This window comes from Undibacterium sp. Tian12W (genome assembly GCF_049339405.1).
In the GTDB taxonomy this organism is placed as follows: Bacteria; Pseudomonadota; Gammaproteobacteria; order Burkholderiales; family Burkholderiaceae_D; genus Undibacterium.
In genome coordinates this window covers 1-115,343 of the sequence record NZ_JBMPPK010000002.1, presented here as the reverse complement: position 1 = coordinate 115,343, position 115,343 = coordinate 1, and the positions used below count along the sequence as shown (strand labels likewise).

Sequence of the window (115,343 nt, the reverse complement as noted above, 5' to 3'; positions counted from 1 at the left end):
TTAACAAACTAAGTGAAAAGCTGCTGGCAGCTTTCGGACATGGGAGAAATAAGTATTGAAACTGAATAGCTGGCTGTGAATGATGCTACATGCTTACCAATGTTTTACTTTGCCAGACCCATGTTCACATTGGGGATACCGACGGTATTCGGATAAAGCTTGTGTACCAGTTCTGTTGTATAGGCAAACCTGTCTACAGGATTTGACATGGACCATTGCGTAGTATTAGTTTTCCTGCCGATATCTACTTGTGCAGTGGCAAAAAAATCACCAACATAATAGGCCTTGCCAGGCTTAAATACGAGATTGCGTATGGGGTTACGGAAACTTCTGACGTCCCTGACATTACCGTCTGCATCTGTGTACACGATTTCATCGATATCGCAGGTGGATGGTTTTATCTTGATGACATGCACAGGATTTTCAAGATAAAAACGCAGCAGGTATTTACTGCCATCCTGACACTTGAGGTTCAACCCCATGCTGATATATCCATCCGCAGAAATCAGCATTTTTTCAGTCTTGATCTGAAAACTGCCATATATAAAACTATCCGTTTCGGTCAGTTTTTCATCCGGCTTCAAGCGTGGAGTGTAATTGGCACAGGCGACCAGGGACAATGCGGGTAATAGCAGCGCGAGGGTGTTTTTTATTTTCATGGGGGAGATAAAAGTACAGGATACATAATGGCAACAAACGATACAGGGTTTCATGCTGGCTTGCAAAAAATCCTGGCACGATGATTTGAACTGACTTGATACATTCCGGTACTGACGAGGTTTTTGCAGATGATAAACTTTCAAAACTTTTCTACACGCTATACAGAAAGTTTTCCATGGCAACTGCAAACCCCACTTCCCTGATGATAGGTGCCGCTGTTGGCGCCTTCATCGTCTGGCGTGTCATTTCGCGCGTACGGCGCATGGTGGGCAGGCAGAAATATTCTGGTGTGCGTGCCATGATGACAGTAGTTATTTTCCCTGTCCTGATAGCGCTGGTGGCTTTAGGCGCCATGAAACATGAGGGCAACCTGCTGTTCATGCTGGCAGGCTTGATCGTTGGCAGTGGCCTGGGCATGTATGGCTTGCGCCTGACGAAGTTTGATAACAGCCCTGCCGGGAAATTCTATACGCCGAATGCTCACCTGGGCATAGCACTGTCATTGTTGATGATAGGCCGCATCGCCTGGCGCATGGGCAGCATTTATTTCACTACGCAATCTTTCGCCGCGCCACCTGGTGACTTTTCCAGCAGCCCACTGACTCTGTTCCTGTTTGGTATGCTCGCCGCTTATTACATCAGTTATGCGGTTGGCCTGTTGCGCTGGTCGCGTGGCTTGCAAAAACCAGCGGCAGTGGTACCACCGATTGCTGCCGATGTCATTGAAAGCACTGATCAACCTGTATGAGCACTGGTATTAACCAGCTAAGGGCAGGCCAAAAAACTGCACAGTATTTTTTCTGATTTGCTGTGCCAGTGTCACGGGCGATATCCGCAAAATAGCAGCGACTGCTTCCAGCACAACCGGCAAGTGCATGGGCTCATTGCGGTTATCTTGCGGGCGTACCGGCAGATTGCGCGGCAATAAAAACGGCGCATCTGTTTCTATCATGAGCTTGTCTTTGGGCAAAAATTTGACCGCCTTGCGCAAATCATCGCCACGCCTTTCATCACAGATCCAGCCAGTAATACCGATGTGGCAATCGAGGTCAAGATAGGCACGCAATTCTTCAGTATTACCAGTAAAGCAGTGCACCACTGCACCTTTGAGTTGTGGACGGTATCGCCTCAACAGGGCAAAGAAATCCTCGTGGGCGTCACGCTCATGCAGGAACACCGGTTTTTGCAAATCTACGGCCAATTGCAATTGCGCTTCAAAGCAGGCGCGTTGTTGTACTTCCGTCGAGAACATACGGTTATAGTCGAGACCGCATTCACCAATGGCCACCACAGTGTCGCTGGCCGCAAGTTTTTCTATGGTTTTTGCACACTGGGCATTCCAGTTCTTTGCTTCATGCGGATGCACGCCTGCGGTGCTGCTTAAATAACCGGAATAAGTTTGTGTCAGCGCATGCGCATCATGGCTGGCACGCTCAGACGTGCCGGTGACAATGATGTGTTCTACACCTGCCTGCCTTGCGCGTGAAATTACGGTATCAAGGTCAGTATGAAAACGATGGTTGCTAAGGTTCGCACCGATATCTATCAGTGCAGGTTTTTGTAGCATGGTATAAATTTCCTGTTGTTTTTATTATTTGGATTACTAGCCGCTCAGTAAATAATACAGATAAAACTGAGGGTATTCAGAAGCAGAAACTGCGAGGGAATAGTCTGGATAGGTCCAAATCTTATTTTTAAAAAGATGACGCTGGTTTCAACGTCAGCGCCATCTTAATGCGGCTTGAACGAAAACATCAAGCTTTTCGTTTTTTGATTGTGGTTTTTTGTAAATCAGAAACTCTTACTGCGCAATGGAATGGTTGAGATGGAGATAGGGTTCCAGCGTCAATTCATTGAGGTGAATTGACCGAAACCCATCCCCACCCTAGCCCTCCCCTTGAAGGGGAGGGAACTTGGCTATCATCTTTTGTTGCAGAAATTAATTCATACTGCTGCGTAACCAAGCAAGGCAACAACCCCAAATTCGCTTTAATAGCTACCCGCCTACATGGGTTTGAAGCGCCATGCATACGCCTGACTGACCTTGAGCTTTTCCTGCAAACCCCGTAACTCCACCGTGTACTTGCCCAGCTCATCCCTGTGCGCCCGGGTAATCGCATCAGCACGCACTACGGTGCCGCGGTGTACTTGCCAGAAGATATCAGGATCAAGACCATCCATGATTTCTTTCAAGGGCTTGCGTACATGGGCTTCATCATCGGCACAGACTACACGGGTGTATTTTTCATCTGAACTGAAGAACAGGATTTTTTCTACCGGGAACATCTTGATGGTGTCGCCCACGCTGGCACTGATCCAGCGTATGCGTTCTGCCGTTGTATTCTTCAGGCGCTTGTCGAGTTCAGACATGAGCTGGCTGACATCTGCCACTGGTTGTTTGCTGGCGATGCGCTCTTTTAATCTGGTGACTGCTTCCTGCAACCTGATTTCAGACACAGGCTTGAGCAGATAATCAACGGCACCGGCGGCAAAGGCATCCAGTGCATGGCTGTCGTAAGCTGTGGTGAAGACGGCATGGCAGCGTCCTTTGACGGCATGGGCCACATCCAGGCCAGTCATGCCGGGCATGCGTATGTCCAGAAAAGCGATATCCGGTTCTTCCTGGTGTATGGCTTCCAGTGCTTCGGCACCGTGTTCGCATTCAGCCAGTATCTCCAGTTCTGGCCAGACTTTATTGAGCATGCGGCGTAGTTCTTTGCGCGGTAAATCTTCGTCGTCGGCGATGATGGCTGTGGTCATGTGTTTACTTTCTTTATTTTTATCAGGCTTCCAGAGGCAGCAATATGGTCGCTGCAACGCCGCCTTCGGCTCTGGCTTTCAACACCAGGCTGGCGCGTATTCCATAGGTGGACTCCAGCCTTTCGTGGATATTTGCCAGGCCTATGCCAGTGCCAGAACTGCTACATGAAAAGCCAACGCCATTGTCGGCGACTGTCAGTTCCAGCATGTCTTCGCCATAACGATCTATCTTCCTCGCATGGACTGCGATATGCACCGCACCTATCTTGGGTTCCACGCCATGTTTGACAGCATTCTCTACCAGCGAAATCAGCATCAGTGGTGGCAGTGCGGCATCTGTCACATCACTATCAACGCTATAACTGAGGCGCGGTATGCGCGCTTGCATGAGGCCCAGATAAGCGCTGGCGGCTTCCAGTTGCTGCCTGAGCCTGGCCTGGGCAGAACTGCCGTCATTGCGCATTTGCGGTATGGTGGCACGCAGGTAATCGACAAGGTGATCAACGATGGCAGTGGCTCTTTCAGGTTCCGTCAGGATGGCGGAGCGCACACCGGCCAGGGTATTGAACAGGAAGTGCGGTTCTACCTGCGCAGCCAGCACCGACAAGCGCAATTCTGCTTCACGGCGTGCCTCTTGGGCGAGCGTGAGTTCACGCTGGCGCAGAACTTCCAGCAGGCGTTTTTTCTGGCGGAAGAAATACCAGAGATCAATCGCGCCTGCAATATAGATGACGAGGCCAAACCCCATCACAAAGGAAAATCCCTGTACCAGCATTTTCAAGGCAGGTGCCTGCTCAATCTTGCTGACGCTCTTTTCCTTGTCACTTTCTTCGGCCGGGCGGACAGTCACCCCAGAAGGTGGTTTGGCAGTTGCCGGTGATTGCACGCTGGTAGCAGTAATGCTGCCGCCTACCGCGAACTGCATTTCATCGCCACCATAAGCAAGGTATTTGGTAGCATTAGTAGTTCCCAAAATGATGCCATAACTGATACCTGCCCCTACCAGCAAGGCCAGCGTAAGTAAAATGGCTTCTTTCTTGCTGGCATATGCCTGGTTCCTGACCCATACTGCCATTGCAGGCCCGATCAGATGCAGGGCTGTGCCACCGATGGTCAGGGGAACAAAAGCCACTGCCAGTTTGCGCAGATCTGTATCTGCTACCAGACCTGTCGCGATGACCAGCAAGTCAACAATGATGAACACGCCTATCCATGCCTGCGCCCGGTAACGGAACCAGGTACGTGAAAACACTGGGTAGTTGCGGGCACGGGTCAGCCAAGTCTCGCTCCTTGCAGTCACTTCGGATGGCAATAACTGTTCTGAAGTATGTAAAGCTGTGCGCATAGGATTGGTAGCTGACATGGCGTTTCCTTATATGGTTGTAGCTAGTCTAAGGAAAGTCGTAAAGAGAAAGGAAGAATGCGATAAAACTGGCTGGCAGTCGATGAAATGCGATTTTGCAGCGACGAATTATTCCGCCGCCGTTTCGCCGCCAGCTTCCGGAGTCGCTTCCGCCGTGCCTGCTCTTTGCTGTTTGGCAATGCGTATGATGGTATTGCGTATGGAGGTCAGCACGGCAACGGAATTGAAAGGTTTGACGATGAAGCCGTGGACACCGCGCTCCTGGGCCGTCTGCAATACGGTCGCATCGATTTTTGATGACACCAGGAATAGTAACGCTTTGGGCAAGTCTGCCTTGATCTTGTCGAGCAAGGCCAGGCCTTCTGCATCGGTTTCGCCTATATCGACACAAACGATCTGCGGCTTGAGCTTGATCACGCGGGCCAGGCTGGCAGGTGCCAGGTTGGCATCCCCTACCACATCATGCCCTCCATTCACCAGAACGGAGGACAACAAATTGCGCGCAACAGCATTGGCATCCAGAATGACGGCTTTTAGCATGGCTAGATGTAGAAAAAGATTCAATTTGCATATTAATGCAAAACTTTAAGTTCATGTAAAAAAGGCGGCAGATATGTAGAACTCATTTCATCAATAGGAATGAGATGCGTTTGTCTCATAACCTGTGCTGGTAAGGCGGACGAGGCTGTCAAGAGTGTTGCTAAATGGCAACGTGAAAATTGTCAACACCTGCGCGCCAGCACAGCTTATGAAACAAACCCTTCGGGAACTGGCGATTTGGGTGCATTGCTGCGCGCAGTTTGTTACCTTGCTCTTGCTAAGGCGGACGCCTTAGCAAGAGGCCGCGCCGTGCACTGCATCCCAAATCACCTTGTTCGCACTCACCCCTATTGATGAAATGAGTTCTGATCTACCGCCTTTTACATTATTTCCCCGTCCGCTTAATCTCTTGTGCTATCCGGTTTGGCATTCTTGACATACATCTCCAGCCAGCGGTCCTGTTCCCACAGCATGTGCAATATCGATTCGCGGGCGCGGTAGCTGTGGCTTTCATTTGGCAGCATCGACAGCCTGGTAGCCCCGCCCAGCCCCTGTATGGCCTGATACATGCGTTCGCTTTGCATGGGGAAGGTGCCAGAATTATTGTCTTGCTCGCCATGGATGAACAGGATGGGGTCTTTGAACTGGTTGGCAAAATTGAAGGGCGACATTTCCTGATAAACCTTGTTGGCTTTCCAGTAATTCCTGTCCTCGGACTGAAAGCCAAAAGGGGTCAGGCTGCGGTTATAAGCACCCGAACGGGCAATCCCAGCGCGGAAAAAGCGCGTGTGCGCGAGCAAATTGGCGGTCATGAAAGCGCCATAGCTATGACCACCGATGGCGATACGGTTGCGGTCTCCCACGCCCAGACGCACGACTTCATCAACGGCGGCTTCGGCATCCATCTTCAGTTGTTCAAGATAGGTATCGTTTGGTTCTTTCTTGCCTTCACCGATGATGGGCATGGTAGGCCCATCCAGCACGACATAGCCACGGGCCAGCATGGGTAGCGGGCCGTTATAGGAAATGCGGTTGAACTTGTATTGTGACCCTATCACCTGCCCGGCCGCTTCTGCCGATTTGAATTCACGTGGGTAAGCCCACATCAGCACAGGGCGCGGACCATCACGCTTGGGATCATAGCCAGGTGGCAGGTACAGGGTGGCGGTCAGATCTACCCCATCTTCACGTTCATAACGGATTTGCTGTTTCTTGATACCCTTGAACTGCGGCATGGGGTGCGGGAATTGCGTCAGCGCGCGCGGTGCCGCACTGGCCTGCAAGTCATAGAAATAGAAATTCGGCCTTTCTTCGACTGACTCACGGCTGGTGATAAAGCTGTTGCCCTTGTCATTCAGCAATGCCAGTATCTCTTCATAATAAGGAGCTTGTGAGCGCCACAGACGGGTGATCTGTTTATTGGTCAGGTCAAATTTATCGAGGAAGGGCCGGTCACCCTCGGCACTGGCACCCGTGCCGGTAAAGAAGATGGCCTTGCCGTCAGGGCTGATGCGCAAGACCAGGCGGCCCTGGGCATTCTGGGTCATGACCGGGTTGCCAGGATTGCTGTACTGGTCTTCTGACTTGCGGGCAAACATGAGCTCAGGCTTGCTGTCCGGCACGCCTGGCTGTATGCGCCAGGTGCGGGTATCGCGGGTCTTGCCCCAGTTCTCGGTGACCACAGCAAGATAATCATTGCCCCACTGCACATTGCCAAAACGCCAGCCGAGGTCCATGATTTTTTGTGCAGGAGTGTCAAACGGGGCTGCCTGCTGGAACAGGGCATCATGGATCTTGCTATTTACTTCAGGGTCGCCACCCGCCTGCGCTTCCAGCCAGTACAGAGTCGCAGGTTTGTCGGTGCGCCAGCCAAAATCACGCGGGCCAGCCTGCACGGCATCATTGCCTGTGGGGATGCGTTCACGTAGCGGGCGCTCAGCCACGGTCTTGACTTTTTTGCCCTGGATATCCCAGAGCTCAATCAACTGGCCAAAACGATCTACCGGCAGCATGGTGGAGTAGGGGCGGCGCAATTGCGTGGTCAGGATCAGCTTGCCATCCGGTGAAGCCAGGGACTTGATCAGGGTCATGGGGCGTGAGATACGGCGCACTTCGCCGTTCAGGTTGACGATACCGAGTTGCGTCTGCAAATACCAGTCGAGGGTGTCGCTATCCCGCGCTGTCTTCAACATGTCGGGATAAATGCGGTTTTGCAGCGCCTTGCCACCTTTGGTCTCTTGCATATTCGGCCCTGCTGGCACTGCAGGCAAGGGTGGCAATTCCTTTTGATGTAATGGTGTCAGCCTGACCAGTATTTTTTCTGAACCTTCTATCCAGGAAAAACCGGGGCCTGTTACGGCATTCAGTTTGTCGGCCATCAGGCGACGTGCCGTGCCTTTTTTGATATCAAGCAACCACAATTCGACACCGCCATCTACCCACAGGCTGAAAGCCAGCCACTGTTCATCGGGTGACCAGGCAGTTTCTGCGATCTTGAGTTTGGCTGGCAAACCTTTAACTTCACGCGCTTTACCGGTTGCGACATCGAGCAAACTCATGCCATTGCCAAAATCAAAATGGCTGGCGGCACGGGTACGTGGGTTGATGCGCAAACCCGCGAGGCGCAACTCTGGCTGCGAGACATCGGCAATACCGGGCAGGCCAGGCAGGGTCAGCAGCAATGCTGTCTTGCGTTGCGGCCCCAGGCGGAACAGTGGCCCCCTGGGTGCATCGACGACAGCCTGTAATTCTGCCGGTGGCAGCTGGTAGCCGGACTCTGCTACATTGCCAGCCTGGATCTGGTAACTTGCCGACGCTGACAGAGCGAGTGCAGCGGCGACGAACAAGGGTTTGATACGTATCATTAACAGAGCATCCCGATGTACAACTTGACAATAATTTCAGGGCTAATTTGATAATTTTTTGTGCCCTATAAAAAACTAACGCCCCTTATTTGCAACTAAGGGGCGGAGTTTTTTATTGCATTGTAAGCGCTTTACAGGCTTTTTACAGCTTAGTTAAAGTCTCATGATGACGTATCACTTATTTTGCGCCGGGTGCAAAGCCGTTGCCAGTAATGTCGAGTTCGGTAACTTCGCCATAATTGGCAGCAATGCCACGTATGCTTTCTGCCTTGCCTATCAAGACCATTTGCAGCTTATCGCGTGGGAAGTGTTTATCGACCAGTTGTTTGGCTTTCTCTACGTTGAGGCCATCCACGTCGCGCATGAAGTGATCAATTTGTTCACGCCCTACCTTGGCAACAAACATGTCAGCCAGCAAGCCTGAGAGTTGCTGGTTGGTTTCAAAACGTGGCGGGAACTGCCCTTTGACATAGGCCTTGGCTGATTCCAGGGTCGCTGCATCGATGCCCTTGTCCCACAGGCGCTGGTAAGTCTTGGCTGCGAGTGCCAGTGCGGCCTCGGTCTTGGGGGTGGCAGTAAAACTGGAAACAGCAAAGCTGCCTGTTTCGGCCAGCGGGCTGAAACTACTGCCCGCGCCATAGGTCAGGCCAGAATTGACACGCAATTCATCATTGAGCCAGGAAGTAAAACGCCCACCCAAAATGGTATTGATGACTTGCAGCGGGACATAGTCAGGGTCATTGCGTGCTATGCCCTTGCCACCGAACAGGAAGGTGGTTTCAACCGCGTCTGACTTGTTGACCAGCCAGACGCGGGCCTTGTCTGCCTCGACCTTGCCGTTGGCGGCAGTTGCAGGTACGGCAGTGGTGGCTTTCCATGCACCGAACAAGCTGGCCAACTGGGCGCGCATGGCGCTGGGCTTGAAGTCACCGACGATCACCAGGGCGGCATTTTCTGGCCGGTAATAACTTGCATGGAATTTTTTGGCATCCTGAACCTGCAGCGCTGTCACGCTGTTGACCGTGCCGGTGACGGGATTGGCATAAGCGCCATTCCCGAACAACATACTGCGGTAATAGGTTTGCACGACATTGCGCGGGCTTTCTTTGGCTTGCTTCAGACCATCTACAGTGCGTGAACGCAGCTTGCCAAATTCTTCTGCTTCAAATGAGGGGTGCAATACCGCGTCAGCAAAGATGGGCAAGAGTACATCCACATCGGCGCTGGCAAAATCAGCGTTCAGGGAAGTCGATTCTGTAGAAGTGCTGCTGGCTATGCGTCCACCGCGGAAATCAAAGCTCTGGTCCAGGGTCTTTTTATCAAACTTGCTGCTGCCTAATAACAAGGCATCGCCAGTCAGGTTGGCCAGACCTGCTTTGTCCGCATCACTGACGGCACCGGCCTTGACGACGGCACGCACGGCAATCAGGGGCACATCATGGCGCTCCATCAGATACACGGTCAGACCATTAGGCAGTTTGGTGGTTTCAAAGGCAGGCAGACGGAATTCGGCAGCCTGGCTATTTGCAGCCAGCAAGCTCAGGCTGGCCAGCCCGACCAAACTGCAGGCCAGAATTTTCTTACTGATCATTTTCTGAGTCATCATCTTATTCCTCCACAGCGGCGAGTACGCCTACTGTTCTTTGTGATTTTTTAAAGTATTTGGCAGCAACGCTCTGGATATCGGCAGGAGTCAGTTTGCGATAGGCATCCGGTGCATCGAACAATTTTTTGTAATCGCCAAAGAACATTTCATATTCACCCAGTTGGGCTGCCTTGCCATTGATGGTTTCCTGGGTGCGATAGAAATTCAGAAGCTTCTGGTTTTTCACTTTTTGCAATTCATCTGCGGTGACACCATCCTTGACCAGCTTGTCTATCTCGGCCAGCAAGGCAGCCTCAACCTTGGCGGCAGGTACCTTGTTGGCAGCAACGGCAAAGAAATTGAACAGGCCGGGGTCAAAATTCTTGCCATGATCGGCACCGACCTGGGTTGCCAGACGCTGATCCACCAGGGCCTGATACATGCGTGAAGTCTTGCCATCGGTGAGTATGCTGGCGATGACGCTCAGTGCATAGTAGTCGGGGTTGCTGGTCGCTGGCATCTTGTATGAGACCATGAGATTGGCAGCAGTCGCAGATTCCTTGCGCACGAATACCCGGCGCTCACCTTTTTGCTCTGGCTCTACCGTACGCACCACTGGTGGCAGCGCACGTTGCGGGACATTGGCAAAATATTGCTCGGCCAGGCGTTTTACTTCTGCGGCCTTGACATCACCAACGATGACGGACACCGCATTATTCGGCGAATAATAGACATTGAAATAACGCTGCAAATCATCTTGCGTCCAGGCCTTGATGTCGGATTCATGGCCTATAGTCGGAATGGAATAGGGATGTGCACGGAATGCAGATGCATAGACCTCACCCCACAGGGCGCGCAGATTGGAGTTTTCCAGACCAGTACTGCGCTCTGACAAGACCACGCCGCGCTCGCTCTCGACCATTTTTGGGTCTATGCTGAGATTGGCGATACGATCGCTTTCCAAATCAAAAATGATAGGCAGCGCAGTGGCCGGGAACCAGTCCTGGTAAACCGTCAGGTCATTGCTGGTATAGGCATTATTGGCACCGCCATTGGCTTCCATGGTGCGGTCAAATTGCTTGGGGCCGAATTTCTTGGAGCCATTGAACATCATGTGTTCAAAGAAATGCGAGAGACCGGTGATGCCCGGTACTTCATTACGCGAACCGACTTTCCAGTAGGTATACATGTTCGCATTCGGTATCGTGCTGTTTTCCAGCACCAGGAATTTCATGCCATTTGGCAGGGTAAAGGTTTTCACCTGCTCGACTGTAACGGCCTGCGCCGTCCCCGCCATCATGCCCAGATACAGACCGCCAACGGCAGCCATGGTTTTCCACTTCATTGCATTTTCTCCCTTGTATGCTTATTTGTTTATTTAATGATTGCGGGTGCTGATCGCAAAACTATGACAGTTAATACCGCCTCTAGTTCTGGTCAAAAATATTCTGGATATATAAAGACTGCTGATATTTACCCTAATTTGTCATACTGGCAAGCAAAATCGTTGCAAATAATCACTGTTCTCATTTGTATATTGAATGCGGCGGCAAGATTGCCTTAATCCGTCATATCATTCACATCATTGCAGACATTTCTGCACAGAAAATACAAGCAAGGCTCAGTATCATGACATTAACGACATCCCCGGCCCGCTTTGGTTTGCGGGCAAAAATGCTCTTCGCTGTATTGGCCATGGTGCTGGCCGGTTTTACCGTGACCATCAGCCTGCTGACCAAGCAAGCTGGTAGCATGCAACAGGAATCTGCCCAGCAATACGCCAGACAACTTGCCATCAATAATGCAGGCAAGGTGGCAGAGCGCATCAACCTGGCTTTGCATGCAGCACGCAGCCTGGCGTTTGAACTGGCTGCCATGCAGGCCAGCGGCAAGGCAGACCGCGCCAATGCTGATCTGTTATTGAAAAGCGTGCTGGAAGGCCACCCTGAATTTACTGGCGTAGGCACGATTTGGGAAGTCAATGCCTTCGATGGCAAAGATAGCGAATACGCTGGCAAGGAAGGCCATGATGCTACTGGCCGCTACCTGCCCTACTGGAATCGTGGCAGCGGCAAAACCCAGGTCGAAGCCCTGACTGATTATGAGAAAGAAGGCGCCGGAGACTATTATCTGTTGGCCAGGAAAAGCGGCAATGAAGTCTTGCTCGAACCCTATATGTACAAGATCGCTGGCAAGGATGTATTCATGACCACGGTCACCGTCCCGGTCAAGGCCAAGGGCCAGGTCATAGGCGCGGTGACGGTGGATTTGCCGGTAGCGGGTTTCCAGGAAGATGTCAGCAAAATCCACCCTTATGAAACCGGCTATGCCAGCCTGATATCCAATAACGGCATCTATATCGGTGATGCCGATGCAAAAAACGTCGGAAAAAATATCGGTGACAGCGCCGCTGCAAAAGCAGCCAGGGCAGCCATCAAGGCCGGCCAGACTTATAGCGATACGCTGGAGCACAGCGGTATGCAAACTACAGTGAACCGCATCTATGTGCCGATACAGATAGGGGCAACCACAACGCCATGGTCTTTCGTCATCAGCGTGCCTGAAAACAAAATCCTGGCGGACGTGCATTACCTGCGCAATACCGCCATCCTGATCGGTATCTTCAGTGTGCTGGTAGTATCTGCCATCCTGACATTTGTGATTAACAGGCTGGTCATTGCGCCGCTGGGTGGAGAACCGGATGTGGCCGTCAAGATTGCCAGGAGTGTGGCTGAAGGAGACCTGACCACGGTGGTGACATTAAAACCCGGCGACGATAGTAGCATGCTATATGCCCTGCAAGGCATGCAACAACAACTGACGTCCATGGTCACGCATATACGCGACAGTAGCGAGTTTGTCTCGAATGCATCGGGTGAAATCGCCATGGGCAATATCGATCTGTCGCAAAGGACAGAGAACCAGGCTTCATCCCTCGCACAAACTGCCAATAGCGTGGAAAGCCTGAACCAGACTGTCAGGCAAAATGCCGGCAATGCCGAGCAGGCGCGCCAGCTCGCCGTCTCGGCAGCGCAGACTGCGCAACGCGGCAGCACCCAGGTAGATAAAGTGGTCAATACCATGGCGGGCATCTCGGCTGAATCGAAGAAGATGTTTGACATCATCGCCGCCATTGAGGGCATCGCCTTCCAGACTAATATCCTGGCGCTGAATGCGGCTGTCGAGGCGGCCAGGGCAGGTGAACAGGGCAGGGGCTTCGCCGTGGTCGCGTCAGAAGTACGCAACCTGGCCCAGCGCAGCGCCATCGCTTCGAAAGAAATCAAGTCACTGATAGAAACCTCGATCGCCAAAGTCGATATGGGTTCCGAGGTGGTGGGTCATGCAGGCAAGACCATGACCGAGATACTGGCGTCAGTTGAAGGCTTGTCAACGATACTCAATGAAATCTCGAGTGCTTCTGCCGAGCAAAGCCATGGCATCGCCCAGATCACGAACGAGATAGGTTTGATGGACCAGACTACCCAGCAAAATGCGGCACTGGTGGAAGAGTCTGCGGCAGCCGCAGCTTCTCTGAAAGAAGAAGCGCAAAAATTGTGGCAGGCATTGCTGGTATTTAAAGTGAGCTGACTCTCTAAAATTTGCGGCACATATAAATGGACATCAGACCCCGTGTTGATGTCCATTTTTTATCGGTACCGTCTGCATTAAATCACTTTGCAGCAGTCTGTGTCTTTTCCATGGCCTGCAAAGCTTCTGCAAATACTTCGGGCTGGTAACCTCGTATCATACGCTTGCCTATGATGATGACGGGTACACCTTCGCCACCGAGTTCTGCATGTCTGGCTGCGGCAGCAGGGGATTTTTCTACATCCAGGTCCGTGAATGCCACTTTGTTTTTATCAAAATAGGCCCGCGTCTTTTTGCAGAAGCTGCAACTGGCAGTGCCGTACATGACAACTTTGCTGTTGGTATTTTGAAAGTGAGCTGAATAATCCGCCTCCTGATAGGCAGGTTTCAACAACATCGGCAGACGTGGCGCTACATAACCAATAAGCAGGCCTATCGCGATGATTACTGCATAGGTCAATTTCGTCTTCGTTGCTTTCATGCTGCATCCCTCAACAACCAGTTAAAAAGATTTTTGCAAGAGATGGTGAACAGCTTGAAGCTGATCACCATGCTCAGCAATATCAGCGGGCGGCACTTATTGCCCCCGCTTTTTATCGCAAATTAATCTGGATAACCAGCCAGGCAATCTGCCATGCATTCATTGTATTCAGCAGAGCCACGCGGAGCTTGCTGTATGCATTCTTTATTGCAGAAATAGAATGGAGGAGGGTAAGCAAACGCAGCGCTGCAGCCAATTGCCAATGCAAGTGCAATTAATTTCTTCGTTGTTGATTTGAACATCGAATTCTCCTGATTTATTGAGTGATGGGGAAACAGAACAACCCCGTAACATTCGCCCCCAGATCAAATGCCGGTTTTTTAAACCTGAACAAAACCTGAACAAATCCCGTCTGCCAGCAAGTTCACAGATTTTGTCTTCCGTAGCTGGTTCATGCTTTTTTGTAAATTACTAATTCGACAAAATAATATCATCAAATATATTTGGATTAACAGTATTTAACTATTGCACCTGCACAGAAAATTTGCTTTTTTATTACTTATTTTTTTGCAAAAAACGTCTGCTTCATAGGTGAAATATCTGCAACTCCACTAAAGCACCTGTTAAGCATTCATGGGAAATAGGCGTAGCAGTTTTTGCTGCAATGCAGCATATGTCTTTTTATATGAGGTTTTTGTCGTGGTAAGCTACGCGCCGAATTGACTCAATTCATATCATTTCCAGGCACGCATTGAAAAAAATTTTGCGGCCAGCTGCGACTTTTATACAAAATAATTATTGGAGAGCACTTTGAACCAAATTCAAACGCCAGGTGCACACACTATTCTGGGACATCCGGATAGCTTGTTCGTCCTGTTCTTTACAGAGATGTGGGAACGGTTTTCTTATTACGGCATGCGCGCCTTGCTCGTGCTGTTTCTGGTTACTACGGCAGCCAAAGGCGGCTGGGGCTGGAGCCGCGCTGATGCAACAGCCTTGTATGGCTGGTATACCGGCCTGGTCTATCTGACCCCTATCCTCGGTGGCTATATCGCCGACAAGATACTGGGCAGCCGTCGCTCTGTCGTACTGGGTGGCTTCATCATCGCCGCCGGACATGCGTGTTTGTTGTTTGACACCCCAGCCATGTTCTATACCGGCCTGGGTCTGGTCGTTGCAGGTACAGGTTTGTTCAAACCAAATATCTCTGCCATCGTTGGGCAGCTGTATACCAAGGATAATGAAGGCGGTCGTGACGGCGGTTATACCCTGTTCTACATGGGTGTGAACTCTGGCGCTTTCTTCGGCATCCTGTTGTGCGGTTATATAGGCGAAAATATCTCCTGGCCGATGGGCTTTGGTCTGGCTGGTGCCTTCATGATTTTGGGTGCAATCCAGTTCTATTTTGGTCAGGGTATCTTTGGTGATATCGGCCTGGCAAAATCCCAGCAAACCACCGAAGTCGTCGCAGTTGAAGAAGCCGCACCACATATTGTTGCCGACCGCCTGCTGGCTATTTGCGTATTCTCTTTCTTCACGATTTTCTTTTGGTTTGCTTTCGAGCAGGCCGGTGGATCAATGACGATTTTTGCAGCTGACTATACTGACCGTACCCTGGTCGGCACCAGCGGCCTGGCATTCAAGATCGTCAATAGTCTGATGACCATCATCCCGACCATGATTTTGTCATGGTTGCTGATCAAATTATTCGCGGGCACAGCAAAACGCTACCTGTTGTCGAATGCCTTGCTGGTACTTTGCATAGGCCTGATCTGGGCACTGGTGATCTGGATGTTGCAACGTGAATTCTCGCTTGACCAGTCCAGCGTGCCTGCTACCTGGTTCGGTGTATTGAATTCTTTCTTCCTGGTGATCCTGGCACCGATGTTTTCCAAGATGTGGGAAAAACACTGGAACCCTAGCGGCCCGATCAAATTTGGCGTTGGCCTGATCTTGCTGGGCCTGGGTTTTGCTGCCCTGTCTTATGGTTCTGCCAGTATCCCCGCAGGTGCAAAAACTGCAGGCGTCAGCATGATTTTCCTGATCGCTGCTTACTTTTTCCATACCATGGGCGAGCTGTGCATTTCTCCGGTCGGCCTGTCTTACATCAGTAAACTGGCACCACCACGTTTGCTGGGCCTGATGTTTGGCGTGTGGTTCCTGAACACTGCGATTGCCAATAAACTGGCTGGTTACAGCGGCAGTTATATCGATGAAATCTCGAAGGAATATTCATTGTCTGTGTTCTTCCTGATATTCACGATTATCCCTATCGTGGCTGGCGGCATCCTGATGCTGCTGAATAAGTGGATGGCAAGAAAAATGCACGGTATCCACTAAGCTGTTCGCTGCATAAAAAAATCCCCGCCCAATTTATATTGCGCGGGGATTTTTTTGCTCATGCTATTTACGCCTTGAATGTCACCCAGGGCTTGAGCCTGACTGCGGCCTTGATCAGGCCTGCGGTTTCTTGCGCTTCTATCACCGGGCCTATGGGTTTATAGGCTTGCGGTGCTTCTTCCACCTTGCGCTCTTCACGCAGGGTCACGCATTGCCAACTCGCATCGCTGTTGTCATGACGCAGGCGTCGCACATCCTGCCTGCGCACGCGACGGCCTGCACCATGGCTGCATGACCATAACCAGTCAGGATTGCCCAATCCTTCTACCAGGTAACTGGCATCGCCCATGGAACCAGGTATCAGGGCCAGGTCACCATCCCTCGCCGGAGTTGCGCCCTTCCTGTGGATGTTCATGCCGTGCTCACGCAAGATGACATTGTGCGGCACATCGACAACGAGGGATGATTTGGCCTCACCCAACACAGCTTGTAATTGCTGTCTGACCAGTTCTGCCAGCACCATGCGATTGGCCCAGGCATAGCGGGCTGCCACGCCCATGGCTTGCAGGTATTCCTCTGCCAAATCACCACTGAGACCATACAAAGCCGACTCAGGATGCTTGAGGCCAGCAGGCCATTCGGCCCTGGCCCTGTCCATCCAGCGCTGGCCTACATAGAAACCGACATCGCGAGAACCGCTATGTATCATGACGACGATATCGTCCTTGGCCAGACCGGCGCGATAAGCGAGGTGACGGTCAAAGACGGCATCGACGATCTGCAACTCGACAAAGTGATTACCACCGCCTGGCGTACCCAGGCTGGGGTCGCGCACGATGCCATCGCGATTGAACCAGGCTTCCGGCGCATAGCGGCTGGCTCCACCAAATTCCTGCAAGCCTATGCAGGCAGCAAGTTCTTGTTGCAGACGGTCGCGGTCGGCTGTAGCCCAGATGCCGCTGTCTGGCAAGCTGTCCAGAAAAGCCGATGGGCCCACATCACTGAGTGCAGCAAAGGCCTTGGCATGGGCAGGCACATCCCGGCCATTTTCCAGCAAGACACGTTGCAACTGGCGTATCAATGCAGGCTTGTGCTGGTTTGCCTGGGATAAATTAAAGCCTGTAGTTAATAAGCGCATGCCGCAATTGATGTCAGTGCCTATCGCTGCGGGGATCACAAAGCCAGCATCGGTGGCAACGATGGAACCCACTGGCGCAATACTGCCAGGATGAAAGTCAGGCGTCGCGCATGCTTTGCAGACCGCATGATGACCATCGGCAGATTTGACGGCGGCAAACGCCATTAATTGCTTTACGGCCTTTTCTTCCAGCGGAAGGCTATCAGGCAATAAGACAGTGGCCTGTGCATGTTCATGATGAAGCTGAAAAATACCATTGGCATGTTCAACATGGATACCCTGTTTTTGCAGGGCAGATTGCAAACGAGATATAGAAACGCGAGGATGAGGAATACGAGAATTAGAAGTCATGACTGCTACCAAAATTTGAAGTACAGGTGCGCCTCCGGCGATTCGGGGGCATTTGTACCTCTAGCAGCAGCGCCAAGAGGAAGAGTCATTAAGTATAGCGATGTTTACAAAATGCGCAAATTTCTTGTTTAAGTTTTTAAGAAAAATTTGACCACAAATCCCACAAAAACTAATTGTGTAATTTCTTTAAAAAATTTGCATCCAAAACCAGAAGGACCGCGTATCAAGAATACCCGTTGCACTTTTTGACAATAACGACGGTCATTTTTACTTCACTTATTTAAAATAGGGAGTTGGTCATGAGACAAGCAACATCCAGGTTCAATCAAAAAATCCTGCTCGCCCTGGTCACCGCAGGCAGCCTTAGTGGCATCGCCTCGCTGCCAGCACAGGCGTCCAGCCACCGCGAAGCACCGTTTATTACGCGCCACCCCAAAGTCGATGCTGCCGACTTTTATATGTTCCGCAGCTATGAGGCCAACCGCGCAGCCTTTACTACCCTGATTGCCAATTACTCCCCTCTGCAAGATGCCTATGGTGGCCCGAATTATTTCTCCATGGACCCGGATGCGCTGTATGAAATCCATATCGACAATGTCGGTGATGGCAAAGAACATCTGACTTTCCAGTTCCGCTTCACCAATACCAATAATGATGCGCAGTTTACTGTTGGCGGCAAGAAAGTTTCTATCCCGCTGGTCATCAATGGCGGAGCCATTGACGGTGTGAACCCGGCTGGTTTGAATGTACGTGAAACCTATACTGTCACCATGGTGACAGGTGACCGCCGCACTGGCACCCGTCAGGCCGTGACCAATGCCACCACTGGTTCCAGCACCTTTGACAAACCGGTCGATTACATCGGTAACAAGTCGATACCTGACTACGCCAGCTATGCTGCCAAGCATGTGTTTGCTGTCAATATTCCTGGTTGCACGACGCCGGGCAAAGTGTTTGTCGGCCAGCGTAAAGATCCCTTCGTGGTCAACCTCGGTGAAACTTTTGACTTGATCAACATCAAGGCACCTGCCACTGCATTTGATCCAAATGCAGAAAAAGCCGGCCATGACGACCTCGCCATGAAGAACATCACTGCGATAGAAATGGAAGTGCCGACCAGTTGCCTGACCAATGGCAAGGAAGCCGTCATCGGCGGCTGGACGACAGCCAGCTTGCGCCAGGGCCGTGCGATCAACCCGACACCAAGCAGCACAGGGTCGGCATCCAAAGAAGGCGGCGCATGGACACAGGTATCACGCCTGGGTATGCCACTGGTGAATGAAGTCGTGATTGGCCTCAAGGACAAGGATCAGTTCAACCACAGCAAACCTAGTGGCGATGCACAGTTCATCAACTACGTGACCAACCCTACCCTGCCTGCACTGGTAGAAGTCTTGTTTGGCAGCGCTGGCGTCAAGGCACCAACCAACTTCCCGCGTAATGATCTGGTCGCTGCTTTCCTGACCGGTATCAAGGGTGTCAATCAGCCAGCAACAGTCACACCGTCTGAAATGTTGCGCCTGAATACGACCACGCCGGTCAGTGCAACGCAAAACCGCCTGGGTGTCATCGCTGGTGACAGCGCTGGTTTCCCTAATGGCCGTCGCCCTGGTGATGACGTGGTGGATATCGCCTTACGTGTGGTCATGGGTCGTTTGTGCATACTCAGCATAGGTTGTGTACCAGCTGATGCACCAGCCGGCAGCATCGACTTTACTGATGGTGCCTATCTGGACAGCAGCTTCATCGACAATGCCTTCCCTTACCTGAAAACCCCTGTGGCTGGCGCACTGAAACGTTAAACGTCTCAGTCTTATTGAATACCATACTCAAGGAGTAATCATGAAAGCTAGACATACTTATCTGATCGCCGGCACGTTGCTGACGCTCATGCTGGCGGGCTGTGGCGGCAGCTCCAGCCCCGCAACCAGTACCACGACTCCCGGTACTGGCACCGGAACGGGAACGACCACACCTACGGTCATCGATACCTTCACGCAATATGTGCTGAACCTGTTCGGTGCAGCGGATACGGCAGAACCACAATCCATCGATGCAGCAGTAGTCACAGCGCCAGAAGCAACTGAACCTGTCAGTGTCAACTAGACAGATTATTGTAGTCAATTGAAGTTGCGGGCTCAGGACATGTTATTTTCTGTATGTCCTGAGCCCGCCCATGAATTTTGAGATGCAAAAAATATGCACCTGCCTCGTTTTTTATCTGCGCTGTTGATCATGTTCAGCCTTGTCAGCCTCGCCTTTGATGCGCAGGCAACGCCATTTATTCCGAATAATGGCAAACAGGTGCTGGAACAATTACCATCGCGCACAGACCCGGTGCAACGTGCCTTTGCCGAATTGCGCAAACGTCTGGCAGAAAACCCAAACAACCCCGCCGTTGCTGGCGAACTGGCACAAGCCTATATCAATGCTGCCCGTAATGACGGTGACCCGCGTTATCTGGGCTATGCACAGGCAGTATTGAAACCCTGGTGGAGTTTGCCAAATCCACCCATCAGCGTACTGGTACTGCGTGCCACCATACTGCAAAGTACACATCAATTTCCTGAGGCCCTGCTCGACCTGAACAATGTCTTGAAGCAGGACAGGGACAATGCCCAGGCCTGGCTGACACGCGCCACTATCTTGCAAGTACAGGGCCAGTTTGCCCAGGCCAAAGCCAGTTGCACGCACCTGTACCCCCTCGCACCTGAACTGGTCACCTTGACTTGTTTGCATAATGTCGGCAGTCTCAATGGTGACACTGCTAACAGTTATGCGACACTTGCTACAGCCTATAAAAAATATGAAAAAAATGCAGATAGCGATGCTGGGACAAAAATCTGGGTAACGACATTGCTGGCAGAAATGGCTGCCAGACAGGGCGACGCCAAAGCAGCAGAAGACTGGTACCAGTCAGCCCTGACACTGGCATCACCAGACAGTTATCTGCTGGGTTCTTATGCCGACTTTTTACTGGATCAGCAAAGACCTGCTGAAGTCGTTAAGCTGTTGAAAGAAAAAACCAGGGTCGATGCATTGTTGTTGCGTTATGCGCTGGCCTTGCAAGCGCAAAAATCGCCACTTGCTGCCGGACAAATTGTCTTGCTGGATCAGCGTTTTGAAGCCGCCATGCTGCGCGGCGACACTGTGCACCAGCGCGAGCAGGCGCGCTATGAATTGCATTTGAAAAACCACCCGGCCATCGCCTTGAAACTGGCGCAACTGAACTGGGCCATACAAAAAGAAACCGCAGATTTGCGCATCTTGCTGGAAGCCGCCGCTGCACATGAACCCCCGGCCGCCGCCCCAGCATTGGCATGGCTGAAGCAAAATAAACTGCAAGACCTGACGCTCAAACCTGTGCTCGCCAGACTGGGAGCCAACTCATGACATTCATCACCAGGCGCTTGCTTATACGCAGTTTTATTCTGGCACTGCTGTTCAGTATGTTCAGCTTGCCTGCCCATGCCCATAAGCCCAGTGACAGTTACCTGACCCTGCGTACCGACCAGACTGGTATCCATGGTCAATGGGATATCGCCTTGCGCGACCTCGACTTTGCCATAGGCCTGGATGAAGACGGCAATGGCGAGCTGACCTGGGATGAAGTAAGCAGCAAGCATGCCGACATCGCCGCCTATGCACTGGCGCGGTTGAAGATTACGGCAGGCGACAAGCCATGCCCGCTGACTGCCGGGCAACAATTGATAGACCAGCATAGCGATGGTGCCTACACCGTATTGATGTTCGACAGCACCTGCAATGCTGAAAAAATCAAAGTGCAGTACCAGCTATTTTTTGACCTGGATACCCAACACAAGGGCTTGCTGCGTCTGGTGAACAAGAAAGATGCAACAAGCACCGCCATCTTTAGCCCCGAACAGGCCAGCCAGGAATTTGTCGTGGCCGAGGTCAACAAGTGGCAGCAATTCAGCGATTATATTTTTCATGGTATCTGGCATATCTGGATAGGTTTTGATCACATCCTGTTTTTACTGTCCTTGTTACTACCTGCCGTACTGGTGCTGAAAGCAGGTAAATGGCAAGCTGCCAGCAGCTTTAAAGCAGCCGCCATCGATGTCTTGAAAATAGTCACGGCATTTACTGTTGCCCATTCGATTACCCTGACACTGGCTGCGCTGAATGTACTGGCATTGCCGTCACGGCTGGTGGAATCTGCGATTGCCGCATCTGTGATTCTGGCAGCGCTGAATAATTTGTTCCCGCTGTTCCAGGGCAGGCGCTGGCTGGTGGCGTTTACTTTTGGTCTTATCCACGGCTTTGGTTTTGCCAGCGTGCTGGCCGACCTTGGCTTGCCGCAATCGGCTTTGATGCTGGCATTGGTCGGGTTTAACCTGGGCGTGGAAATAGGGCAATTGACCATCGTTGCAGGCTTTTTACCCCTGGCTTATCTGCTGCGCCGCCACTGGCTGTATCAGCGTGCCATCGTGCAGGTGGGTTCAGTGCTGATCATCCTGATTGCGCTGCTGTGGTTCATCGAACGCGCCTTCAACATGCGTCTGATTTCATCGTAGCGACAGACCTGTCCACGGCTGTTTTCTATTTATACCAATATGGTTATGAGTGTAGAAGAAAACAGCATATTTCAAATATATTGCGGTGCTAGAATAAAGCTTCTGACTCTGGTTGATTGCCAGGGCTGATGCATATAAATTCAACCGGGGATATTAATGAAAAGCAAACTGAGTCTGCTCTTGCTGGCTGCGCTGGGAGCCAATGCGGGTGCGCAGGAAAATCTGAACTATCAAAAACCGCCGCAAGCGATACTGGAGCTCGCTGACTTCCAGCGTGCACCTGTCGTGAGCATGGATAGCCACAGAAAGATGCTGCTGCTCAGTTATCGCAATACCTATAAGTCACTGAATGATCTGAGTCAGACTGAAATGCGTCTGGCCGGTTTGCGCATCAACCCGGTCACCAACATCTCCAGTACGCTGACGTATGTCAATAATCTGAAGCTACGTAAAGTCGATGCGACAGAAGAAATACAGGTCAAAGGCTTGCCACAAAACCCGCTGATCAGCCATGTCAAATGGTCGCCGAATGAAAAGAAGATTGCCTTCACCAATACAGCAGCCAAAGGTGTAGAGCTGTGGGTCATCGATGTGGAAACAGCAACGGCAAAAAAACTGACAGAAGCCAACCTGAATGCCAATCTGGGCGCGCCGTTTGACTGGTACAGGGATAGTGAAAGCCTGCTCATCAAGGTTTTGCCCAAGAACCGCCCGGCCTTGCTGGATGCCAGCAAGGATTTGCCAAGTGGCCCTATCGTCTCCACATCCAGCGGTGCGGCGTCACAGAACCGCACTTATGCCGATCTGTTGAAGAACCAGAATGACGAAAGTAATTTCGTTAACCTGACAACTTCTGAGCTGCACAAAGTCAGCCTGAATGGCAAGGGCAGTTTATTCAAGAAGGCTGATATGTTCGCTGAAGTCAGCTTTTCTCCTGACGGCAAATACCTGCAGATCAGTACCATACAAAAACCTTTCTCTTACGTGGTTCCGCTTGATCGTTTCCCATCAAAAACCATCGTCAGCGATTTGGCTGGCAAGCAGATCAAGGTCGTTGATGAATCACCTTTGCATGAAATCATCCCCAAAGGTTTTAGTGCTGTTGCAGTTGGCAAACGGCAGTTGGACTGGCGAGCAGACAAGGCAGCCAGTCTGACTTATGTACAGGCGCTTGATGGCGGTGACCCGGCCAATAAGGCAGAGTTCCGCGATGAAGTGTTTTCCTGGGATGCGCCTTTCGACAAGCCAGCTATCTCCCTGGTAAAAGTCGCCCAGCGCTATAATGGCATCGTCTGGGGTAACGACAATCTGGCGGTTGTCAGTGACGGCTGGTATGACACGCGCAATACCAAGACCTATCTGTTCAATCCGTCCAATCCGGCAGAAGCACCACGCCTGATCTCTGACCGTAACATGCAGGATATCTATTCTGATCCTGGCCGTTTTGAAACCAAATACAATCAGTATCACCGCCGTGTGCTGGCGATAGAAGATAACAAGGCTTATTTGCTGGGTGCCGGTCACACCAAAAAAGGGCAGTTCCCTTTCATCGATGAACTTGATCTGGCCAGCCTGAAAAAGAATCGCCTGTATCAATCGACTTATACCGACAAGGTAGAAAACATCGTCTCGATAGAAGATGTCAAAAAAGGCGATGTACTGGTGCAGATACAGTCGAAAACTGAATACCCGAATTATTACTTCCGTAATATCAAGGGCGGTAATCAACTCACCCCCGTAACGCAATTCAAGAACCCATTCATGGGCTTGAAAGATGTCTCGAAAGAAGTCATCAAATACAAGCGCAAGGACGGCGTGGAATTGTCTGGCACCCTGTACCTGCCTGCCAACTACGACAAGAGCAAAAAAGACAAACTGCCTTTGCTGATCTGGGCTTACCCGGCAGAATTCAAGGACAAGAATTCTGCAGGACAAAGCAAACATAATGAAAACCTGTTTACTTTCCCCAGCACTGCCTCATTCATTTATTGGACAGCACGCGGCTATGCAGTACTCGATGACGCGGCCTTCCCCATCATCGGTGAAGGCAAGACCGAGCCGAATGATAACTTCATCCCGCAACTGGTCGATAATGCCGAAGCGGCGATTGATGCCGTGGACGCGCTGGGTTATATAGACCGCAAGCGTGTTGCCGTGGGCGGCCATTCTTATGGTGCGTTCATGACAGCAAACCTGCTGACGCATTCAAAACTGTTTGCCTGTGGTATTGCACGCAGTGGTGCGTATAACCGTACGCTGACGCCATTTGGCTTCCAGAGTGAGCAGCGCAACTACTGGGAAAGCTCCGACGTGTATAACAAGATGTCGCCTTTCATGAGTGCCGACAAAATGAAGACGCCGCTGTTGCTGGTACATGGCGAGGCGGATAATAATCCAGGTACATTTACCCTGCAAACCGAGCGCTATTTCCAGGCCCTGAAAGGTCTGGGTGCACCGGTACGCATGGTGATACTACCAAAGGAAAGCCATAGCTATGCAGCCAGGGAAAACATCATGCATTTGCTGTGGGAACAGGATCAGTTCCTGGAAAAATGCCTGAAGAAATAAGTAAGCACTGATGCCAATAAAAAACCGCCAGATCAGTCTGGCGGTTTTTTTCTATCCCGATCTTGCAAATCAAATCTTGCAAAGGCGGCTAAGACTTAACGCTCTATCGCCAGCGCCACGCCCATACCACCACCGATACACAAACTTGCCAGGCCTTTTTTGGCATCGCGGCGTATCATTTCATGAATCAGGCTGACCAGGATGCGGGCGCCGGATGCGCCGATAGGGTGGCCAATCGCAATCGCGCCACCGTTGACGTTGATCTTGCTGGTGTCCCAGCCCATTTCTTTATTGACGCCGATTGCCTGTGCGGCAAAGGCTTCATTGATTTCCATCAAATCCAGGTCTTGGTGAGTCCAGCCCGCTTTTTTGAGGCAGAGCTGGGCAGCAGGAACCGGGCCCATGCCCATGATGGTTGGGTCAACACCGGCAGAAGAGTAAGCCTTGATGCGTGCCAGCACTGGCAAACCCAGTTGCTCGGCTCTTTGGGCTGTCATCATGATGACAGCAGCGGCACCATCGTTGAGGCCGGATGCATTACCGGCAGTGACCGTACCATTCTTGTCGAAAGCCGGACGCAATGAAGCCAGAGATTCCAGCGTAGTGCCATGTTTGATGAATTCATCAGTATCAAAAACAGTTGTGCCTTTTTTGCTGACCAGTTCAAAAGGAATGATTTCATCCTTGAACTTGCCAGCTTTTTGCGCGGCTTCTGCCTTGTTTTGTGATGCCAGGGCAAACAGGTCTTGCTCTTCACGCGTCACACCGTATTTCTTGGCGACGTTTTCTGCCGTGATGCCCATGTGGTATTGGTTATACACATCCCACAGGCCATCGACGATCATGGTATCGACCAGTTTGGCGTCGCCCATGCGGAAGCCATCACGCGAGCCATTCAATACATGTGGCGAAGCGCTCATGTTTTCCTGGCCACCGGCGATGATGATGTCAGCATCGCCAGCCTTGATGGCTTGTGCTGCCAGATGAGTAGCTTTCAAACCACTGCCGCATACCTTGTTGATGGTGAAAGCCGGTACCATGTCTGGCAAACCAGCACGGATGACGGCCTGGCGGGCGGCATTCTGGCCTACGCCGGCAGTCAATACCTGACCCAGGATGACTTCACTGATCAGGTCACCGCTGAGACCGGTTTTTGCCAGCAGGGCCTTGATGACATGGGCGCCCAGATCGGAAGCAGCGGTTTTTGCCAAAGAGCCACCAAATTTGCCTACTGCAGTACGGCCTGCAGCTACGATTACCACGTCTTGCATGTGAATTCTCCTGGTTTTGTCCCTGAGTTCAGGGGATGGTCAAATGAATGCTGCTTAATTCTGTACTAAGTCCTGCATATAGAATACATGCTCTAGCTTACCACTGCTCGCGCCCGGCTGAGTTCACGGGCTTTAAAAAAGATGGTGTTTTGCCATGTCTGCCTCTTGATTTTGCTTAAAACCATAAGCTTTATACATGCGCTGCAACCCTGGCCAATACCAGTTCTGCCATAGGTGACAGGCTGCGTCTTGCCAGGCTGACCACACCAATTTCTGCCTGCATGGTGTGCCAGCCATCGGCCTTGAGCTCAATCAGCTCGCCGGAACTGAGTTCTTCTGCCACTGCTGCCTGAGTACACAAGAGTATTGCGTCGCTGTGCCTGACTACATGTTTGAGTACATAGATATTGTCGCAAGTCGTCACCAGCGGCAGGTCTTGGCCGGACTCCAGGCCAAACGCCTTGCGCATCGCAGGCATGAAAATATCTGCCAGATACACGCTGGCATAGCTGGCGCTTTGCAAATCTTGCAGACTCAGCTTCGCTTTCAGCGTCAGTGGGTGCTCACGACGACAATACAGGCCACCAGTTTGCCGGGTAAGATGCCTGAGCTGTATATGCTTGTCCGGTCTCAGGCTGCGGGTGTCGGCGATGAAAAATTCCAGCTTTTCTGCCAACAGATGTTCCATCAGGGTATCGCTATTATTGACTTCGAGCACGGTACGCATGCGCGGATAGGTGTTTGCCAGTTCAGTCAGCACCGCCGGTAAAAAACTGGCAGCAGGAAAAGGCCCGGCCCCAAAAATGATCTGGCCACTTTCACCATCGCGCAGTTGTGCCATTTCCTGTTTGAGGTTATTTGCCGCATACAGCAAATCACGGGCGCGCGTGATCAGTTGCCTGCCAGCAGCAGTTGCCGTAGCACCAGCCTGGTCACGGTCAAACAGGCGCATGCCCAGCTCATCTTCGAGACCCGAAATACTACGGCTCAATGCCGGCTGGCTAAGATTGAGTTTGTCGGCGGCACGGGCAAAATTGCCTTGTTCTGCCAGTACGACGACATGTCGGAGTTTTTTCAGGTTCATCAGCAGGCCATACCTTCAAGGTATCAACACGATAATTATAATGCACTGGACGTATGGACTTAAGTGTCCGACACTGCTCAGTATCACGAGCCGATCACGAGCTGATCACGAGCCGGTTAAGGGAGGGAGATATGGCAGATCAGTCAGACAATCGTTCAGGTAAAATCAGCCGCAGAAAAGTACTGGCCGCGATGGCGGGCACAGGCCTGGCAGCAGCCTTGGGCGATCTGGCTGACCGGCAGCACAGACCGCGCAGCATACCCAAAGTGCCGGGAGCAATGACAGCCCAGGGTTTGTGCCAGCGGCGGCCGAATATCCTGCTGATCGTGAATGACCAGTTACGCCACTGGCAAGACTTGCCATCTGGCCTGGGCTTGTCTGCTCATGAAATGCTGCTGGAACAAGGCACAGGCATGATGAATTTCCATGCGAATACTACGCCTTGCTCGCCGTCACGCTCGAATATGTATTTTGGCCAGCATACCCAGCACACCCTGATGACGGCAAATGTCGATGCGCCGCCCTCTTTTCCCAAACTGGCAGATGACTTGCCCAGCCTCGGGCATTTGTTGAGAGCCCAGGCTTATTACACTGCCTACAAGGGTAAATGGCATTTAAGCCATGTGCGCCCTGATCCTGGTCTGGTATATGGACCTTATCCAACGACAGAAAATGCATTGGAGCCTTACGGCTTCTCTGACTACAACGCCGATGGCGATCCCCATGGTTCTACCTGGACCGGCTACCGTTATGACGGGCAAATCGCCAGCAATGCGGTGCAGTGGTTGAACACGAAAGGGCGCGCCAAGCGCGGCAAGCAGCCCTGGTTTCTGGCAGTGAATTTTGTGAATCCACATGATGTCATGTATGTCAGCACTGGCGATGCACAAGTGGCCAGCCGGCAGCAACGCAATATGTTGTCACCCTTATCGACCCCACCCACAGGCGGTGTTTACGACAGATACTGGGACCTGCCTTTGCCGGACAGTTATTACCAGGACAAATTAATCGGCAAACCCTGGGCCACCAGTTCTTACATAGAAATGTGTAATTGGCTATACGGCCATATAGACCCTAACGATGAAGTGGCCTGGCGCGCTTATCAAAGTTATTACTTCAATTGCGTGCGCGATGTCGATAGCCATGCCCTGACGGTATTGCAGGCGCTGAAAAAACTGGGCATGGATAAGGACACCATCGTCATCTATACCTCAGACCACGGCGAAATGGCCGGTGCCCACAAGCTGCGCCAGAAGGGGCCTTTCATGTATAAGGAAAACATGCGCCTGCCCTTCATCGTGCGCCACCCTGATGTGGTGGGTGGCAAGATGACGAACGCCCTGGGTTCACATATGGACTTGGTGCCTACTATCCTTGGTATGGCTGGTGTAGATGCACGCGCGGTGGCAGAAAAATATCCTTATCTGAAGGGGGTCGATATCAGCGCCGCCATCAGCACCACTGGCGCAACCACAGAGCGTGACAAAAAAGGCATCTTGTTCAACTACGGCGTACCCCTGTATATAGACCCGGAATTTTCGCGCAAGGGGGCAAAAACCGGCAAGATTTATAACCAGCTCAGTGCGCTACTAATCGGTTTTGAAAGCGGCCAGTTTTTACCCAGCCTGGAAAACCCGGCCTTGTTCCGTGGCATCCATGATGGCCGTTATAAATTTGCCCGTTATTTCAAACCTGCCGATCATCACCAGCCACGTGACTGGCAAAATCTGAGGACACGCAACCAGCTTGAGCTTTATGATACTCAAACCGACCCGAATGAAATCACCAACCTGGCCGCGAACCCTGAGCAGCACAAGGAGTTGCTGCTGGACTTGAATCAGAGATTGAATACATTGATCAGTACCGAAGTAGGTGATGATCTGGGCAGGGAATTACCAGGACCTGCATTTTTATATCAACAGAAGAAAAGCTAAAAAATCTGGAGGGAGACCATGCAAGAAAAAATAATACGCAAGATCCTGTATGTCAGCGGCACTGTCACCATGCTGGCGGGCCTGCAATTTATCGCCCCCACCCTGTTTTTGCAGGCATCAGGCATGCAGGTCGGTGATGTGACTGGCCTGTTCTTTGCCCGTCACTGGGGTTTGATGGCTTTTGTGGTGGGCGCACTGATTATCTATGCGGTTAAACAAACGCAGGCAAGAAGGGCGATTTTATTGGCAGCAGCAGTTGAGAAACTGGGGCTGGTGACCATGGTGGCCATCAACTGGGCAGAGCCAGCCTTGCGGGGCCTGCATATGGCCGCCTTGTTTGATGGTGCTTGCGTGGTGCTGTATTTGATTTATTTATTGGGTAAACAACCGAATCAGCAATCGTCAACCTGAATTCCAGCTGCCCATGAAAAAATCCCCTCATGCGAACATCAGGGGATTTTTTTACTGCAACTCACCGCAGTGAGTCTGAATCTGCAATTGCTAAATTACTTCTTTTTAGCAGTTGCTTTTTCAGCCGCTTGTGTGAACTGCTGGGTAGCCTTGGTCAGGTTTTCTTCCAGAGTTTGTACAGCTTGCTTGGTTGTTTTGGACAGTTGCTCGTAGCCTGCGTTGATGTTGCCAACAACAGATTTCAAGGCTGTAACAGCTTGTTCGGAACCAGCTGGTGCATTTTTAGTTACTTCATCGATCAGGGAAATCACTTTAGTATTTGTTTCAGCGATGTGTGCTTCAACAGCTTTAGTGAATTCTTGCTGAGTTGCTGTAGTGATGCTTGCCAGGTGACGGCCATAAGCCAGTGCTTTTTCAGCGTTTGGCTGAGCTTGTGCTGCAGACAAAGTGAAAAATTCTTGTGGGTCTTTGGCGCTCAACAGTTGTTTGGCAGTAGCAGTACCTTCTTCGAAACTTGCCTTGGCAGCATTGACGTTCAGAGCAAACAACTGCTCCAGGCCTTCAAATGCTTTTTTGTTCAGGGAAGTCAGGGAAGCGAATTGCGCTTCCAGGTTAGCTTTAGTCGTAGCGATAAATTGTTCTGGTGTATTGGTAGTCATGGCATTCTCCGGTAAATGGAATTAAGTGGCTTAACAGCGTTAATGTTCGGCAGCGCTTTCCACGAATTATTGAATGGTGCACCGCAACAAATACGATTCTACACGTAGAATTCAAAACGTCAAGCACTTTTTGTGCATCGCACCAAAATTAGCTAAATGACATTCTCAGATATCTATCTGCTTTTCCTGAAATTACTCGCCCTGCTCGTTTTGCTACTCATTCCGCTGCTTACTCTTTAAGCACTGATCATTCATGACTGCCACAGTAATATTGCTATTTGGAAAATTTTCTTTCCAGCATCAATAAAGCCTCTTTATTCTGCAAACCACCTGCATAACCCGTCAATGCACCATTGCTGGCAATGACCCTGTGGCAGGGGACAATGATGGATAAAGGATTACGCCCATTCGCCGCTCCCACTGCGCGCACCGCCTTAGGCCTGGCTATACCCTGTGCGAGAGCCATATAGCTGCTGGTCTGGGCAAACGGGATGCGACGCAGTGCAGCCCATACTTCTTGCTGGAAGTCCGTGCCTGCCGATAAATCCAGCGGCAAATCAAAATCCTGGCGCTGCCCGGCAAAATATTCCTGCAGTTGCTGGCGTGCCTGGTTCAGGATGGGATCAGACTCATCTTCCTGCCAGCCTGCGCTGCCTTTGAAGTGTTTATGGTTTTCAAAATACACGCCGCTGAGTCCACGCTCACTGGCGGCTAACAGTAATTGCCCTACCGGGCTGTTGTAGTTCAGGTATTTCATGATCTTTCCTTATTGTTAACTTAATGATTGCCATAGCAGTAGAGCCGCATAGGCCCGCCAAGGTGCCCAGGGCTGGGCGACAGCCAGTAATTGTTTTTCGGTCAGGCGCTCGCTTGCCGGAGTTGCCAATAATGCGGCGGCTTTTTGCAAACCCAGGTCACCTGCCGGAAAGGCATCTGAAAAACGCAGGGCGCGCATGGCAATATATTGTGCCGTCCACTCACCTATACCTTTGACGGTCTTGAGCCTGGCTACCATCTCGTCCGAGCTGGCCGCTAACTGCCTTTGCAAGCCACCATCAAGGGCAAACTGGGCGATGTTTTGCAAAGTGGCAGCACGGGCACCGGGTATGCCTATGCCCGCCAGTTGGTCTATCGACAAGCCAACAATGGTTTGTGGGCTGGGGAAATGATGGGTAACAGCCGCAAACGGGGTAAGCACCGGCTGACCAAAGCGGGTTACCAGCCTGCCAGCCACGGTGGTAGCACCGGCCACGCTGACTTGCTGGCCCAACACGGCACGGATGGCCAGCTCAAAACTGTTGAAGGCGCCGGGCACACGCATGCCTGGCGTGCGCAGGATTTGCCCGGCCAGCAGGCGGTCTGTTTGCAGATGGCTCTGGATGACGGCGGGATTGGCCTCCAGATCAAATTGCTGCCTGACCCTGGCCATCAGGGGCATGAGTACCGGGGCCAGTGAAGGTGAAACTTGCAGGCTGAGTTGCTGTTTGGCGGGCAGGTGGGCGACTTTAAGCCAGCCTTCCAGCCCGTCCATCTGTACGCTGCGGACATAGGCCTTGCCGCCTTTTTCATCGATGACGGCTTCCAGCCCTGGCATGGCGCGCCCGGCAAGGTAAGTGATCACTGCGTCCCAGGCATAGGGTGGACGGTAAGCCAGCTTCAGGCAAACACCTTCACCTGCGCTGTCTGCAGCACGCCGTATTGATCCCGGTGCCATCTGGTAACGTTCTGAAAACAGGGCATTGAAGCGCCTGACACTGCCAAAACCGGCGGCAAAGGCTATCTCGGCCATGCCTAGCTGAGTCTCTTGCAACAGTTTTTTGGCAAACAACAGGCGCTGGGTCTGGGCCAGTTCTACCGGCGTTACACCAAACTCTTGCAGCATGACGCGGCGCAACTGACGTGAAGACAGACCAACCTGTTCAGAAAAGCTTTCTATATCGGTTTCATTCAAGGCACCGTCAGCGATTCTTTGCCAGATTGCATGGGCAAGATTTTGCTGTATCGCATACGGTGCCAGTTCAGGGCGGCAACGCAGGCAAGGGCGAAAACCGGCCGCCTCAGCCGCTGCTGCGCTGCTGAAAAACTCGCAGGACGATTCACGCGGTGTCTTGACGCCACATACAGGGCGGCAATACACACCGGTGGTTTTAACGCCGGTAAAAAACACCCCATCGAAACGGCTGTCCTTGGCGGCGAGGGCGCGGTAATAACATTGCTTTTGCGTCAAACCCTCACTGGCCTCAGTCAGCATCAGGCTGGTTGCATCGGGCGGCGCTGCTGCCTGGCCTTTGCTTTGCATGGTAGGTATCTGCTGTTCCATAGCCGCCACTTTCTCGTATTGAATCAATTCCGGGTTCGTTAAAATTATGTACCCAATTTGCAAACTGCATTACTATCTTCAGGAATCGTTATACGCGAGTGCCAGTCACTCTTCTAGCCATTTTCGGACAAACAAATCGGGAATCATGCGCCAGGCGCTGAATTTGAATCGCAATTTACATCGCATCGTCAAGACCGCGCGCAGACATCCGCGGCTGGCGACTTGCTTACTCGGGCAATTGAGCCTGCAGGCAGCTACAGCCGGGCAAACCGGCTTGCAGCTTGACGCCTGTTACCAGCGCTATCTGATACTGGAGAGGCTGGGGCAGGCGCATTCCATGCAAAGCGAACTCGAACAAGGCCTGCACATTGCTGAACAGCAGCAACTGACACGCCCTGCCGGGCTGATGCTGCTTGCCCTCGGTCGTATCTGTTATACCCAGGGTGCTTACCGTGACGCCCTGATGTACTGGACGCGTTGCGTCGATCTGAGCAAATTCAACCGCGACCAGGTGACACTGGTCGAAGCGCATATAGGACTGGGGCAGATTTATGATGCCCTCGGCGATGGCAAAACGGCGGCGCGTTTTCATACCGATGCCGGTAGCCTGCTGGAGCAACTGAACGAGCCTTATCTGTTGTGCAAACAGATTATCAATCTGGGTGTCAATGAACTCCATACTGGTGAATTGCAGGAAGCTCAAGATTGCTTTCTGAAAGCGAAAGTATTGGCTGAGCAACATGCCATCCACGAATACCTGGCTGAGACTTACTGGTATCTGGGCCAGGTCGCCAGCAGAAATGCACAACTGGAAGTCGCTGAAACCCATATCCGCACTGCACTGGAACTCGCCGATGCCTGCAATTACGTCTGGCTGAAAGGCGCCGTGCTGGATACCCTGGCCGACATACTGCGTGCAGCGGGGCAATTCGATGAAGCGCTGGATGTCTATGGCGAGGCCCTGAGCTATTCAGATAAAGTCGCTTCCCGCAGGCAAAAAGTACGCAGCCTGGCAGCACTGTCAGAAATCCATGAGCAACAGGGCAACTGGCAACAGGCCCTGCACTTTGCCCGCCTGCATCAGCAAACCACCAGCGAGCTCAGTGAACTGGGGACGATGGACAGGTTCCATGAATTGCGGGCCTATGATTTGTCTCACAAACCGCCGGTAGAAATTTTGCTGGAACTGTCATCCAACCGCTTGCTGGAAGAAGGCCAGCAAGCTGAAGTATTGCAACTGATAACCGATACCTCGCTGGCCATCCTGAATACCGAGCTGGCAGCCATCTTCCTGATTGATGGCAATGGAGTAGGTCTGCATTGTCGCGCCAGGGCTGGCAGCAAACATGGCCTGATCAGGGCAGAAATGCCTTGCCAGAACCTGCCACTGCTGATGCACATACTGCAACAGGATGAAGTGCCACTGGTTGGGCATGATATGCGTTTGCACGTGGTAGCAAACGAAATGCGTGCTTTGCTGGGGCAGGAAGAATTGCATTCGGCCTTGAAAATCTCGCTGCGCCTGCATGGTAAAAGCGTAGGCCTGATCTGTTTCGCCCATACCAGCGGCAGCAGGAACTGGTCGCGTGAAGATGTGCTGTTTGGCCGCCATCTGGGCAACCTGGTACAACAGGTGCTCAGCCATGCCGAACATGCCCAGACCCAGAAGCAACTCGAAGCCAGGGTACTGGAGCGCACCGCCAGCCTGCAATTGCAAACCGAGCAATTACAGCAGGCACACAAGCATATCTACCGGCTCAGTGAGATAGGCAGGGAAATCACTTCCAGCCTGGACCGCGATACCATAATGGAGATCGTCTATCGCCACGTGCATGAGCTGATGGGGGCAGAAGTATTCGCCGTAGGCCTGTACCGGCCAGAGCAGGAAACCATAGAGTTCCCCTGCAATATCCTGCGTGGCCAGCGCATGTTGCCGTATATACGCGATATCAGGGACGAGGATTTATTATCAGTATGGTGTGTCACGCATCAGCAGCCCATCTTTATCAGTGATATCTATAGCGAGTACCAGAATTACATCAGCGAAGCAGGCTTGCACAAGCTGACGGTAGATAGTGCCTATTTCGCCGGAATGGAAAAAGTCATTCCGGTCTCGCATATCTATGTCCCGCTGATGATCAAGGGCCGCACCATAGGCATCATTGCGATACAGAGCACGCAAAAAAATGCCTTCCAGCGCATGCATCTGGACATTGCCATGATGCTGGCCGCTTATACCGCAATAGCTGTGGAAAATGCCGAGACTTACCAGCAGCTCTTAAAAGCGCAGCAAATCCTGGTCTCGCAAGAAAAACTGGCGGCACTGGGTTCACTGGTGGCGGGTATCGCCCATGAACTGAATACCCCCATAGGCAATAGCCTGCTGACTGCCACTACACTACAAGAACAGTCTGTCATTTTCTTGCGCAAGCTGACAGAAAACACCCTGAAGCGTTCTGACCTGAACCAGTTCACGGCCACGATCAATAATGCCAATGAATTATTGCTGCGCAACCTGATGAGCGCGAGCGACCTGGTCAGCAGTTTTAAGCAAGTGTCAGTCGATCAGACCAGTCAGATGCGCCGCACATTTAATTTGCGCAAGACTACCCTGGAAGTCATACGTACCCTGCACAACCTGATACACAAGCGCGGCCATACGCTGGAAATTGATATTCCCGATGGCATAGACCTCAACAGCTTTCCCGGTCCTTATGGGCAGGTGCTGACCAATTTTATCAACAACGCCCTGCTGCACGCTTTTGAAAACCGCGAAAACGGCAAGATGCTGTTGCGTGCCCACAAGACGCCAGACAATCAGGTACAGATCATCTTCAGCGACAATGGCAAGGGCATAGAGGCGCAGGATTTGCGCAGGATATTTGACCCCTTCTTCACCACCAAACTGGGTCAGGGTGGCAGCGGGCTGGGACTCAGCATCGTCCACAACCTGGTGACCACCATCATGCATGGCGATATCGCGGTGGATAGCGCGCCAGGCATGGGCACGCGGCTTACCTTGAATCTGCCTCTTAATCCCTGAGTCCTTGAAACCTGGCAAGGCAGGCTGACTGCTGCGAGACACCATACCGTCATGGTGTTTTGGGCAGTCCACATGATTTTCTGGATTGGCATACACTAGAACTCATTTTCTAATGAGCAAAACAGATATCGCCATGACAACTCAACGCGCTCCCGACCTGAAAACCGTGCTGCTGGCCAGCGGTATTGTGATTACCTTGTCCATGGGTGTCAGGCATGGTTTTGGTTTCTGGATGCAACCCATCTCACAGCAACACGGCTGGACCAGGGAAACCTTCTCGATGGCGATGGCCATGCAAAACCTGATGTGGGGCGTGTTTGGTCCACTGGCAGGCATGGTGATAGACAAGGTAGGCACGACAAAAATGATGATACTGGGTGCATTTTTGTATGCGGCCGGGTTGTTATGGATGGCGCTGATAGACCAGCCTGTGCTGTTCATAGTCGGTACCGGGATACTGATAGGTGGTGCACTGGCCTGCACATCCTTTGGAGCAGTCAGCGGCATCATAGGCCGCACGGCACCGCTGGAAAAACGTTCCTGGGCTTTCGGTATTTCTTCTGCCGCAGGCTCCTTTGGCCAGTTTGTCATGATGCCGATAGAGCAGCAATTAATAGACCGCGCAGGCTGGCAAAATGCCTTCTATGTACTGGCAGCCCTGGTCATTTTGCTGATGGTGCCTATGGCAATGAAGTTGCGTGAACCGGCACTGCAACAAGTTACAGGCCCACAGCAAAGTATCAGCGAAGCGATACGCGAAGCCTTCGCCTACAAGCCCTTTTTGCTGCTGGTGGCTGGCTATTTCGTCTGCGGCTTCCAGCTCGTTTTCATAGGCGTACACATGCCTGCTTATCTGAAGGACAAGGGTATCATGGACCCCAGCGTGGCGGTGTATGCGCTGGCGTTGATTGGCCTGTTCAATATCTTTGGTTCTTACTATGCCGGCAAACTGGGCGGCATGTTCCCTAAACCTTATCTGTTGTCGGGCATCTATCTGGCGCGCAGCCTGGTGATTGCCCTGTTCTTGCTAGCACCGCTGTCACCGTATTCTGTGTATCTTTTTGCCGCAGCATTGGGCTTGTTATGGTTATCTACCGTGCCACTGACGAATGGTGTCATTGCCGGGATTTTTGGCGTGAAGTATTTATCAATGCTGTCGGGCTTTGTATTTTTCTCGCATCAGGTTGGCAGTTTTATCGGTGTCTGGCTGGGTGGTTATATTTACACCAAGACCGGTAGCTACAACATGGTCTGGGGCATAGTCCTGGGTCTGGGTATCTTTGCAGCACTCGTGAATTTGCCTATCAGCGAAAAACCGATAGTCCGCGCGGGTGAAGCTGCAGCCTGAACAATTCGAATAACTCATGACTAAACAATTATCACGCAGATTATTGCGGCTACTGTGGGGCAGCATCATCGTTGTGGTGCTGGCCCTGGTGTTTATCGCCTATCTGCGCCCGTCTTTTGTGCTTGACCTGGCAAATCGTTTCGTCATGTGTTGAAGGCCCATTTTTGCTACGCACTTTTTAGCGCCTCAGGGCGCTATTTTTTTGCCCCGATTGAACGATATATTAGCTTTCTGGTCTGCTACACTGTGTTTCCTTTTGATCAAAGATTTTGGTAAAACTACATGAACAAACATCTACTGCTCATTTTGCTTGGCACTGCGCTGGCCAGCCCTGCCACTTATGTCACAGCCGCACCAGCTGATTCTGCCAGCGTCACGCCAAAAAAGACTGCTGGCAAACTGACTAGCAATCCCTTTGCCAATGCCAGCAAGCTGCCTTACCAATATCCGGCTTTTGACCAGATCAAGAATGAACACTACGGCCCTGCCTTCACCGAGGGCATGCGCCAGCATGCTGCCGAAATCGCCCTCATTGCAGGCAGCCATGCCGCCCCTACTTTTGACAATACCGTGGTCGCCATGGAACGTGCGGGGCAGATGCTAAACCGGGTTTCCATTGTCTTTTTCAGCCTGACAGGCGCGAATACCAACCCTACGCTAGAAGCGCTGTCACGCGACCTGGCACCCAGGCTGGCGGCCCATCAGGACCAGATTTTCTTAAATGCGCGCCTGTTCCAGCGCATCAGTAAATTATATGAAGCACGCCAGGCATTGAACCTGGATGCAGAATCCGGGCGCTTGCTGGAACGCTATTACACAGACTTTGTGCGTGCCGGTGCCAAGCTGGGCGACAAGGATAAACAAAAACTCAAGAGCCTGAATGCGCAATTGGCCAGCCTGGCGACCAAGTTCAGCCAGAATGTGCTGAAAGAAACCAATGCCTCGGCCATCATTGTTGATAGCAAGGCTGAGCTGCAAGGTTTGTCTGAAGAAGAAATCGCCAGCGCGGCTGAAGCAGCCAAGACACGCGGTCTGAAAGATAAATTCGTGATACCGCTCATGAATACCACAGGCCAGCCATTTGAGGCTAGCCTGGCAAACCGCGCCTTGCGCCAGCGCCTGCATGAAGCCTCGGTGAACCGTGGCAGCCATGGCGGTGAATTTGACAACCGCCAGGTCGCCATCGACCTGGCACGCCTGCGTGCCGAACGTGCAACCCTGCTCGGTTATGCCAACCATGCCGCCTATGGCCTGGAAGATGAAACCGCCAAGACCACCACCGCAGTCAACAAGATGCTGGGCGAGCTGGCACCGGCAGCAGTGAATAACGCCAAAGCCGAAGGCGCAGAGCTGCAAAAAATCATCGATGCACAACAAGGTAATTTCAAACTGGCGGCATGGGACTGGGCGTTTTATACCGAGCAATTGCGCAAGGCAAAATACAGCTTTGACGATAGCCAGTTGCGCCCTTATTTTGAATTGAAGAATGTACTGGAAAACGGTGTCTTCTTTGCTGCCACCAAACTGTATGGCATTACTTTCAAGGAACGCACTGATTTGCCGGTCTATCACCCCAGCGTCAAGGTGTATGAAATATTTGATGCGGATGGCAAGAGCATGGCCTTGTTCATCGCCGACATGTATGCGCGCGACACCAAGCGCGGTGGTGCCTGGATGAATGCCTATGTAGAGCAGTCCAGCCTGTTTGGTACTCACCCTGTGCTTGCCAACCATCTCAATATCCCGCAACCGCCAGCAGGCCAGCCTACCCTGCTGACTTTTGATGAAGTGCGCACGGCTTTCCATGAATTTGGCCATGCATTGCACGGGCTGTTCTCGAATGTGAAGTACCCACGTTTTTCTGGCACCAATGTACCACGTGACTTTGTCGAATATCCGTCCCAGGTTAACGAGATGTGGGCAACCTGGCCTGAGGTATTGAAAAACTATGCCAGACACTATCAAAACGGCGAAGTGATACCACAGACCCTGGTAGATAAGATCACCGCAGCCAATAAATTCAACCAGGGTTTTGCAACGACAGAATACCTGGCAGCATCGCTGCTGGATCAACGCTGGCACCAATTGACACCGGCGCAGATACCAAAAGATGCCCTTGCCTTTGAGGCTGATGCATTGAAACAGGCGGGTGTAGATTTTACCCCTGTACCGCCACGCTATCGCAGCACTTATTTCTCGCACATTTTTGGTGGCGGCTATTCAGCCGGTTACTACGCTTATCTGTGGAGTGAAGTGCTGGATGCCGAGAGCGTGGAATGGTTCAAGGAAAACGGTGGCCTGAACCGCAAGAATGGCGACTGGTTCCGTCAGCAATTATTATCCAAGGGTGGCAGCATGGACCCGTTGGAGTCTTTCCGTAATTTCCGTGGACGTGAACCAAAGATAGAACCATTGCTGATACGCCGCGGTTTGCAATCAGCCCCTAAATAAGCAGTGTAGACAGTGCTCGTTCAGTGCTGAAATAAGCGCTGGCTTTTTTCTCACTGACGAGCCCGGTCAGTTTTCAGCAAAGAACTGGCTGGGTGTCTGGTCAAACTGTTTGCGAAACATGGTAGAGAAGGCGCTGGGGCTGTCATAGCCCAGCGCCAGGGCGATGTCGATGACTTTTTCACCACTTGCCAGCAATTCCAGCGCCCGCAGCAAGCGGGCCTGTTGCCGCCATTGACCAAAGGTCATGCCGGTTTCTTTCACGAACAGACGCTGTATAGTCTTCACATCCACGGCCAGGCGTTGCGCCCAGTCAGCCATGGTGGAAGTGTCATCCAGGTGTTGCTGGAGCAGCTCGCAAATCTGCAGCAAACGCGGGTCGGATGGCATTTGCAAATGCAAGGGCAGCACGGGCAGGACACGTATTTCGTCGAGGATCAGACGCATGACACGGCCATCACGGCTATCGGGTATATAGGGCAAATCGGACAAATCGGACAACTCGGGCTGACTTAAATCCATGGCAGCGCGGATCAGCTCGCGCAATAGGGGCGAGATACCGACTGCCTGGGTAAAGCCGGGTAAACCGGAGGCCGCATCCGTCGCTACTGTCACGCTACGCATGTGCACTTCTCCTATGCAGCGTATCTCATGCGTCATGCCAGCCACCATCCAGATGGCGCGGGTGGGCGGCACCACCCAGCGACCGACCTCAGTCTGCACCACCATCACGCCACGTACTGCATAAATCAGTTGATGCCTGGCATGCAGGTGCGGCGCAATGTGCCAGTTGGCTGGATAGTCAGTAGCCCTGCCGCTGACAGGTGAAGGCAGCTCATCAATTTCTTGAAGCGCTTGAGCCAGGGCCTTGGGCTTGCGGGATGTATCCATGTCCTTTTCTCAAGGGTTGTTGGCGGATTGGCGCGAGACAGGCTATCCAGTACGGGGGATAATTCTGCCATACCGGTACCAAGGCAGCAGCGCAGATAACCCGTTTTACTGACGGCAGCCTGATTCCATTCTAAAGTGAAAGCCATCTCCATGACAATTTCCGCAACAACCTCTGACACTGGCCAGCCCACCACACTCCCTGCAAAGAGCAAACCTGCTTTCGGCATCCTGGGTGCCATCAGCAGTGCGCACATGATCAACGACATGATGCAATCGCTGATACTGGCGATGTATCCTATCTTGAAAGGTGAGTTCTCGCTGAGCTTCAGCCAGGTGGGGCTGATTACCCTGACTTACCAACTGACGGCCTCGCTGCTGCAACCACTGGTGGGTGTTTTTACCGATCGCCGGCCACAACCGTATTCACTGCCCTTTGGCATGACATCAACATTGATCGGACTGATACTGCTGGCCTTTGCTCCCACCTTTGGCTTCGTGCTACTCGCAGCAGCCTTTGTCGGCATAGGATCATCCATCTTCCATCCCGAATCTTCGCGCATTGCACGGCTGGCTTCGGGCGGGCGGCATGGGTTTGCGCAGTCGGTGTTCCAGGTCGGCGGTAATATGGGCACGGCCATAGGCCCACTGCTGGCGGCGATCGTTATCGTGCCTTTCGGCCAGCGCAGCGTGGCATGGTTCGGATTGGCCGCCATACTGGGCATAGGTCTGCTGCTGCAAGTGAGCCGCTGGTATGCAGCACACCATATTGCCTCTGCTGGCAACAGGAAACCTGTCAACGTCGCACCCTACCCCCGCAAGGTGGTCATGGGTGCTATCGCGATCTTGCTGATACTGATTTTTTCAAAGTATTTCTATGTTGCGGGTATCAGCAGTTTTTATACCTTTTACCTGATGGAACGTTTTGGCCTGACGGTGCAGAATGCGCAGTTGCATCTTTTTTTCTTTCTGTTTGCCTCTGCCTTGGGTACGGTACTCGGCGGGCCTGTTGGTGACCGCATAGGCCGCAAGCCTGTCATCTGGGTGTCCATACTGGGTGTGGCACCGTTCGCGCTGATGCTGCCGTATGCCAATCTGTTCTGGACAACGGCGCTGACGATTGTGATCGGGCTGGTGCTGTCTTCAGCGTTCTCAGCCATCCTGGTATATGCGCAGGAACTCATGCCGGGCAAGGTGGGCATGGTGTCTGGCCTGTTCTTCGGTTTCGCCTTCGGCATGGGTGGGCTCGGTGCTGCGGTGCTGGGTATTTTTGCGGACAGGACAAGCATTGCCTTTGTCTATCAGACCATAGCCTACCTGCCGCTGCTGGGCGTGGTGGCTGCGTTGTTACCCAGGGAGGTACGACGGGTTTGACAGGTGCGAACGGACTTGCTGTTTCAAATCCTGCCAGTTTGCACGACCGCAGAACCGGCTTACTTTGTCAGCCAGAGTGCTTCTCAAATTTTGATTCAGAATCTTGATTCATAAAACAGGAAGGGGACACGTGATCGTGTCCCCTTCCTTTTTGTATATTCTGGTTTGTTGTTCAGTTAATCAAACTACTGAACTCCAAACTGATTACTCAAGCTTCCAGACAAAATCTACTTTGGCCCATAACTGGTCAGCTTTGCCATCCTTGGTGCCTGGTTTGAATTTGCATTGACTCAATGCTGTCAGTGCTGCCTTATCCAGGCTCTTGGAGCCGCTGGATTTTTCTACTTTGGATTCAACGACCTTGCCATCTGCCGCAATCAGGAAACCCATGGTGACAGTGCCGGTTTCTTCATTCATCAATGCTGCTTTTGGATACTTAGGTGGTTCGCATGACTTGCTGTCCATGACAGGAGAAGTTTCTGCGGCCATGACGGAGGCACTGGCACATAACAACAAGGAGGAGATGAGTAAGGATATTTGTGGTTTCATAGGACTCTTCTTATGCATTTTCTATTCAGTATAAAAAACTTCCAACAGATTTCAAGGCCAGACACTATTCGCAACAATTGCGGTTTTCAGTGACATGGATTGCTATCCTCATCACTGAAAACCGGCGATATCAGAATTCTTCCCATTCATCAGCGCTTGCAGAAGCCGCCTTTTTGGGAGTTGCCTTGGGTGCTGCTTTGCCTACCGTTTTAGCGGCAGGCAATGATTTGACGGCACTGCTTCTGGATTTGCTTTTGATCGAGGCCACAGGTTCGACACGGCGTACCGGCATTTGCGCCATAGGCGGAGCAATATACTGGCTGCGTTCACCTGCCTGCAGTTTAAAGACACTGACCACTTTCGCCAGTTCAGAAGCCTGGTCTTGCAAACTCTGGGCAGCTGCTGCAGCTTGTTCAACCAGGGCGGCATTTTGCTGGGTCATGCCGTCCATTTCTATGATGGCGTGATTGACGTGCTCGATACCCACGCTTTGTTCCTGGCTCGCTGCACTGATTTCGGCAATGATGTCGGTCACATGTTTAACACTGGAGACTACCTGGTCTATCGTAACGCCAGCCTGACCCACCAGCTTGGTGCCGATTTCGACTTTCTCGACCGAGGTACCGATCAGGGTTTTGATTTCTTTGGCGGCAGCAGCGCTGCGTTGTGCAAGGTTACGCACTTCTGCCGCAACCACGGCAAAACCACGGCCTTGTTCACCGGCACGGGCCGCTTCTACCGCCGCATTCAAGGCCAGGATATTGGTTTGGAATGCGATGCCATCAATGACGCTGATGATATCGACAATTTTCTTCGACGACTCATTGATGGAACCCATGGTATCCACCACCTGGGCAACTACTACACCACCCTGGCGCGCTACTTCAGATGCAGAGGCAGCCAGTTGATTGGCTTCACGTGCATTGTCGGCATTTTGTTTGACGGTTGTCGTCAGTTCTTTCATCGACGAGGTGGTTTTTTCCAGCGAGCTGGCCTGCTGCTCGGTACGAGAAGACAAATCCAGGTTACCGGTCGTGATTTCACTCGATGCCGTGGCGATAGTGTCAGTACCATTGCGTACCTGCGCCACAATATTCACCAGGCTGTCACGCATGTTTTTCATTTCATACAGCAGGCTGGCATCGTCACCGTGCTTCAAATCGATAGGTGCAGTCAGGTCACCCGCTGCAATCTGGCCAGCGATAGTGGCAGCATAATCTGGCTCGCCACCAAGTTGCCTGAGCAAACTGCGGCTGATCACAAAGGCTGCAAAAACACCGGCAGCAACTGCCAGTACACCCAGTATTGTCATCATGCTGGTCGCGGCTTTAAAGGCTGAACTTGCCTCTTCTGCGGTCTGGGTATTGAGTTTATCTTCCAGCGTGACGAGTTCATCCAGCGTATCCAGCCATTTTTTCTGTACCGGGCGCAGTTTCTTGATCAGGGTGATGGTCGCAGCCTCTGCATTGTTTGCCAGACCCAGTTCCTGTGCTTTGGCAGGCAGGGCGGCGGCGGCGGTTTCGGTTTCCTTCAACTTCGCCAGCAAGGTTTTCTTCTCTGCAGTGACATTACCTTCTTCAGTTGCTATCTTGCTCAGTTTTTCGTCGGCGGCGGCATACTGTTTGGTTTGCTCGGCAATCTTTTTCAGTTCCGGCTCCATATCGCCAGCATCATTGAGCAGGGTCAGATTTCGCAGAGAGACCATGCGGTCATACACAATCGCGCGCATGTCCAATGCCAGACGGGTCTCGGCATTGCTGACGTTCACTATCTTTTCCAGCCGCCCCTGAATCTGCGACATTCTTGAAATGCCGACGAGGGTCACGGCAATTAAAAACGTCAAAACCAGAGCAAAGCCCAGTCCCAGACGCCTACTTACTGTCATTTTTGATAAATTCATTTGCTTGGCTGGTGTGAAAAATGGTTGAGGAAGATGGGAACACAGGTGTTATGAAATACTACTCTGAATGCTTACATTTGCTAACAAAATTGCCGTCAGGACACTTTTTTTTACAAATACCTGACGAAGCCTGCATTTATTGAAAAAACGACGGTCAATCAAGGGAAAAGCAAGCGACAAAGTTAGAAATATACTCGAATTTTGCTCACTAGCAAGGGCTTTTTACTGGTATTCCTCCTCTGCGGAAACCAGATTCAGGCGAATTTATTTACATTTATGCAGCGATAGAAATTTGCTTATTTTTTATGCAGATTAACTATACTTGCCAGCTCCTGCGGCTGACTAAATTTTGTTCACGTTTTCCCCGCTTTCCCCATGGCAATAACGTTTTATTGGCAAATGACTCTCTTGCCAGAATAACCAGTGATCTTATATGACCGTCAAGAAAATATATTTTCAAATATTGTGCGAATCTGAAAATTTTTTGAAAAAAAACCCGGACGCATCCGGGTTTTTTTGTTCATCTGCAAATATCAATATAATCAATATCTTGATCAATAACTCAATCAATATTTGTATTGCGCTGTCACATAGAAGGTACGGCCCAGAGGGTCAGTGTAGCGACCATCGTAACCAACCTGATTACCACCACCTGTATTACGGATAGTGAATGGAGGATCAACGTTGAACAAGTTGCGGATACCGCCAGTGATGGTCAGGTTTTTGATGACCTTGGCTTGCAACTGGTAATCAAAAGTCGTGTAGTTGCTGACATCACGGTTCATATCTACATAACCACCAACGCTGCCATCAGCATTCACGGAACGGACATAGCCATCATCAGCAGATGCGACTTTGTCATGGTAACCGGAACGGTAGTTCATGGTAACGCTATGAGTGTATTGCTCTGATACTTTCAGAGAAGCGACCAGCCTGGAAATGATACGGAAAGTCACATCATCATAAGAATCAAAACGACCTATGCTGCTTTCTTTCTTGGCACCTGGTACGTCTTTTTCTGCTGTCAGCATATAAGTACCGGACCAGTTCACACTCAGCTTGCCTATAGGTGTCGCTGATTTGAGTGTCGCATCCCAATCCACACCGGAGTAACGGGAGCTGGCCAGATTCACAGGGCTACGGTTAGCTACCAGAACTTTGGATTTCTGGATAGGATCGTAGTACAGGGAAATGTATTGATCAGCCAGTGAAGGTGTCGTGAAAATCAGATCCTGAGACAATTTCTGGATTTGGTTTTTCAGTTTCACATCCCACCAGTCCAGACCCAGAGACAGGTTGCTGGTTGGTTCGAGGCGGAAGCCGAATGCTGCCTGTTTGGATTCTTCTGCTTTCAGTGCATCTGCACCTGTGCTTGGATTACCTTTTTTCAACAGACCGTATTCAGACGTGCCACGGCAGTATGGGAAACGTGGATCAGTTGCTTTGGTAATAGGGCAAGGGAAGAAGTTCGAAGAACCATCGTTTTTCAATGGATCAGAAATATCATTCAGCGTTGGTGCCTTGAAGCCTGTACCGTAAGAGCCGCGCAGCATCAGGCTTTGGACTGGCTGATAACGTGCTGACAATTTGTAGGTTGCCTTGGAAACCGACACACCTTGGGTACCAGGTTGTGAAGCATTGCCATTGACGTCATAGCTGACATTGTCTTTCTTGACGGCATCATAGCTGTCATAACGCACAGCTGCAGTGACATCCATGTTTTTGATGACAGGCATCAGCAATTCACCGAAAGCACCCCAGCTCTTGCGGGAAGCAACCAGACCCTGTGAACCAGTAGAACCACCGATGATCACGTCTGTCCATGCCGGATGTTGAGGGCCAGGACCTTGTACCAGCTCGCTAGGCGCATCATTGAATGACTGCTTGGTGGTATCCGCACCCAGACCCAGTTGTGCTTTGCCGCCACTCATATCAAAGAGTTCTTTGGATGCATGTGCGCTCAGGACATCAATCTTGGATTTGGTGACACTGAGGTTTTCTTGCAGTACCGCTGGTGCCAGGATGGCAGAAGCATTGGCATTGACGATGTAAGGATTATAAGCACCGGATTTGACCAGGGCATCAAAACGGTTAGCACTCATGTAACCGGAAACAGCGTCATCTTTCTCTGTATTTTCGGAATGCGTATAGCTGGCGCTCAAATCCCAACCCAGGTAATTGCTGTCTATACCCAGAACCAGATGACGGGCTTCAGTTTTATAGTCATCAGCACGGCCACCTGCATCACGTGCGCGGTAATAGAAGAAAGCATCCGTCACGTCATTCGGATTGATACCTTGTCCAGCCAGCAGCGGCACAACAGACTTGTTATACGCACCGATGTAGTTCGGGTTGATGACCTTCTGACCTGTGACCGGATCTGTACTGAACGTCGTCAAAGGCTGGGCTGGCGCTGCATAGCGTGCCTTGTTAGAGAAGTTGGACATGACCAGTTCACCGAACAGGGTAGTGTCCTTGCCTATCTTCAGGTTACCGGAAGCAAAGAAACTGTCACGTTTCAGTTCTGGCAATAATTGTACTGTCGATGCATAGTCATAACGGCATACACCACCACGCTCGAAAGTGCTAGGGCCATTACATTTGCCAGTATTCACCAGGTCAGGCGAGAAGGTCGCATTATTGCCCTTGGAGTCATAGATGTCAGCATTGGCAGGTGTCGAGTTGATACTGGTCTGCCAGGTGGCGTACATCTTGCCATCTTTCATGAACTTCTGGACACCAGAATTGGCGAAGCTGCGCTGAGTTGCTTCCAGCGGCTTTTGCTCATCATGGCTATAGGCAAACAAGACATTGAAGCCGTCTTTTTCAGGATCACCAAAGCCTTTGGAAATAGAGAAGTTACCGCTACGGCCACCGCTTTGTTGCGGGCTGGTCAGGGTTGCTTCTACATTCAGGTCAGTCTGGTTCTTTTTGAGAATAAAGTTGACGACACCGGCAATCGCGTCTGAGCCATACAGTGTGGAAGCACCGTCAGTCAAAATCTCGACGCGTTCAACTGCAGACAAAGGAATACTGCCAAGGTTGACGGCACTACCTGTGCCATATGGTGCCATGCGGCGGCCATTCAACAAAACCAGGGTGTAGTCAGTACCAATCGCGTGGATGGAGGCTGATTGACGACCGGCACCACCACCGTTGACCGAGGTAGATGCGGTAATAAAGCCCTGCATGGCAGGAAGGGCAGCGACGAGGTCGGCCACATTATTTGCACCGCTTTGCTCGATGTCTTTACGGCTCAGAGTTTGCACAGGCAATGCGCCTTCTTGAGCGATCCGTTTGATCGAGGAACCTGTGATTTCCACTTTTTGTACGTCTTGCGACATCGCTGGTTGTGCCAGCAAACCTGCACCGACCGCGACACCACCCAGGAACATCAGGCGTACGGATCGGGCCAACATTTTTTCTACCATGACTAAACCCCCAAAAATGTAACTAATGAGCGAGGCCGCCTGGACAAGATCCCGGTTGGTAACCAGAACCCCCTATTTGCCCACAGCAGCCAAATTTCTTTTTTAGATTTTTTCTGCCGGAAAATGATCAAAAGCAATTCGTCGCAATTTGTTCATCATTTGTCTGTTTCAATTACCGTTACATTTTCCGAAAAAAAATCTCCTTGTCATGGAACCATTTGAAAACTTTGATGTCAAGACTGCTTATTTCGTTTCGAAAACGTAAATTTTCTCGCCATCAAGTTAAATTGTTAAAAATGTGCAGGTCATAAAATTACGCAAGATCAACTGTTGTGTAATAACGTCGGCCTGCGATATTTATATTTAATTTAGCCAATTATTCATATCCAAGAATTTGCACGCGGCTAAAAGCTGAAATGACAGGATAAAAAATGGGCATTTATAGACCGTGCACCATTTTGGACTTTAAATGTTATTGCTTTTTTCATCATCTGAAATTTGTATGTACAATTTCGACTAATTTCGACAAATTGAAATGAGGAATAATCTTTCCGACAAGAACTATAGAGCGCCTCATTCAATGACTTGGGCTGTCTCTTAATGACAACAGGTTATGCGTCAGCTATAAAATGTTATGTGTTTTAATCACAATTTCCTTTCCCGGAACACCATCGTCAAATTGCAATATGCGTGTTTAAACTGGCAATAAGTCACCAAAAAGCCAATAAATCCCACCTATGCTTAGTCGAAAATGTGTGCCAGCCTCAGCAATTGCGGAGGGACAGGCCGTTGGAAGCGCTTGAGACTTCATTGAGACTTTATTGAGACTTCGGGCAGATTTGCCAGTCCAACCGGCACTCTTGCAAACTCAATGCGTAGTGCTGACGAGGACATTCAAGTCATGCCGGTAGGCCGCAGGGGTATTACCAGTCCAGTCCTTAAATGCCCTGATAAAGGAATTCACTTCCTGAAATCCCAGGAGGTAAGCAATTTCCCCCTGAGAAACAGAGGCGGTACTCAGGTAATGCTGCGCCAGTTGCTGGCGAGTGGCGTTGAGTATGTCCTTGAAACTGGTAGATTCCTCACTCAGTTGTCGCTGCAGGCTACGCTTGCTGAGGGCAAGATGCCGGGCGACAGTCTCTACCGAATACTCGCCTGCCGGCAGGCCCTCAAGCAATACTGCCCTTACACGTTCACTGATCTTTGCCGTCGCATCCAGTGTAGATAGCCGCTTGCGCAAACCCGGTTCGAAATATCCCCACATGGCTTCATTGGCAGTAAGGAAGGGTCTGGCTGCATCATGCGCAGAAAATGTCAGCCGTATGAGCGCCCCTTTTTTTGGCGGGAGGCCAAAGTATGCGGCATAGTCATCCAGGTTTGCGGGCATTTCCGGCAGCATCACCTCCAGTGGAATGACACGATAGCGTGTCCCCAGGCGGATGAGTTGCGTGAGAAAGACCAGTTCTGTCATCGCCAGGCTCTTGGGAATATGGCCTTCATTGCCATAGCATTCCAGCGTTATGACAGTCTTGGCCTGCCCGGCCTGCACGTTCAGTGTCATTGGCCCGACCAGCTTCTTGAATGCAGACAAGCGCTGCATGGCGACATTTAGGTTGGGGCTGCACAAGCTCGCGAAAATCGGCGGGTCAAATGCTTCAACCGAAATGGCCGCGCCAACCAGCAGCGGCAGTGATGCTACTCCAGCCGAGGTCTCTATGGCTTGCCACAAGCCGAAATACTGGGCTGCCGTAATCGTGCCGTCCTTGCGCGTGAACAGGTCTGCCGGCAACTGCGCCAGACGCAGCAAGTGATCGGGGTTGAGGCCCATGTCGCTGAGCAGCAGTCGCCAGCCAGGCTGGACAGAGAAATGGGTCGCTCGTTTCATTTTTTTCAGTTCACCCTGCTCAGGTTGACGCTCAAGGCTTGGGAATCTGCCCACTGTCTATCATTTGCTGAAACATATCCTGAATTGTAACTTGCAAGGGACGGTAAGACATTCCAAGCTCATGGATGCTCTTGCCATTGTCTGCCCGCCAGACATAAGCAACATTTCTGGAAATCATTTTACGTGTAATGCTTTTATCAGCAAGAGGTGCGACCAGCCAGACCAGCCATTTTGGCAGGACACGGCGCGGTAGCGGATAGGCTTTATACTTAGGCAGCAAAGCCTGGGCTATCATGGGCAGGGAACTGTCATGCCCGGAAACAATGTGACGTCCTTTGGCATCTGGCAGATAGGCGGCGCGCAGATGGGCTTCGGCCACATCGCGCACATCGACTGCACCGCAACCTATATCTGGGATACCCGCTTTCATGCGTCCATCCCCCAGTTGGCGGACGAAATTGAAACTTTCCGAGGAAGTGGCTTGCGTACTCAAGCCGGGACCAAGAATGAAGCTGGGGTTGATGACAACCAGGTTCCAGCGAGTCTGCTGCTTTGCAATTTCCCATGCCACCTGCTCTGCCACGGTCTTTGAGTAGGAATAGGGCACATGTTGCAATGAAGAGCTGGTATTCCAGATGTCTTCGGTCAAAACCTGGCGGGGCGTGTTGGCAACATCTGCACAGTCGCCATAGATGGCGGCACAACTGCTGGTCAGCACCACGCGTGTTACTGAAGCGGTCTTGCTGGCTGTTTGAAGCACATTTTGTGTCCCCAGTTTTGCCGGATCGACGAGATCCTTCTGGGCATCGCTGACGTCCAGCCTGAATGGGGATGCGGTATGGAAAACGATTGAGCATCCCTGCATGGCTTCTGCATAAGAGCCCTCTTCAAGCAAGTCAGCCTTGAAATAACGTATGCTGCCCGGCAATTTAAGAGCCATCTGGTCCAGATGAGCAAGTTTTGCTACATCGCTGGGGTTACGGACGGCAGCATGGACGGTCACACCTTCTTCCAACAGCCGTTTCACTATCCAGCCAGCGACATAGCCGGTGGCGCCAGTCACCAGTACAGGTTTGGTCTTATCTATGTTCAGCATGCTTTGCTCTCACAGGTTTCAATGTTTCAATTCATGGGAATGCCTGCCATGCAACAGCTCTGGCGGCAGCTTTGATTGATATTTTCCCCTGTGGCGTGCAGACAAGCGCCATCAAAACGCGCCACATGATATGCAATGCGCGCCATGGACATGACAGCCATAGCCATAGCCATATCCAAGCCGCATACATATACACATACGCATGCCGCACGTCATAAATAAAAACCCCCACAAGCAAGCTTGCGGGGGTTTTGTCTTTCAACCTGCCTTGGTACTGGCATCACCGGTGCAAACTGGTGATGCTGGAACTCAGGCCATGCTGTCAGTTACGTCAACATTAGAATGTGTAACGTCCACCGATATTCCAGTAACGGCCAACTGCGCCGGACTGATGCAGGGATGGGTTGTAGTTGATACGGCCATAAGTCTGGACGTCCAACGGTGCCATCTTGTCGAACAGGTTAGTGATGGATGCTGTGAATTCCAGGTTTTTGGAATATTTCCATTTACCAAACATATCGACTGTTGTGAAGGAAGCAATACGGCAACCGAGGTAAGGCTTACCGTTGGCATCAACGTCCAGGCAATCGCCACCGATTTCATTGGTGTCGCTGATACTGGATACATGGTTCACGTTGCCGGACAATGTCCAAGGACCACGTTCCCAACCCAGGCTAACGCTGACTTTAGTACGTGGAGTACCGCCGTCACCAGACAAGTTCACGTCACCGTGAGTACCAGCAAATTCATGCGTAGTACCATCAGCATCAGTTCTCTTGAACTCGTTCATGTAGGTCACAACCAGACCGGCATTCAACTTGCCGTTGCTGCCCATGTCGTACTTCGCACGCATATCCAGATCCAGACCGGAAGTTTGTGTCTTACCAGCATTCAGGTAAGGCGCTTTCACCATCAGGATAGGACCAACCAGGCCAGGGAAGTTGGTTGTTGGTTCGCCGCGCACGATTTGTGCATCTGGGTAGCCAGCTGGGTTAGTAACGATCGCACCTGGGTCAGAACCACTGATTTCGCCTTCACGGACGATTTTCCACCAGTCCAGGGAGATGCTGAAGTTCTTGATAGGTTCTACAACCAGACCAAGGCTATAGCTCTTGGATGTTTCAGGCTTGATGTTTTTGTTACCGATCGTGATCGCGCCAACCTGTTGTGAAGAGCAATCAGCAGCCAGTTTAGTCACTGCACAACGGACAGGATCGCTGCCGATATTGGTAAATGCAGCTACAGCGGAATCACCGTTCTCTGCCGCGCTAGGAGCACGGAAACCTTCAGCATACGTACCACGGAATGCGATAGCATTAGTTGGTGTGTATTTGAAGCCAGCTTTAGGTGTAGTGGAACGACCATAGTCAGAGTATTTGTCTGAACGGGCAGCCAGTTGGAATTCCAGGGATTTCAATACCGGGATAGCCAATTCTGTGTAGATCGCGCTAACGTTGCGTGAGCCTTTGGCAGCAGAGTAACCCAGACCAGCGATGTCATTCGTGTTAGTGAATGGTGTTGCTTCGCTGTTGGTTTCTTCTTTACGGTACTCAGCACCTACCGCAATCGCCAATGGGCCGCCTGGCAATTGTGTCAGTTCGCGTGTTGCTTTGAAATCGACGGAAGTGCTCTTCGTCACGCCAGAGTTTTTCAACGTTGGAGAAACCAGTGCCAGTACTTCAGGTGTATTGATACGGCCTTGACCAATACGGAAAGTACCATTCGCCACTGCTGCTTTCAAAGCAGATTGACGATAGTAACCGTTTTGAGTCTTGTCTGTTTTGCTTTCAGCATACAGGAAGCCTGCATCGTAATCCCACTCAGCAACTGTACCTTTTACGCCAGCCAGGAAACGGGTAACTGTTGTTTCCAGATCGGCAGTACGTGGACGTGTTGTATCGATCCAGCGTGGACGCGCGCGGGCATCAGCAAATGGATTGTCTGGATGGCCGATAGGCAACAACAATTGGTCAGGACCTGAACCAGTAATGTTGACACGGGCATTGACCAGATCAAAACCAGAACCGGTCAAACCGGATGGTGTTGTCTGTGTTTTTGCCTTGCTATTGAACAAGCCCAATTCTGTGTACGCTGTGGTTTTGTCATTGATGGCAAAAGTACCGCGTGCATACAGATTCAGGTTTTGTGTTTCTGGCTGAATAGTTTGGTAGGCAACTGGATCAAACAAGCAACCGCCGCCAGCATTATCCAAAGAAGTGCCGCCAACTGGATCCAGATTTGCCGCAGAGCAAGTACCTGGCAATTGTTGAACACCACGACCAGCGATAGTGCCGCCAGTTGCACTTACTGGACGTACGGTACCCAGTGCATTGGAACCACCGGCATTACCGGAAGTGATGAAACCAGCGCGTTGGTCGCGGCCACCCCATGGACGTGCATCAGCCTGGCCGATGTAGTCACTACGGTCTTTTTGCCAGATTTTTTCTTGCTTTTTGGCATCAATCGTCATGAAGAGATTGTATTTATCTGTTTGCAGATTACCGAAACCGATCGCAGCGGATGCGCTCGTGGTACGGCCATCGCCACGGGAAGACTGGCCGATATTCGCGGAAACAGATTGACCTACATAGTTTTGACGCAGGATCACGTTAACCACGCCGGCGATAGCGTCAGAACCGTAAATCGCGGATGCGCCGTCTTTCAGGATTTCGATACGATCAACTGCATCCAGAGGGATGGAGTTCAGATCGACGAAGCTGCGTTGACCGTCATCACCAAAACCATACGGTGCTGTGCGGCGGCCATTGATCAGCACCAGAGTGGAGCTGACGCTCAGACCACGCAGGGACACGCCGGAAGCGCTACCAGCGAAACCATTAGTGAAAGAGCCACTGATACTACCGTTATTGTCAGCAGAAATACTGCGGACCACATCAGCGATAGAAGTTTTTCCTGATTGTTCGATGTCTTTACGGCTCAGGATTTGAGTCGTTGCAACACCTTCTGTTTCAGTACGCTTAATACTGGAACCGGTAATTTCAACTTTCTGTACACCTTCTTGTGCGAAAGTCGGTTGAGCCATCATACCCATGCTCAACAACAAACCACTGGAACAGATCAGTCTTACTGATCTTGAAATTGTTTTTTCTTTTATCACTATTGCGCTCCGTTCTTTATGTGTTCTAAACAAAATCCGGCAAAAACCAAACAAACTTTGCCAGATTGCAAAATTACCAAATAATATGGAAATTTTTTTTTACGCGTGGGAAATTTTGAGAAATTACTTTCAAAAAATTTGCCTCAGCATGAGAACATCTAAGAGATTCCATTGTCAATATTGATAGAATGCATGCAGCAAAAAAACAACAAGATGGAATTATGGCAACATAAAGACAAGGAGCAGGGTTTGCATTTGATTCTGAATACAGAGGGAAGTTCCGCAAAAAAGCGAAATTTTTAAAGGAATAGTGATTAATGGAAACATTATCACGAGAGTAATAATTTGCGCTTATCCCAGGCATTTGGGATAACAATTACTCAAGGAAATTTTGCACCAAAATGTATCAAAATAAAACAGTTTGTACCAGCAAATATCTTATTTTGACTATATTTAACTGAAATTCAGTGCAATTTCTAATTTGATTGGCTGGGAAATACAGAAAAAACAAACAAAAAACCCCGGCGCACCGGGGTTTTTTGTTTGCCTGAATGACAGGCGAATACTGAAAAGCTTATTTTGTCGAGACTTCAGCAGAAGCTGCTGCTGGTGCAGCTGCGGCTGCCTTGACTTCAGGCTCCTTGAATTTGGCACCACCAGCATTGGCCAGGTGAACAACTGCACGGGCAACTTCAATATCATCCAGATCAGGATTGCCACCTTTAGCAGGCATCAAACGCAGACCACCCAAAGCATTGGCGACTACCTTGTCGTAACCCTGGGCAATACGCGGGCCCCAGGCAGCAGCATCGCCGAATTTTGGAGCACCAGCCGCACCAGAGTCATGGCAATTTGCGCAAATGGTTTTATATACTGTCTCACCAGATTGCAAAGTCTTGGGACCGTTGGCATCCTTGAAATTGAAACCCTGGTCAGCCACCGGGGCGATACGGGCGGCAACGGCTTCTGGCGTCAGTGCAGACGAACCTGCGCCAACTTTTTTGTCATTCGATACATACTGTACCAGCAAGACAATGGCGATAATGGGGACCAGGAATCCGGCGAGGATAGCAACGATGAGTTGCTTAGGGGTCTTGATCGCTGATTCGTGTTCGTCGTGCGCGTCGCTCATGGTTTCCTCAATGCAAATGAATTAGATACAGAAAATCTGTTCGTCTATGCTGGCAGGCAATTGAACCGCGCACGCCAAAGCTTGGAATTATAGTGCGAAAGCGTCGTGTTTGGAACGAAAAGCAAGCTGCACGCGCCAAGAATGCGGAAAATCTGGCTGGTTTAACGACAATTTCCCTGCTTTGATACGTAAGGCCGGGCTTAATTTGGGTTAGAATGTTGCCCTTGCATTACCCCTGTATCACTTATGCATGACTATGCATAATCTACGCGCCAGTAGCTCAGTTGGATAGAGTACAGCCCTCCGAAGGCTGGGGTCGCACGTTCGATTCGTGTCTGGCGCGCCATGATTTTCTTGCCCTTTTCCCCTGCCCCCTGCTGCACTTGGCATTTTTGTATGTCCGGGTTGCTTTTCTTGATATATTTGTACTAAGCTTGACTGCTTTAGGTTTGCGTCACGGTTCCTGCCATGCCTGGTCATACAGGTGCCGCCCCTCATTGCTTGGTATTTACTATATTACATAAAGGTCGCTACATGAAATCATCGCGCATGCAACTCAGCAGCTTGAGTCTGTCCCTGGCACTGGCTTTTACTACCCTGGTGCATATCCCGCCCGCTATCGCGGCTGAAAATGCGGCGGCAGCTAAAGCCGTGCTGCCTGCCGGCGTGCAGTTTGTGCGTCAGGTTGAGGGCATAGATGAATACCAGCTGGCAAATGGCATGCGCGTTTTGCTGGTGCAAGATGCAAGCAAACCAACCACGACCGTTAACATTACCTACCGCGTTGGCTCGCGCCATGAGAATTATGGCGAAACCGGCATGGCGCATTTGCTCGAACACCTGATGTTCAAGGGCAGTAAAGCACACCCCCGCCTGTGGGAAGAAATGTCGCAACGTGGCGTGCAATTCAATGGCACGACCTGGCTGGACCGCACCAATTATTATGAAACCTTTGCGGCCAAGCCTGAAACCCTGGCCTGGGCCATCAGCATGGAAGCTGACCGCATGGTCAATTCCCGCATTTCTGGTGAAGACCTGAAGACTGAATTCTCGGTCGTGCGCAATGAAATGGAAAAGAATGAGAATTCCGGCGTCGGCATCCTCATGCAGCGCATCATGTCCAGTGCCCATCAGTGGCATAACTATGGCAAGGACACCATAGGCGCGCGCACTGACGTCGAGAATGTCAACATCCCCCACCTGCAGGCGTTTTGGCGTAAATACTACCAGCCTGACAATGCCACCCTGATCGTGGCCGGTGCTTTTGACGCCAAACAGGCGCTGCAATTGATTGCCACCCAGTTTGGCAAAATACCGAAGCCAAAACGTGCACTGGAACCTACATATACATTAGACCCGGTGCAAGATGGTGAGCGCGATGTCATCGTGCGCCGCGTTGGTGATTCACAAGTGATCGCAGCGCTGTATCACACCGTGCCTGCTGCGCACCCTGATTATGCCGCGACAGAAGCGCTGGCCCTGATCCTCGGTGACACACCGAATGGCCGTCTGTACAAGGCCCTGGTTGAAACCAAGAAAACTGCGGATGTCTTCCCCTGGGCAGCCAATCTCGAAGAACCAGGCTTTTTGATGCTGGGGGCAAACTTGCGCACCGAGCAAAACCTGCCAGAAGCCAAGAAGATCTTGCTGGAAACCATAGAAAGCTTCGACAAGTCACCAGTCACTGAAGCAGAACTGGCAAGGGCAAAAGCCAAGCTGGATTCAGACATTGCCCAGGTCTTCAATGACCCTGAAAAATTTGCCGTGTCCCTGTCTGAAAACATCGCCTCTGGCGACTGGCGCTTGTTCTTCCTGTTCCGTGACCGCGTCAAGGCACTTAAAGTGGATGATGTGCAACGTGTTGCCACTACCTGGCTTAAATCCAGCAACCGCACCTCGGGCAGTTTTATCCCTACCGAGAAACCTGACCGCTCTCCAGCACCTGCCAAGGTTGCAGTCGAGGAGCAGATCAAGCAATTCAAACCCGGTGTGGCGATCGCCCAGGCAGAAAACTTTGTTGCCTCTGCCGACAATATCGACAAACGTACTGTGACAGGCGCACTCAGCAATGGCTTGAAGTATGCGCTGTTGCCCAAGACCACACGCGGTAATACTGTCGTGCTGTCCATGCATATCAACCTCGGTGATGAAAATAGTTTGAAGGGCAAAGCCGGTGCCGCCGAGCTGGCTGCTGCCATGCTCAGCCGTGGCACAGAAAAACTCAGCCATCAGCAATTTACCGAAGAACTCGACAAGCTCAAGGCCAAGCTGCAAATCAATGGCAATGCGACGATGGTGAATATCCAGGTAGAAACCATACGCGACAATCTGCCACGCGTACTGGAACTGGTGCGCGATTCCCTGCGCCAGCCCGCCTTCAATGAAGCTGAATTCACACAACTGTTGAATTCGCAATTGGCACAGCTGGAAGAGTCACGCAAAGAACCGCAATCAGTCGCTGTTGATGCCGGTAAAAAAGCCCAAAACATTTATTCCAGCGATGACCCGCGCTACTACCGCAGCATCGATGAACAGATTGCTTACCTGAAAACGGCCAAACTGGCCGATGCCAAGGCATTTTGGAAAGAATTTTATGGTGCCAATCATCCAGGCCAGGCGCAAATTGCCGTCGTGGGTGAGTTTGATGCCAACAAAGTAAAAGCGGAATTGCAAACTGCCTTTGGCGACTGGAATACGCAGAAAAAATTCACCCGCGTTGCCCGACCTTATCAGGTCACCAAGGCAGATGATAAACAAATCATCACACCGGACAAGGCAAACGCCTTCTTCTATGCCGGCATGCAACTGCCATTGGGCATCAAGCACCCTGATTACCCTGCACTGGTTTTGGGTAACTACCTGCTGGGTGGCAGCGCCAACTCACGTATTTTGAACCGTATCCGTCAAAAAGATGGTGTCAGCTATGGTGGTGGTTCTGGCTTCAATGCTTCTGCCCTCGATGAAGTAGCCACTTTTTCCGTAGGCGCTATTTATGCACCGCAAAACCGTGCCAAGCTGGAAACCGGCATACGCGAAGAAATCAACCGGGTACTGACTGAAGGCTACACACAGGCAGAACTGGAAGATGGCAAGAAGAGCCTGATCCAGCAGTACCAGCTCGAACGCAGCCAGGACGCAGCACTGGCACCAACACTGGCGAACAATCTCTACCTGGGCCGCAATATGCAATACCGTGCTGAAGTAGAGAAAAAGATACAGGCACTGACCGTGGTACAGGTAAAAGAAGCCATGGCCAGACACCTGGGATACGAAAAAACCGTGCGCGTATTTGCGGGTGATTTTAAATAATCAGTTTTAGTCGTTTTTAAGAGGTGGGCTTGCACGTCATTCCGTGCAAGCCTTTTTTATTAGCCATCCTCACTGCTCATCATGCTCAACACCACCACTGACGCTTACCAGTTGCTGTCAACACTTGGCGCAAAAGAACGCCTGCTCACCCATGTCAAACTGGTCGGTGAAGCAGCGGACTTGTTGATCGCACAATTTGAAGACATGGGTCTGGCATTCGATGCAAATCTGATACGCCTTAGTGCCGCCATCCATGACGCCGGGAAAATCCTGCATCCCAATGAACTCGATGGCCCCGGCTCACTGCATGAACCTGCTGGTGAAAAAATGCTGCTGGAACAAGGCGTGCAAAGTATCGTTGCCCGCTGCTGTGTGACTCACGCACAATGGCAAGGGGAAGGCTTGAGCCTGGAAGAATTAGCTGTCGCAACAGCAGACAAGTTATGGAAGGGCAAGCGCGAGGCTGAACTGGAAATGAAACTGATACAGGCAATCGCACTGCAAAAGCAAGTTGAGCACTGGGATATTTTCACCACACTTGACGATGTATTTGAAACCATTGCCGCTGGAGGCAGTGACAGACTGGAACGCAGCAGGTATGTAACTATCTCTTAAAGTTGCCCAGGCATACTTGCGCTACACTCAATTCTTGCCCACGCTAGCCTTATGCCATGAGTGTACGGTTGTTCCGTTTTCTTTTTATCATCGCAGCCAGTTTGTCAGGTGCGTCGTCTCTGGCCGCCGACAGGCCTGTCATGCAACTCGCCTCACTGGAGTGGGCACCGTATGTGGGCTCACATCTGCCCGATGAAGGCTTGACGTCAGTCATCGTCAAAGCGGCGGCCTTGCAGGCGGGGATGGACACCCATATCAGTTACACACCCTGGAGCCGTGCCGTGCAACTGGGGCAGAATGATCCTTCTTACGCTGGCTATTTCCCTGCATTTTATTTAAAGGAACGGGAAAAAACCTGCTATTTCTCGGCGCCGCTGGGCACCAGCGCCATCGGCTTGGCATCGTTGAAAGACAGGCATTTCGACTGGAAAAATTATGCTGATCTGAAAGGCCTGACCGTAGGCGTGGTACAAGACTATGCCAATGGTGAAGAATTTGATGCCCAGGTCAAAAAAGAACAATTGAGACTTGATGTGGCACCATCAGACATCAGCAATTTGCGCAAACTGATGGCAGGGCGGGTGGATGTGGTCGTCATCAGCAAGGATGTCTTGCGGCAGTTGCTGATCACTGAGACTAGTTTAAAGAACGGGCAGGAAAGCATTATTTTCCATCCCAAAGAAGTCATCAATTTTTCCCTGCACATCTGCTTCCAGCGTAATGAACGGGGATTAAAATATCAACAACTCATCAATCCTTATCTGGAAAAACTCAATCTCAGGAAAATTGAAAACCTGTATTTCCAGCAAATGCAGAGTGCACAACCGTAACATTCATTCCAAAGATTAGTAATCAAGTGTCATCAAACAGCATGCCCTGGCTGACTTGCCGCTCATTGCTGACATCCGCCTCTCTGATCAGGGCACTGGCCCTTACGCCCAGCAAGCGAAAGCGGTGTTCCAGCGCCACTCTGCGCAAACATTCTCCTGCCGTCCTGCGTATGACGGCAGGATCAGCCGTGGCAACAGGAATGGTGATGTCACGGGTAGAGATACGAAAATCGGTATAGCGTATCTTGATACCCACGGTTTTGCAGCGGTAACCCTTTTTTGTTAAGTCCCTTGCCAGGCGAGTGCAAAGGTCAGTGAATATCTCGGTCAATACCGCCTTGTCGTGAACGGCGTGCAAGTCGCGGTCAAAGGTAGTTTCCCTGCTGATGACCTTGGGCTCGGACTCTGTAGAAATCTCCCTGTCATCAATGCCGCGCGCCGCGTTATACAGCCAGCCAGCATAATTACTGCCAAAGGTCGTTTGCAGCAGCCCCAGGTCTGCATTGGACAACTCGCCCACAGTGTTGATACCCAGGCTAGCCAGGCGCTCAGTTGCTTTTGGCCCTATGCCATTCACTTTTTTAACGGGCAAGGGCCATATTCGCGTTGGCACGTCCTCCATATGCAATATGGTCAGGCCATCAGGTTTGTCCAGGTCAGAGCCTATCTTTGCCAACAACTTGTTTGGAGCGACACAAATCGAGCAAGTCAGACTGGTTGCCTCAGCAACGGCCCGCTTCAGGCTACTTGCCAGTTCGCGCGTTTCTTGCGGATGGTCGCTCAGGTCGATATAGATTTCATCTATGCCGCGGTTTTCAATTTTGGGCGCAATCTTGCCGACCGCTTCTTTAAACAACCGGGAGTAATGGCGATAGGAATCAAAGTCCGTTGGAAGCAAATACACATCCGGCGCCAGCTTTGCCGCCTTCATGATGCCCATCGCAGAAAATATGCCGAGCGCCCGCGCTGCATAAGTCGAGGTGGTAGCGACACCGCGCCCGACATAGTCCTTGATGCGCGAAAACTCATGCGTGCCATCCCCTTTGGGAATCGGACGATGTGAAGAGCCCCCGCCTATCAATACCGCCTGCCCCTTAAGCTCTGGATATCTTAACAATTCAACAGATGCATAAAATGCATCCATGTCCAGATGGGCAATCCGGCGTGGTTTATTATTCATGACAATCAACAATAGCCTTGTAATAAATCATGGCAAGCATGGTGCTTCCCATCATTGCATGCCGCCGGGTAGCAAGGCCATCGTACTGCGCACTGTATAAACATTTTCAAGAACTGCGCCACTTAAAGAACTAATAAGATTAAAAAGCGAAATTAAAAACAAGATCAAAAACTGGATTAAAAACAGGAATAAGCTATTTTATCCTGAATTGCACAAATAACTGAACATACATACAGCAAAACCCGATTTTTCATCAAACAGAGAATTACAGCCACATACTGTTTAAGCTAAGATAGACTCATCCTGCATTTGTCGCTTTTTCCTGCGTTTTCTAATGGATTAATGATGAAAAAACTGCTTTCCCTGCTTTTTGCATTCAGTCTGGTACTGGCTGTCAGCCCGGCCAGTGCTGCCCCACCTCAGGCTTATGATGAAACTGCCGACGCCCAGGCCGCGATCAACAAAGCGCTGGCAGAAGCCAAAAAAGTCGATAAAAAAGTCCTGGTCATCTTTGGTGCCAACTGGTGCAAAGATTGCCTGGAGCTCGACAAATCCATGCATGGCAAAAATGAGCCTCTGCTGGCCACAAAGTTCATCACCGTTAAAGTGAACGTGGGCCAGTTTGACAAGAATAAGGAGCTGGTAGATTTCTATGGTAATCCTACCAAGAAAGGCATACCAGCTGCTGTCTTGCTGAGGCCGGACAATAGCGTGCTGTTCGCCTCCAAGGGTGGCGAATTGTCGAATGCGCGCAAGATGAGTGAACAGGGCGTTTATGATTTCTTTGACGAAATCACTGCCCTTTACCGCTGAATAGCATAGACAGATATGGAAAAGACTACCTGGCATGTCTGAGTTACCTGCAATGTCAGCCGAGCTTGCACCAGAAGAAACCGAACTGGCGGCATTGCAACGCAGTCACGCCTTGCTGTCCAATTTCTCCCGCTGCCTGCCGGGCATGTTTTATCAGTTCCGCCGTTATCCAGACGCCCGTTTTTGCCTGCCCTATGCGAGTGAGGCAGTAGAAACTTTTTTTGGTGTCAAGGCTGAGCAATTGCGTGAAGATGCCAGCTTCATGTTCGCCAAAGTGCATCCCGATGATTTGCCAAAAATGATCGTGGCCGTGCGCAAGTCCTTTGTCGATCTTACCCCCTGGCACCAGGAATACCGCATCATTGCAGATGGCCAACCCGATCGCTGGGTCGTTGGCGACGCCACTCCTGAACGCCTGCCTGATGGCAGTGTGCTCTGGCATGGCTTCCTGAGTGACAATACCGAACGCAAACTGACCGAGCAAAGATTGCTGGCCGCAGAGCGCCAGCGTAGCCTGGTCATGAAAGCCTCTAACCAGGGTTTGTATGACATCAATCTGCAAACCGGTGACGGCAGCTTCAGCCCCGAATATTTGCAAATGCTGGGCTACGATCCTGGCGATTTTGCTCACCCCCAGCAGTTCTGGGATTATTTCTGGGGCACGGGCGTACATCCCGATGATGTCGCGAATCTCAAACAGGCTTACAAAGCCCATGCAGCGGCACAAGGCGGGGCAGATTACCACGCCGAGTTCCGGCAAAAAAACAAGGCAGGTGAATGGCGCTGGATCATGTCGCTAGGCAGCATTGTTGAATGGGACAGCAAGGGCAAGCCCTTGCGCATGGTTGGCACCCACATCGATATCACCGAGCGCAAACAGACCGAGGAAATGCTGAGGCAAAACCAGGAGCTGCTTGAGTCCAACAAAAACCGTTATAAAGAACTGGCCAGGGAACTGGAAATTCTCATCACCAATGCCCCGGTGGGCATCATGTTTGTCAGCGATGGTGTCATCGTCAGGGCCAACAAGGCATTGGCAGAGTTATGCCGTTTCCCTGATGCCCGGGCCATGATAGGCGTCAAAACCACTTTCCTTTATCAGGGGCCAGAGGATTATGAAGCCTTCAGCGCCCAGGTCACGCCTGGCCTGCTGGCTGACGAGCTGGTAGAACTGGAATGGTATTTGCGTCGCTTCAATGGCGAAGCTTTCACTGGCCGCGTGGCAGGCCGCGCGTTGCCGACAGAAAGCTATGTGCGCGGCGCAGTCTGGATGATAGAAGACGTGACTGAGCAAAAAGCCACGCTGGATGCCCTGCGCACCAGTGAGCAACGCCTGCAAAGGCTGATGAATTCCAGCCTGATCGGTATTATTCAGGGTAATGAATCAGGCGAGATACTTGATGTCAATGACGTGTTCACCCAGTTCAGTGGCTACGACCGTGACTATCTGTTGAGCCGCAATAATCTATGGCATACCCTGTTGTCACCCCAGGATATGAAAATCTGCCAGCAAGCTTATCAAGACTTGATACAGACCGGCACCACCGCGCCTTTTGAAATCATGTTGCTGCAAGGTGGTAATGTAGGCGTGCCGATTCTGGTCGGTCTCAGCCATCTGGAAAATTCTGAACGCGGCTGGGTCGCCTTTGCGATGGATATCAGTGACAGGCTGCGCATGAACCGTTTGAAGACGGAATTCATTTCCGTCGTCAGCCATGAATTGCGCACACCGCTGACTTCGATACGTGGCTCACTGAGTTTGCTGGAATCTGGCGTCAGCGGCGTCTTGCCCAAACAGGCCGAGCACCTGATACGCATCGCCCACAATAACAGCAAGCGCCTGATCACCCTGGTCAATGACATCCTGGACATGGACAAACTGGCCAGCGGCAAGATGATCTTCCGCTCAGAAGCACTGGACCTCGTGGCATTGGTACAAAATGCGCTGGAACTGCATACATCATATGCCAGTTCACTCAAGGTCAACCTGGTACTTGATCACCACCCGCAACAGGCCTGGATACTGGCTGACCATGACAGGCTCATGCAAGTCATGGCTAACCTGATTTCGAATGCCGCCAAGTTTTCGCGTGAAGGCGAAACCGTGTTATTGCGTGTGTTTGGCAAAGGCCCGCGTTACCGTGTTGAAGTGCGGGACAGAGGCGTAGGCATCGCCGTGGAATTCCAGGAACACTTGTTCGAACCTTTCACCCAGGCCGACGGCACCGACACCAGGCAAAAAGGCGGCACCGGCCTGGGTCTGTCCATCACCAAAGCCATGCTGGAAAAAATGCATGGACAAATCGGCTTTGCCAGTACAGCGGGTCAAGGTTCGACTTTCTGGTTTGAGTTTGATGTGTATCGTTGATTAGAGAAGATTTTTTAGCCTGAATTCTGAAGGCGTCAAGTTCACTGCCCGTTTGAATGCACGGCGAAAGCTGCGGCTGTCTGAATAATGTAATTGTGCGGCGATATCGTCCAGGCTCATGTCGGTGTTACGCAAATAATGCCTGGCTTTTTCCATGCGCAGGCTTTCTGCGATCTGGAAGTAAGAACAGCCTTCACGCGCCAGCAGTCTATGCAGGGAGCGCTCGCTGATGCCCAATGCACTCGCCAATTCCGGCACACTGCGGTAATCACATTGCAAGCCGACCAATTTGTGCAAGAGGCTTTGCCTGCCTGTCAGGCCGACAGCGGCCAGCTCTGCATCGCAGCGCATTTTGCTGTTGGCGGCAAGCTCAGGGTCAGGGTTGATCAAGAAGGTATCGAGTACCTTGTTGCTGACGATGACGCGGCTGACATCTGCGCCATAGACGACGGGACATCCAAAGAAATCTTCGGCAACAGAACGGCTGGCTTGCCTGTTACCACGCAACTCCACTTTGTCGATTTGCAGAGCCGCGCCACACAGGGCACGGCTGACGTTGATGGCGGTTGCCAGGTGATCGGCATCCAGGAAATCCTGTAACTCGCCATCATCAAACAGGGCGCGGGCCGTCAATACCGATGTGTGTTCGCCAGGCTCCAGTTGCAATTGCACCATGGCACCGGCGATCAACTGGTACTCCAGGCCAAAATGCATGGCCTCTGCCAATGTCGCTTGCGCCAGCATGCCGCTCGCCATCGCACCGAGTGCTGGCAGGGACTTGCGGGCGCCGGATAATATTCCCAGGTCTGCGCCACCATGATACCGTGCCTGCAACAAACTCTCCCTGGCTTGCGCATAGCTGATGCGTACATCTTCAGGCGGGCGGCCTTCTGCATTCAGGCCCAGTGCCGGGAACATGTCGTGCAAACGCCAGTCACGCTCGCGACCTATCGCCAGCAGGCCCGAAAACGGGTGAGCCGGAAATACTGCATCCTGTACTGAGAGCACTTTGTTGTTCATCTGCGCATTCACTGCAAGCTGGCAGGATTTGTCCTTACGTTCTGGAGTCTGAAGATTTAATATCCTAAGCTACACCGGAACTCAGATTTCGGCAATATAGTGTGAACCACAATAATATTAAGAGACAATATGACAACTACTACACCCGACTACATCGTCGTCGGTGGCGGTTCCGGCGCTTGTGCCGTGGCTGGCCGCCTGACGGAAGACCCGAATCTGCATGTGACCATCCTCGAATCCGGTAGCAAGGGGGATAGCTGGGTGGTCAATACCCCAGCGGGCGTGGTGGCGATGTTGCCGACCAAGCTGAATAACTGGGCATTTGAAACCGTGCCGCAACCCGGCCTGAATGGCAGGCGCGGTTACCAGCCGCGCGGCAAGATGCTGGGTGGCTCGTCGGGCATCAATGCCATGGTATATATCCGTGGCCATAAACAGGATTATGACCAGTGGGCAGCGCTCGGCAATACTGGCTGGTCTTATGATGAAGTCTTGCCCTACTTTAAAAAGTCTGAAAACAATGAAACCCATGGCGGTCATTATCACGGCCAGTCTGGCCCGCTGCATGTCAGTGAATTGCGCAGCGATAATCCCTACCAGCAAATTTATCTGGAAGCAGCACGTCAGGCAGGCTTTAATATCAATTCGGATTTTAATGGCGAAGAGCAGGAAGGCGTGGGCATCTACCAGGTCACCCAGCACAATGGTGAACGCTGGACAGCGGCACGCGGTTACCTGCACCCGCATACGGGCAAGCGCAATAATCTGCGAGTGGAAACCAGCTGCCATGTGACGCGCATATTGTTTGAAGGCAAGCGCGCCGTGGGTGTGGAATACCGACAGGGCGGGCAGACCAAAACTTTAAAAGCAGGCAAGGAAGTCTTGCTGGCAGCAGGTGCCTTCCAGACCCCGCAATTATTGATGCTGTCCGGCGTGGGTGATAGCAAGGCTTTGCAAGCGCTGGGGATACCCGTAGTTCACGACCTGCCCGGCGTAGGCCAGAATTTGCAGGATCATCCTGATTTCGTCTTCAAATACCGCGCCAAGAGCCTGGATTTGCTCGGTGTATCCGCTGGTGGCAGCCTGCGCATGGTGAGGGAATTCCGGCGCTATCAAAGGCAGCGGCGCGGCTTGCTGACTTCAAACGGGGCTGAAGGCGGCGGCTTTCTGAAGACGGAGACCAGTCTGAGCGCGCCTGACATACAACTGCATTTTGTGCTCGCCATGTTGGATGACCATGCACGCAAGCTGCATCTGGGTCATGGTTATTCCTGTCATATGTGTCTGTTGCGTCCCAAGAGCATAGGTGAAGTGACACTGGCCAGCAAAGACCCTATGGCTGCGCCTCTGATCAACCCGCGCTTCCTGGAACACCCGGATGATATAGAAAGCATGGTCAAGGGTTTCAAACTGACACGCAAACTCATGGATGCGCCAGCGCTGGTAGCAGCACGCACCAGTGACTTCCAGACCGCGAATGTGCATACTGATGATGAGATACGTGCAGTCCTGCGCCAGACCAGCGACACCGTGTATCACCCGATTGGCACTTGCAAGATGGGCGTGGATGCGATGGCAGTGGTCGATCCGCAATTGCGCGTGCATGGCATGACAGGTTTGCGTGTCGTTGATGCGTCTATCATGCCCACCCTGATCGGTGGCAACACCAATGCCCCCACCATGATGATAGGGGAAAAGGCAGCGGACATGATCAGGGCTGCCTTGTAATCAAAACAGGCGGGCTATTTGACTTCTGCCGTTGCAGCCGTTGCTGTGGTTGCCAGGCTGGGCGCGGGCAGGGCTGGTCTGGCCTGCTCAAAGGCATAGCCCATGTTCAGCAATTTTGCTTCTGACCAGGCACCGGCAAACAGTGACAAGCCAACCGGCAAACCCCTGACTGTACCCATGGGCACGGTCAGGTGCGGGTAACCGGCGATTGCTGCCGGGCTGCTGGCGCTGCCTTCGAGCACGTCGCCGGCCTTGTAATCAATGAGCCAGGCGGTGCCGGTCGTCGGTGCAATCAGGGCATCAAGCTTGTATTTTTTGAGTACCGCATCTATGCCCTGCTTGCCAGCGCGCAGTTTGATACGGGCGCTGGCCTGGCGATAGGCGGCATCACTGAGCTTGCCTTTGGCCTGTGCCTGCTCCATCAATTCCTGCGCGAAATGGGGCATGACCGTGTCTGCATGTTGCTTGTTGAAGGCGATTACGTCTGCCATCGTGCGGGTTTTGACGGTGGCTGGGGTTTTGGCCAGGTAGGCGTTCAGGTCTGCCTTGAATTCATACAGCAAGACCGTCAATTCATCTTTATCCAGCTCTTCCAGATAAGGCAGGTCTATCTGATCCACGACGGTAGCGCCTTGCGCAATCAGGGTGACCAGGGTCTGGTCGAACAACATCTTGGTCGCGGTGTCATAACCATCTACCAGTTTGCGTACTATGCCCAGGCGCTTACCTTGCAAGGCGGTGGTTTGCAGGCCTGCCGTATAGTCCTTGCTGCGGTGGCGGTTGGCGGCACGGGTAGCCGGGTCCTGTGCATCGCTGCCAGCCATGACATTCAATAACATCGCGGCATCACGCACATTCAGGGTCATGGGGCCAGCTGTATCCTGGCTATGGCTGAGCGGGACGATGCCGGTGCGGCTGACCAGGCCTATGGTGGGTTTCAAACCAACCAGGCCATTCACAGATGCCGGGCAAACGATGGAACCATCGGTTTCTGTACCGATGGCAGCAGGAATCAGACGCGCAGCTACCGCGGCCCCTGAACCAGCGCTGGAACCGCAGGGGCTGCGCTCAGGTGCATAGGGGTTGCGGGTTTGTCCACCGACACTACTCCAGCCACTGGTTGATTGGGATGAACGCAGATTTGCCCATTCACTGAGATTGGCCTTGCCAAGAATGATGGCACCGGCAGCGCGCAAGCGGGCAACTACAGGTGCATCCTGCGCTGCCAGATTGTCTGCCAGCGCCAGTGAACCGGCGGTGGTCACCATGCCGCGCGCGGCGATATTATCTTTCAAGAGCAAGGGCAAACCTGCCAGGCTGCTACGTGGCGTTTTTTGCTGATCTACTGCCAATGCGTCAGCCCTGGCTTGCGGATTACGCGTGGTCACCGCCTGTATGCCCAGGTTATACATTTGTATGCGCGCATCATAGCTATCAAAAATTTGCTGTGCCGTGGTTTTACCGGTCTGCAAATCTTGCGCGAGTTCATGCAGAGTCTCGCTGGCAAGGACTTGCTGACCATATAGCAGGGGCAAGACAGCAAGCAGGCTGAGACTGTACTTTGGTTTGCAAAAATAGATGCTCATGAAAAATATCTCTTACGTCTCATTGATCAGAATGGTATGACTTGCTTGCTCAGTGCAACGCTGATGATATAGGCAAAAACCAGGATGGCAGCGATAAAAGCAGCAGTGCGTATGGCGGGTGTCTTGCCACGTTTCAAGGCGACTGTGCCAAGAACGATATACAGTATCAGCGCAAATAATTTTGCCGTCAGCCAGTTTTGCTGAAAGGGATATTGCCCGCTCAATACTGCCAGCGTCAGGGCACTGGCCAGCAAGAGCGTATCTATCACATGCGGCAACACTTTTACCCAGCGCTTATCCAGCATCGCAGAGCCACGCATTTTCCAGATAGCGCGTAGCAGGAACAAGCTGCCACTCAAGCCCACGCAAGTCAGATGCAGGTGTTTAACGGCAAGATAGCTGATGGGCATGGGTTTTACTTCCGTGACATTTTTGTGCCTGCCATACTAACCGAAAGCCAGCTTTTTTTGTCGTGGTAAGCGCGGTAAGTAAGAGCAAACGCATGCCATTTGCGCAACTATCCATTACACTGATGCATATCAATATTTACTGAAAGAAAGCCTGCATGAATTTCCTCAATCTCACATCCCAAGACGGTGCCACTGCAAAAATTGCCAGCCAGGGCGCGCATCTGTGTTCCTGGATACCTGCGGACGGGGTTGAGCAATTATTCATGAGCCAGACCTCGGCCTTTCAGGATGGTGTCGCCATCCGTGGTGGTGTGCCGGTGGTGTTCCCGCAGTTTTCCAACCAAGGTACTTTACCCAAGCATGGTTTTGCCCGCACTTCTGAATGGAAGCTCTTGCAGTCTGGCTTACTGGAGAGTGGCGCAGCCCAGGCCATCTATGAACTCAAAGAAAACATCGCCCGCCTGACTATCTGGCCTTATGTCTTTCGCGCAGAACTGCGCGTCAGCATACTGGGCAATAGCCTGCAAATCGTGCTGGACATACACAACACGGGCGACACCAATTTCAGCTTCAGCACAGCCCTGCATACCTACCTGGCGGTACAGGATATTGCAGATGTCAGCCTGCATGGTCTGCAGGGTCTGTATTACCGCGATACCGTTACAGGAGCAGATCATTGTCTGGAAGCTGAGCCCTGCCTGCGCATCAGCGGTGAAACCGACCGCATCTATGGCCATGTTCCGGCCCAGCTTGAATTGCGTCAGCCACAACAAAATACCCTCATACGCAGCAGTGGTTTTGCCGATGCCGTGTTCTGGAACCCCGGTGCAGGCGCTGCCAAGATCAATGACCTGCATGCTGGCGGTGAAAACAATATGCTGTGCGTGGAGGCAGCGACGATATTACGCCCCATCATGCTGGCACCAGGCGATAGCTGGAGTGGCAGCCAGACGCTGGAAGTGAAGTCCGCACACAATCCGGCGCGCAATTGACAAATGACTATATTTAACACATAGTTACAATTGAAATGGCCTGAAGCCATTTAGTGCCGTTCGGCAAATGTCGTCTATCTTTATTACAAAATAGCTGCAACTTTAACTATTTTCATAAATCATATCCGTCAGGTGTAATCCGCCCGGCGGATTTATTATTTTTGTACCCTGACATCATAGAAGGATTTTATGCAACAACTACGCTCTGGCATGCAGCTTACTCTCAAACCCGTCTTGCGCGCTCTGGTGCTGGGCGGTGCGATTCTGTTTACCGCCCCCGTCACCCTGGCAGACACCCTGCCCAAAGGTGTCAGCCAGGTAACCAGCGTTGAGGGAATCACGGAATACCGTCTGCCCAATGGCCTGCGCGTGTTGCTGATGCCAGATGCATCCAAGCCCACCGTAACGGTGAACGTCACCTACCTGGTTGGCTCACGCCATGAAAACTATGGCGAAACCGGCATGGCGCATTTGCTGGAACATCTGATGTTCAAGGGCACACCGACCAATCCTAAAATCACGGAAGATTTCAATAAACGCGGCATGCGCATTAACGGCACCACGTCTCTGGACCGCACCAATTATTTTGAACTATTTCAGGCAAGCGATGAAAACCTGAAATGGGCGCTGGAGATGGAAGCCGACCGTATGGTCAATTCCAATATTGCCAGAAAAGACCTCGACACCGAAATGACGGTCGTGCGCAATGAATATGAGCGTGGTGAAAATTCACCCGGCGCAGTACTGATGAAACGTCTGCAAAGCGTGGCTTTTGACTGGCATAACTATGGCAATTCGACCATAGGTAACCGCAGCGATATAGAAAACGTCAAGATAGAAAACCTGCAGGGTTTTTACCGTAACTACTACCAGCCAGACAATGCCGTGCTGCTGGTAGCGGGTAAATTTGAAGCTGAAAAAGCCTTGCAATGGATTAGTGCCTCCTTTGGCAAAATCGCCAAGCCAACACGCAGCCTGCCGCAGTTCTGGACCACAGAACCAACCCAGGATGGCGAGCGCAGCTTTGTCGTGCGTCGCAAGGGTGATGTGCAGATGGTGATGATTGCCTACAAGGTACCGGCTGGCTTGCACCATGACCGTGATGCCCTGAACTATGCTGGCAGCATACTGGCCAGTGCACCGCATGGCCGCCTGCACAAACAACTGGTAGAGACAGGCAAGCTGGTACAAGTATTTTCCAGCAGCATGGGGCAAGTTGAACCTGGCCTCAGCATCATCGGTGCCGTCGTCAAGAAAGGTGAATCTGTCGATGCAGCCAGAGATGCGCTGCTGGCAGGCATAGAAGATTTCAAGAAAAATCCGCCGACCAAGGAAGAACTGGAACGCCTGAAACGCGATAATGCCAACTACTATGAAAAACTGCTGAACAACCACGAATCCATCGGCGTCAGCATGTCTGAATATATCGCCATGGGTGACTGGCGCTACCTGTTCAAGGACAGGGATGATGCAGATAAAGTCAGCGCTGAAGAAGTCACTGCCGCTGTGAAAAAATATCTGGTGCGCGACAACCGTACCGTCGGCACCTTCATCCCGGAAGATAATCCACAACGCGCTGACGTACCCGCCGCACCAACTATTGCTGAAGTCATGAAAGACTTCAAACCCAAGGCAGCGACACTGACAGGCGAAGTGTTTGACCCGTCACCAGCAAACATCGACAAGCGCACGCAAGTCAGCAATATCGGCAATCTGCAAGTGGCCTTGTTGCCTAAAAAGACCCGTGGCGAAACCGTGAATGTGTCCCTGAATTTGCACTGGGGTGATGAAAAAACCCTGTTTGGCAAATCCACCGTCATGGGCTTTACTGGCGGCTTGTTGAGCACCGGTACCAGCAAATATTCACGCGCGCAGCTGGCAGATGAAATGTCCAAGCTGAAAATGAGTGGCGGCCTGTACTCATTCCAGACCACCAAGGCGAATTTGCCGGCAGCACTAGAACTGGTGGCGCATGTCTTGAAGGAAGCCAATTTCCCGGAAAGCGAATTCAAGCAATTGAAAGAAAGAGCTTTGGTCAACACAGAAGCGTCACGTAATGAACCATCTGCCGTTGCCAGCCGCGCGATGGCCCAGCATTTCAATACCTATCCAAAAGGCGATGTGCGTGCTTCCATGACACTGGATGAAACACTGGAATCCATACGTAATGCCAAGCTGGAAGACGTCAAGGCATTCCATAAAGATTTTTATGGCGCATCCAAAGGTGAATTGTCCATCATTGGTGATTTTGATGTGGACAGTACCAAACAAACTGTTGCCAAAGTATTTGATGGCTGGACCAGCAAGTCTCCTTACTCCCGTCTGGTCAGCAAGCGTGAAGACATTCCTGCTGTGCGCAAGACTTTCAATACACCAGACAAGGAAAACGGTGTTTACTCCAGCCGCATGAACCTGAGCCTGCGTGAAGATGATGCGGATTTCCCAGCTCTGCGTGTGGCCAATTATATTTTTGGTGGTGGCGCCGGCATGAACTCACGCGTTATGGAGCGCATACGTCAAAAAGATGGTCTGTCTTATGGTGGTGGTTCGAATCTGACTGCAGGTGAAATTGACCCGGTAGGTAGTTTCAGTATCAGCGCCACGGCAGCACCGCAGAATCTGGAAAAACTGGAAATCGCCGTCAGGGAAGAACTGGCGCGCGCCCTCAAGGAAGGCTTCACAGCCGATGAACTGGCCAAAGCAAAATCCGGGCTCTTGCAGCAGCGCGTACAAGGCCGCAGCAACGATGGTGCAGTCGCCAGCGGCTGGAACGGCAATCTGTATTTGAAACGTACATGGGCCTGGTCACAAGCCATGGATGACAAGATACAGGCGCTGACAGTAGAGCAGGTGAACGATGCCTTCCGACGTTATATAGACCCGGCCAAAATGAGTGTCTTTATTGCTGCGGATGAAGCCAAGGCCAAGGCGGCAACTGCCAAATAAGTTTGTTTGTCATCAAACCGGGAATCAGTGATTCCCGGTTTTTTTATTTTCCGTCCAAGCCAGCTTCATGTACAAATTCAAAATCGTCGTTGTTGCAGTCACATTTGTCAGTTACCTGCTAGCCGGATACAGCGTTGCAAGAACTACATCAGCCTTGCCTGAAAATATCGTGCGAGTGACCAGTGCTGAAAATATCAGTGAATACCGTTTACAAAACGGATTGAAATTTTTGCTTATACCAGACACTTCGGCCGCCACTACTACCGTCAGCATGACTTATCTGTTTGGCTCAAGACATGAAGGTGCAGGACAGACCGGATATGCACATTTGCTTGAACACATGCTATTCAAGGGCAGCAAAAATTACCCGCAGCTGTTCAAGCAAATGAGCGACAAAGGCATGCGTTCCAACGCGATGACATTGGCTGACCGCACATTCTATTACGCCAATTTCGAAGCAGATGACAGTGATCTCGACTGGCTCTTGAGCATGGAAGCAGACCGCATGCAAAATGCACGGATACTGAAATCTGAGCTCGATACAGAAATGACGGTAGTACGGAATGAACTTGAGCTCAGGGAAAATAATGCCTACGACAACCTGAAGCGCAGGGTACTGTCTGTGGCCTTTGACTGGCATGGGTATGGTCACAGTGTCATAGGCGAAAAAAGTGATATCGAAAATGTCAATCTGGAGTCACTACAGCATTTATATCACCAATATTACAGGCCCGATAATGTGGTGCTGATGGTGGCAGGCAAATTTGATACTGCCAAGGTGCTGCAAGTCATCGCACGCCAGTTTGGCAAAATACCTGCGCCCGCTTCAGCCCTGCCCCAAATTCCTACCATAGAGCCAGCCCAGCAAGGCGAGCGCCAGGTCATTCTCAGGAAGAAAGAAAATGCCGATGCAGTCGTGCTTGCTTATCATTTGCCTTCCGTATTACACCCGGATCATGCGAGCCTGAAATTTGCGGCCAGCATGATGACTGCAGGCCGTGAATTGCGAAATATCAGTAGTGAAATTTTCCCTGCCAATAATAGCGTCAATTTTGACCTGCAAGGCACAGCCCAAAATGGCCTGATTCTGTTTAATTCCTCCATTGCACCTGGCAGCGCCAGCGAAAACAGTTCCAGGGATTTGATCAAGCTGGTAGAAAATTTTGGAAAAAATGCGTGGTCACCGAAAGAGCTGGATTTTTTCAAGAGCAGATATGTGAATAGCTTTTCATCTATGATGAATGATCCACAAATGCTGAGTTTCAGACTATCGGAATACATAGCAGCAGGAGACTGGCGTTTAATGTTTGTAGAAAAAGACCGTATAGCCAGTATGACGACAGAGCAGATACAACAAGCAGCGCTACGTTATTTTATAAGGGAAAACCGTACTACAGGCATCTTGCTGTCAGAAGAAAAGAGTACTGACAGTAATATCCCGCCAGTTCCCCTGGCCAGTGAAATACTCAAGGACTTTGTGCATCACGACGAATATGCCGCAGTTGCTGAAATCAATACCTCTGCTGAAAATATCCTGCGAAACTCGCGCAGGATCAAAATAGGGAATATAGAAGCGGCCCTACTGCCAAAGCTCTCGCGTGGCCAAGAAGTTTCTGTCGAACTGGTCTTGCACTGGGGTGATGAAAAAACGCTGGCAGGAAAACGCTGGATAGAACGCATGACTGCAAAAGTATTGCCAAACGGGACCAATTTTTACGGCAAAGAAAGTCTGGAAGCCGAACGGGAAAAAGCACATATCCGTGGAAGCATCACCAAATTTACAACAGACAGAGCACATCTTAAACAAGCACTGCAGTTGATGATGCTGAATTTAAAACAACCGAATCTTGCACTTGCCTACAATGCCATCAGCGGGGAAAGGCTGTCATGGGAAAAACGCGGCAATACGCCCGAGGGAAAGGCCAGGGATGAGCTGTACAAGCACTTCAATAATTACCCGCAAGGTGATGTACGCGTACTGGAAACCTCACAACAGGTTATTTCTGCCTTGAAAGCAGTCAGGGCAACCGAGCTCATCGACTTCCACAGGGAATTTTATGGAGCCAGCAATGGTCATCTTGCCATCGTTGGTGATTTTGATCCGGAAGAAGCGAGGATGGTCCTGGAACAAGAGTTCAAGGAATGGGAAAGCAAGTCGCCCTACCAGCTTGCACGGCAAAACTATGTCGAGAAAGAAGCACTGCGTCATTTCCTGGATACCCCGGGCAAAGAGAACGGGGTTTTCTTGGCTCAGCAGGATATTCCCGTCGGTATCAACGACAATGACTATATTGCCTTGCATGTTGCCAACTACTTGCTGGCAGGCCATCCCGTATTATCCAGATTGGGCAAACGGGTACGTCTGAAGGAAGGCTGGACTTATGGCGTTACATCCAGTCTCTCACCTTATTCCACAGATGCGATCAGCAATCTGGAAATCCAGGCCAGCGCCGCCAGTCAGAATATAGACAAACTCAGGCTGGCAATACTGGAAGAATTGCAGACGCTGGCGATGCATGGCTTTACCCAAAATGAATTGGAAGTTGCCAAATCTGCTTTGGGCCGCTTGAAGCTGCAAGCCAGACACAGCAATGAATACCTAGCATCAGAGTGGAGTGGTCTTTTGCACCGGGGTTTGGATTATTCCTGGCAAATCAAGCGGGACCTGGCACTGCAAGAGCTAAGTCTGGAACAATTGAACCAGATCACTAAAAAATACTTGCAGCCAGATCGCTTTAGCATAGTGACCACGGGCGATGCCAAAAAAATCCCGAAATAAGCCAGACGGGTTGCCGCCTTGGTACTCATCAGCCCTTCCAGCTTCTTTGCAAGCCAGTGTCAGTATGTATCCAGCCACCCTGGGCAGTCTGGCGGTAATAAAAGCCGACGCCGCCCTGGCGGAAACTTTGTATCAATTCACCCAGAATTTCTTCATGTAGCTGGGGGATGCGGATGTCGGCGGCCTTGCCTTCCATGTGCAGGGATTTGCGGGCTGCGGGTACGCCTTGTTCTATGAGGCGAGTATTTGAAGCCTTGGTGCGGTAGCCAGACAGGATTTCCAGCGGTCTGGTCATGCCAAAACGGGCAATATAGGCCTGAGTGGCCCACAGGGTTTCCAGCAGTTTGGGGTCGATGGGAGCGGTTTCCTTGCCATTGACGTCACGCAGGATGTGGCACAGTTGCTGGTAGGCAGATTCCAGCACTTCGCCGTCTTTCCAGTACAGTATCTTGCTGCGCTCGCCTGTGGCAGGGCGTATCAGGTCCATGGTGCGGGGCTTGACCCAGAATTCTATGTCCAGCGCCTGTGAGTCGAACAAATCAGGCGGTGGGGTTGGTTGCGCATGTTTTTCAGTACCAGTACCAGCACCAGCGTTAGCGATATCAGCTGCATGCAGGATGGCATGCGGACCGGCTAATGCGGTGGTGCCGAGCAAGAGCCCTTTCTTTAGTAATTGGCGGCGCGTCAATGTCATTCTGTGATTTCTGGGATAGATGAAATAAAAACCAGCTTAGTGTATATCGTCATGATAATCAAAGCATTGCGCTTTATCCGGCAAATTTACGCTTGGTCACACAGAATTTGCATTCTGTCTTTTTGGCTTGTGATCTCCGCACAAAACAACATTACACTAGAAGCATCCAATAACTCTTATTACAAAACGATATCATGATCAAATCTTTAGGAAGTCTGGCGCTGTTGGCAGTCTTGCTCGGTGGCTGTGAAGTCAGGGTCAATGGCGATGCCATCAAGGGTAGTGGCAAACTGCTTACCCAGCAGCGTGCGGTGACTGAATTCAGTGCCATAGAAAATTCCGGCTTCTTTGATGTGATCGTCACGAATGGCGCGACGCCGGCAGTGGAAATCAGTGGCGACGACAATCTGGTGCCAGAAATTGAAACCGTAGTAGAAAATAAGGTCCTGATCATACGCAGCAAGCGTAAATCCTATAGTTTCACCTGGACTAACCGCCCCGGCACGATCAGGGTCACGGTGAATGGCCTGAACCGTATCAACAATAATGGCAGCGGCGATGTAGAGGTACGTGAGCTGCAGGTAGACACACTGTCTGTAAACCTGAATGGCTCCGGCGACCTGAAGCTCAGTGGCAAGGTGAATACCCTGAAATTGATGTCCAACGGCAGTGGCGACATGGATTTGCAACAACTGCAGACAGGCAAGGCTGAGGTCGAATTTCATGGTTCTGGTGATACGCACATGAATATTGTGAGCCAGTCACTGGATGCAAGCCTCAACGGCAGTGGCGGTTTAAGTGTTGATAATCTGCAATCTGTTCCCGTCAAGCTGGTGCAGCATGGTTCTGCTGACGTCAAACTTGGAGGAACGATCAAGGCGCTGGAACTGGACATGTCTGGCTCTGGCGATATACAGATCGAGGACATCAGGGCAGAACAGGCCAGCATACGCAGTAATGGCCCGGGTGAGCTGAGCCTGAGTGGCGAGATTACTGTCCTGACCCTGACGAGCAGCGGCTCTGGCGATGTCAATGCAGATCATTTGAAAATCAGGGATTTGCAAATCGTCAACAATGGCCCGTCGAACCAGAGTTATCGCGGTATCACAGGCACATTCAAGCTGGAAAATTCTGGCTCTGGTGATTTTGATGTCGAATTCCAATCTGAAGCCGCGCTGGAAGTCCTGATGAACGGCCCAGGTGAAACCCGCCTGAAAGGCACCGCCAAAAGCCTGAGCGCCAGACTGACTGGCAGTGGTGACCTGCATGCCCGTGATTTATTGCTGGACAGTGCCAGTATCAAGGTTACCGGGCCGGGTGAGGCTGAGGTCAATGTCAAGAAAGCTGGTGGCTCACGCATCGTCAAGATAGACAGGAATGGCGTAGCGAATTAAACAAGTTCACTTGAGTTCAAAAGGGTTCATGCCTTGCGTGAACCCTTTTTGCTTTTGGGGGCATAGCAATGGTTTGCCATATTTAACAAGCTTTACACACCAGACCGGCTTTTGCGGACAGCAGCCAACAGTCAAAGCAGATAATTTGCGCTAAGATGAGGCGTATGCTTTCCAACCCTGTCGATAATGCCAAGTTATACACGTTTATTGTGTTGCATCTTGCTGGTTTGCGCTGGCTGGGTCAGTGTGGCACATGCACAAACAAAACCCGGAGTGGTGTTGTTGATGAGCGAAGAACTGGATGGCAAAGGCAATGTCATTCCCTTGACTGTTGAAGTCGTGGAATTGCTGCGCTACCTTGAGCAACATACCAGACTCAAGTTTGAAGTAAGGCGCTATCCCTGGAAAAGAGCAGTGGAAAATGCAGCCATGGGTGAAGGCCTGATCTTTGGAATGTCGAAAACCCGTGAACGCCTGCGCAGCTTCAAGTTCAGCGCCCCCATCTTTAGCGACCAGGCCCTGCTGGTGACACTCTGCAATGCCAGGTTTGCTTTCAATTCTATCAACGACCTGAAAGGCAAGACCATAGGCATAGTACGCGGCACCAGCTATGGGGAAGAATTTGACCGCCTCAGCAATGACTTGTTCAAGGTAGAAGATGACACCGGCAATAACCTTGGGCGCTTCAGGAAACTGAGCATGCGCCGCATGGATGCCTTCTTGCTGTATAGCTCCAGTAGCAATATAGGCAGGCTGGAAAACCATATCAACCAGCAATACGCGGCAGAATATGGTAATAAAAAAATAAACAGCGAAGCAAGCGGCAAATCAAACAGTAAATTGTTTTGCATATTGCCGAGACCGGTATCATCGGTAGATATCCATATTGCCATGCGCACTGATGGCAACGCCAGCCTGCTGCAAAAAATCGACAAAGCCATCATGCAAGGTCACCAGAGTGGTGAACTGGCACGTATCTATGCGCCCAAGTGAGTGCCGGGATGAGTGCAGAAGTGAATGCGGGAACGGGTGCAGCAGCAATCAGGGCTCAGGCTATGCGGGCACCCTTGTATTGATGGCGTAATACCAGACGGCTGCTGGAGATCAGGCTATTCAAACCCAGTATCAGTTGTATCAGTACATGCCCTGGCAAACCCCAGACTTGTCCCTTGGGTGGCGTGCTGCGGGTCACGGCTGTCAACACCGGCGTTACCCATTGTGCTTCTTCTGTCAGGTCCAGCATGACATCACCGTCAGAGTTGGTATGCAGGTAAAGCTCGCCGCCATGTAGCAAGCTCAGGCAGATGCCTTGGCCGGTAGTTGGCTTGTCACCCAGGGCTTGCTGTAATTCGCGGTGCTGCAAATCCATCCAGGCTTCAACATCCAGTGCAGTTTCAAGAGATATCCACGGATGCTCTGGCAGAGTTTGCGCCAGGTCAGATTGCTGCTTGTCATTTAACATCATTTTGCTGTATTCGTTTCCATGCCATGAGGCTGAAACAGCATTCTGACACAAATACCCGCAACGACTCCATCAACAGCAGTTGTACGCTTGCGCAAGCCAATTAAACAATGAAGTCTTGCGCAAGCTTTCAGGCAATTACTGCAATTATTTCAGCGTCCAGGCGAATGCCAGGGTATTCCAGCCTGGAGTCGCACCGACCTGGAAGCGGCAAGCTTTCAAAGCACGCAAGGATGCCTTGTCGAGTTTGCGAAAACCACTGGAGTCAATAATTTTTGCATCGATCACCGTGCCTTTGTCATTGAGCAGGTAGTTGAGCTTGACCATGCCCTGCTCTTCATCATTCAATGTACGTTGATCGTAGCTCGGTGCCTCGCAACCAGATGCGGCAAACGCCTCATTGGCTTCCATGGCAAAGGCAGGCAAGGTGGCCAGGGCAAAAGCCAGCGTAGTGACAAAGGCGTACAGGCGGAAATGTGGGGACATAATAAACTCCTCAGGTTATATCAATGAATTTGCAACTGCGCCATGAGGTTTGCGACAATACTTGCGACGATATTTTCGACGGTATTCACCGAGGTTTTTACATCGCTGAATCGAGCTGATCACGGGCAGATGAATGCAATATACGTGAGCAGCACTACGCTCAAAAATCAATAATTCGTATAGGCATTATTTCCAAAATACATAATGCTAAGGACGCATTTATTTGGTGCGGCAAGCAGATTTGATTTATCTGAAAAATTCTCTACGCTTGTGCAAATTCAATTGAAAAGCCCGCCAATATTGCGTTCTCTCTTCATGTTGGTGCAAAAAAATTTATCTGATGCCAGTAAAATATTTTTCATATTTTTTGTAACAGATGCACATTTGGAAGTCCCTTTGTCTTTTCCGGGCCTGAGGGGATGCGGGAAAAAAACCATTACTGGATTAACACTGCAAAAAAACAAAAAAAGCGCAGAGTTGCAAGCTCTGCGCCTTTTGCAAATTGGATGTAGCAGTTTATTTGATCTGCTTCACTTCCAGGCCCTGTTTTTCCAGCAAATCGATGATGCTATTGGCACCCGACAAATGTCCTGCACCAACCACGATAAAGAGTTTCTTGCCTTCTCCGAGCAAGCCCTGGATTTTTTTTGTCATGCCCTGATTGCGGTCATCCAGTAATAATTTCATGAGCTTTTTCGAACCGACATCTTTGCTGGCCGCATCTTGCAGGATTTTTGCGAGACCTTCTGCATCGCCGCTTTTCCAGGCAGCGATCATGCCTGCGGTTTCACGCAGGGTGTCACCACTTTTCAAGCCCGCCAGTGTTTGCGCCAGCATGGCGTCAGCATCTTCGTCGCTCAGACCACCCAGCACACTGGCTTGAAATGCCGTGCTTTCGAGTTCAATGATATCTTTCTTGTCCTGTTTGGCACGCAAGACATAATGCAGATCGACTCCTTTGGAGGCATCATAGCCTTGCTGCCTGAATACGCCTATGCTGAGTGCGGTGGCGACTATCGTGGGTTTGAGGCTCTGGAATTGCGCAGCCGCCGGGCCGACCATGGATTGCAAGCTTTCAAAGGTGCTCTTTTTGATATGGTTTTCCAGTTTGTCTGGTGCCGCATAGGTAAAGAAAGGCATGGCTTTTTCTGCCGCCTTGGTATCAGTAGTATCGACTTCAACGACCAGGGTGTCAGCCTGTTTATAGGCGGCATCAACGGCCTCAGGCAGAGGATAGAAGCTGGCTTTGGCGAGGTGAATGGAACCAAATAGATAGGCAGTATTTTTGTCTGATTTGACTTCCCAGAAAACACCTTTGGCAGGCGTCTCTGCCTGAGCAAAAACACTGCTGGTGGCAATGGCAATACCAAATGCGGCCAGATATTTGAGTGTTAACTGAGTAAGCGTAGGCTTGAATTTCATTATCATAAGTTCCATGTAATTATTTGGTCTGGCCCTGATCTGGATCTGAGCTGCTTCCGATATTGCGCCAGGCGGCACAGGATACCAGAAAGCTCGCGCACTACTCAAAAACAGCGGTGCGCCTGCAATTGTCGCGCTTAATACAAAGTGGCACGCTGCCTTGCGGGCAACTCATTATCATATTTGTCGCCATCAACTTCAGCATTGGTCAGAGCAGCCAGTATCGTGCCTGGGCTGGGTAAGCCGGGAGGTTTTTCACTGGCGCTTTGCCACAAGTGTGAGCGGATAATGGCGCGCGCGCATTGAAAGTACACGGTATCAACAGCGATGCGCAACACGCATTTGGGTGCTTTGCCATCGACGGCAAACCTGTCCAGTAAAGCGGGTTCAACAGAAATGCTGGCCTTGCCATTCACACGCAAGGTCTCGCCCACACCGGGAATTAAAAACAATAGCCCAACCTGTGGGTCAAACAGGATATTACGCAAGCTATCAACGCGGTTATTGCCGCGACGCTCAGGCAACAACAAGGTTTTTTCATCTTCAACCACGATGAAGCCAGGAGCATCACCGCGAGGCGATGCATCTAGTCCATCAGGGCCGCGTGTCGCCAGTACCGCAAAGGGTGATGCTGCTATCATGGCCTGGTAGTGAGGGTGAATATAAGGCACTTCCTTTTTGATGGATGCAGCACCAACGGTATCAAACAAGGCTTGCAGTTGTTCGCTCGTGGTGATCAGGTGGGGCGTGGATGACGATGGTATTGATGGTGAGTTCGGCATGAAATCAGTTTTTTCCTATGACGGGTGCTTTGCGCCAGTCGGCGCGGGCTTGCAACAAAGCACGTTCGATGAAACCTTCTTTATGCAATTTCTCCAATTGCTTGTTGAAAGCGGACAGATGAATGGCGCAGGGGCTTTGTGCAACAAAACCAAACAGGTTTTGTGAGTCTATCAAAAATGGTTGAAGAGGTACGAGCTTGTCATCGATATTCGCCGAGGCCATATAAGCCTGACCGACATGGTAACCTGTGATCACATAATCAAAGCGGTTTGCCAGCAACATGGTAAAGGCGGTTTCCAGATTGTCTGTCTCGCTGATCTGCAGGCGGTTATCCATGTATTCATCAAATGCAGAGCCAAAGCGGTTGCCGCGCGCGATGCCACCACGCAAACCTGCCAGGTCTTCCCATTTTGCATAGGGCATGGGGCGGTCTTTTTTTACAAAGGCAGCCACAGGATTATTCAGCACCAGTTCACTGAACAATAAAAAACTGCGGCGCTCCGGGGTATTTTTGAGGGTGGCAATGATGTCGATGTTGCCATTCTGGGCGGCATTCAATACCCGCTTCCACGGCCCCAGATAACGCAATTCATAGGGCAGCCCCAGGTCAGTCAGAATGCGGGTGACGATGGCAATACTGGCACCCTGAAACTGTTTGCCATCATGCCAGTGCAAGGGAGGATAGGCAGGGTCTGCTGAGACGATCACACGTTCACAAGCCGCCCGCGCCTGTGCTGGCTGCATGAGCAGGTTGCAGGACATTATCATCAGCAAGGCAAGCAAACGGTGCATAAATCCCTTTTGCAAAATACTACTTATCTTTTGGGACGCAAACTATGCTAACTATTCTTGCGCCTCAGGCAATATTAACATTTTTGCCTGACCATGAGCTCAAAATGCACCAAATCAGCGCATTATTCCCTGGGTTTGCTCAATAAGGCTTTTAAACCAGCCAGCCTTTCCTTGGGTGTCATGACTTCGCTTTCTGCGGGCACGGCATCACCTTCATCAAGTTTCATTTCCTTGATAAAACGGGATGGATCGCAATGCACCTGCACACCCGCACGTTTGCGTTTTTTGCACCAGGTGATGTGCAGGCTGCGCTGCGCGCGGGTAATGCCTACATACATCAGGCGGCGCTCTTCTTCTATACGCGCGGCATAAGTCTCTGGCGGTGCATCAGGGTCGCCCTTGTGCGGCAAGATACCCTCTTCTACGCCAACCAGAAATACATGCGGATATTCCAATCCCTTGGATGCATGCAGGGTGGACATGCGCACGGCATCTGGCTCTTCGTCCTTGCCTTCCATCATGGTCATCAGGGCGACCATCTGGGTCAGGTCGAGCAGGCTGCGGTGATCGTCATTGCCGTCCTTGCCGCCACTACCCTTGGTTTTCAGCCACTGGGTAAAGTCGAGTACGTTCTGCCATTTGCTTTGTGCAGCACGGTCTTCAAAGCTGTCGTAGAGGTAGCCTTCGTAATTGATTTCTTTCATCAGGTCATCCAGCAATTCGCTGGCATGACTTTCCCTGTGGGCATGGGCCTCGACCTGGTTGATGAAGGTGCAGAAATTCCGTAAAGGCCGTAACTGCTTGTCGGGCAACTTTGCTTCTATGCCACCTTTGAAGACGGCGGCAAACAGCGAACATTGCCATTGTCCGGCAAATTCGCCCAACACCTCCAGCGTGGCCAGGCCGACACCGCGTTTGGGGGTGGTGATGGCGCGGATAAAAGCCGGGTCATCATCTTCATTGGCGATCAGACGCAGATAGGCAATGATGTCCTTGATCTCGGCACGGTCAAAGAAACTCTGGCCACCAGATATCGTGTAAGGAATACGTTCACGCCGCAAGGCCTGCTCGATGACACGTGCCTGGTGATTGCCTCGGTACAGGATCGCGTAATCAGAATATTTGGCCTGGCGCTCAAAGCGATGCGCAGAAATCATGATGGCGACTTGCTCGGCCTCCTGTTCATCATCCTGCATGCCCAGTACCTTGACCGGATCACCAAGGCCATGCTCAGACCACAGCGATTTTTCAAACAGCTTGGGATTATTGCCGATGACGGAATTGGCCGCCTGCAAGATGCGGGTGCTGGAGCGGTAATTTTGTTCCAGCTTGATGATTTCCAGATTCGGAAAATCAACCTGCAGGGTCGTCAGGTTTTCTATGGTGGCACCACGCCAGGCATAGATAGCCTGGTCATCATCACCAACGGCAGTGAACATTGGTTTTTTGCCGACACCTGTAACCAGCAATTTCACCAGTTCATACTGGCAGGTATTGGTGTCCTGATATTCATCGACAAGCAGGTAACGCAGGCGGCGCTGCCATTTGTCGCGTACCTGTTCATTGCTGCGGAACAGCTCTACCGGCAGGCGTATCAAATCATCAAAATCCACTGCCTGATAGGCTGACAGGGTAGCGATATAGCTGCGATATACCCTGGCGGCAATCGCCTCGTCTTCGTCCTGCGCCTGCTTCAACGCAAGCTCAGGATCGACCAGGCCATTCTTCCACAGGGACATGGCAGTCTGTATGCGCCGTATCAATTGCTTGTCGGTGGTGATTGCCAGATCCTGCACCAGTGAAAAACAGTCATCACTGTCCATGATGGAAAAACGGTCTTTCAGGCCCAGGGCTTGCGCTTCTTGCCGGAGTATCTTCACCCCCAGCGAGTGGAAGGTCGAAACCGTCAACTGCCTGGCCTGACGCGGCTCGGCCAGCAGTTTGGCGATACGTTCCTGCATTTCCAGCGCGGCCTTGTTGGTAAAGGTCAGGGCGGCGATATGTTTTGGATCATAGCCATGCAGTTCTATCAAGTTGACGATTTTCTGGGTAATCACCCGCGTCTTGCCCGAGCCAGCCCCGGCCAGCACCAGGCAAGGGCCATCCATATACTTGACTGCATTACTTTGGGGGGTGTTCAGGCCATGCGACATAGGGGAAGACAAAAAGAGAGGCGGGTTGATCTGCAAAAACTTGCAGGCGCTATTGTAGCCTGCAATAGCCAGGGCACCTTTAAGATCGGACACTTACTTGAGGGCTTATTTGCATGATTAATCACACGACTACTTACGCCATATGTGAACATCCGCACAGATCAAGCAGCAAGCCAACAAGCACAATCACATACTGACAATAGGAAAATTGTTGCCAAAAAGATAGAAATAAAGGCTAGACAATTGATTAAGCTAAGACTATTCTTTTACTCAGGGGGATGGCTTTTATGAAAGACCAGAAATCTGCTCGTATCCTTTTGGTTGACGACGAAGCAAGAAATATACGCTTGCTGGAAGTACTCCTGCGTGCTGAAGGTTATTCTACACTGAGTGCGGGCAATGGCGCTGACGCGCTCAAAATTGCTGCCTTCTCCCAGCCTGACCTTATCCTGCTCGATATCATGATGCCGGGTATGGATGGTTATGCCACCGTAGCCGAACTCAAGGCCAATCCCCTGACCCAGCCTGTACCCGTCATCATGCTGACTGCACTGGATGACCGCGCCTCCAAACTGCGCGCCCTGCAGGCAGGCGCCGAAGAATTCCTGACCAAACCTATAGACAGTGCCGATCTCAGCGTACGGGTACGCAATCTCCTGCGTCTCAAGGAATACGGTGATTTTTTGAATGACCATAATCGTATTCTGAAAAGCCAGGTGGTACAGCGCACCGCCCAACTGGAAGACGCTTACCGCGATACCGTATTCACGCTGGTGCGTGCGGCTGAGCACAAGGATGAAGAAACCGGCCATCATGTACGCCGCATCAGTTACTACTGCCGCGCGCTGTCAGAAGCCATGGATTTACCCGGCGAATTTCATGATGCAATTTTCCAGGCCAGCCCCATGCATGACATAGGCAAGATAGGCATACCTGATCATGTGCTGTTAAAACCCGGCAGTTTCAATCACGACGAGTGGAATATCATGCGCACCCATTGCGCACTGGGTGCCAGCATACTGTCCAGCGGCACTTCACCGTATACCGAGATGGGTGCAGAGATCGCCCTGAACCATCATGAGCGCTGGGATGGCAGCGGTTATCCAAACGGGCTCAAGGGTGAAGCCATCCCCATTGCAGCCAGGGTCATGCAGATTTGCGATGTGTATGATGCCTTGCGCAGCCGCCGCCCCTACAAACCGGCACTGGATCATGAGCACACCATGAACATCATTATCAAAGGCGATGGCCGTACCGAGCCTGAGCATTTTGATCCGGCAGTACTGTCCTGTTTTGTCGCAGAAGCCCACCGCTTTGCCGCTATTTACGAACTGCATGCCGATGCCTGAAACCCAACTTCCCGCTATCCTGCTGATTGATGACGATGCCGGTTTGCTGCAAGCATTATTACGATTGCTCAGTTCTTTGCAACACCCTCTGCTCAGCGCTGACAATGCGCGGGAGGCGCAAGCCATCATGGCAGAGCACCATGTAGGCGTACTGATCTGTGAACCGCGCGACAGGGCTGCTGCTGATTTTTTAATCAATACCAAAGAAAAACATCCGGATATCGTGCGTTTGATCTTGACTGCCTATCCCGATCTGGACAGTGTGCTGAGAGTCGTCAACCAGGCCCATCCGTTCATGGTGGTGACCAAACCCTGGCTGGATGAAGAATTGCAGGCAACGGTGAGTCTGGCATTGAAACAATATGCAGTGAACCGTGAACGTGAACGACTGTTGAAAGAATACAACGGTATTCTGAATAATGCAGGCACTGCACACGCTTTCCGTACCTTGGATGCGCTCATGTATTCCATCCACAAGGACATGACGGCAGATGCGATTGATAATCTGCCTATGGGAGCCTGTCTGATGGTCGATGGTGTTGTCAGCAAATATAATAGTACTGCCATCCGCATGCTCAGGGAGCTTGATCAGACACAGATCAATATAGGTGCGCAAATTGAAGAGTTGCCAGCAGTCTTGCAAAACGCCTATGCAGCTGAACGTAAACGTCGCGTACAAACCCGTCTGGACGGGCAACACAGGCTGGATTATTTTGTACTGGACCTGAGCGTGGGTACCCTGATTGCATTTGCTCCTGAACCCAGGTTGGGCAGGCCACCAGATCATTAGCATAATGTTCAAGAAGTTTTACATGAAGTTCTAGTCCAACTATGTCCACCATGGAAAATGCATCATGAAAAAAATCAGTACCGAATTCAGACTGCTCGCAGGGCTTATGTTCGGGCTGGTCTTACTTTTATCCGCTGGCTGGCAAATGTACCGCTCACTGCAAGACTATCGTGAAAATTCCTTATGGGTGACTCACACCTACCAGGTGCTTGATCAGTTAAATGACGTCAGGTCAGGCGTGCTGGAACTGGAAAGCATACAACGCCTGTATTTCATCACTGGCGATGATGTGTTTACCGGACAGCGCGACAGCAAATCCAGGCAGGTACGTGAGGCAGCAAAAAGCATCGCCGAGCTGACCACGGATAATCCACGTCAGCAACTGCTGTATAAAAACCTCGTGCAAAAACTCGAAGAAAGACTGAACGCACTGGACAATACCTTGCAGGTTTATCAGGTAGATGGCTATGCAGCAGTGCGCAGGCAACTGATCAGTGGTACCCCGCGCATCATCATGGAAGCCCTGCTGGCGCAAATCAACAGCATGGAAGAAGAAGAACGCGTACTGCTGCAACAACGCAAAACCAAGGTCGATAGCAATTTTTTGCAGGCGCGCAACATCGGCATATTGGTACTCGTCATTACCCTTGCTGGTGGTGCCCTGCTGTGGTGGCAATTCAAGCGTGATGTCAACCAGCGCATACTGGCAGAAGAAGCCGTACGTGACAGTGAATCCCTGCTGAAGCAGGTGCTCGACATTTTGCCGGTCGGTGTCCTGATCTCTGACCGTGACGGCATGCTGACGACCATCAACCCCGGTGCCAGGATCATCTGGGGCGGCAGCCGTTTCGTCAGTGCAGATCAGTATGGTGAATATGCAGGCTGGTGGCCAGACAGCGGCAAGCGTATCGAGTCTGATGAATGGGCCATGGCACGCACCCTGCGAACAGGTGAAACCATACTCAATGAGCTGGCTGACATACGCTGCTTTGATGGTAAGCGCAAAACCATTTCGAACAGCACTGCCCCCTTGCGTGATGTGGCAGGCAAGCTGATCGGTGGTTTGTCGGTGAATGTGGATGTGACCGAGTTCATTTATACCGAGCGCAAACTGCGCACTGCTGCACATTATGATGACACGCTGGTCAAGGCGCAAAACATGTTTGCTGCCAGCTTTGAGCGGCATAAAATCTTTGATGGATTATTGAACCTGCTGGCCGAAAGACATGGTTACCTGATGTCGGCACTGTATAGTTTCGACGAATGGTATGCACGCTTTCGCTGTGAGGCCAGCTATGGTCTGGCCAGCGATATCCCGCGTGAATTTGAGCTGGGCGAGGGCATGCTGGGCCAGGTTGCCCTGACCGGTAAAACCAATTCGCTTGATGCCAGCCGCCTGAGCCTGCAAACCGGGCTGGGAAATTTCAGCCCCAGGCATGTGTTGATGGTACCGGTGTTATACCAGGATCACCGTCTGGCAGTCATGGTGCTGGCAACCACCAACGATATCATTGCCGGTGAACAGTTATTTCTGGAAAGGCTGGCCAGCCAGCTCGGTGTCGCCTTGCATAATCTGCGGCAATATAATGACCTCAAACTGCTGGCAGAACAATTACGCAGCAGTAGCGAAGAAATCGCCGCCAAGAATCAGCAACTGGAACAGGCCAGTCGCATGAAATCTGAATTCCTGGCGAATATGTCGCATGAATTGCGCACCCCGTTGAATGCGATCGTCGGTTTTTCTGAAATACTCAAGGATGGCTTGTTGGGCAGCTTGTCCACCCAGCAAAAAGATGCCTCGGCAGATATCTTCAATAGCGGCAAACACTTGCTGGCGCTGATCAATGACATCCTTGACTTGTCGAAGATAGAAGCCGGCAAGATGCAGATCAATCTGGAACCTACGGACATTGGTTCACTGGTGCAATCCAGCTTGCAGGTGGTAAGGGAGCAGGCCAGCCTGCAGAATCTGCAGGTCACTTCCAAAATCCAGGAAAACCTGCACGATATCTGGCTCGATGAAGTCAAGGTCAAGCAAATCATTTACAACCTCTTGTCAAATGCCGTCAAATTTACTCCTGAGGGTGGCCGTGTACATATCTCGGTACGCCGGATTGATGGCTATCTGGTAGCGGGCGGGCGCTTTGAGCATTATCTGGAAATCATGGTCAGCGACAGCGGCATAGGCATACCAGAAGAGTCACAAGTGCTGTTGTTCAAACCTTTCACCCAGATAGACAATAGCCTGTCGCGCAAACATCAGGGCACCGGCCTGGGCCTGGTCATGGTAAAACGCATGGCCGAGCTGCATGAAGGCACTGTCACCCTGACCAGCATTGCTGACAAGGGCTCGACCTTCACCGTCTTGCTGCCATGGCGTACCGCCAACCTGCCACTCAAAGCCAGAGCGCAAACTGCTACGGGTACCAATGCCAATGTCGATGCTGATGACAGTAACACTGTCATCAATACCACCAGTAAAGTCGCCAGCAACAGCTTGATTCATACACAGGGCGAGTTGCTCGCACTGGTCATAGAAGACGACGACCAGGCCGCCGAAGTCTTGCGTGTGCAACTGGAAAGCGAAGGCTTCCGCATCGTCCGCGCTACCACCGCAGAAGCAGCGCTGGCCATGGCAGAACAGGAACATCCCGACCTGATTACCCTGGACATTTTATTGCCGGGCATGGATGGCTGGGAGTTTCTTGAAAATTTCAAACAGCATCCCTTATTTTCCTCAACCCCGGTAGTCATCATCTCCATCGTGGCCGACCGTGGCCGTGGCCTGTCATTGGGCGCAGCCCATGTCATGCAAAAACCCATCGCCCGGGAAAACCTGACTGCAGCCCTGAGTGCCATGGGCTTTGGCAAAGACTCTGCGGCTGCACAAAAAACTGCTCTGGTCGTAGATGATGATCCCAAAGCCGTGCGGCTGGTAACCACACAACTTGATATCTTTGGCTATAAAACCCTGGCCGCCCTGGGTGGGCAGGAAGGCATAGACATGGCACATCAGCATAAGCCTGACCTGATCGTGCTGGATTTGATGATGCCTGAAATTAATGGTTTTGATGTGGTGGAAGCCCTGAAAAGTGATACAGTCACAGCAAGTATCCCGATTATTATCCTGACCGCCAAGCAGGTAACTGCCGACGACAGGATACGCCTGAATGGTGATGTCAAAAAAGTCATGGAAAAATCTGATTTCAATCACGGCCGTTTCATCGGTGAAGTAAGGCGGGCCATGGCGGGCAGGGGCAAGTAAGATGGCGCGTGTACTGATCATTGAAGACAACCCGGTCAATATGAAGCTGGCGGCATTCCTGTTGCAGAATGCCGGTTATGAAGTATTGCAGGCCGTCGATGCCGAGGCAGGCTTGCAAGTTGCCAGAATAGAATTGCCTGACCTGATCCTGATGGACATGCAATTGCCCGGCATAGACGGGATGACCGCTACCAAGCAGCTAAAAGCTGCCGCTGGCACTGCTCACATCAAGATCGTTGCGCTCACCGCCTTTGCCATGAGTGGTGATGAAGAGCGCTTCCGCGCTGCCGGCTGTGATGCCTATATGGCAAAACCTATACGCTACCAGGCATTTTTAACTCTGGTTGATTCCATACTCAAGACCTGAATCCACATTCATGGACCAGGGAAGCAAGAGCAGGCAAGGGCAAGCTGGAGTAAACTAGCGGCATCAGAAAAAAGGTGCTCCATGAAATTTGAACATTTAGTCGAAATCAATGACCTCGGCAATCCTGCGGTAGAGGTGATCACTCGCGAACAATTATGGCGTGGCCTGGTCTTGCGGGCAGAAATGCCAAGGTTGTTTGTCTCTTATCTTGATGACGCCAGCATCATGGACCGCAATGAAGCCAGCATGACGCGTACCCTGAAATATGGCGCGCTGGAAATCACTGACCACGTCAGCCTCGTCCATCTTGAACACGTGCATTATGATGTCGCGGCGCAGAAAGACATCCCGCAGTCTTCATTGCGCATGAGCATAGAAGAACCACAACCAGATGCGCTGTTTGTCCGTTTCGCCTATGACAGCGGCAACGCTGAAGCAGAAGATGCTGAAGCGAAAATGTATAACGAATACCGCAAATCGGCGTATCAGGAAGCCGATGTCGAGACCGTGCGCATCATCCGCGAACTGGCAGAAAGCGGGCGGCTGGATGCTCTGCCGTCCTGACCGCATATGATGGATTGCTGATCCACCTGCATTTCAGGGATAATGCGGCTCAGTAATCCCGTCATCACTTATCTTTACACCAAGGCCCCCATGACCAAGCGCACTACTCCTGCAACCAAGAAGCCAGTCCTGGCCGCTCTGGACTTACCTGCCCCGGTACAAACCGCACGTTTGAAACGCAAGCAATTTGCCAGCACGGGTGACGTGCATATCCAGGGTGATGCCGTGATTGCCACCCAGTTCATCGTTGGCGGTGATTGCCTCATCGATGGCGATTTAGAAGCAGAAGAAGTGTTTTGCCTCGGCAAGCTGACGGTGACCGGTGATATCCGCGTGCAATCCCTGTATGTGGGCCATGCGCTGGATGCCGGCGGCAATATCGATGTTGAATACCTCATCAAGACCGGTTGCAGTGCCGACTGGATGGCGCGCATGCTGGAACTGGATCAGCGCAAACCGGCAGCAGATGGCAGCAGCTATATGGATATCCTGGTACATCCAGCCATACTGAAACGCTATGATCATCATGATGTCTTCGGTGGTTTTGGCGATATCCAGGCGCTTGGTTATGTCGCTTGTGCCGACCTCGATTGCCATGGCAATGTACAACTGGATGATGTGCTGGAAGTTGGTGAAATCCAGTTCGTTGGCGGCCATTTGTCGGCAGCTGCCATCCACGTTGCTGGCGATTGTAATTGCCAGGGCGAATTGTTCAGTGAAACTGATATCCAGGTTGAGGGTGCGCTGTTTGCCGCGAATCTGATCAGCCAGGGCAACCTCGATGTTGCCAGCATTCACAGCCAGGGCGATATCAGTACCTGGGGTTATCTGCGTGCGACTGGCGAAGTCAGCAGCCTGCGCGGTGAAATTCATAGTGGCCGCTGGATTGCCACCAAGGGTAGCATCTATGCCGCCAAATACATCAAGAGTGGCGAATCCCTGGTTGCTGAAAAAGGCATCAGTTGCGGTGCCGATTATGGCATCCTGGCTGCCACCAGCCTGCCGCGCTCACGCTGGGCCACGCATGGTTTCGTCTCCGCTGCCAGCAAACCGCGCCTGCTGTTGTCCGGCCAGTTTGTCGAAGGCAAAAAACTCAAACATATCGATGCGCTGGAAAAAAAGCGTGAAACCGAACTCGATTGGGAAGTACCACGCCGCCTGAAGCGTGAAATGCAGCCAGTCTGATCTCCACATCAACTGCCCCGGCATTCTCACCGGGGCAGGCAGGGCTCATCTGCGGCCCGCAGCCCTTCTGCATGAGACCTGACAAGGCCTGAGCAGCAATCAGGGCTTGTCTTGTCCTCACGCTTGCAACTATACTTGCGCCCCTCGTTCAATCTGGCAGCACAGCTTTAATATTCATGTGATGTGATGTGAAAAGCATGCTGGCATGCTTGCATGGGGTTTCTTCTTATTCAAATCACTATTATTTATGAAAAAAATTCTGCTCGCCTGTGCAGTCAGCCTGCCTATGATCGCTTGCGCCCAAGCTGACCAAAAACCATTGCGCCTCGCCCTGAGTATGGGCCTGAGTGCTGGCGGCGATACGATCACGACCGTCAGCTACACCGATGGCACACGTTCCAACGTCTCGGCTGGTACTGGCCTGATTTTGTCTGCCGGTGCAGACTACCGCTTCAACCAGTATTTCTCCGGTCAGGCCAATATCGGCTACCACGCCCGCTTCACGCCTGAAGCAAGTAATGGCGATGCAACTTTCTCCCGCATCCCTGTCGAATTACTCGGCTACTATCATATCAATGAGCAATGGCGCGTAGGCGCAGGTGCGCGTTTTAACAGAAACGTCAAACTCAGCGGCAGTGGCGCTGGTTCACAGTACAACCGTAGCTTTAATAATTCCAACGGTGCGATACTTGAAGCAGAGTATCTGTTCAACCCGCAATGGTCAGTCAAAGTCCGCGCCGTCAAAGAAGAGTTTGAAACGACTTATGGCAAACAGAAATTCAGCGGCAACCACTTTGGCCTGATTGGCAGTTTTTACTACTGATTTTGCTGATTTTGCTAATCCTGTACAGAAGCCGAATGGCTTCTGTATTTGTAGCAAGTTCTAGCCCAGGTCTTTCACCACCAGCATGCGCCGTAACAGGTAAATACCTATGCTGGTGGATACCAGGGCCGCAATACAAAGCGCTGTCGATGGATGCCAAGAGCCGCTGATACCTCGCGTCGCTGCCCATCTGTACGCATACAGGGCGACGCCATTCGACCCTGCATGCAAAGCGATGCCCGGCCACAAGGAGCGCGTTTTATCATACAGCCAGGCACAAACCAGGCCTAACACCGAAGCGCACAGGAATTGATAGATATTCATGTGGGCCATGCCAAACAACAACGCTGACATCAGAAAAGCCAGCTTGCGCGAATATTGTTGCAAAAAACTGCGCAAGACCAGGCCGCGGAACAACATCTCTTCCAGCACAGGCGCAACCAGGCAGGCAATGATGATGGAATGCACACCATTGCTCATCATCTCATCGAATATTCTTTGCTGGCCAGCAGGCACAGGTTGCCACTCTTCCAGCGCGCCGCCGATGAAACTCAATGATAATTCCAGCCCCGGTATCAGCAGCATGACCGGCACCATGATCAGGCACAGACGAGCAGGCGTAAGCGCTGCGGCGGAATGGAATAGCTCTCTATAGCTCATGCCCTTGTATTGCAACACCGCTGTAAATAGCACGCCATTCGCCAATACCATGATGACGCCATCGACTTCATCCATGCTCACACCAGTGATGAACCTGCTGTCGTGTACCAGCATATTCAACAATACCTCAGCCCCGAGCAAGAAAATGATCAGGAAGAAGGCTTCCAGGGCAGTCGGGAAATTCTCATGTTTTTGATTCATTGCTATGGCGTATAAGTCTGCTCAGGGCCGCGCCTAGAGGCTGGACAAGTCCAGGTCTTGTGAGAATTCACCATCGACTTCCTTGATGATGGCTTGTCCGGCGATGGTTTGCTGACCATTAAAACTCAGCGTAGGCCCGCCATACAGGGTCCAGCCCTGATTCAGGGCGGCGCTGACGCGCAGGCAAAAAGTCTTGTCGTCCGGGCCAGTCAGGTAACGGTAGAGTTTCATGATGAGTGCACTCCAAACTGCAGGATCCTAGGGGAGGGCATATTATATTCGATGATGGGAGCCTCGCAGGGCCTGCACAAAAAAGCGGCAACACCTATTTGCCGTGTATTAATTTTTTTCAATACGGCAATATTAATCTTCAGGTTACAATTACTCACAATTAGCTTTCTGCAAGCCTCCTCAACCAAACTGTTTTACTTCACTGAAATTTGTTGAATTTGTGCAAACATTACAAAAATTTTTACAGCGATGGCAACAGCGAGGAGTGTATACCCGTTTATTCCTGCCCCTATTTTTCCTGATCATCGCCGTCAGCGCCCTGCGCTACTACCTGATGATCAACAGCGAAGTCGCCGATGCAAAACAAAGAATCTCTACAGAATTAAGGCATAGCTCTCACTACCTGATACCTACCCTCAGCAACTTGTCAATACAAAGCGATAGCGAAGCCATACGCCAGCTACTGATACAGGAAGTAGAAGCCAGCCCGGTACTCTGGCGCATCACCTGGCAATACAAGCTGGGACAGATACAGGGCCAGGACCAGCCTGCAACAACAGCCAGTTCCCCTGCCTGGTTCAACCGCCTGCTGTCCCTGCATGCAGAACGCACATCCAGGCAGGTCCAGCTGACAAATGGCGACATCGGCACACTGAGCCTGGAAACCAGCATCGCCAGCGAAAATACCCATATCTGGCAAAAAGTCATGAGTCAGGCCAAGATCTCGCTGCTGATTATTTTTACTATTTATTTTTTGCTGGGCCTGATCCTGCGCTCGAATGTCAAAACCCTGCGCAGGCTGGCAGATGCTACGGACAAATTCAAGAAAGGCCAGCATTCGATACGCATGTCAGTCACTGGCACGGCAGAAGCGCGTGCGCTGGCGACCACCTTCAACGGCATGGCGAATGAAGTGCAGACCCTGCTTATGACCTTACAACGCAGCCAGCGCGCCAATAGCGAGCAATTGCATTTCACCTGGCAATTGCTGCACGCCCTGCCTATTCCTATCTTCTTTCAAGACCAGCACGGCGTCTGCCAGCGCATCAACCGCGCCTGGGAGGAATTGTTTGCCCTGAATGCTGCCGATGTCGTTGGCCGCCCCATGCCAGTGCTGGCAATCGGCAATGACGCCACGCCGTCCCTGCAAAATGAACATGGCAAGCTGGTCAGGGAAATCCAGATACAGGCTGCTGGTCAGATACTGGATGTCATTTATTATCAGGCCAGTTTCACCAATGTCGATGGCGAAGCCACAGGCAGCATAGGTGCCCTGATCGACATCAGTGAACGCAACCAGGCACAGGCCACGTTGGCGGCAGCAAATGAAAGAGTGGAAACCACCCTGGCATCTATCGGTGATGCCGTCATCAGTACAGATGTCGATGGACGCATACTGATGCTCAACAAGGTTGCGCAGCAAATTTGCGGGTGGAACCGCAAGGAAGCACAGGCGCATGAACTGGCCGATGTGTTTGCTTTAAGCGATGTACAGCAGCGCGACAAACTCAGAGAATTTTTGCAGCAGATTTGCCAGAGCAGCGAAATTCTGCAAGCGAATAACCAAATCCTGACGGCACGTGGCGGTCAGCAGTTTGAAGTCGATTACACGGCAGCGCCGATCAGGCAAAGAGATGGCACGGTCACAGGCTGTGTGCTGGTGTTCCGCGATGTCAGTGAAAAACGCCAGTTGATGCAACAACTGAGCTGGCAGGCTGGGCACGATATCCTGACCGGACTGGAAAACCGTGCGGCGCTGGCAGAACGCTTTAGCACTGCAATCCAGACTGCGCATAATAATGAAACCTGGCTGGCAGTTTGCCTGCTCGACCTTGATCACTTCCAGTCCATCAACGAAAGCCATGGCCAGGAATTTGCCAACAAACTATTGCAGCAAGTCGCACGCCGCCTTGAAGACACTGCGGGCAGTGAGCACCATGTGGCACGCCTGGGTGGTGACGAATTTGTCGTGCTGCTGCAAAACCAGCGTGACATCGCCGGTGTGGAATTAAACCTCGCATTGTTGCTGGCAGAACTGGCACAAGCCTATGAGATAGAACAGCAAAGTATCAGCCTGTCAGCCAGCATAGGTGTGGCAATTTATCCACGTGACGATGTGAATGCCGATACCCTGCTGCGCTGTGCCGACCAGGCCATGTACCAGGCCAAGCTGAATGGCCGCAATCAATTTCATTTATTCGACGCCGAGCAAGACCAGCAATTGCGCACCCATCACAACCAGCGCGCCCGCGTGCGCCAGGCCCTGCAACAGGGTGAGATGCGTTTATATTTCCAGCCCAAGGTCAATATGCGCCAGGGTCGCATCGTCGGTATGGAAGCGCTGTTGCGCTGGCAACATCCTGAGCAGGGTATCGTTGGCCCGCTGAATTTTTTGCCGCTCATAGAACACACAGACCTGATCATTGATGTTGGTGACTTTGTCTTGCAACAGGCCATGGAGCAATTGCGGATATGGACGCATCTGCATGTGGATTGGGTTATCAGCGTGAATATCGCTGCCCGCCATTTCCAGTGCAAGGATTTTGTCGAGCGCCTGCGTGCAGTGCTGGCAGCCTACCCTGATGTCGCCCCTGAACGTTTGGGAATAGAGATACTCGAATCTGCTGCCATCAAGGATATACAGCATGTGCGCGAAGTCATGCTGGCCTGTCAGCAAATCGGCGTCAGCTTTGCACTCGACGATTTTGGTACCGGTTATTCTTCACTGTCTTACCTGAAACGCCTGCCCGCCGATACCCTGAAAATCGACCAGAGCTTTGTCCGTGATATGCTGGAAGACAAGGACGATCTGGCCGTCATCAGCGCCGTCATCGGCCTGGCACGCGCCTTTAACCGTGGCGTGATTGCAGAAGGTGTGGAAAGTGCCGAACACGGTGTCGCCCTGATGCGCCTGGGTTGCGAACTGGCACAAGGTTACGGCGTCGCTCGCCCCATGCCAGCAGGCCAGGTGGAGGCCTGGGCCAACAGCTATGTCGCCCCGCTGATCTGGGGGCATGGCAAAGGCCTGGAGTGGGAGGGTGCCTGAGTGAATAAATAATAAATTGGAGACACTATGCAAACAATCAGCGGTCAATGCAGTTGCGGAAAAATTGCCTATCACTACCCGGCCCCCGCATTACAAATCGTGGCCTGCCATTGCGGCTTGTGCCGCCGTATGACGGGCGCAGCATTATCATCTTATGTCGTGGTAAAGGAAGCTGAGCTGGTATTCACCCAGGGTCAGGAACTGCTGAAAAGCTATACCGTCACATCGCGTACCCAACGCCATTTTTGTACTGACTGCGGCACGCCACTGTACAACTCGAATCAGGAAACTTATGCAGGCTTGAGTATGCTGTATCTGGGCACAGTCAATCAGCATGAAAGTCTGGCGCCGCGCATGGATATTTATTGTGAGAATAAACTGTCCTGGCTGAGTACAGCGGATAGTAGCCGGCATTTTGAGCAGACACCGCGCAAACCCTGAAAGATAAAAAAAGCGTGCCCCATTTCAGGGGCACGCTTTTCACATGAATCAAACCACTTATTTCGCCGGATACTTGATCGTCATTTCTTTCAACAGATTATCGGCATGATCAACTTCTTTCATGACCCATAACATATAGCGTATATCGACATGGATGGCACGAGTGATGGCGGTGTCGAAGTACCAGTCCTTGGTAATCGATTCATAGGTCGAATCAAAATTCAAACCTACCAGTTCACCGTTTTTATTCAAGACGGCAGAACCGGAATTGCCGCCTGTTGTATCAGCACTGGACAGGAAATTGACAGGCACGGTTTGCAGGACATTGTCCTTGAACACGCCGTAGCGTTTTTCCTTCACGGCAGTCAATAAATTTTCCTGCATGTTGAAAGGCGCTTTGCCAGTGTGCTTTTCTACTATGCCTTCGACTGTTGTGAACGGGCCCTTGATGACGCCATCACGCGGTGAGTAAGGTGCTACCGTGCCATATGTCACGCGCAGGGTGGAATTGGCATCAGGATAAACTGGCTTGCCCTGGGATTTTTTCCATTCTATGACGGCTTGCATGTATTGCGGAATCACCCGTTCCAGATTGCCATCGAGCTCTTTGCGGCGGTCTTCGAGTGACATGGCAATGTCGTGCAGCTTCACGGCCTGGCGTACGAAAGCATCGTCGGATTGTTCAAAAGCCTTGCGGTCCTTGCCCATCCAGGCCAGGCGTTTGGAGGTTTCACCCAGGCCGCTTTGCTGATACAGGCTGGCGACACTTTCTGGTGTCGGCAACAATACATCAAGACCTTTTGGATGGGATGCTACTGGCAATTTACTGTATCTTTGCAGCGCTGCAGTGAACCTGGCCTGATCAACATTTTGCAGATAGGATTGTTCCAGGCGGCTGAGTTTGCCAGCGATGATATTCATGTCACGCTGCTGGTAACCGGGCTGGCGCTCTGCGTCCGGTTTTGTGCTTTCCACCGCAAGGCGGTACAGAGTGCGTGCACTCTTCAGCATTTCACTGGTACTGGCAACGTTCCAGGCAAATTCTTCGTCCGACATGGTCATGTCGGCGGCGATGACGGCATCAAGCTCTTTCAGCAAATCCTTGTTGCTGCCATGTTGGGCATACCAGCGGCGGAATTCTGCATCCTGGCCATCCTTGATGGCAGCGATGTCCTTGCGGGCAAATCCTTCCAGCAAACCCTCAGTTTTTTTCAAACCATTATTGATACCTTTGACGACGCTGGCGTAGCGCACTTCTGCTCCTGCATTGCCAGAGGTTGCAGCAGCAATCACGGCCAGATCTGCCTTGGACTCTGCCACTTTAGCTGGGTAGCTGACATCACGGGCAAAGCGTATTTCTGCCGGCAGTTTATAGCGGCTGGTGCGGCCGGGGTAACCCGCCAGCAAGATGGGGTCACCATTCTTCAAACCCTGGGCAGATACGACGAGAAAGTCTTTTGACTGATACGGCACGTTCTCGACAGACAGATCAGCGGGGCGGCCATTTTTACCCACATACGCACGCAGGAAAGCATAGTCGCCAGTATGGCGCGGCCATTCAAAATTATCGATCTCGCCACCAAAATTGCCTATCTTGTCTGACGGTGCATACACCAGACGCACGTCACGTATCATGATCTGGCGTATGCGGTAATACTCAAGACCACGATGGAAACTCGGTACCGAGCAACGGTAAGCCTTGTCTTGCTCACATTCAGCAATCAGCGCCTTGATACGGTTTTCCACATGCTCAGCCCTGGCTCGGCCAGACATGGCGGCAGTCAAGCCCTTGTTGATCTGCTCAGTAACATTCTCAACTTTTTCAGTGATGTACATGCGCGCATCGGGGCCTGCGGGCAATTCATCTGCCAGCGTCTTGGCCAGGAAACCATTCGCAATATAATTTTTTTCTGCGGTTGAATTTCTTTGCACGGCGCCATATGCGCAATGGTGATTGGTTACCACCAGGCCTGTATTCGATACAAAAGAAGCCGAGCAACCGCCTAGCGACACCATCGCTGACATCGGGTGTTTTTGCAAATCCGCCAGTTTTTCTGCAGGCACATTGATGCCTATGCGCTTCAGTTCAGATTTCAGTTGTGGCAACTGGTAGGGTTGCCACTGACCTTCGTCAGCATAAGCAGAGGAAACAACACCAGCCAGGGCCAGCGGAAGAGCAAGGGTTTTAAACAAAATACACTCCAAATTAAATTCTTAGGTCATGCGCATGATTTGATCATTGCTTCATAGCGAATTGATCATCGTGACTTGATTAATTGCCATGAAATACACGCAATTAGGCACAAATACAGACATATCTTAGCTGAAATAGTTCCTGCATTTCTCCGGGGAAAGATAGCAAACTTTAAATTATTCCATTTATTGGAATAATGAATTCAAGATTTAGGTTATTCCTATATTTCTGTGAAACGCACAAACTGTAGTCCATGCACTTGCATATCAATACCCTGACTTCAACATCAACTTCAACCTCTATTGAATGGAAATATCATGAGCCGCATCAATCTCGTTACCAAAGAAACTGCCAATGCTGAACAACTGGCCCTGCTGGAAGCGATACAAACAAAACTGGGCATGGTGCCGAATTTTTTGAAAGCCTTTGCCAATTCCCCTGCTGCCTTGCGCGCCTTTTTGGGCTTGCATGGTATCGCCAGTGAAGGCAGCCTGGACCCGCAAACCCGCGAGCGTATTGCCCTGGCGGTAGCACAAAAAAATTCCTGCGAATACTGCGTCTCTGCCCATACCGCCATAGGTCGTGGCACTGGCCTGGACAATGAAGAGATGGCAGCAAATCGTGCAGGCAGCAGCCAGGACGCGAAAGCCGCCGTTGCCGTGAAATTTGCCCGCTCACTGGTCGAACATGCAGGTGAAGTAAGCGCGACAGAAATTCTGGAAATGCGCGACCACGGTTACAGCGATGCCGACATTGTCGAAGTCATCACCCATGTGGGCATGAATATCCTGACGAATATCCTGGGCAAGGCCACACGCGTGGAAATCGACTTTCCTAAAGTCAGCCTGTAAATCCGCAAGAAGTCCTATCCCGTCACAGCGAGGAAATCATCATGTCACGCGCATTTGCCGATATCAGTTTTACCCCCAGTGTCAAAGCCGCACAAAGCATGTATGGCAGCCGCGAAGCCAATCGTGGTTTTGAACTGGTGGAAGAAAAACGCGATTCCCTGCTAGCGCAGGACATGGAATTTATCGTCGCCCGTGACAGCTTTTACCAGGCGACGATTTCAGAAAACGGCTGGCCCTATGTGCAGCACCGTGGTGGCCCAGCCGGTTTTCTTAAAATCCTCGATAACAAGACCATCGCGTATGCAGATTTTTCTGGAAATGCGCAATACCTGAGCGTAGGCAATCTGTTTGCCAGCGACAGGGTATCCTTGATACTCATGGACTATGCCCGCCGCCGCCGCATGAAGATATGGGGCCATGCCAAAATTGTCCATGAAGAGGATGATGTGCGCCTGATCGCCAGGCTGGAAATGCCTGGCTACCGCGCCCGTGTCGAGCGTGCCGTTGTCATTACGGTAGAAGCCGTGGAGTGGAATTGCCCGCAACATATCACCCCCAGGTTTAGCGAAAAGGAAGTGCAAGGCATGCTGGCGAAGCTGCTGGCTGAGAAACGCCAACTGGAAGAACAGATAACACAAAAGACCGCACCTGCAAAACCCACCATCCTTGGCAATGGCCCACTGGAGTTGGTCATCACAGGCGTACGCCAACTCAGCCCGCGCATCCGCGCCTATGAATTGCGTGACCCTGCAGGCAAGGATTTGCCTGCGGTGAGTGCGGGTGCACATTTGCGGGTACCCGTCTTGCTGGCAGACGGGCAGGCGGCTACACGACAGTACTCCATCAGTTCTGCTGGTGGACCAGCTGACTGTTACGAAATTGCCGTGCTGGCCGAACCAGAAGGCCGTGGTGGTTCCATGGCAGTCCACGATCTTTATGCGTTGGGCATGCATTTGCATTGTGATTTGCCACGTAATGACTTTGCATTGCACGCGCATGCAGCACCCGCCGTGCTGATCGCTGGGGGCATAGGTATCACCGCCATCAAACCCATGGCTGCACAATTGTCAGCGCAGGGGCGGCCATACACTTTGCACTATGCAGGCCGCACGCTCAATGCAATGGCCTATCGTGCAGAGTTGCAAATCCAATTGGGTGCCTCGTTGCATCTGTATGCGGCAGATCAGCAGCAGCGCATGGATATACACAACATCATGGAAAAAGCAGGCCAGGACAGCCTGTTTTATATCTGCGGCCCAGCCAGCATGATCGCTACTGCGCTGAGTGCAGCTACAGCTTTGGGCATAGATCCGCAAAGAGTGCGCTATGAAAGATTTGCGGTACAAAAATCAAGCCAGGACGAAGAGATACGCGTGGAGCTGGCACGCAGTAAAAAAGTCATCCATGTGCGCGCTGACCAGACTATTCTGCAAGCCGTGCGCGCCCATGGTGTAGCTGCACAGGCGGAATGCGAAACCGGCAATTGCGGCACTTGCGCCGTGAAACTGCTGGGTGGACAAGCACTGCACAGGGATGCGGTGTTGACAGAAGCAGAGCAAAAAGACCGCATCTGCATCTGTGTCTCGCGGGCACAAGCTGGTGAACTGGTGCTTGATCTGTAAAGCTATTATTGCAAAGGCAGGAAGATGTCCGTCACCATCATGTGTTCAGGCACGTCAGGGAAGAAGCTGATGCGCTGGAAGAGCAGAGGAAAGTCGCGCAAATTGCGCTCGCTTTGTGGCAGCCAGCTGTTATACAAAAAGCGCACGACATTTCCCAATTCAGCATCACTGCCGGTGTGCCTTATTACCGCACATTCACCAGCGGGGATAGTCTTGTTGACGATACCATGTTCATTCTCTGCTACTGGCGCAGTAACTGCCGCTGCCAGGTCAAAGCGAAAATCGGCAGCGGGTGTTTGCTCAGGGTCGTCATAGATAAGATTAAAAGTCGCGCTAACGCTGGGCGGCAGTTTGTTGAGCTTGCGCCAGGCAATGAAGCGCTGGATGCTGTTGGGCAGCAAGCCGGGCGCGCCGCGATGTTCCAGCACGGCGATACGGGTTTCAGGGAAGGTGATGATGCGTACATCGCTGTGTTGATAAGTCATGGGCATATGCTGTTCTCTCAATTGGATCAAGGTTGAATTGCTGTCTTGCCAGTTGTCCCACTGAGGCTGTTTCCTGAATTGCGCCGGGCTCAGTCCCAGGCTTTTTTTAAAAGCACGGGAAAAAGCTTCACTGCTTTCATAGCCATTATCCAGCGCGATATGGATCACCTGTTTATGGCTACGAAATGCCAGTTCATACATGGCTTTTTTAAGTCTCAGTAGCTGCACATAGCGAAATGCCGCCAGACCAAAATATTCAGAAAACTGCCGGTGAAAATGAAATTTTGAGAAAGCCGCAACTGCACTTAAACGCTCCACCGACAAGTCTTCATTCAGATGGGTATCGATGTACTGCAACACACGCAGCATGCGCTGTTGATAATTGGATTCACTCAATGATTTCTCCCTGACAGACTGCAGAATAAACAGCCTCCAGCGATGCCGCATGATAGTTCTTGCTCAGTTCTGTCTTACTCAGTTCTGTATTGCTCAATTCTGTTTGCTGCGTCAGTCATGCCGGTTACGCAAGCGTTCCAGCAAAGCCTGTTCGCAGAGTTTGAACAGCATGTAGGCAGCCATGGCAGCACAGGCTGAGAAGATAAGTTCGAGCAATTGCTGCAAGCCGCCTTCGACCAGACCTATCCAGCCATTGTCGAGCAGATACTCAGCATTGGCACTGAACAGGTGGACGATATCGAAAGACAGTTTGCCAAACACCACGAAGCTCAGGGTCAGCAACAAAAAACTGGCAAGACTATGCTGGCATAACCAGGTATAGAATTTTCGCTGTCTTGCCATATGCTGTCCTTTAAATAGTTCTGTTCGTGCGGCAAGCCTGCTCAGGTCTTCTCGACGATACTTTTGAGACTATGCAAGCCCTCATCAAATTTGCCCCCCACCATTTTATCCATGCTAAAAAACAGACTCATGAGTTTGGACATGAAATTGCAAGGGCCAAACATGGCATGGCTGACGACCGTGCTGCTATCTTTTTCTTCAAGGCGGAACTCGATAGTGTTTTGTGCAGCAAATGGCTTGTAGAAATTGATTTGCAGGCGCAGGTAATCATGAGGTCGGGTTTCCAGGATTTCCATCTTGCCTTCGCCCAGGTCTTTGTTCCCCTTCCAAGCATAAACCGCTCCCTGCCCCTGCGCAGCACCGCTGTATGTGCGCTGTACAGCCGGGTCAGTTTTTTCCCAGGGAGACCAGGCCTCCCATTCATGAAAATCATTAATCAGGGGGAAAATCTGTTCAGGCCTGGCCTGGAATACGAGAGACCGCTCGATACGAAAATTATTCGGCCTGGTGGAGACATACAGCAAGAGGGCAGCGAACAAAAGCAAGATGATGGTGAGGATCATGAAATGTCTCCTGAATGGGGAATTAGTAGCTTAATTTGCCTGAGGCCTATTTACCAGCATTGCATGCAGTCCCCGGTATATTTTGCTTACAAAAGTTACTGTCAAAGCGAACTCATGTGCCTGTGATTGCTGTGTTTCAGGCAACAAACTGGCTATACTAAGACTATTCTCCGTTAATTTACCCATATTCCTATGCCATTACCGAGCGATGCAGGCCAGACCACCAACTTCACGCTATCCGGCGTCACTTTGCTTGATGCGCTGCTCCATGGCATCAAATGGGGTGGCCTGAATGGTGCAGTTGTTACCTATAGCTTCCCTTGGACTGCGGGCGAATCCTATTTTTATGGACGCAACAGTTCCAGCAGCTACACCCCGGACAATGAACCGGGTGCCAGCCACATGGCGCTCAGCCTGGAACAGCAAACCGCCACCAAGGCTGCCATGCAGGCCTGGGCCAATGTCGCTGACATACAGTTTGTACAGGTTGCTGACAACAACACCAGCGCAGGAAATATCCGCGTTGCCTGGACTTCATTCGCAGACACCACATCGACAGGCGGCAGTGCCTGGGGCTGGGCTTACAGGCCAAGCAGTGTCAGCCCGTCTGGCGGAGATATCTGGCTGTCTGGCAATGGCAATAAAACCAATACCAACTGGAGCGTAGGTTCCTTCAATTATTCATCATTGATACACGAGCTTGGTCATGCGCTCGGGCTCAAGCACCCTTTCGAGGGTGACATAGTCTTGCCCACCGCCTTTGATACGGCACAATATTCCATCATGTCTTACACGGAACAAGCCAATGACATGTTCAGGAGCATTACTTATGATGCCTCGGGCAAACCCTCGTTCAGCTTCAAATACATCGTGCCAGAAACACCGATGGTGCTGGATATCGCTGCCATGCAATATGCCTATGGTGCCAATAACAGTTACCGGACCGGTGACGATGCATATACCTTCGACCCGAATACCCCTTTCCTGAAAAGCATCTGGGATGCCGGTGGCAATGACACAATTTCTGTCGCCAACTTTACCCTCGGCTGCATGATTGACCTTACCCCCGGCAATTATTCTGACATACGCATGGTATCTGCGCCCAATCCACCTGGCTATACCGGTGGCACGGTACCAACTTACGATGGCAGGCAAAATCTAGGTATTGCCTATGGTGCGTATATAGAGAATGCGATAGGCGGTGCTGGCAATGACACTTTGTATGGCAACAAGCTCAATAACAGTTTTACAGGCAACGGCGGCAACGATGCAATTGATGGTGACCTGGGCCTGGATACCGCCATCTACAACGGTCTGCACACAAATTACAGTGTCAGCGTCAAAGGGGGTACTGCGGTAGTCGCTGCCAAAACTGGCACTGAAGGCACGGATACCCTGGTCAACGTAGAACGCTTGCATTTCACCGATGAAAACATCGCTCTCGATATCAATGGCGTTGCCGGGCAGGCTTACCGTCTTTACCAGGCGGCCTTTGACCGCAAGCCAGACTTGAAAGGCCTGGGTTACTGGATCAATGATATGGACCAGGGTTCCAGTCTGACGACGGTAGCGGCGGGCTTCATGCTGTCGGCTGAATTCCAGAAACTGTATGGCACTAAACCCACGAATACCGTGCTGGTCACCAATTTTTACCAGAATGTCTTGCATCGTACACCCGACCAGGCTGGCTTCAATTACTGGCTGGACCAGCTCAACACCAATAAAATCACTGCCGCCGGTGCCCTCGCCAGCTTTTGTGAAAGCGCCGAAAACCAGGCTCTGGTCATAGGTTCTATACAAAATGGCATTGAATACCTGGTCTGGCCTGCATAAACACGCAGTAATAGCCACTTTCAGCCTTTCATCCCTCAAAGCCCGCCACGCTGGCGGCAGCTTAACCTACAATGACGTCATATCCGCCGGGCTGCTCATGAAAGAGCGGCCTGCTGTCGTCGTCTTCATACAAAATACATCCATGTCAGAATCCACCGCCTTCAATACCCTGCCGCTATCCGCCCCCATGCTCGCCAATCTGGACAGCCTGGGCTACAAGGAAATGACAGCCATACAGGCAGCCAGCCTGCCCATCATACTGCAGCAACAAGACCTGATCGCCCAGGCCAAGACCGGTAGCGGCAAGACCGCCGCCTTTGGCATAGGCATGCTGGCCAAGCTCAATCCCACTTATTTTGCCGTCCAGGGCCTGGTGATTTGTCCGACGCGTGAGCTGGCTGACCAGGTCGCTAATGAATTGCGCCGTCTGGCCAGGACCATGCCAAACGTCAAGATCGTCACCCTGTGCGGTGGCACGGCCATGCGTCCACAAATTGCCTCGCTCGAATATGGTGCCCACATCGTGGTCGGCACACCTGGTCGCCTGATCGACCATATCAGCCGCAACACCATCAACCTGAAAACCGTGCAAACCCTGGTGCTGGATGAAGCCGACCGCATGGTCGACATGGGTTTTTATGATGATATCTACGACATCGTCGCCGCCACGCCCACGCGCCGGCAAACCCTGCTGTTCTCGGCCACCTACCCGGATGATATACGCCAGGCCAGCGAACAACTGCTGCGCGACCCGGTGGAGATCAAGGTCGAATCCCAGCATGCCGCCAATCACATTGAGCAAATGTTTTACCTGGTCACACCAGAAGGGCGCAATACCGCTGTCGCCACGCTGCTGCATCATTACCAGCCGACATCCACGATTGCCTTTTGCAATACCAAGATTCATTGCCGCGAACTGACAGAAGAATTGCATGCCCAGGGCATCAGCGCCCTGGCCCTGCATGGCGACCTCGAACAGCGCGACCGCGATGAGGTCCTGATACGTTTCGCCAATCAAAGCTGCTCAGTCCTCGTCGCCACCGACGTCGCCGCCCGCGGCCTCGACATACAAACCCTGGGTGCCGTCATCAATGTCGATGTATCCAAAGACACCGAAGTCCACATTCACCGCATAGGCCGCACCGGCCGCGCCGGTGAAAAAGGTCTGGCACTGAGCCTGGCCACCCCAGGTGAAAAGAAGTGGGTCAAACTGATAGAAGAATATCAGGGTGAATCCGTCAGTTGGGGCGATATCCACGCAATCGAAGCCGGCCCGGAAAGAGACCTGCAAGCCCCGATGATGACGATCTGCATCATGGGCGGCAAAAAAGACAAACTCCGCCCCGGTGACTTGCTCGGCGCGCTGACTGCCGACCTGGGTTTGAAAAAAGAACAGGTAGGCAAAATCAATGTCTCGGAATTTGTGACTTACGTCGCCATCGACAGGCAGGTCGCTGAAAAAACGGTAGACAGGCTGAGCCGTACCAATATCAAGGGCAGGCAGTTCAGGATGCGGATTGTTGATTGATAGCGGCGTCATGAAATATCAACAGCAATTGGATTGATGGTGCTGTTGGGTGGTTGCAGTTGCAGTTGCAGTTGCAGTTGCAGTTGCAGTTGCAGTTGCAGTTGCAGTTGCAGTTGCAGTTGCAGTTGCAGTTGCAGTTGCAGTTGCAGTTGCAGTTGCAGTTGATTTTGACTTTCTGCAGTTCCCATGTGTAGACGCCGTTTGTGCGGTACAGAAAATGGAAAAAGAAGAGCCGCTGTCTGAGCGAAGCGAGTTTCGGATCTTCCCATTTTTTGTACCGCACAAACGGGAACCCCGTAGGGGCGGCTACGCCTGGGTCGCCTTTTTTCGCTTACCTTTTTTGGCGAAGCAAAAAAGGTGAGTAGCTGCCGGGCTACCCCCGGCCTGCAATCTCAAATAACGTATAGAGGTATTAAAATCAGATATGCAATTATGATGTATCTGAAATTAATTTACCTTACAGTATGCCACAAACGCCGCTGGATTCCTGCCAAAAGCACGCAGGAATGACGTAGCTAAGCTTGCGATAAATAATAGGGTTAAGTAGTGCAAAACACGATAAGATTTGAAAAATTACTTCCTACGCCTGCCTTACCAATAACTTCCCAACATCCACATCCCCCGCCAACTTCATCCCAAAATACTTCAGCAACAAGGCCATGTATTCATCTTCACCATTTATCGTATGAACATGCCGCCCATGCTCATCGGTGATGATGCATTTATTATTGGATATGCTGATGCGACCCTTGGCGGTGGCAATAGAGCATATCGACTTTTGCGTAAAATGCGATGCCAGTGAAGTCTGCTGATAGGTACACATCTTAAAAAAAGCAGCGATGGCATAAGCCTGTAAACTGAAACGGTACTGTGCATGCCCGACACCACCATCCCTGGCCTGCATGAGCACATAATGCGCATCCCCATCCGCTGCCAGATAATAGTGCAAGCCCAGTTCATGTACGCCTTCACCACCTAATTGCAGCGGTGTACGGAAGCAATCGCCAAAACCGACATCAGCCAGATAATCCTGGCCATCCACATGCACCAGCAAGAGCATGTGATCAAAGTCCGGCCCATAGTCTTTGCCATTATGGACGCGGGCAGACAAGCGGCTGACGCCAAAACCCAGGGTTTCCAGCAGTAGTGCAAAGGCCTGGTTCAGTTCATAACAAAAACCACCGCGGCCTTGCTGCAATAATTTATCCAGCAAGGCATCCGTCGATAAATCCAGCTTGTTGCCAAGGCTGATATCAAGGTTTTCAAAAGCGATCTTTTGCAGATGTGCCTGATGCAAGGCAGTCAGTGTCGCCAGATCGGCATTGCGTGAGCCCTGATAGGCGAGCCTGTGCAGATAAGCATTCAGCTGTGCTTCATTCAGCATGCAGGGCCTCCGTGAATTTTTCTATGGCAAGCGCATGCTCGGCATGAATGAAATCGTCCTGACAGCTTGCATACAACATGCCTTCATATCCCATGCCGAGATAGTCAAAAGTATGCTGGAACACTTGCTCAAAGCAGGCGGCGGGTATGGCATCGTAACCCGTGCCCAGCAATGCAGCCTTCTTTGTGCGCAATTGCCGCCCGAGGTCTTTTTCGACTTTCAGCAAGTCAGAAATTCTGTCCATGAAAGTTTTCATGATGGCACTGGGAGAGTACCAGTACATCGGGGTCGCAAGTATGATGCGGTCGAAGCTGAGTACATGCTTCATCAGCGTCAGGAAATCATCATCGCGGTTCTTGAATTCATAATCAAAGGGGGCTATCTGGTATTGATTAAGATCGATGACACTGGCTTTGAGTTTGCTGGCAATAGCGATGGCGAGTTCAGCAGTATTACCTGTGCTTCTGGAGCTGCCAACGACAATAACGGTGCGGGTTTCGGGCATGGTTGCGATACACAATCAACAAGAAAGAAACCTGAATATACTCCGCTATAGCAATTCTTGCAGAGCAGCCCTCCGCAGAAAATAAGCGAGCAAGCTGCCCGTACCCATCAAAATTAGCTTCGCTTGCCTGTACCGGTCTGCAGCAAGAAATCTTTGCCTGCTTGCGGTTTCTTCACATAGCTGCGCAAGGCATCCTGCAGGCTGCTGGTCGATATCTTGCCAAGTAAATTTTCCAGTTTTTCACCTTGCAATTGATGCGGACGCTGCCACAGGTAGCGCATTTTGATCGCGGCGCGCAGCATGGGAGAGAACAGGCTGATGACCTGCATCAACAACCAGGGCATGGCTTTGGCTTTGAGCGGGCGGCCACTCAGTTGCTCCAGTGCGGCATGCACTTCCTTGCCGCTGGCAGTAATGCCAGGGTAATGCATGACCTCGAAAGCAGGCAAGCGATCACGCTGCTCAGCAACGCGCACGAATATCCTGGCCAGATCGGGCAGGTAAGCCCAGGCATGCGGCAAATCATCTGGCCCCATATGGGTGACCACACCTTTGGCAAGTGATTTGGTGATCGCCATGTCCAGCCAGGTGCCAGTGCCGCCAATGAAATCACCAGCGCGCAAAATCACACAGCGCAAGCCCAGCTGGGTGGCAGCAGCCAGGCTTTCTTCCATGGCTATGCGTTGCGCCGCCCTGGGGGTGTTGGCGACAAAGGGCGTGTCTTCTGTCAGCACTGCAGGCAAATCAGCCCCAAAGTTATACACATTGCCCGGCACCATCAGCAAAGCTTGAGTGGCGCTAGCAATGCGTATGACGGCTTCGGTAGTCGGCGGCAACAGGCTGTCCCAGCGGGTATAGTCGGGATTGACAGCATGCACCACCACATCCACCCTGGGTACGGCAGCCAGTATGCTTGCGGTGTCGAGTACATCACATTGCAAGGTTTCAATATTGCGCCTCGGCCTGCCATGGCTGGCTGAGCGCGCCTGGGCAATTACACGCCAGCCGGCTGCGGCAAAAGCCTCAACCGCAGCCTGCCCGAGACGGCCTTTGGCACCAAGTACCAGTACTGAGGGTGATTGAGCATTGTTTGCTTTGGATGCAAAATTCATGAGAGGCTCCGGTGATGTGCGTGTCAGAAAAAATAAGTAATGCAGGCATTTTCAATCTGGCAGGATGTATTTACAATCGACATAAATACATAAGTTCTATTCAAATTTGAATGCCTTGATTTGTATTTTGTTCACCGGTTTTTGCGTATCTTTAGTCTGTCCTCATGATGGAATCACATGTCCAAACTCACTTTCGACCCCAGCCAGACTGACTGGAACCTGATACGCAGCTTTGTTGCGGTCGTAGAACAGGGCTCGCTGACGCGTGCTGCCGAGGTGCTGGGGCTGAGCCAGCCCACGCTATCGCGCCAGATTGCTGAGCTGGAGGGCAGCATGGGTGCAGCCTTGTTTGAAAGGGTGGCACGTGGCCTGAAATTGACCAGCACTGGCGAAAACCTGGTCGAGCCTGCCCGTTACATGATGGCAGCGGCGCGCTCACTGGGCATGGCTGCAGCAACCCAGGATAATGGCTTGCGCGGTACGGTCAGGATCACCGCCAGCGAGATGGTGTCCGGCTTTGTCTTGCCAGCGCTGCTGCGCGAATTGGCCCAATTGCATCCGGAAATCCAGATAGAACTGGTCGCCAGTAATCAGGTCAGCAATTTACTCGAACGTGAAGCCGATATCGCCATACGCATGATACGGCCAGCACAATCCGCCCTGATTGCCCGTCACCTGACTGACTGGCCCATAGGCATTTATGGTCACAAAGATTATCTGGCAGGCCTGCCTGCACTGCCTTCAAACAACCAGGCAGCCACACTGGCCTTGATGCAAAAATTCCGTTGGCTGGGACTGGATCAGTCCGACCAGTTTATCGCTGGCTTTCGCGCGGCGGGCATACAGATAGACCGCAGCTTTTTCGACTTCCGTTGCGATAACTACCTGGTCAACTGGCAGGCGATACAGCAAGGTCTGGGGATAGGCATCGCCATGCAATGGCTGGCAGAGCGAAATCCTGACCTGGAACAGGTGCTGGTCGAACAGGAACTTCCATCTCTGCCCGTGTGGCTGACCACGCATCGCGAACTCAAGTCCAGCAAGCGTATCAGGACAGTTTTTGATTTTCTGGCAGAAGGTTTATTGCAACACAGGTTTTAGCAACCACAGATCAGATACTGATCAATGTCGAATAAATACCAGCGTCCACCCGCATTGACGAATATCACTCTGTAAGCGGGCTGATGGACGGCACTATCGAGCATGATGCCGCGGTGCCAGGCTTCAGCAATCACAAAATCGGCAACGCCATCATTGTCCAGGTCTATGCTGGTGATGCTGGCCTGAGAAAAATGCTCATGCGTATTCGACTTTGCCTTGCTATCGTATTGCAGTTTGACTGGCGCTTGCGTCGTCACTTTTGCCGGACGCTGCAATGCAGGTAATTGTCTAGGGGTATAAAAATACAAGAGCGCTTCATCTTTTGCTCTGGCCTGGAAACTTTCCAGCCTTCTTTGCGCCAGACTTTTTACAGGTTCAGGCTGATCTTCAGATTCTATAAAACGAAAACCCTGTTTGCAGTTATCTACACCGAGGCTGTATTTTAAATCTGAGTTTGTCGATTTGACTCGGCCATCCAGCATGAGCAGGTTTTTGATAACCGGTTTTTGCAGGAATACATCGGCCTTGCCCAAGTCCCACCAGCCTATTACATAGTTACCCGCCGGTTCGTATTCATTCCAATATGGTCCGCTGACTGGTTTGATCACATAGGGGATCTGATATTGTCTGGATAGTTCTTCAGGGTTGGCGGAAGGCTTGCCCAGTTCATCCAGTGATTTGAAGTACGAGGGTGCTGCCGCAGGTAAATCCAGTTGCCGCAACATGACAAGCACGCCGGGATAGAACAGGGAAGAATGCAAACGGGCAGTAGCTTCTGTGGTCTTTTTGCCGGGTAATTCCTCAGACTTTGCCAGCTTCAGTAATTCTTCCCATGGAGCGGGAGGCTGGAAATAAGGCGAAGCCGGTTCGATGATACCGGCCATCATGCGCTGCTTCATAGCTTCAAATTCAGGGATAGGGTAGCGCTTGATCACTGGCCGTTTTTCCCATACAAAATTACTGTCTGCCGTTTCCAGTGCTTTTTGCTGTGAACTCAGCATGGTCTCCTGAAAATAGGAGCCAGCATCTTGCATACGCTTTAAACTGGAGGCCAGCCAAAAACTGCGCGCCGGAAAATAATTAGTGCTATCGCCAGTCCGGTTATTACTATCGACAAAGTCTTCCAGCCGCAAAGCCTTGTCACCCAGTAAATTGCAGGCAATAAAACCCTGCTGCCCTTCGCCCCAGGTGATGGCGCAGAACTTGGCGCTGGACGCAGCAGCATCCATTTGCACCTGCGTATTTGCGACCAGATGCGTCAATACCTCAGCATTCGCTTCTGGCTTTGCACGCACATTGACCCAGGAGCCATGCACCCAGCGTGTCTCACTGGCATACCCATTATCACAGAGCAGACCAGCGGCAAGTAACAAAAATGAGGTCAGAGATTTTTTCATTGTCACTTCAGGCCAGGGACTGCACATACTCAAGCGCAGCCTGTGCCAGTGTGGGAAATTTCTTGCCATGCGTTGCGCTCAGTGCCACCCATTCTTTCATGGGGCGGCCTTTGCCTGAGGGGTCCCACAAGACGGCATCCGCCAGCGCAATCGCCTTCGCATGGCCATCACCTGTCAATTTGAATACGACTGTCTCTTTATGCAGTGCGACAAAGGCTTTGCCATTGATTTTGAGACATACTTTGCCAAACATCTGGCCAGGTTCTGCTGAGGCTGCTGTCGTCAGGTTATTGGCCAGTTTGTCATATTCGGACTGTGCATCGCTCATGTCTCACCTCATCGCATAATTTGCTCATGCTAACTCAACTGATAGTAAAAACATAGGAGCGGTTTGCCCCTGATTCAGGCGCGGGATCAGGGGCTGGCATCCAGCCCATAGACTCATAAAGACGGATGGCGCTGTGCATGTTGTCCCAGGTGTCGAGATACAGGGTTTTCAAACCCCTTTGTTTTGCTTCCGACATCAATGCTGTCAACAAGCCGTGCCCTATGCCTTTGCCACGATAGTGGTGATCAACATGAAAGCCAAACACTTTTGCCTCTTGCGTATTTACTATTTCAAGGGCCTCAAGCGCTATGCAGCCGCAAACCTGCTGATCCAATTCGGCAACCAGCTCGATGAGATTTTTACTGGTGGGCAAACCCGCTGAACCTATGGCGGCATCCAGGCCATCAAACTCAACCACGAGATTGAAACTGGCCAGTGATGCTTGCACCAGCTTACGTATATGCAGATTATCTGCTTCACCCGCACTTCTTACGACTAACATGATTACTCCATCTGACTAATTTATTTCTGATCCTCTCGTCCAATATGATGGAGTATGCAGCAAATATTATATGGTTCTGTATTTCATTAAAATATCGTAAAAAAAACAGCGCAGTTTCCTGCGCTGTCTTCAACTGTAGCTTCGTTTTATACTCGCTTCAACCTGCACCAAGATAAACGAATTTGAACAGGAATATTGCCGCTATCGCCCAGACGATGATCTTGACTTCTTTGGCACGTCCACTCAACAATTTCAGGACAGCAAATGCAATAAAACCAAATGCGACACCGGTTGCAATCGAATAAGTAAAAGGCATCAACAAGGCAGTGATGGCGGCAGGCACGCTTTCTGTGGTGTCTGTCCAGTCAATTTCAACCAGTTCACGCAACATCAGGCAAGACACATAGAACAGGGCCGGAGCAGTAGCACAGAATGGAACGACGCTGGCCAGTGGCGCAATAAACAGACAGGCCAGGAACAGCAAGCCGACAGCCACGGCTGTCAAACCTGTACGGCCTCCGGCTTCCACACCAGCCGCGCTTTCTATGTAAGCTGTTGTACTGGAAGTGCCCAAAAAAGAACCTGCGACGATGGCCGTACTGTCAGCCAGCAGTGCCTTGTTCAGTCTTTCCATTTTGCCGTTGACCAGCAAACCGGCACGGCTGGCAACACCCATTAAAGTTCCTGTTGCATCAAACAATTCCACCAGAAAAAATACCAGTACAACATTCAGGATACCGACGGAAAGTGCCCCCATGATATCTAGCTTGAACAGGGTAGGATCAAGCGAAGGTGGCATGGACACGACACCGTGGAAGGTATTACCGGCAAAGAAAAAACTCAATACCGTCACGCTCAGAATGCCGATCAGGATGGAACCTTTGATACGGTAGCGGTCTAGCGCCACGATGAGGAAGAAACCCAGTATTGCCAAAATGGGCTGTGGCTTGTGCAAGTCACCAATACCCACCATGGTAGCGGGATTGGCAACCACAATGCCGGAATTTTTCAGTGCGATCAGCCCCAGGAACAAGCCTATACCCACCGTGATGGCGGTGCGGATGGAATGCGGTATGCCATTGACGATCATCTCGCGCAGACGGAACACGCTGACTGCCACAAACAAACAACCTGAGATGAATACCGCACCGAGAGCCGCCTCCCACGGTATGCCCATGCCCTTGACGACGGCATAAGTGAAGTAGGCATTCAAGCCCATGCCCGGTGCCAGTGCCATGGGGTAGTTGGCATACAGGCCCATGATCATGGTACCGATTGCGGCGGCCAGACAGGTGGCGACAAACACCGAGTCCTTGGGCATGCCTGCGTCACCCAATATCGACGGGTTGACGAAAATGATATACGCCATGGTCAGGAAGGTAGTCAGACCTGCCAGTAATTCTGTACGTACATCGGTACCGTTTTCTCTTAACTTGAAAAATTTGTCGAGAAAGGAAAGCTGCACAGGGCTGTGATTGACAGGCCTGTTGCTATCTTGTGCAGCCGGAATTTGCTCGGAAGTTAACACGTTTGTCTCCTCAATTTTGGATATACCAATTGAATAATTAGAATTTGTGAAAGGACGATATCCTAATTTTTTCCATATCAAAGCTGAGGAATATCTATAGATGCTATTTGAATTTGAATATGTGGAAGTTTTTATTAAGGAACATCTGATTAAGTTCTAATTTCCATCAATTACAAAATCATGTTCCAGTCAAAGCATAAAACGTGCTGCTGAACATGATTTTCATCAAGAATTGGGGAGTTGTATCCCCAACTTCTTCAG

At 51.5% G+C, this 115,343-nt stretch carries 88 protein-coding genes and 1 tRNA gene; 41 read left to right on the top strand and 48 right to left on the bottom strand.

Translation table 11 applies throughout. The features are described 5' to 3' along the window. Nucleotides 1–104: 104 nt before the first annotated feature. Nucleotides 105–659, bottom strand: coding sequence for a hypothetical protein (locus ACO0LI_RS02590; protein WP_423030626.1), 555 nt, complete (start codon nucleotides 657–659; stop codon nucleotides 105–107). Between the two features lie 176 nt (nucleotides 660–835). Between ACO0LI_RS02590 and ACO0LI_RS02585 the strand changes: the two genes are divergently transcribed. Then, nucleotides 836–1,408 carry a hypothetical protein gene (locus tag ACO0LI_RS02585; RefSeq protein WP_423030624.1) on the top strand — a complete coding sequence of 191 codons (573 nt, stop codon included), beginning with the start codon at nucleotides 836–838 and terminating at the stop codon, nucleotides 1,406–1,408. Nucleotides 1,409–1,417: 9 nt separating this feature from the next. On the opposite strand, the gene ACO0LI_RS02580 is transcribed toward ACO0LI_RS02585, so the two are convergent. From ACO0LI_RS02580 to ACO0LI_RS02550, 7 genes are all read right to left on the bottom strand, one after another. Beyond that, nucleotides 1,418–2,227, bottom strand: coding sequence for a TatD family hydrolase (locus tag ACO0LI_RS02580; RefSeq protein WP_423030622.1), 810 nt, complete (start codon nucleotides 2,225–2,227; stop codon nucleotides 1,418–1,420). Nucleotides 2,228–2,664: 437 nt separating this feature from the next. Further along, nucleotides 2,665–3,420 carry a LytR/AlgR family response regulator transcription factor gene (locus tag ACO0LI_RS02575; protein ID WP_162044253.1) on the bottom strand — a complete coding sequence of 252 codons (756 nt, stop codon included), beginning with the start codon at nucleotides 3,418–3,420 and terminating at the stop codon, nucleotides 2,665–2,667. Between the two features lie 22 nt (nucleotides 3,421–3,442). Continuing rightward, nucleotides 3,443–4,783, bottom strand: coding sequence for a sensor histidine kinase (locus ACO0LI_RS02570; protein ID WP_423030620.1), 1,341 nt, complete (start codon nucleotides 4,781–4,783; stop codon nucleotides 3,443–3,445). 108 nt (nucleotides 4,784–4,891) lie between these two features. Continuing rightward, nucleotides 4,892–5,323 carry an ANTAR domain-containing response regulator gene (locus ACO0LI_RS02565; RefSeq protein WP_423030618.1) on the bottom strand — a complete coding sequence of 144 codons (432 nt, stop codon included), beginning with the start codon at nucleotides 5,321–5,323 and terminating at the stop codon, nucleotides 4,892–4,894. 401 nt (nucleotides 5,324–5,724) lie between these two features. Next, nucleotides 5,725–8,187 carry a prolyl oligopeptidase family serine peptidase gene (locus ACO0LI_RS02560; RefSeq protein ID WP_423030616.1) on the bottom strand — a complete coding sequence of 821 codons (2,463 nt, stop codon included), beginning with the start codon at nucleotides 8,185–8,187 and terminating at the stop codon, nucleotides 5,725–5,727. Between the two features lie 178 nt (nucleotides 8,188–8,365). Next, a complete protein-coding gene (locus ACO0LI_RS02555; RefSeq protein ID WP_423030614.1) occupies nucleotides 8,366–9,793 on the bottom strand; it encodes a M16 family metallopeptidase in 1,428 nt (475 codons plus the stop codon). Between the two features lies 1 nt (nucleotide 9,794). Beyond that, nucleotides 9,795–11,117 carry a M16 family metallopeptidase gene (locus ACO0LI_RS02550; RefSeq protein ID WP_423030612.1) on the bottom strand — a complete coding sequence of 441 codons (1,323 nt, stop codon included), beginning with the start codon at nucleotides 11,115–11,117 and terminating at the stop codon, nucleotides 9,795–9,797. Nucleotides 11,118–11,401: 284 nt separating this feature from the next. Here ACO0LI_RS02550 and ACO0LI_RS02545 point away from each other — a divergent pair, with 284 nt between their 5' ends. Beyond that, nucleotides 11,402–13,360 (top strand): methyl-accepting chemotaxis protein, encoded by a 1,959-nt coding sequence (locus ACO0LI_RS02545; protein ID WP_423030610.1) that lies wholly within the window; start codon nucleotides 11,402–11,404, stop codon nucleotides 13,358–13,360. Nucleotides 13,361–13,442: 82 nt separating this feature from the next. On the opposite strand, the gene ACO0LI_RS02540 is transcribed toward ACO0LI_RS02545, so the two are convergent. Further along, nucleotides 13,443–13,841, bottom strand: coding sequence for a glutaredoxin family protein (locus ACO0LI_RS02540; RefSeq protein ID WP_423030608.1), 399 nt, complete (start codon nucleotides 13,839–13,841; stop codon nucleotides 13,443–13,445). 810 nt (nucleotides 13,842–14,651) lie between these two features. On the opposite strand from ACO0LI_RS02540, the gene ACO0LI_RS02535 reads away from it, so the two are divergent. Then, nucleotides 14,652–16,181, top strand: a complete 1,530-nt coding sequence (locus ACO0LI_RS02535) for a peptide MFS transporter (RefSeq protein WP_422952533.1) — start codon at nucleotides 14,652–14,654, stop codon at nucleotides 16,179–16,181. Nucleotides 16,182–16,248: 67 nt separating this feature from the next. Here the strand turns inward: ACO0LI_RS02535 and ACO0LI_RS02530 are convergent, their stop codons facing one another. Continuing rightward, nucleotides 16,249–17,670: an RtcB family protein gene (locus tag ACO0LI_RS02530; RefSeq protein ID WP_423030606.1), complete on the bottom strand. Its 1,422-nt coding sequence runs from the start codon at nucleotides 17,668–17,670 to the stop codon at nucleotides 16,249–16,251. 299 nt (nucleotides 17,671–17,969) lie between these two features. On the opposite strand from ACO0LI_RS02530, the gene ACO0LI_RS02525 reads away from it, so the two are divergent. The 5 genes from ACO0LI_RS02525 (at nucleotide 17,970) to ACO0LI_RS02505 (ending at nucleotide 24,776) form a co-directional block, all read left to right on the top strand. Then, a complete protein-coding gene (locus ACO0LI_RS02525; RefSeq protein ID WP_423030604.1) occupies nucleotides 17,970–19,472 on the top strand; it encodes a DUF4331 domain-containing protein in 1,503 nt (500 codons plus the stop codon). Nucleotides 19,473–19,512: 40 nt separating this feature from the next. Then, nucleotides 19,513–19,776 carry a hypothetical protein gene (locus tag ACO0LI_RS02520; protein WP_162044238.1) on the top strand — a complete coding sequence of 88 codons (264 nt, stop codon included), beginning with the start codon at nucleotides 19,513–19,515 and terminating at the stop codon, nucleotides 19,774–19,776. A 93-nt stretch (nucleotides 19,777–19,869) separates the two neighbouring features. Beyond that, nucleotides 19,870–21,063: a tetratricopeptide repeat protein gene (locus ACO0LI_RS02515; RefSeq protein WP_423030602.1), complete on the top strand. Its 1,194-nt coding sequence runs from the start codon at nucleotides 19,870–19,872 to the stop codon at nucleotides 21,061–21,063. Beyond that, nucleotides 21,060–22,208, top strand: a complete 1,149-nt coding sequence (locus tag ACO0LI_RS02510; RefSeq protein ID WP_423030600.1) for a HupE/UreJ family protein — start codon at nucleotides 21,060–21,062, stop codon at nucleotides 22,206–22,208. Before ACO0LI_RS02515 ends, ACO0LI_RS02510 begins: the two co-directional genes overlap by 4 nt. Nucleotides 22,209–22,364: 156 nt before the next feature. Continuing rightward, nucleotides 22,365–24,776: a prolyl oligopeptidase family serine peptidase gene (locus ACO0LI_RS02505; RefSeq protein WP_423030598.1), complete on the top strand. Its 2,412-nt coding sequence runs from the start codon at nucleotides 22,365–22,367 to the stop codon at nucleotides 24,774–24,776. Between the two features lie 95 nt (nucleotides 24,777–24,871). Here the strand turns inward: ACO0LI_RS02505 and ACO0LI_RS02500 are convergent, their stop codons facing one another. After that, the gene (locus ACO0LI_RS02500) at nucleotides 24,872–26,047 is read right to left on the bottom strand and encodes an acetyl-CoA C-acetyltransferase (protein ID WP_110254571.1); all 1,176 of its coding nucleotides are present in this window, start codon (nucleotides 26,045–26,047) and stop codon (nucleotides 24,872–24,874) included. A gap of 190 nt (nucleotides 26,048–26,237) precedes the next feature. Then, nucleotides 26,238–27,131: a LysR family transcriptional regulator gene (locus tag ACO0LI_RS02495; RefSeq protein ID WP_423030596.1), complete on the bottom strand. Its 894-nt coding sequence runs from the start codon at nucleotides 27,129–27,131 to the stop codon at nucleotides 26,238–26,240. A 131-nt stretch (nucleotides 27,132–27,262) separates the two neighbouring features. Between ACO0LI_RS02495 and ACO0LI_RS02490 the strand changes: the two genes are divergently transcribed. Together ACO0LI_RS02490 and ACO0LI_RS02485 are read left to right on the top strand one after the other, a co-directional pair. Then, a complete protein-coding gene (locus tag ACO0LI_RS02490) occupies nucleotides 27,263–29,065 on the top strand; it encodes a sulfatase-like hydrolase/transferase (protein ID WP_423030594.1) in 1,803 nt (600 codons plus the stop codon). Nucleotides 29,066–29,083: 18 nt separating this feature from the next. Continuing rightward, nucleotides 29,084–29,476 carry a hypothetical protein gene (locus ACO0LI_RS02485; protein ID WP_423030592.1) on the top strand — a complete coding sequence of 131 codons (393 nt, stop codon included), beginning with the start codon at nucleotides 29,084–29,086 and terminating at the stop codon, nucleotides 29,474–29,476. 95 nt (nucleotides 29,477–29,571) lie between these two features. Here the strand turns inward: ACO0LI_RS02485 and ACO0LI_RS02480 are convergent, their stop codons facing one another. The 3 genes from ACO0LI_RS02480 to ACO0LI_RS02470 all read right to left on the bottom strand — a co-directional run bounded on the left by ACO0LI_RS02480 (nucleotide 29,572) and on the right by ACO0LI_RS02470 (nucleotide 32,455). After that, nucleotides 29,572–30,135 carry a phasin family protein gene (locus ACO0LI_RS02480; RefSeq protein WP_422952543.1) on the bottom strand — a complete coding sequence of 188 codons (564 nt, stop codon included), beginning with the start codon at nucleotides 30,133–30,135 and terminating at the stop codon, nucleotides 29,572–29,574. Nucleotides 30,136–30,409: 274 nt separating this feature from the next. Beyond that, complete coding sequence (locus tag ACO0LI_RS02475) at nucleotides 30,410–30,892, bottom strand: methylated-DNA--[protein]-cysteine S-methyltransferase (protein ID WP_423030590.1); 483 nt, start codon at nucleotides 30,890–30,892, stop codon at nucleotides 30,410–30,412. A gap of 15 nt (nucleotides 30,893–30,907) precedes the next feature. Further along, nucleotides 30,908–32,455 (bottom strand): AlkA N-terminal domain-containing protein, encoded by a 1,548-nt coding sequence (locus tag ACO0LI_RS02470; RefSeq protein ID WP_423030588.1) that lies wholly within the window; start codon nucleotides 32,453–32,455, stop codon nucleotides 30,908–30,910. A 163-nt stretch (nucleotides 32,456–32,618) separates the two neighbouring features. Here ACO0LI_RS02470 and ACO0LI_RS02465 point away from each other — a divergent pair, with 163 nt between their 5' ends. The 4 genes from ACO0LI_RS02465 (at nucleotide 32,619) to ACO0LI_RS02450 (ending at nucleotide 39,297) form a co-directional block, all read left to right on the top strand. After that, nucleotides 32,619–35,498: an ATP-binding protein gene (locus tag ACO0LI_RS02465; protein ID WP_422952546.1), complete on the top strand. Its 2,880-nt coding sequence runs from the start codon at nucleotides 32,619–32,621 to the stop codon at nucleotides 35,496–35,498. A gap of 112 nt (nucleotides 35,499–35,610) precedes the next feature. After that, entirely contained in the window at nucleotides 35,611–36,846 is a 1,236-nt protein-coding gene (locus tag ACO0LI_RS02460) for an MFS transporter (protein ID WP_423030586.1), read from the top strand. A gap of 16 nt (nucleotides 36,847–36,862) precedes the next feature. Beyond that, entirely contained in the window at nucleotides 36,863–37,000 is a 138-nt protein-coding gene (locus tag ACO0LI_RS02455; protein WP_174244972.1) for a hypothetical protein, read from the top strand. Nucleotides 37,001–37,128: 128 nt separating this feature from the next. Next, nucleotides 37,129–39,297 carry a M3 family metallopeptidase gene (locus ACO0LI_RS02450; protein WP_423030584.1) on the top strand — a complete coding sequence of 723 codons (2,169 nt, stop codon included), beginning with the start codon at nucleotides 37,129–37,131 and terminating at the stop codon, nucleotides 39,295–39,297. A 66-nt stretch (nucleotides 39,298–39,363) separates the two neighbouring features. Here the strand turns inward: ACO0LI_RS02450 and ACO0LI_RS02445 are convergent, their stop codons facing one another. Next, on the bottom strand, nucleotides 39,364–40,185 hold the full coding sequence (locus tag ACO0LI_RS02445) for an AraC family transcriptional regulator (protein ID WP_423030582.1): 822 nt from the start codon (nucleotides 40,183–40,185) through the stop codon (nucleotides 39,364–39,366). A 150-nt stretch (nucleotides 40,186–40,335) separates the two neighbouring features. Here ACO0LI_RS02445 and ACO0LI_RS02440 point away from each other — a divergent pair, with 150 nt between their 5' ends. Next, entirely contained in the window at nucleotides 40,336–41,556 is a 1,221-nt protein-coding gene (locus ACO0LI_RS02440; RefSeq protein ID WP_423030580.1) for an MFS transporter, read from the top strand. A gap of 204 nt (nucleotides 41,557–41,760) precedes the next feature. On the opposite strand, the gene ACO0LI_RS02435 is transcribed toward ACO0LI_RS02440, so the two are convergent. The 7 genes from ACO0LI_RS02435 to ACO0LI_RS02405 form a co-directional block, all read right to left on the bottom strand. After that, nucleotides 41,761–42,045 (bottom strand): energy transducer TonB, encoded by a 285-nt coding sequence (locus tag ACO0LI_RS02435; RefSeq protein WP_422952604.1) that lies wholly within the window; start codon nucleotides 42,043–42,045, stop codon nucleotides 41,761–41,763. A gap of 190 nt (nucleotides 42,046–42,235) precedes the next feature. Continuing rightward, entirely contained in the window at nucleotides 42,236–43,990 is a 1,755-nt protein-coding gene (locus ACO0LI_RS02430) for a methyl-accepting chemotaxis protein (RefSeq protein ID WP_423030578.1), read from the bottom strand. Nucleotides 43,991–44,571: 581 nt separating this feature from the next. After that, nucleotides 44,572–47,424: a TonB-dependent receptor domain-containing protein gene (locus ACO0LI_RS02425; RefSeq protein WP_422952553.1), complete on the bottom strand. Its 2,853-nt coding sequence runs from the start codon at nucleotides 47,422–47,424 to the stop codon at nucleotides 44,572–44,574. An 880-nt stretch (nucleotides 47,425–48,304) separates the two neighbouring features. Further along, nucleotides 48,305–49,321, bottom strand: coding sequence for an AraC family transcriptional regulator ligand-binding domain-containing protein (locus ACO0LI_RS02420; protein WP_422952554.1), 1,017 nt, complete (start codon nucleotides 49,319–49,321; stop codon nucleotides 48,305–48,307). A gap of 31 nt (nucleotides 49,322–49,352) precedes the next feature. Beyond that, nucleotides 49,353–50,417, bottom strand: coding sequence for an NAD-dependent epimerase/dehydratase family protein (locus ACO0LI_RS02415; RefSeq protein WP_422952555.1), 1,065 nt, complete (start codon nucleotides 50,415–50,417; stop codon nucleotides 49,353–49,355). Nucleotides 50,418–50,754: 337 nt separating this feature from the next. Then, a complete protein-coding gene (locus ACO0LI_RS02410) occupies nucleotides 50,755–53,463 on the bottom strand; it encodes a TonB-dependent receptor (RefSeq protein ID WP_423030576.1) in 2,709 nt (902 codons plus the stop codon). Nucleotides 53,464–54,109: 646 nt separating this feature from the next. Continuing rightward, the gene (locus ACO0LI_RS02405) at nucleotides 54,110–54,667 is read right to left on the bottom strand and encodes a c-type cytochrome (RefSeq protein ID WP_423030574.1); all 558 of its coding nucleotides are present in this window, start codon (nucleotides 54,665–54,667) and stop codon (nucleotides 54,110–54,112) included. 269 nt (nucleotides 54,668–54,936) lie between these two features. Between ACO0LI_RS02405 and ACO0LI_RS02400 the strand changes: the two genes are divergently transcribed. The 4 genes from ACO0LI_RS02400 (at nucleotide 54,937) to ACO0LI_RS02385 (ending at nucleotide 59,421) form a co-directional block, all read left to right on the top strand. After that, nucleotides 54,937–55,013 (top strand) — tRNA-Arg (locus ACO0LI_RS02400). A gap of 188 nt (nucleotides 55,014–55,201) precedes the next feature. Next, nucleotides 55,202–57,976: a M16 family metallopeptidase gene (locus tag ACO0LI_RS02395; protein WP_423030573.1), complete on the top strand. Its 2,775-nt coding sequence runs from the start codon at nucleotides 55,202–55,204 to the stop codon at nucleotides 57,974–57,976. Nucleotides 57,977–58,057: 81 nt separating this feature from the next. Further along, on the top strand, nucleotides 58,058–58,591 hold the full coding sequence (locus tag ACO0LI_RS02390; protein ID WP_423030571.1) for an HD domain-containing protein: 534 nt from the start codon (nucleotides 58,058–58,060) through the stop codon (nucleotides 58,589–58,591). A 56-nt stretch (nucleotides 58,592–58,647) separates the two neighbouring features. After that, on the top strand, nucleotides 58,648–59,421 hold the full coding sequence (locus ACO0LI_RS02385; RefSeq protein ID WP_422952560.1) for a substrate-binding periplasmic protein: 774 nt from the start codon (nucleotides 58,648–58,650) through the stop codon (nucleotides 59,419–59,421). A gap of 22 nt (nucleotides 59,422–59,443) precedes the next feature. Here the strand turns inward: ACO0LI_RS02385 and ACO0LI_RS02380 are convergent, their stop codons facing one another. Continuing rightward, nucleotides 59,444–60,601 carry a DNA polymerase Y family protein gene (locus tag ACO0LI_RS02380; RefSeq protein WP_423030569.1) on the bottom strand — a complete coding sequence of 386 codons (1,158 nt, stop codon included), beginning with the start codon at nucleotides 60,599–60,601 and terminating at the stop codon, nucleotides 59,444–59,446. Between the two features lie 345 nt (nucleotides 60,602–60,946). On the opposite strand from ACO0LI_RS02380, the gene ACO0LI_RS02375 reads away from it, so the two are divergent. Beyond that, nucleotides 60,947–61,414, top strand: coding sequence for a thioredoxin family protein (locus ACO0LI_RS02375; protein WP_162061561.1), 468 nt, complete (start codon nucleotides 60,947–60,949; stop codon nucleotides 61,412–61,414). 34 nt (nucleotides 61,415–61,448) lie between these two features. Further along, nucleotides 61,449–63,782: a PAS domain-containing protein gene (locus ACO0LI_RS02370; protein WP_423030566.1), complete on the top strand. Its 2,334-nt coding sequence runs from the start codon at nucleotides 61,449–61,451 to the stop codon at nucleotides 63,780–63,782. Here the strand turns inward: ACO0LI_RS02370 and ACO0LI_RS02365 are convergent, their stop codons facing one another. Then, the gene (locus ACO0LI_RS02365; RefSeq protein ID WP_423030564.1) at nucleotides 63,783–64,802 is read right to left on the bottom strand and encodes a helix-turn-helix domain-containing protein; all 1,020 of its coding nucleotides are present in this window, start codon (nucleotides 64,800–64,802) and stop codon (nucleotides 63,783–63,785) included. A 129-nt stretch (nucleotides 64,803–64,931) separates the two neighbouring features. Here ACO0LI_RS02365 and ACO0LI_RS02360 point away from each other — a divergent pair, with 129 nt between their 5' ends. Next, nucleotides 64,932–66,530, top strand: a complete 1,599-nt coding sequence (locus tag ACO0LI_RS02360) for a GMC family oxidoreductase (protein WP_423030562.1) — start codon at nucleotides 64,932–64,934, stop codon at nucleotides 66,528–66,530. Between the two features lie 14 nt (nucleotides 66,531–66,544). On the opposite strand, the gene ACO0LI_RS02355 is transcribed toward ACO0LI_RS02360, so the two are convergent. Further along, complete coding sequence (locus ACO0LI_RS02355; protein ID WP_423030560.1) at nucleotides 66,545–68,116, bottom strand: amidase; 1,572 nt, start codon at nucleotides 68,114–68,116, stop codon at nucleotides 66,545–66,547. 26 nt (nucleotides 68,117–68,142) lie between these two features. After that, nucleotides 68,143–68,526, bottom strand: a complete 384-nt coding sequence (locus ACO0LI_RS02350; RefSeq protein ID WP_423030558.1) for a SirB2 family protein — start codon at nucleotides 68,524–68,526, stop codon at nucleotides 68,143–68,145. Nucleotides 68,527–68,681: 155 nt separating this feature from the next. Between ACO0LI_RS02350 and ACO0LI_RS02345 the strand changes: the two genes are divergently transcribed. The 3 genes from ACO0LI_RS02345 to ACO0LI_RS02335 all read left to right on the top strand — a co-directional run bounded on the left by ACO0LI_RS02345 (nucleotide 68,682) and on the right by ACO0LI_RS02335 (nucleotide 75,243). After that, nucleotides 68,682–69,518, top strand: coding sequence for a D-hexose-6-phosphate mutarotase (locus tag ACO0LI_RS02345; RefSeq protein ID WP_423030556.1), 837 nt, complete (start codon nucleotides 68,682–68,684; stop codon nucleotides 69,516–69,518). A 189-nt stretch (nucleotides 69,519–69,707) separates the two neighbouring features. Continuing rightward, nucleotides 69,708–72,464, top strand: coding sequence for a M16 family metallopeptidase (locus ACO0LI_RS02340; RefSeq protein ID WP_423030554.1), 2,757 nt, complete (start codon nucleotides 69,708–69,710; stop codon nucleotides 72,462–72,464). Nucleotides 72,465–72,531: 67 nt separating this feature from the next. Further along, on the top strand, nucleotides 72,532–75,243 hold the full coding sequence (locus tag ACO0LI_RS02335; protein WP_423030552.1) for a M16 family metallopeptidase: 2,712 nt from the start codon (nucleotides 72,532–72,534) through the stop codon (nucleotides 75,241–75,243). A 28-nt stretch (nucleotides 75,244–75,271) separates the two neighbouring features. Here the strand turns inward: ACO0LI_RS02335 and ACO0LI_RS02330 are convergent, their stop codons facing one another. After that, complete coding sequence (locus ACO0LI_RS02330; RefSeq protein ID WP_423030550.1) at nucleotides 75,272–75,937, bottom strand: YcbK family protein; 666 nt, start codon at nucleotides 75,935–75,937, stop codon at nucleotides 75,272–75,274. Nucleotides 75,938–76,131: 194 nt separating this feature from the next. Here ACO0LI_RS02330 and ACO0LI_RS02325 point away from each other — a divergent pair, with 194 nt between their 5' ends. Both ACO0LI_RS02325 and ACO0LI_RS02320 read left to right on the top strand, forming a co-directional pair. Next, nucleotides 76,132–77,331, top strand: a complete 1,200-nt coding sequence (locus ACO0LI_RS02325; protein WP_423030548.1) for a GIN domain-containing protein — start codon at nucleotides 76,132–76,134, stop codon at nucleotides 77,329–77,331. A 186-nt stretch (nucleotides 77,332–77,517) separates the two neighbouring features. Beyond that, complete coding sequence (locus ACO0LI_RS02320; RefSeq protein WP_423030546.1) at nucleotides 77,518–78,324, top strand: substrate-binding periplasmic protein; 807 nt, start codon at nucleotides 77,518–77,520, stop codon at nucleotides 78,322–78,324. A 55-nt stretch (nucleotides 78,325–78,379) separates the two neighbouring features. Here the strand turns inward: ACO0LI_RS02320 and ACO0LI_RS02315 are convergent, their stop codons facing one another. The 6 genes from ACO0LI_RS02315 to ACO0LI_RS02290 all read right to left on the bottom strand — a co-directional run bounded on the left by ACO0LI_RS02315 (nucleotide 78,380) and on the right by ACO0LI_RS02290 (nucleotide 84,429). After that, a complete protein-coding gene (locus ACO0LI_RS02315; protein WP_423030544.1) occupies nucleotides 78,380–78,793 on the bottom strand; it encodes a hypothetical protein in 414 nt (137 codons plus the stop codon). Between the two features lie 147 nt (nucleotides 78,794–78,940). Beyond that, nucleotides 78,941–79,279, bottom strand: a complete 339-nt coding sequence (locus tag ACO0LI_RS02310; protein WP_422952575.1) for an energy transducer TonB — start codon at nucleotides 79,277–79,279, stop codon at nucleotides 78,941–78,943. A gap of 516 nt (nucleotides 79,280–79,795) precedes the next feature. Beyond that, nucleotides 79,796–80,701, bottom strand: coding sequence for a TraB/GumN family protein (locus ACO0LI_RS02305; RefSeq protein WP_423030542.1), 906 nt, complete (start codon nucleotides 80,699–80,701; stop codon nucleotides 79,796–79,798). A gap of 137 nt (nucleotides 80,702–80,838) precedes the next feature. Next, a complete protein-coding gene (locus ACO0LI_RS02300) occupies nucleotides 80,839–81,483 on the bottom strand; it encodes a pyridoxamine 5'-phosphate oxidase family protein (protein WP_423030540.1) in 645 nt (214 codons plus the stop codon). A gap of 4 nt (nucleotides 81,484–81,487) precedes the next feature. Continuing rightward, the gene (locus tag ACO0LI_RS02295; protein WP_422952578.1) at nucleotides 81,488–82,276 is read right to left on the bottom strand and encodes a substrate-binding periplasmic protein; all 789 of its coding nucleotides are present in this window, start codon (nucleotides 82,274–82,276) and stop codon (nucleotides 81,488–81,490) included. Between the two features lie 122 nt (nucleotides 82,277–82,398). Next, a complete protein-coding gene (locus ACO0LI_RS02290) occupies nucleotides 82,399–84,429 on the bottom strand; it encodes a UvrD-helicase domain-containing protein (protein WP_423031052.1) in 2,031 nt (676 codons plus the stop codon). A 287-nt stretch (nucleotides 84,430–84,716) separates the two neighbouring features. Between ACO0LI_RS02290 and ACO0LI_RS02285 the strand changes: the two genes are divergently transcribed. From ACO0LI_RS02285 to ACO0LI_RS02255, 7 genes are all read left to right on the top strand, one after another. Beyond that, entirely contained in the window at nucleotides 84,717–85,778 is a 1,062-nt protein-coding gene (locus tag ACO0LI_RS02285) for a response regulator (protein WP_423030538.1), read from the top strand. Then, nucleotides 85,771–86,568 (top strand): hypothetical protein, encoded by a 798-nt coding sequence (locus ACO0LI_RS02280; protein WP_422952580.1) that lies wholly within the window; start codon nucleotides 85,771–85,773, stop codon nucleotides 86,566–86,568. The genes ACO0LI_RS02285 and ACO0LI_RS02280 overlap by 8 nt, the downstream gene beginning before the upstream one ends. Before the next feature lie 64 nt (nucleotides 86,569–86,632). After that, a complete protein-coding gene (locus tag ACO0LI_RS02275; RefSeq protein ID WP_423030536.1) occupies nucleotides 86,633–89,833 on the top strand; it encodes a response regulator in 3,201 nt (1,066 codons plus the stop codon). 1 nt (nucleotide 89,834) lies between these two features. Then, complete coding sequence (locus tag ACO0LI_RS02270) at nucleotides 89,835–90,200, top strand: response regulator (RefSeq protein ID WP_422952582.1); 366 nt, start codon at nucleotides 89,835–89,837, stop codon at nucleotides 90,198–90,200. Nucleotides 90,201–90,281: 81 nt separating this feature from the next. Then, nucleotides 90,282–90,764 carry an SRPBCC family protein gene (locus ACO0LI_RS02265; RefSeq protein WP_423030534.1) on the top strand — a complete coding sequence of 161 codons (483 nt, stop codon included), beginning with the start codon at nucleotides 90,282–90,284 and terminating at the stop codon, nucleotides 90,762–90,764. A gap of 42 nt (nucleotides 90,765–90,806) precedes the next feature. Beyond that, nucleotides 90,807–91,949, top strand: coding sequence for a hypothetical protein (locus ACO0LI_RS02260; RefSeq protein WP_423030532.1), 1,143 nt, complete (start codon nucleotides 90,807–90,809; stop codon nucleotides 91,947–91,949). A 247-nt stretch (nucleotides 91,950–92,196) separates the two neighbouring features. Next, nucleotides 92,197–92,772, top strand: coding sequence for an outer membrane beta-barrel protein (locus ACO0LI_RS02255; RefSeq protein ID WP_423024306.1), 576 nt, complete (start codon nucleotides 92,197–92,199; stop codon nucleotides 92,770–92,772). 60 nt (nucleotides 92,773–92,832) lie between these two features. Here ACO0LI_RS02255 and ACO0LI_RS02250 read toward each other — a convergent pair whose 3' ends face one another. Continuing rightward, complete coding sequence (locus ACO0LI_RS02250; protein ID WP_422952586.1) at nucleotides 92,833–93,633, bottom strand: lysostaphin resistance A-like protein; 801 nt, start codon at nucleotides 93,631–93,633, stop codon at nucleotides 92,833–92,835. A gap of 33 nt (nucleotides 93,634–93,666) precedes the next feature. Next, entirely contained in the window at nucleotides 93,667–93,864 is a 198-nt protein-coding gene (locus tag ACO0LI_RS02245; RefSeq protein WP_423030530.1) for a DUF1737 domain-containing protein, read from the bottom strand. A 265-nt stretch (nucleotides 93,865–94,129) separates the two neighbouring features. On the opposite strand from ACO0LI_RS02245, the gene ACO0LI_RS02240 reads away from it, so the two are divergent. Then, the gene (locus ACO0LI_RS02240; protein ID WP_423030528.1) at nucleotides 94,130–96,910 is read left to right on the top strand and encodes a bifunctional diguanylate cyclase/phosphodiesterase; all 2,781 of its coding nucleotides are present in this window, start codon (nucleotides 94,130–94,132) and stop codon (nucleotides 96,908–96,910) included. Between the two features lie 27 nt (nucleotides 96,911–96,937). Beyond that, the gene (locus ACO0LI_RS02235) at nucleotides 96,938–97,351 is read left to right on the top strand and encodes a GFA family protein (protein ID WP_422952589.1); all 414 of its coding nucleotides are present in this window, start codon (nucleotides 96,938–96,940) and stop codon (nucleotides 97,349–97,351) included. Between the two features lie 57 nt (nucleotides 97,352–97,408). Here the strand turns inward: ACO0LI_RS02235 and ACO0LI_RS02230 are convergent, their stop codons facing one another. Further along, nucleotides 97,409–99,544 (bottom strand): S46 family peptidase, encoded by a 2,136-nt coding sequence (locus tag ACO0LI_RS02230; RefSeq protein ID WP_423030526.1) that lies wholly within the window; start codon nucleotides 99,542–99,544, stop codon nucleotides 97,409–97,411. 318 nt (nucleotides 99,545–99,862) lie between these two features. Between ACO0LI_RS02230 and ACO0LI_RS02225 the strand changes: the two genes are divergently transcribed. Together ACO0LI_RS02225 and ACO0LI_RS02220 are read left to right on the top strand one after the other, a co-directional pair. Beyond that, on the top strand, nucleotides 99,863–100,396 hold the full coding sequence (locus ACO0LI_RS02225; RefSeq protein WP_423030524.1) for a carboxymuconolactone decarboxylase family protein: 534 nt from the start codon (nucleotides 99,863–99,865) through the stop codon (nucleotides 100,394–100,396). Nucleotides 100,397–100,437: 41 nt separating this feature from the next. Then, a complete protein-coding gene (locus ACO0LI_RS02220; RefSeq protein WP_423030522.1) occupies nucleotides 100,438–102,018 on the top strand; it encodes a 2Fe-2S iron-sulfur cluster-binding protein in 1,581 nt (526 codons plus the stop codon). Nucleotides 102,019–102,023: 5 nt separating this feature from the next. On the opposite strand, the gene ACO0LI_RS02215 is transcribed toward ACO0LI_RS02220, so the two are convergent. The 3 genes from ACO0LI_RS02215 to ACO0LI_RS02205 all read right to left on the bottom strand — a co-directional run bounded on the left by ACO0LI_RS02215 (nucleotide 102,024) and on the right by ACO0LI_RS02205 (nucleotide 103,864). Next, on the bottom strand, nucleotides 102,024–102,899 hold the full coding sequence (locus ACO0LI_RS02215) for an AraC family transcriptional regulator (RefSeq protein ID WP_423030520.1): 876 nt from the start codon (nucleotides 102,897–102,899) through the stop codon (nucleotides 102,024–102,026). 111 nt (nucleotides 102,900–103,010) lie between these two features. Further along, a complete protein-coding gene (locus ACO0LI_RS02210) occupies nucleotides 103,011–103,301 on the bottom strand; it encodes a hypothetical protein (protein WP_423030518.1) in 291 nt (96 codons plus the stop codon). A gap of 41 nt (nucleotides 103,302–103,342) precedes the next feature. Beyond that, the gene (locus ACO0LI_RS02205; protein ID WP_423030516.1) at nucleotides 103,343–103,864 is read right to left on the bottom strand and encodes an SRPBCC family protein; all 522 of its coding nucleotides are present in this window, start codon (nucleotides 103,862–103,864) and stop codon (nucleotides 103,343–103,345) included. Nucleotides 103,865–104,056: 192 nt separating this feature from the next. Here ACO0LI_RS02205 and ACO0LI_RS02200 point away from each other — a divergent pair, with 192 nt between their 5' ends. Then, nucleotides 104,057–105,697 (top strand): DUF4214 domain-containing protein, encoded by a 1,641-nt coding sequence (locus ACO0LI_RS02200; protein WP_423030514.1) that lies wholly within the window; start codon nucleotides 104,057–104,059, stop codon nucleotides 105,695–105,697. A 142-nt stretch (nucleotides 105,698–105,839) separates the two neighbouring features. Next, the gene (gene dbpA / locus ACO0LI_RS02195; protein ID WP_422952606.1) at nucleotides 105,840–107,225 is read left to right on the top strand and encodes an ATP-dependent RNA helicase DbpA; all 1,386 of its coding nucleotides are present in this window, start codon (nucleotides 105,840–105,842) and stop codon (nucleotides 107,223–107,225) included. Between the two features lie 8 nt (nucleotides 107,226–107,233). Here the strand turns inward: dbpA and ACO0LI_RS02190 are convergent, their stop codons facing one another. The 4 genes from ACO0LI_RS02190 to ACO0LI_RS02175 all read right to left on the bottom strand — a co-directional run bounded on the left by ACO0LI_RS02190 (nucleotide 107,234) and on the right by ACO0LI_RS02175 (nucleotide 110,226). Then, entirely contained in the window at nucleotides 107,234–107,413 is a 180-nt protein-coding gene (locus tag ACO0LI_RS02190) for a hypothetical protein (protein WP_423030512.1), read from the bottom strand. Nucleotides 107,414–107,805: 392 nt separating this feature from the next. After that, the gene (locus tag ACO0LI_RS02185) at nucleotides 107,806–108,609 is read right to left on the bottom strand and encodes an arylamine N-acetyltransferase family protein (protein WP_423030510.1); all 804 of its coding nucleotides are present in this window, start codon (nucleotides 108,607–108,609) and stop codon (nucleotides 107,806–107,808) included. Next, on the bottom strand, nucleotides 108,599–109,114 hold the full coding sequence (locus tag ACO0LI_RS02180) for a flavodoxin family protein (RefSeq protein ID WP_423030508.1): 516 nt from the start codon (nucleotides 109,112–109,114) through the stop codon (nucleotides 108,599–108,601). Before ACO0LI_RS02180 ends, ACO0LI_RS02185 begins: the two co-directional genes overlap by 11 nt. Nucleotides 109,115–109,227: 113 nt before the next feature. Beyond that, the gene (locus ACO0LI_RS02175) at nucleotides 109,228–110,226 is read right to left on the bottom strand and encodes an NAD-dependent epimerase/dehydratase family protein (protein WP_423030506.1); all 999 of its coding nucleotides are present in this window, start codon (nucleotides 110,224–110,226) and stop codon (nucleotides 109,228–109,230) included. A 177-nt stretch (nucleotides 110,227–110,403) separates the two neighbouring features. Here ACO0LI_RS02175 and ACO0LI_RS02170 point away from each other — a divergent pair, with 177 nt between their 5' ends. Beyond that, nucleotides 110,404–111,327 carry a LysR family transcriptional regulator gene (locus ACO0LI_RS02170; protein ID WP_423030504.1) on the top strand — a complete coding sequence of 308 codons (924 nt, stop codon included), beginning with the start codon at nucleotides 110,404–110,406 and terminating at the stop codon, nucleotides 111,325–111,327. On the opposite strand, the gene ACO0LI_RS02165 is transcribed toward ACO0LI_RS02170, so the two are convergent. The 4 genes from ACO0LI_RS02165 to ACO0LI_RS02150 form a co-directional block, all read right to left on the bottom strand. Continuing rightward, nucleotides 111,324–112,724: a hypothetical protein gene (locus ACO0LI_RS02165; protein ID WP_423030502.1), complete on the bottom strand. Its 1,401-nt coding sequence runs from the start codon at nucleotides 112,722–112,724 to the stop codon at nucleotides 111,324–111,326. The two genes, ACO0LI_RS02170 and ACO0LI_RS02165, sit on opposite strands and share 4 nt — an antisense overlap. A 7-nt stretch (nucleotides 112,725–112,731) precedes the next feature. After that, on the bottom strand, nucleotides 112,732–113,052 hold the full coding sequence (locus tag ACO0LI_RS02160) for a hypothetical protein (protein WP_423030500.1): 321 nt from the start codon (nucleotides 113,050–113,052) through the stop codon (nucleotides 112,732–112,734). Between the two features lie 34 nt (nucleotides 113,053–113,086). Beyond that, entirely contained in the window at nucleotides 113,087–113,554 is a 468-nt protein-coding gene (locus ACO0LI_RS02155) for a GNAT family N-acetyltransferase (protein WP_423030498.1), read from the bottom strand. Nucleotides 113,555–113,711: 157 nt separating this feature from the next. Further along, complete coding sequence (locus ACO0LI_RS02150) at nucleotides 113,712–115,019, bottom strand: NCS2 family permease (protein ID WP_422953885.1); 1,308 nt, start codon at nucleotides 115,017–115,019, stop codon at nucleotides 113,712–113,714. Between the last annotated feature and the right edge of the window lie 324 nt (nucleotides 115,020–115,343).

What these genes read in the sequence shown, in the direction of transcription:
- ACO0LI_RS02335 (WP_423030552.1), top strand. Translation starts at nt 72,532, where the DNA reads ATGTACAAATTCAAAATCGTCGTTGTTGCAGTCACATTTGTCAGTTAC.
- ACO0LI_RS02385 (WP_422952560.1), top strand. Translation starts at nt 58,648, where the DNA reads ATGAGTGTACGGTTGTTCCGTTTTCTTTTTATCATCGCAGCCAGTTTG.
- ACO0LI_RS02320 (WP_423030546.1), top strand. Translation starts at nt 77,518, where the DNA reads ATGCCAAGTTATACACGTTTATTGTGTTGCATCTTGCTGGTTTGCGCT.
- ACO0LI_RS02355 (WP_423030560.1), bottom strand. Translation starts at nt 68,116, where the DNA reads ATGAGCATCTATTTTTGCAAACCAAAGTACAGTCTCAGCCTGCTTGCT.
- ACO0LI_RS02330 (WP_423030550.1), bottom strand. Translation starts at nt 75,937, where the DNA reads ATGACATTGACGCGCCGCCAATTACTAAAGAAAGGGCTCTTGCTCGGC.
- ACO0LI_RS02235 (WP_422952589.1), top strand. Translation starts at nt 96,938, where the DNA reads ATGCAAACAATCAGCGGTCAATGCAGTTGCGGAAAAATTGCCTATCAC.
- ACO0LI_RS02590 (WP_423030626.1), bottom strand. Translation starts at nt 659, where the DNA reads ATGAAAATAAAAAACACCCTCGCGCTGCTATTACCCGCATTGTCCCTG.
- ACO0LI_RS02510 (WP_423030600.1), top strand. Translation starts at nt 21,060, where the DNA reads ATGACATTCATCACCAGGCGCTTGCTTATACGCAGTTTTATTCTGGCA.
- ACO0LI_RS02420 (WP_422952554.1), bottom strand. Translation starts at nt 49,321, where the DNA reads ATGAAACGAGCGACCCATTTCTCTGTCCAGCCTGGCTGGCGACTGCTG.
- ACO0LI_RS02340 (WP_423030554.1), top strand. Translation starts at nt 69,708, where the DNA reads ATGCAACAACTACGCTCTGGCATGCAGCTTACTCTCAAACCCGTCTTG.
- ACO0LI_RS02380 (WP_423030569.1), bottom strand. Translation starts at nt 60,601, where the DNA reads ATGAATAATAAACCACGCCGGATTGCCCATCTGGACATGGATGCATTT.
- ACO0LI_RS02365 (WP_423030564.1), bottom strand. Translation starts at nt 64,802, where the DNA reads ATGAACAACAAAGTGCTCTCAGTACAGGATGCAGTATTTCCGGCTCAC.
- ACO0LI_RS02470 (WP_423030588.1), bottom strand. Translation starts at nt 32,455, where the DNA reads ATGGAACAGCAGATACCTACCATGCAAAGCAAAGGCCAGGCAGCAGCG.
- ACO0LI_RS02190 (WP_423030512.1), bottom strand. Translation starts at nt 107,413, where the DNA reads ATGGGAACTGCAGAAAGTCAAAATCAACTGCAACTGCAACTGCAACTG.
- ACO0LI_RS02410 (WP_423030576.1), bottom strand. Translation starts at nt 53,463, where the DNA reads ATGATGGCTCAACCGACTTTCGCACAAGAAGGTGTACAGAAAGTTGAA.
- ACO0LI_RS02265 (WP_423030534.1), top strand. Translation starts at nt 90,282, where the DNA reads ATGAAATTTGAACATTTAGTCGAAATCAATGACCTCGGCAATCCTGCG.
- ACO0LI_RS02455 (WP_174244972.1), top strand. Translation starts at nt 36,863, where the DNA reads ATGACTAAACAATTATCACGCAGATTATTGCGGCTACTGTGGGGCAGC.
- ACO0LI_RS02450 (WP_423030584.1), top strand. Translation starts at nt 37,129, where the DNA reads ATGAACAAACATCTACTGCTCATTTTGCTTGGCACTGCGCTGGCCAGC.
- ACO0LI_RS02205 (WP_423030516.1), bottom strand. Translation starts at nt 103,864, where the DNA reads ATGATCCTCACCATCATCTTGCTTTTGTTCGCTGCCCTCTTGCTGTAT.
- ACO0LI_RS02165 (WP_423030502.1), bottom strand. Translation starts at nt 112,724, where the DNA reads ATGAAAAAATCTCTGACCTCATTTTTGTTACTTGCCGCTGGTCTGCTC.
- ACO0LI_RS02345 (WP_423030556.1), top strand. Translation starts at nt 68,682, where the DNA reads ATGAATTTCCTCAATCTCACATCCCAAGACGGTGCCACTGCAAAAATT.
- ACO0LI_RS02250 (WP_422952586.1), bottom strand. Translation starts at nt 93,633, where the DNA reads ATGAATCAAAAACATGAGAATTTCCCGACTGCCCTGGAAGCCTTCTTC.
- ACO0LI_RS02315 (WP_423030544.1), bottom strand. Translation starts at nt 78,793, where the DNA reads ATGTTAAATGACAAGCAGCAATCTGACCTGGCGCAAACTCTGCCAGAG.
- ACO0LI_RS02570 (WP_423030620.1), bottom strand. Translation starts at nt 4,783, where the DNA reads ATGTCAGCTACCAATCCTATGCGCACAGCTTTACATACTTCAGAACAG.
- ACO0LI_RS02375 (WP_162061561.1), top strand. Translation starts at nt 60,947, where the DNA reads ATGAAAAAACTGCTTTCCCTGCTTTTTGCATTCAGTCTGGTACTGGCT.
- ACO0LI_RS02540 (WP_423030608.1), bottom strand. Translation starts at nt 13,841, where the DNA reads ATGAAAGCAACGAAGACGAAATTGACCTATGCAGTAATCATCGCGATA.
- ACO0LI_RS02495 (WP_423030596.1), bottom strand. Translation starts at nt 27,131, where the DNA reads ATGAACCTGAAAAAACTCCGACATGTCGTCGTACTGGCAGAACAAGGC.
- ACO0LI_RS02585 (WP_423030624.1), top strand. Translation starts at nt 836, where the DNA reads ATGGCAACTGCAAACCCCACTTCCCTGATGATAGGTGCCGCTGTTGGC.
- ACO0LI_RS02460 (WP_423030586.1), top strand. Translation starts at nt 35,611, where the DNA reads ATGAGCAAAACAGATATCGCCATGACAACTCAACGCGCTCCCGACCTG.
- ACO0LI_RS02545 (WP_423030610.1), top strand. Translation starts at nt 11,402, where the DNA reads ATGACATTAACGACATCCCCGGCCCGCTTTGGTTTGCGGGCAAAAATG.
- ACO0LI_RS02305 (WP_423030542.1), bottom strand. Translation starts at nt 80,701, where the DNA reads ATGAAATTCAAGCCTACGCTTACTCAGTTAACACTCAAATATCTGGCC.
- ACO0LI_RS02175 (WP_423030506.1), bottom strand. Translation starts at nt 110,226, where the DNA reads ATGAATTTTGCATCCAAAGCAAACAATGCTCAATCACCCTCAGTACTG.
- ACO0LI_RS02580 (WP_423030622.1), bottom strand. Translation starts at nt 2,227, where the DNA reads ATGCTACAAAAACCTGCACTGATAGATATCGGTGCGAACCTTAGCAAC.
- ACO0LI_RS02565 (WP_423030618.1), bottom strand. Translation starts at nt 5,323, where the DNA reads ATGCTAAAAGCCGTCATTCTGGATGCCAATGCTGTTGCGCGCAATTTG.
- ACO0LI_RS02560 (WP_423030616.1), bottom strand. Translation starts at nt 8,187, where the DNA reads ATGATACGTATCAAACCCTTGTTCGTCGCCGCTGCACTCGCTCTGTCA.
- ACO0LI_RS02520 (WP_162044238.1), top strand. Translation starts at nt 19,513, where the DNA reads ATGAAAGCTAGACATACTTATCTGATCGCCGGCACGTTGCTGACGCTC.
- ACO0LI_RS02280 (WP_422952580.1), top strand. Translation starts at nt 85,771, where the DNA reads ATGCCTGAAACCCAACTTCCCGCTATCCTGCTGATTGATGACGATGCC.
- ACO0LI_RS02220 (WP_423030522.1), top strand. Translation starts at nt 100,438, where the DNA reads ATGTCACGCGCATTTGCCGATATCAGTTTTACCCCCAGTGTCAAAGCC.
- ACO0LI_RS02505 (WP_423030598.1), top strand. Translation starts at nt 22,365, where the DNA reads ATGAAAAGCAAACTGAGTCTGCTCTTGCTGGCTGCGCTGGGAGCCAAT.
- ACO0LI_RS02260 (WP_423030532.1), top strand. Translation starts at nt 90,807, where the DNA reads ATGCGGCTCAGTAATCCCGTCATCACTTATCTTTACACCAAGGCCCCC.
- ACO0LI_RS02390 (WP_423030571.1), top strand. Translation starts at nt 58,058, where the DNA reads ATGCTCAACACCACCACTGACGCTTACCAGTTGCTGTCAACACTTGGC.
- ACO0LI_RS02415 (WP_422952555.1), bottom strand. Translation starts at nt 50,417, where the DNA reads ATGCTGAACATAGATAAGACCAAACCTGTACTGGTGACTGGCGCCACC.
- ACO0LI_RS02210 (WP_423030518.1), bottom strand. Translation starts at nt 103,301, where the DNA reads ATGGCAAGACAGCGAAAATTCTATACCTGGTTATGCCAGCATAGTCTT.
- ACO0LI_RS02475 (WP_423030590.1), bottom strand. Translation starts at nt 30,892, where the DNA reads ATGAAATACCTGAACTACAACAGCCCGGTAGGGCAATTACTGTTAGCC.
- ACO0LI_RS02515 (WP_423030602.1), top strand. Translation starts at nt 19,870, where the DNA reads ATGCACCTGCCTCGTTTTTTATCTGCGCTGTTGATCATGTTCAGCCTT.
- ACO0LI_RS02270 (WP_422952582.1), top strand. Translation starts at nt 89,835, where the DNA reads ATGGCGCGTGTACTGATCATTGAAGACAACCCGGTCAATATGAAGCTG.
- ACO0LI_RS02555 (WP_423030614.1), bottom strand. Translation starts at nt 9,793, where the DNA reads ATGATGACTCAGAAAATGATCAGTAAGAAAATTCTGGCCTGCAGTTTG.
- ACO0LI_RS02285 (WP_423030538.1), top strand. Translation starts at nt 84,717, where the DNA reads ATGAAAGACCAGAAATCTGCTCGTATCCTTTTGGTTGACGACGAAGCA.
- ACO0LI_RS02370 (WP_423030566.1), top strand. Translation starts at nt 61,449, where the DNA reads ATGTCTGAGTTACCTGCAATGTCAGCCGAGCTTGCACCAGAAGAAACC.
- ACO0LI_RS02500 (WP_110254571.1), bottom strand. Translation starts at nt 26,047, where the DNA reads ATGCAAGACGTGGTAATCGTAGCTGCAGGCCGTACTGCAGTAGGCAAA.
- ACO0LI_RS02170 (WP_423030504.1), top strand. Translation starts at nt 110,404, where the DNA reads ATGTCCAAACTCACTTTCGACCCCAGCCAGACTGACTGGAACCTGATA.
- ACO0LI_RS02245 (WP_423030530.1), bottom strand. Translation starts at nt 93,864, where the DNA reads ATGAAACTCTACCGTTACCTGACTGGCCCGGACGACAAGACTTTTTGC.
- ACO0LI_RS02525 (WP_423030604.1), top strand. Translation starts at nt 17,970, where the DNA reads ATGAGACAAGCAACATCCAGGTTCAATCAAAAAATCCTGCTCGCCCTG.
- ACO0LI_RS02325 (WP_423030548.1), top strand. Translation starts at nt 76,132, where the DNA reads ATGATCAAATCTTTAGGAAGTCTGGCGCTGTTGGCAGTCTTGCTCGGT.
- ACO0LI_RS02255 (WP_423024306.1), top strand. Translation starts at nt 92,197, where the DNA reads ATGAAAAAAATTCTGCTCGCCTGTGCAGTCAGCCTGCCTATGATCGCT.
- ACO0LI_RS02350 (WP_423030558.1), bottom strand. Translation starts at nt 68,526, where the DNA reads ATGCCCATCAGCTATCTTGCCGTTAAACACCTGCATCTGACTTGCGTG.
- ACO0LI_RS02225 (WP_423030524.1), top strand. Translation starts at nt 99,863, where the DNA reads ATGAGCCGCATCAATCTCGTTACCAAAGAAACTGCCAATGCTGAACAA.
- ACO0LI_RS02435 (WP_422952604.1), bottom strand. Translation starts at nt 42,045, where the DNA reads ATGGCCGCAGAAACTTCTCCTGTCATGGACAGCAAGTCATGCGAACCA.
- ACO0LI_RS02405 (WP_423030574.1), bottom strand. Translation starts at nt 54,667, where the DNA reads ATGAGCGACGCGCACGACGAACACGAATCAGCGATCAAGACCCCTAAG.
- ACO0LI_RS02275 (WP_423030536.1), top strand. Translation starts at nt 86,633, where the DNA reads ATGAAAAAAATCAGTACCGAATTCAGACTGCTCGCAGGGCTTATGTTC.
- ACO0LI_RS02310 (WP_422952575.1), bottom strand. Translation starts at nt 79,279, where the DNA reads ATGTCCCCACATTTCCGCCTGTACGCCTTTGTCACTACGCTGGCTTTT.
- ACO0LI_RS02185 (WP_423030510.1), bottom strand. Translation starts at nt 108,609, where the DNA reads ATGCTGAATGAAGCACAGCTGAATGCTTATCTGCACAGGCTCGCCTAT.
- ACO0LI_RS02360 (WP_423030562.1), top strand. Translation starts at nt 64,932, where the DNA reads ATGACAACTACTACACCCGACTACATCGTCGTCGGTGGCGGTTCCGGC.
- ACO0LI_RS02160 (WP_423030500.1), bottom strand. Translation starts at nt 113,052, where the DNA reads ATGAGCGATGCACAGTCCGAATATGACAAACTGGCCAATAACCTGACG.
- ACO0LI_RS02445 (WP_423030582.1), bottom strand. Translation starts at nt 40,185, where the DNA reads ATGGATACATCCCGCAAGCCCAAGGCCCTGGCTCAAGCGCTTCAAGAA.
- ACO0LI_RS02485 (WP_423030592.1), top strand. Translation starts at nt 29,084, where the DNA reads ATGCAAGAAAAAATAATACGCAAGATCCTGTATGTCAGCGGCACTGTC.
- ACO0LI_RS02550 (WP_423030612.1), bottom strand. Translation starts at nt 11,117, where the DNA reads ATGAAGTGGAAAACCATGGCTGCCGTTGGCGGTCTGTATCTGGGCATG.
- ACO0LI_RS02425 (WP_422952553.1), bottom strand. Translation starts at nt 47,424, where the DNA reads ATGTTGGCCCGATCCGTACGCCTGATGTTCCTGGGTGGTGTCGCGGTC.
- ACO0LI_RS02300 (WP_423030540.1), bottom strand. Translation starts at nt 81,483, where the DNA reads ATGCCGAACTCACCATCAATACCATCGTCATCCACGCCCCACCTGATC.
- ACO0LI_RS02395 (WP_423030573.1), top strand. Translation starts at nt 55,202, where the DNA reads ATGAAATCATCGCGCATGCAACTCAGCAGCTTGAGTCTGTCCCTGGCA.
- ACO0LI_RS02430 (WP_423030578.1), bottom strand. Translation starts at nt 43,990, where the DNA reads ATGACAGTAAGTAGGCGTCTGGGACTGGGCTTTGCTCTGGTTTTGACG.
- ACO0LI_RS02155 (WP_423030498.1), bottom strand. Translation starts at nt 113,554, where the DNA reads ATGTTAGTCGTAAGAAGTGCGGGTGAAGCAGATAATCTGCATATACGT.
- ACO0LI_RS02200 (WP_423030514.1), top strand. Translation starts at nt 104,057, where the DNA reads ATGCCATTACCGAGCGATGCAGGCCAGACCACCAACTTCACGCTATCC.
- ACO0LI_RS02180 (WP_423030508.1), bottom strand. Translation starts at nt 109,114, where the DNA reads ATGCCCGAAACCCGCACCGTTATTGTCGTTGGCAGCTCCAGAAGCACA.
- ACO0LI_RS02575 (WP_162044253.1), bottom strand. Translation starts at nt 3,420, where the DNA reads ATGACCACAGCCATCATCGCCGACGACGAAGATTTACCGCGCAAAGAA.
- ACO0LI_RS02480 (WP_422952543.1), bottom strand. Translation starts at nt 30,135, where the DNA reads ATGACTACCAATACACCAGAACAATTTATCGCTACGACTAAAGCTAAC.
- ACO0LI_RS02490 (WP_423030594.1), top strand. Translation starts at nt 27,263, where the DNA reads ATGGCAGATCAGTCAGACAATCGTTCAGGTAAAATCAGCCGCAGAAAA.
- ACO0LI_RS02530 (WP_423030606.1), bottom strand. Translation starts at nt 17,670, where the DNA reads ATGACTTCTAATTCTCGTATTCCTCATCCTCGCGTTTCTATATCTCGT.
- ACO0LI_RS02440 (WP_423030580.1), top strand. Translation starts at nt 40,336, where the DNA reads ATGACAATTTCCGCAACAACCTCTGACACTGGCCAGCCCACCACACTC.
- dbpA (WP_422952606.1), top strand. Translation starts at nt 105,840, where the DNA reads ATGTCAGAATCCACCGCCTTCAATACCCTGCCGCTATCCGCCCCCATG.
- ACO0LI_RS02290 (WP_423031052.1), bottom strand. Translation starts at nt 84,429, where the DNA reads ATGTCGCATGGCCTGAACACCCCCCAAAGTAATGCAGTCAAGTATATG.
- ACO0LI_RS02295 (WP_422952578.1), bottom strand. Translation starts at nt 82,276, where the DNA reads ATGCACCGTTTGCTTGCCTTGCTGATGATAATGTCCTGCAACCTGCTC.